General features: G+C 71.2%; 91 protein-coding genes, 1 tRNA gene, 2 rRNA genes and 1 pseudogene. 44 read left to right on the plus strand and 51 right to left on the minus strand.

Annotated elements, in window-relative coordinates; genetic code table 11:
* The 4 genes and pseudogenes from V7Z97_RS07425 to cobA all read left to right on the plus strand — a co-directional run.
* A pseudogene (locus V7Z97_RS07425) lies at window positions 1–923 on the plus strand (nitrite reductase large subunit); the annotation flags it as partial.
* A complete protein-coding gene (gene nirD, locus V7Z97_RS07430) occupies window positions 920–1258 on the plus strand; it encodes a nitrite reductase small subunit NirD (protein ID WP_334162484.1) in 339 nt (112 codons plus the stop codon). The pseudogene V7Z97_RS07425 and the gene nirD, both read left to right, overlap by 4 nt.
* A gap of 5 nt (window positions 1259–1263) precedes the next feature.
* On the plus strand, window positions 1264–3915 hold the full coding sequence (locus V7Z97_RS07435; RefSeq protein ID WP_334162485.1) for a molybdopterin oxidoreductase family protein: 2652 nt from the start codon (window positions 1264–1266) through the stop codon (window positions 3913–3915).
* Window positions 3905–4675 carry a uroporphyrinogen-III C-methyltransferase gene (cobA, locus tag V7Z97_RS07440; protein ID WP_334162486.1) on the plus strand — a complete coding sequence of 257 codons (771 nt, stop codon included), beginning with the start codon at window positions 3905–3907 and terminating at the stop codon, window positions 4673–4675. The genes V7Z97_RS07435 and cobA overlap by 11 nt, the downstream gene beginning before the upstream one ends.
* Here cobA and V7Z97_RS07445 read toward each other — a convergent pair.
* The 16 genes from V7Z97_RS07445 to V7Z97_RS07520 all read right to left on the minus strand — a co-directional run bounded on the left by V7Z97_RS07445 (window position 4653) and on the right by V7Z97_RS07520 (window position 20605).
* Window positions 4653–5273, minus strand: a complete 621-nt coding sequence (locus V7Z97_RS07445; RefSeq protein ID WP_334162487.1) for a chemotaxis protein CheX — start codon at window positions 5271–5273, stop codon at window positions 4653–4655. The genes cobA and V7Z97_RS07445 overlap by 23 nt on opposite strands.
* 82 nt (window positions 5274–5355) lie before the next feature.
* Window positions 5356–7311 (minus strand): hybrid sensor histidine kinase/response regulator, encoded by a 1956-nt coding sequence (locus V7Z97_RS07450; protein ID WP_334162488.1) that lies wholly within the window; start codon window positions 7309–7311, stop codon window positions 5356–5358.
* A complete protein-coding gene (locus V7Z97_RS07455) occupies window positions 7298–7957 on the minus strand; it encodes a chemotaxis protein CheX (RefSeq protein ID WP_334162489.1) in 660 nt (219 codons plus the stop codon). Before V7Z97_RS07455 ends, V7Z97_RS07450 begins: the two co-directional genes overlap by 14 nt.
* Window positions 7954–8337, minus strand: coding sequence for a response regulator transcription factor (locus tag V7Z97_RS07460; protein WP_334162490.1), 384 nt, complete (start codon window positions 8335–8337; stop codon window positions 7954–7956). The genes V7Z97_RS07455 and V7Z97_RS07460 overlap by 4 nt, the downstream gene beginning before the upstream one ends.
* 76 nt (window positions 8338–8413) lie before the next feature.
* Entirely contained in the window at window positions 8414–8656 is a 243-nt protein-coding gene (locus V7Z97_RS07465) for a hypothetical protein (RefSeq protein WP_334162491.1), read from the minus strand.
* Window positions 8653–10830 carry a chemotaxis protein CheA gene (locus tag V7Z97_RS07470; RefSeq protein WP_334162492.1) on the minus strand — a complete coding sequence of 726 codons (2178 nt, stop codon included), beginning with the start codon at window positions 10828–10830 and terminating at the stop codon, window positions 8653–8655. The genes V7Z97_RS07465 and V7Z97_RS07470 overlap by 4 nt, the downstream gene beginning before the upstream one ends.
* The gene (locus V7Z97_RS07475; RefSeq protein ID WP_334162493.1) at window positions 10827–11216 is read right to left on the minus strand and encodes a response regulator; all 390 of its coding nucleotides are present in this window, start codon (window positions 11214–11216) and stop codon (window positions 10827–10829) included. The genes V7Z97_RS07470 and V7Z97_RS07475 overlap by 4 nt, the downstream gene beginning before the upstream one ends.
* A complete protein-coding gene (locus V7Z97_RS07480) occupies window positions 11209–12063 on the minus strand; it encodes a CheR family methyltransferase (protein ID WP_334162494.1) in 855 nt (284 codons plus the stop codon). The genes V7Z97_RS07475 and V7Z97_RS07480 overlap by 8 nt, the downstream gene beginning before the upstream one ends.
* On the minus strand, window positions 12056–12673 hold the full coding sequence (locus V7Z97_RS07485; RefSeq protein WP_334162495.1) for a HEAT repeat domain-containing protein: 618 nt from the start codon (window positions 12671–12673) through the stop codon (window positions 12056–12058). Before V7Z97_RS07485 ends, V7Z97_RS07480 begins: the two co-directional genes overlap by 8 nt.
* Entirely contained in the window at window positions 12664–13758 is a 1095-nt protein-coding gene (gene cheB, locus V7Z97_RS07490; RefSeq protein WP_334162496.1) for a chemotaxis-specific protein-glutamate methyltransferase CheB, read from the minus strand. Before cheB ends, V7Z97_RS07485 begins: the two co-directional genes overlap by 10 nt.
* Window positions 13755–15278, minus strand: coding sequence for a chemotaxis protein CheW (locus tag V7Z97_RS07495; RefSeq protein ID WP_334162497.1), 1524 nt, complete (start codon window positions 15276–15278; stop codon window positions 13755–13757). Before V7Z97_RS07495 ends, cheB begins: the two co-directional genes overlap by 4 nt.
* Window positions 15271–17175 (minus strand): methyl-accepting chemotaxis protein, encoded by a 1905-nt coding sequence (locus tag V7Z97_RS07500; RefSeq protein WP_334162498.1) that lies wholly within the window; start codon window positions 17173–17175, stop codon window positions 15271–15273. Before V7Z97_RS07500 ends, V7Z97_RS07495 begins: the two co-directional genes overlap by 8 nt.
* Before the next feature lie 99 nt (window positions 17176–17274).
* Window positions 17275–17982, minus strand: coding sequence for a glutathione S-transferase family protein (locus V7Z97_RS07505; protein WP_334162499.1), 708 nt, complete (start codon window positions 17980–17982; stop codon window positions 17275–17277).
* Window positions 17982–18443 (minus strand): MarR family winged helix-turn-helix transcriptional regulator, encoded by a 462-nt coding sequence (locus V7Z97_RS07510; RefSeq protein ID WP_334162500.1) that lies wholly within the window; start codon window positions 18441–18443, stop codon window positions 17982–17984. Before V7Z97_RS07510 ends, V7Z97_RS07505 begins: the two co-directional genes overlap by 1 nt.
* 12 nt (window positions 18444–18455) lie before the next feature.
* The gene (locus tag V7Z97_RS07515) at window positions 18456–19448 is read right to left on the minus strand and encodes an ABC transporter substrate-binding protein (RefSeq protein ID WP_334162501.1); all 993 of its coding nucleotides are present in this window, start codon (window positions 19446–19448) and stop codon (window positions 18456–18458) included.
* Window positions 19445–20605 (minus strand): Gfo/Idh/MocA family protein, encoded by a 1161-nt coding sequence (locus V7Z97_RS07520; protein ID WP_334162502.1) that lies wholly within the window; start codon window positions 20603–20605, stop codon window positions 19445–19447. The genes V7Z97_RS07515 and V7Z97_RS07520 overlap by 4 nt, the downstream gene beginning before the upstream one ends.
* A 104-nt stretch (window positions 20606–20709) precedes the next feature.
* On the opposite strand from V7Z97_RS07520, the gene V7Z97_RS07525 reads away from it, so the two are divergent.
* The gene (locus V7Z97_RS07525; protein WP_334162503.1) at window positions 20710–21984 is read left to right on the plus strand and encodes a Rieske 2Fe-2S domain-containing protein; all 1275 of its coding nucleotides are present in this window, start codon (window positions 20710–20712) and stop codon (window positions 21982–21984) included.
* Between the two features lie 10 nt (window positions 21985–21994).
* Here the strand turns inward: V7Z97_RS07525 and V7Z97_RS07530 are convergent, their stop codons facing one another.
* The 3 genes from V7Z97_RS07530 to V7Z97_RS07540 all read right to left on the minus strand — a co-directional run bounded on the left by V7Z97_RS07530 (window position 21995) and on the right by V7Z97_RS07540 (window position 28295).
* Window positions 21995–24172, minus strand: a complete 2178-nt coding sequence (locus V7Z97_RS07530; RefSeq protein WP_334162504.1) for a TonB-dependent receptor — start codon at window positions 24170–24172, stop codon at window positions 21995–21997.
* A gap of 105 nt (window positions 24173–24277) precedes the next feature.
* Window positions 24278–25651, minus strand: a complete 1374-nt coding sequence (locus V7Z97_RS07535) for a spinster family MFS transporter (RefSeq protein WP_334162505.1) — start codon at window positions 25649–25651, stop codon at window positions 24278–24280.
* Between the two features lie 4 nt (window positions 25652–25655).
* Window positions 25656–28295 carry a TonB-dependent receptor gene (locus V7Z97_RS07540; protein ID WP_334162506.1) on the minus strand — a complete coding sequence of 880 codons (2640 nt, stop codon included), beginning with the start codon at window positions 28293–28295 and terminating at the stop codon, window positions 25656–25658.
* Window positions 28296–28562: 267 nt separating this feature from the next.
* On the opposite strand from V7Z97_RS07540, the gene V7Z97_RS07545 reads away from it, so the two are divergent.
* From V7Z97_RS07545 to V7Z97_RS07600, 12 genes are all read left to right on the plus strand, one after another.
* Window positions 28563–29012, plus strand: a complete 450-nt coding sequence (locus V7Z97_RS07545) for a MarR family winged helix-turn-helix transcriptional regulator (RefSeq protein ID WP_334162507.1) — start codon at window positions 28563–28565, stop codon at window positions 29010–29012.
* Window positions 29013–29103: 91 nt separating this feature from the next.
* The gene (locus V7Z97_RS07550; RefSeq protein WP_325461441.1) at window positions 29104–29475 is read left to right on the plus strand and encodes an EthD domain-containing protein; all 372 of its coding nucleotides are present in this window, start codon (window positions 29104–29106) and stop codon (window positions 29473–29475) included.
* A gap of 173 nt (window positions 29476–29648) precedes the next feature.
* Complete coding sequence (locus tag V7Z97_RS07555; protein WP_334162508.1) at window positions 29649–31841, plus strand: TonB-dependent receptor; 2193 nt, start codon at window positions 29649–29651, stop codon at window positions 31839–31841.
* A gap of 60 nt (window positions 31842–31901) precedes the next feature.
* On the plus strand, window positions 31902–32399 hold the full coding sequence (locus tag V7Z97_RS07560; protein ID WP_334162509.1) for a nuclear transport factor 2 family protein: 498 nt from the start codon (window positions 31902–31904) through the stop codon (window positions 32397–32399).
* Window positions 32396–33790: a spinster family MFS transporter gene (locus tag V7Z97_RS07565; protein WP_334162510.1), complete on the plus strand. Its 1395-nt coding sequence runs from the start codon at window positions 32396–32398 to the stop codon at window positions 33788–33790. The genes V7Z97_RS07560 and V7Z97_RS07565 overlap by 4 nt, the downstream gene beginning before the upstream one ends.
* 106 nt (window positions 33791–33896) lie before the next feature.
* Entirely contained in the window at window positions 33897–34505 is a 609-nt protein-coding gene (locus V7Z97_RS07570) for a VOC family protein (protein WP_334162511.1), read from the plus strand.
* Between the two features lie 32 nt (window positions 34506–34537).
* Window positions 34538–34921, plus strand: a complete 384-nt coding sequence (locus tag V7Z97_RS07575; protein ID WP_334162512.1) for a nuclear transport factor 2 family protein — start codon at window positions 34538–34540, stop codon at window positions 34919–34921.
* Between the two features lie 47 nt (window positions 34922–34968).
* Window positions 34969–35982: a phosphotransferase family protein gene (locus tag V7Z97_RS07580; protein WP_334162513.1), complete on the plus strand. Its 1014-nt coding sequence runs from the start codon at window positions 34969–34971 to the stop codon at window positions 35980–35982.
* Window positions 35979–37289: a phosphopyruvate hydratase gene (gene eno, locus V7Z97_RS07585; RefSeq protein WP_334162514.1), complete on the plus strand. Its 1311-nt coding sequence runs from the start codon at window positions 35979–35981 to the stop codon at window positions 37287–37289. Before V7Z97_RS07580 ends, eno begins: the two co-directional genes overlap by 4 nt.
* The gene (locus V7Z97_RS07590) at window positions 37286–38233 is read left to right on the plus strand and encodes a 2-hydroxyacid dehydrogenase (protein WP_334162515.1); all 948 of its coding nucleotides are present in this window, start codon (window positions 37286–37288) and stop codon (window positions 38231–38233) included. Before eno ends, V7Z97_RS07590 begins: the two co-directional genes overlap by 4 nt.
* Window position 38234: 1 nt before the next feature.
* Window positions 38235–38924, plus strand: a complete 690-nt coding sequence (locus V7Z97_RS07595) for an alpha/beta fold hydrolase (RefSeq protein WP_334162516.1) — start codon at window positions 38235–38237, stop codon at window positions 38922–38924.
* A gap of 82 nt (window positions 38925–39006) precedes the next feature.
* Window positions 39007–40296, plus strand: a complete 1290-nt coding sequence (locus V7Z97_RS07600; RefSeq protein ID WP_334162517.1) for a serine hydrolase domain-containing protein — start codon at window positions 39007–39009, stop codon at window positions 40294–40296.
* A 9-nt stretch (window positions 40297–40305) separates the two neighbouring features.
* Here the strand turns inward: V7Z97_RS07600 and V7Z97_RS07605 are convergent, their stop codons facing one another.
* Window positions 40306–41361: a hypothetical protein gene (locus V7Z97_RS07605; protein WP_334162518.1), complete on the minus strand. Its 1056-nt coding sequence runs from the start codon at window positions 41359–41361 to the stop codon at window positions 40306–40308.
* 122 nt (window positions 41362–41483) lie between these two features.
* On the opposite strand from V7Z97_RS07605, the gene V7Z97_RS07610 reads away from it, so the two are divergent.
* Both V7Z97_RS07610 and V7Z97_RS07615 read left to right on the plus strand, forming a co-directional pair.
* Window positions 41484–41969, plus strand: coding sequence for a MarR family winged helix-turn-helix transcriptional regulator (locus V7Z97_RS07610; protein ID WP_334162519.1), 486 nt, complete (start codon window positions 41484–41486; stop codon window positions 41967–41969).
* A gap of 65 nt (window positions 41970–42034) precedes the next feature.
* On the plus strand, window positions 42035–42613 hold the full coding sequence (locus V7Z97_RS07615) for an NADPH-dependent FMN reductase (RefSeq protein ID WP_334162520.1): 579 nt from the start codon (window positions 42035–42037) through the stop codon (window positions 42611–42613).
* Here the strand turns inward: V7Z97_RS07615 and V7Z97_RS07620 are convergent.
* The 4 genes from V7Z97_RS07620 to V7Z97_RS07635 all read right to left on the minus strand — a co-directional run bounded on the left by V7Z97_RS07620 (window position 42610) and on the right by V7Z97_RS07635 (window position 47249).
* The gene (locus tag V7Z97_RS07620; protein ID WP_334162521.1) at window positions 42610–43890 is read right to left on the minus strand and encodes a DUF6880 family protein; all 1281 of its coding nucleotides are present in this window, start codon (window positions 43888–43890) and stop codon (window positions 42610–42612) included. The two genes, V7Z97_RS07615 and V7Z97_RS07620, sit on opposite strands and share 4 nt — an antisense overlap.
* Window positions 43891–43895: 5 nt before the next feature.
* Complete coding sequence (locus V7Z97_RS07625) at window positions 43896–44834, minus strand: DUF808 domain-containing protein (protein WP_334162522.1); 939 nt, start codon at window positions 44832–44834, stop codon at window positions 43896–43898.
* An 82-nt stretch (window positions 44835–44916) separates the two neighbouring features.
* On the minus strand, window positions 44917–45648 hold the full coding sequence (locus tag V7Z97_RS07630; RefSeq protein WP_334162523.1) for an SDR family NAD(P)-dependent oxidoreductase: 732 nt from the start codon (window positions 45646–45648) through the stop codon (window positions 44917–44919).
* Window positions 45645–47249 carry a long-chain-fatty-acid--CoA ligase gene (locus V7Z97_RS07635; protein WP_334162524.1) on the minus strand — a complete coding sequence of 535 codons (1605 nt, stop codon included), beginning with the start codon at window positions 47247–47249 and terminating at the stop codon, window positions 45645–45647. The genes V7Z97_RS07630 and V7Z97_RS07635 overlap by 4 nt, the downstream gene beginning before the upstream one ends.
* A 57-nt stretch (window positions 47250–47306) precedes the next feature.
* Here V7Z97_RS07635 and V7Z97_RS07640 point away from each other — a divergent pair, with 57 nt between their 5' ends.
* Together V7Z97_RS07640 and V7Z97_RS07645 are read left to right on the plus strand one after the other, a co-directional pair.
* Entirely contained in the window at window positions 47307–48437 is a 1131-nt protein-coding gene (locus tag V7Z97_RS07640; RefSeq protein WP_334162525.1) for a hypothetical protein, read from the plus strand.
* Window positions 48438–48450: 13 nt separating this feature from the next.
* The gene (locus tag V7Z97_RS07645) at window positions 48451–49113 is read left to right on the plus strand and encodes a carboxymuconolactone decarboxylase family protein (RefSeq protein WP_334162526.1); all 663 of its coding nucleotides are present in this window, start codon (window positions 48451–48453) and stop codon (window positions 49111–49113) included.
* Here V7Z97_RS07645 and V7Z97_RS07650 read toward each other — a convergent pair.
* Both V7Z97_RS07650 and V7Z97_RS07655 read right to left on the minus strand, forming a co-directional pair.
* Window positions 49101–49568: a MarR family winged helix-turn-helix transcriptional regulator gene (locus V7Z97_RS07650; RefSeq protein WP_334162527.1), complete on the minus strand. Its 468-nt coding sequence runs from the start codon at window positions 49566–49568 to the stop codon at window positions 49101–49103. The genes V7Z97_RS07645 and V7Z97_RS07650 overlap by 13 nt on opposite strands.
* Before the next feature lie 8 nt (window positions 49569–49576).
* Complete coding sequence (locus V7Z97_RS07655) at window positions 49577–50077, minus strand: DUF3237 domain-containing protein (protein WP_334162528.1); 501 nt, start codon at window positions 50075–50077, stop codon at window positions 49577–49579.
* Window positions 50078–50252: 175 nt separating this feature from the next.
* Between V7Z97_RS07655 and V7Z97_RS07660 the strand changes: the two genes are divergently transcribed.
* Entirely contained in the window at window positions 50253–51779 is a 1527-nt protein-coding gene (locus tag V7Z97_RS07660; RefSeq protein WP_334162529.1) for a flavin-containing monooxygenase, read from the plus strand.
* An 18-nt stretch (window positions 51780–51797) separates the two neighbouring features.
* Here the strand turns inward: V7Z97_RS07660 and V7Z97_RS07665 are convergent, their stop codons facing one another.
* Window positions 51798–52550: a sulfite exporter TauE/SafE family protein gene (locus tag V7Z97_RS07665; RefSeq protein WP_334162530.1), complete on the minus strand. Its 753-nt coding sequence runs from the start codon at window positions 52548–52550 to the stop codon at window positions 51798–51800.
* A 157-nt stretch (window positions 52551–52707) separates the two neighbouring features.
* Here V7Z97_RS07665 and V7Z97_RS07670 point away from each other — a divergent pair, with 157 nt between their 5' ends.
* Complete coding sequence (locus V7Z97_RS07670) at window positions 52708–54057, plus strand: dicarboxylate/amino acid:cation symporter (protein ID WP_334162531.1); 1350 nt, start codon at window positions 52708–52710, stop codon at window positions 54055–54057.
* A 91-nt stretch (window positions 54058–54148) separates the two neighbouring features.
* On the opposite strand, the gene V7Z97_RS07675 is transcribed toward V7Z97_RS07670, so the two are convergent.
* The 5 genes from V7Z97_RS07675 to V7Z97_RS07695 are packed head-to-tail and all read right to left on the minus strand — an operon-like array spanning window position 54149 to window position 59309.
* Entirely contained in the window at window positions 54149–54439 is a 291-nt protein-coding gene (locus V7Z97_RS07675; protein ID WP_334162532.1) for a putative quinol monooxygenase, read from the minus strand.
* Between the two features lie 25 nt (window positions 54440–54464).
* A complete protein-coding gene (locus tag V7Z97_RS07680; RefSeq protein ID WP_334162533.1) occupies window positions 54465–55061 on the minus strand; it encodes a carboxymuconolactone decarboxylase family protein in 597 nt (198 codons plus the stop codon).
* Between the two features lie 33 nt (window positions 55062–55094).
* The gene (locus V7Z97_RS07685; protein ID WP_334162535.1) at window positions 55095–56477 is read right to left on the minus strand and encodes a spinster family MFS transporter; all 1383 of its coding nucleotides are present in this window, start codon (window positions 56475–56477) and stop codon (window positions 55095–55097) included.
* 10 nt (window positions 56478–56487) lie between these two features.
* The gene (locus V7Z97_RS07690) at window positions 56488–57057 is read right to left on the minus strand and encodes a VOC family protein (RefSeq protein ID WP_334162537.1); all 570 of its coding nucleotides are present in this window, start codon (window positions 57055–57057) and stop codon (window positions 56488–56490) included.
* A gap of 26 nt (window positions 57058–57083) precedes the next feature.
* Window positions 57084–59309 (minus strand): TonB-dependent receptor, encoded by a 2226-nt coding sequence (locus V7Z97_RS07695; protein ID WP_334162538.1) that lies wholly within the window; start codon window positions 59307–59309, stop codon window positions 57084–57086.
* A 181-nt stretch (window positions 59310–59490) separates the two neighbouring features.
* Here V7Z97_RS07695 and gcvA point away from each other — a divergent pair, with 181 nt between their 5' ends.
* The 3 genes from gcvA (at window position 59491) to V7Z97_RS07710 (ending at window position 61573) form a co-directional block, all read left to right on the plus strand.
* Window positions 59491–60426 (plus strand): transcriptional regulator GcvA, encoded by a 936-nt coding sequence (gene gcvA / locus V7Z97_RS07700; RefSeq protein ID WP_334162539.1) that lies wholly within the window; start codon window positions 59491–59493, stop codon window positions 60424–60426.
* Window positions 60427–60563: 137 nt separating this feature from the next.
* Entirely contained in the window at window positions 60564–60986 is a 423-nt protein-coding gene (locus V7Z97_RS07705; RefSeq protein ID WP_334162542.1) for a GlcG/HbpS family heme-binding protein, read from the plus strand.
* Between the two features lie 32 nt (window positions 60987–61018).
* Complete coding sequence (locus V7Z97_RS07710) at window positions 61019–61573, plus strand: VOC family protein (protein ID WP_334162543.1); 555 nt, start codon at window positions 61019–61021, stop codon at window positions 61571–61573.
* Window positions 61574–61615: 42 nt separating this feature from the next.
* Here V7Z97_RS07710 and V7Z97_RS07715 read toward each other — a convergent pair whose 3' ends face one another.
* The 8 genes from V7Z97_RS07715 to V7Z97_RS07750 form a co-directional block, all read right to left on the minus strand.
* Window positions 61616–62332 (minus strand): DUF4112 domain-containing protein, encoded by a 717-nt coding sequence (locus V7Z97_RS07715; protein WP_334162544.1) that lies wholly within the window; start codon window positions 62330–62332, stop codon window positions 61616–61618.
* A gap of 70 nt (window positions 62333–62402) precedes the next feature.
* On the minus strand, window positions 62403–65447 hold the full coding sequence (locus tag V7Z97_RS07720) for a TonB-dependent receptor plug domain-containing protein (protein ID WP_334162545.1): 3045 nt from the start codon (window positions 65445–65447) through the stop codon (window positions 62403–62405).
* A gap of 94 nt (window positions 65448–65541) precedes the next feature.
* A complete protein-coding gene (locus tag V7Z97_RS07725; RefSeq protein ID WP_334162547.1) occupies window positions 65542–67296 on the minus strand; it encodes a CIA30 family protein in 1755 nt (584 codons plus the stop codon).
* A 222-nt stretch (window positions 67297–67518) separates the two neighbouring features.
* A complete protein-coding gene (gene dgcA, locus V7Z97_RS07730; RefSeq protein WP_334162591.1) occupies window positions 67519–68499 on the minus strand; it encodes an N-acetyl-D-Glu racemase DgcA in 981 nt (326 codons plus the stop codon).
* The gene (locus tag V7Z97_RS07735; protein WP_334162548.1) at window positions 68496–71390 is read right to left on the minus strand and encodes a polar localization protein TipN; all 2895 of its coding nucleotides are present in this window, start codon (window positions 71388–71390) and stop codon (window positions 68496–68498) included. Before V7Z97_RS07735 ends, dgcA begins: the two co-directional genes overlap by 4 nt.
* Window positions 71391–71536: 146 nt before the next feature.
* Entirely contained in the window at window positions 71537–71758 is a 222-nt protein-coding gene (locus V7Z97_RS07740) for a hypothetical protein (protein WP_334162550.1), read from the minus strand.
* 133 nt (window positions 71759–71891) lie between these two features.
* Window positions 71892–72425: a methylated-DNA--[protein]-cysteine S-methyltransferase gene (locus V7Z97_RS07745; RefSeq protein ID WP_334162551.1), complete on the minus strand. Its 534-nt coding sequence runs from the start codon at window positions 72423–72425 to the stop codon at window positions 71892–71894.
* Window positions 72406–73938, minus strand: coding sequence for a DNA-3-methyladenine glycosylase 2 family protein (locus V7Z97_RS07750; RefSeq protein ID WP_334162552.1), 1533 nt, complete (start codon window positions 73936–73938; stop codon window positions 72406–72408). Before V7Z97_RS07750 ends, V7Z97_RS07745 begins: the two co-directional genes overlap by 20 nt.
* A gap of 215 nt (window positions 73939–74153) precedes the next feature.
* Between V7Z97_RS07750 and V7Z97_RS07755 the strand changes: the two genes are divergently transcribed.
* The 12 genes from V7Z97_RS07755 to pobA all read left to right on the plus strand — a co-directional run bounded on the left by V7Z97_RS07755 (window position 74154) and on the right by pobA (window position 85954).
* Entirely contained in the window at window positions 74154–76601 is a 2448-nt protein-coding gene (locus V7Z97_RS07755) for a TonB-dependent receptor (RefSeq protein WP_334162553.1), read from the plus strand.
* 99 nt (window positions 76602–76700) lie between these two features.
* A complete protein-coding gene (locus V7Z97_RS07760; RefSeq protein ID WP_334162555.1) occupies window positions 76701–77168 on the plus strand; it encodes an RcnB family protein in 468 nt (155 codons plus the stop codon).
* A 99-nt stretch (window positions 77169–77267) separates the two neighbouring features.
* Entirely contained in the window at window positions 77268–77963 is a 696-nt protein-coding gene (locus V7Z97_RS07765; RefSeq protein ID WP_334162557.1) for a TetR/AcrR family transcriptional regulator, read from the plus strand.
* 82 nt (window positions 77964–78045) lie between these two features.
* A complete protein-coding gene (locus V7Z97_RS07770) occupies window positions 78046–78987 on the plus strand; it encodes a Gfo/Idh/MocA family oxidoreductase (protein WP_334162559.1) in 942 nt (313 codons plus the stop codon).
* The gene (locus V7Z97_RS07775) at window positions 78987–79676 is read left to right on the plus strand and encodes a 4-carboxy-4-hydroxy-2-oxoadipate aldolase/oxaloacetate decarboxylase (protein ID WP_334162561.1); all 690 of its coding nucleotides are present in this window, start codon (window positions 78987–78989) and stop codon (window positions 79674–79676) included. Before V7Z97_RS07770 ends, V7Z97_RS07775 begins: the two co-directional genes overlap by 1 nt.
* A 4-nt stretch (window positions 79677–79680) precedes the next feature.
* Window positions 79681–80766: a 4-oxalomesaconate tautomerase gene (locus V7Z97_RS07780; protein WP_334162563.1), complete on the plus strand. Its 1086-nt coding sequence runs from the start codon at window positions 79681–79683 to the stop codon at window positions 80764–80766.
* Complete coding sequence (locus tag V7Z97_RS07785) at window positions 80763–81632, plus strand: DUF1932 domain-containing protein (protein WP_334162565.1); 870 nt, start codon at window positions 80763–80765, stop codon at window positions 81630–81632. The genes V7Z97_RS07780 and V7Z97_RS07785 overlap by 4 nt, the downstream gene beginning before the upstream one ends.
* Window positions 81629–82651, plus strand: a complete 1023-nt coding sequence (locus tag V7Z97_RS07790; protein ID WP_334162566.1) for an amidohydrolase family protein — start codon at window positions 81629–81631, stop codon at window positions 82649–82651. The genes V7Z97_RS07785 and V7Z97_RS07790 overlap by 4 nt, the downstream gene beginning before the upstream one ends.
* Entirely contained in the window at window positions 82648–83547 is a 900-nt protein-coding gene (locus V7Z97_RS07795) for an amidohydrolase family protein (protein ID WP_334162567.1), read from the plus strand. Before V7Z97_RS07790 ends, V7Z97_RS07795 begins: the two co-directional genes overlap by 4 nt.
* A gap of 1 nt (window position 83548) precedes the next feature.
* The gene (gene ligA, locus V7Z97_RS07800) at window positions 83549–83935 is read left to right on the plus strand and encodes a protocatechuate 4,5-dioxygenase subunit alpha (RefSeq protein WP_334162568.1); all 387 of its coding nucleotides are present in this window, start codon (window positions 83549–83551) and stop codon (window positions 83933–83935) included.
* Window positions 83935–84774, plus strand: a complete 840-nt coding sequence (locus tag V7Z97_RS07805; protein WP_334162571.1) for a class III extradiol dioxygenase subunit beta — start codon at window positions 83935–83937, stop codon at window positions 84772–84774. The genes ligA and V7Z97_RS07805 overlap by 1 nt, the downstream gene beginning before the upstream one ends.
* Window positions 84775–84778: 4 nt before the next feature.
* Complete coding sequence (gene pobA / locus V7Z97_RS07810) at window positions 84779–85954, plus strand: 4-hydroxybenzoate 3-monooxygenase (RefSeq protein ID WP_334162572.1); 1176 nt, start codon at window positions 84779–84781, stop codon at window positions 85952–85954.
* On the opposite strand, the gene V7Z97_RS07815 is transcribed toward pobA, so the two are convergent.
* Together V7Z97_RS07815 and V7Z97_RS07820 are read right to left on the minus strand one after the other, a co-directional pair.
* Window positions 85951–87234: an MFS transporter gene (locus V7Z97_RS07815; protein ID WP_334162573.1), complete on the minus strand. Its 1284-nt coding sequence runs from the start codon at window positions 87232–87234 to the stop codon at window positions 85951–85953. The two genes, pobA and V7Z97_RS07815, sit on opposite strands and share 4 nt — an antisense overlap.
* 59 nt (window positions 87235–87293) lie before the next feature.
* Window positions 87294–89132 (minus strand): transglycosylase domain-containing protein, encoded by a 1839-nt coding sequence (locus V7Z97_RS07820; protein WP_334162574.1) that lies wholly within the window; start codon window positions 89130–89132, stop codon window positions 87294–87296.
* 401 nt (window positions 89133–89533) lie between these two features.
* Between V7Z97_RS07820 and V7Z97_RS07825 the strand changes: the two genes are divergently transcribed.
* The gene (locus V7Z97_RS07825; protein ID WP_334162575.1) at window positions 89534–89695 is read left to right on the plus strand and encodes a hypothetical protein; all 162 of its coding nucleotides are present in this window, start codon (window positions 89534–89536) and stop codon (window positions 89693–89695) included.
* Between the two features lie 5 nt (window positions 89696–89700).
* On the opposite strand, the gene upp is transcribed toward V7Z97_RS07825, so the two are convergent.
* From upp to V7Z97_RS07840, 3 genes are all read right to left on the minus strand, one after another.
* Window positions 89701–90330 carry a uracil phosphoribosyltransferase gene (gene upp / locus V7Z97_RS07830; RefSeq protein WP_334162592.1) on the minus strand — a complete coding sequence of 210 codons (630 nt, stop codon included), beginning with the start codon at window positions 90328–90330 and terminating at the stop codon, window positions 89701–89703.
* An 11-nt stretch (window positions 90331–90341) separates the two neighbouring features.
* Complete coding sequence (locus tag V7Z97_RS07835) at window positions 90342–91457, minus strand: DUF1688 family protein (RefSeq protein ID WP_334162577.1); 1116 nt, start codon at window positions 91455–91457, stop codon at window positions 90342–90344.
* Window positions 91458–91586: 129 nt separating this feature from the next.
* The gene (locus tag V7Z97_RS07840) at window positions 91587–92843 is read right to left on the minus strand and encodes a GTP cyclohydrolase II (protein WP_334162578.1); all 1257 of its coding nucleotides are present in this window, start codon (window positions 92841–92843) and stop codon (window positions 91587–91589) included.
* A 170-nt stretch (window positions 92844–93013) separates the two neighbouring features.
* On the opposite strand from V7Z97_RS07840, the gene guaD reads away from it, so the two are divergent.
* From guaD to V7Z97_RS07855, 3 genes are read left to right on the plus strand one after another with little or no spacing between them, the layout of a single operon-like run.
* Window positions 93014–94327 (plus strand): guanine deaminase, encoded by a 1314-nt coding sequence (guaD, locus tag V7Z97_RS07845; protein WP_334162580.1) that lies wholly within the window; start codon window positions 93014–93016, stop codon window positions 94325–94327.
* A gap of 3 nt (window positions 94328–94330) precedes the next feature.
* On the plus strand, window positions 94331–95344 hold the full coding sequence (locus V7Z97_RS07850; protein WP_334162581.1) for an adenosine deaminase: 1014 nt from the start codon (window positions 94331–94333) through the stop codon (window positions 95342–95344).
* Between the two features lies 1 nt (window position 95345).
* Complete coding sequence (locus V7Z97_RS07855) at window positions 95346–96665, plus strand: NCS2 family permease (protein WP_334162582.1); 1320 nt, start codon at window positions 95346–95348, stop codon at window positions 96663–96665.
* A gap of 64 nt (window positions 96666–96729) precedes the next feature.
* Here V7Z97_RS07855 and V7Z97_RS07860 read toward each other — a convergent pair whose 3' ends face one another.
* Entirely contained in the window at window positions 96730–97980 is a 1251-nt protein-coding gene (locus tag V7Z97_RS07860) for an acetyl-CoA C-acetyltransferase (protein ID WP_334162583.1), read from the minus strand.
* A 20-nt stretch (window positions 97981–98000) separates the two neighbouring features.
* A complete protein-coding gene (locus V7Z97_RS07865; RefSeq protein ID WP_334162584.1) occupies window positions 98001–99209 on the minus strand; it encodes an acyl-CoA dehydrogenase family protein in 1209 nt (402 codons plus the stop codon).
* A 145-nt stretch (window positions 99210–99354) separates the two neighbouring features.
* On the opposite strand from V7Z97_RS07865, the gene V7Z97_RS07870 reads away from it, so the two are divergent.
* A complete protein-coding gene (locus V7Z97_RS07870) occupies window positions 99355–100146 on the plus strand; it encodes an SDR family NAD(P)-dependent oxidoreductase (RefSeq protein ID WP_334162586.1) in 792 nt (263 codons plus the stop codon).
* A gap of 9 nt (window positions 100147–100155) precedes the next feature.
* Complete coding sequence (locus tag V7Z97_RS07875; RefSeq protein ID WP_334162588.1) at window positions 100156–101010, plus strand: SDR family NAD(P)-dependent oxidoreductase; 855 nt, start codon at window positions 100156–100158, stop codon at window positions 101008–101010.
* Here the strand turns inward: V7Z97_RS07875 and V7Z97_RS07880 are convergent.
* The 4 genes from V7Z97_RS07880 to V7Z97_RS07895 all read right to left on the minus strand — a co-directional run.
* Window positions 101007–101747, minus strand: a complete 741-nt coding sequence (locus tag V7Z97_RS07880; RefSeq protein WP_334162589.1) for an SDR family NAD(P)-dependent oxidoreductase — start codon at window positions 101745–101747, stop codon at window positions 101007–101009. The two genes, V7Z97_RS07875 and V7Z97_RS07880, sit on opposite strands and share 4 nt — an antisense overlap.
* Window positions 101748–101855: 108 nt before the next feature.
* A tRNA-Met gene (locus tag V7Z97_RS07885) sits at window positions 101856–101932 on the minus strand.
* A 60-nt stretch (window positions 101933–101992) separates the two neighbouring features.
* Window positions 101993–102107 (minus strand): 5S ribosomal RNA (gene rrf / locus V7Z97_RS07890).
* 70 nt (window positions 102108–102177) lie between these two features.
* Window positions 102178–103130: ribosomal RNA gene (locus tag V7Z97_RS07895) — 23S ribosomal RNA — on the minus strand; the annotation flags it as partial.

Consider the following 103130-nt stretch of genomic DNA (forward strand, 5'->3'; position numbering starts at 1 on the left):
CGGTCATGCAGGCGCTGGAGTGGTCCACCCCCGACGGCTGCGCGAGCTGCCGCCCCGCCCTCAACTACTATCTGCTCTGCGCCTGGCCCGGCGACTATCGCGACGACAAGCAGTCGCGCTTCATCAACGAGCGGGCCCACGCCAACATCCAGAAGGACGGGACCTATTCGGTCGTGCCGCGGATGTGGGGCGGCATGACCTCGGCGGCCGAGTTGCGCGCCATCGCCGACGTCGTGGACAAGTTCGCCATCCCCTCGGTCAAGGTCACCGGCGGCCAGCGGATCGACCTGCTGGGCGTCCGCAAGGACGACCTGCCCGCCGTCTGGGCCGACCTCAACGCCGCCGGCATGGTCTCGGGCCACGCCTACGCCAAGGGTCTGCGCACGGTGAAGACCTGCGTAGGCTCCGACTGGTGCCGGTTCGGGACCCAGGACTCCACCGGCCTGGGCGTCCGGCTGGAGAAGTTCATGTGGGGCTCCTGGACTCCGGCCAAGGTGAAGCTCGGCGTCTCAGGCTGCCCGCGCAACTGCGCCGAGGCGACCTGCAAGGACATCGGGGTCGTCTGCGTCGACAGCGGCTACGAGATCCACGTGGGCGGAGCGGCCGGGCTGCACATCAGGGGCACGGAGCTGCTGACCAGGGTCGCGAGCGAGGACGAGGCGGTCTGGACGATCTGCGCCGTCGCCCAGCTCTACCGGGAGCAGGCCTGGTACCTGGAGCGGATCTACAAGTGGATGGATCGCGTCGGCCTCGACGCCATCCGCGCCGAGGTCGCCGATCCCGGGCGCCGCCGCGCCCTCTACGACCGCTTCGCCTATTCGCAGCGCTTCTCCCGCATCGACCCCTGGGCCGAGCGCGTCGCAGGCCGCGACACCGAGGAATTCACCCCGCTTTCCCGCCGCATGGAGTTCGCCCCCGCATGAACGCGCTCGTGAAGGACCCGCTGACCTGGACCGACGTCGGCGCGGCCACCGACATCCCCCTGCGCGGCGCCCGCCGGGTCCCCTCCCCCGACGGCGACATCGCCGTCTTCCGGACCGGCGACGGCCGGGTCTTCGCGCTCCGCGACCGCTGTCCGCACAAGGGCGGGCCGCTCAGCCAGGGCATCGTCCACGGCCACGCCGTCACCTGCCCGCTGCACGGCCGGGCCATCGACCTGGCCAGCGGCGAGCTGATGGGGGCCGACCGTGGCCAGGGCTGCGCCCACGTGGTCCCGCTGGAGGTGCGCGACGGCCGCCTGCTCCTGGGGCGCGCCTGACGCCGATGGCCGAGATGGTGCGCACGGCATGTCCCTACTGCGGGGTCGGCTGCGGGATCTCCGCCCGGGCGAGCGGCCGCGACCTCTCCGTCGCGGGCGACCCCGCCCACCCGGCGAACCAGGGCCGGCTCTGCTCCAAGGGTTCGGCGCTCGGCGCGACGGTCGGGCTGGAGGAGCGGCTTCTGCACCCGATGATCGGTGAGCGACGGGCGTCCTGGGCCGAGGCCACCGGCCTTGTCGCCCGCCGCTTCCGCGAGACGATCGCCCGGCACGGGCCGGACTCGGTGGCCTTCTACGTCTCCGGCCAGCTGCTCACCGAGGACTACTATGCGGCCAACAAGCTGATGAAGGGGTTCATCGGCTCAGGGAACATCGACACCAACAGCCGGCTCTGCATGGCCTCGGCGGTGGTCGCTCAGAAGCTCGCCTTCGGCGCCGACCTCGTCCCCGGCTGCTACGAGGACCTGGACCTCGCCGACCTCGTGGTCCTCTCCGGCCACAACGCCGCCTGGACCCACCCGGTGCTGTTCCGCCGCCTGGAGGCCGCCCGCGCGCGAGGGCAGCGGCACGTGGTGATCGATCCCCGCCGCACCGACACGGCCGAGGGCGCCGACCTGCACCTGGCCATCGCGCCGCAGACCGACGTGCGCCTGTGGAACGGCCTGCTCGCCGACCTCGTCCGCCGCGGGGCCGTCGACCGCGCCTACGTCGCCGCTCACGTGGCGGGCTTCGCCGAGGTGGAGGCCGAACTCGCGCTGTCCGACCAGTCGCCCGCCGCCGTGGCTGCCGACTGCGGCGTGCCGCTCGCCGACCTGGAGCGGTTCTTCGCCTGGTTCGCCCGCACGCCGCGCACGGTCAGCCTGTTCTCCATGGGCGCCAACCAGTCGGCCCAGGGCGTCGCCAAGGGTTCGGCCATCCTCAACGCCCACCTCGCCACCGGCCGCATCGGCAAGCCGGGCGCCTGCCCGTTCTCGATCACCGGCCAGCCGAACGCCATGGGCGGGCGCGAGACCGGCGGCATGGCCACCACGCTCGCCGCCCACATGGATTTCGACGACGGGTCCAGGGCCCGCGTCGGCCGCTTCTGGGGCGCGCCGCGCGTCGCCGCCGCGCCGGGCCTGAAGGCCGTCGAGATGTTCGAAGCGGTCGCGGACGGCCGCATCAAGGCCGTCTGGATCATGGCCACCAATCCGGCCGTCAGCCTGCCGCAGGCCTCGCGCGTCCGCGCCGCCCTCGCCGCCTGTCCCTTCGTCGTGGTGTCGGACTGCGTGGCGGAGACCGACACCGCGGCTTTCGCCCACGTGAAGCTGCCGGCGCTGGCCTGGGGCGAGAAGGACGGCACGGTCACCAACTCCGAACGGCGCATCAGCCGCCAGCGGCGCCTCTTCGATCCCCCCGGCGAGGCCCGCGCCGACTGGCGGATTGTCGCCGACGTCGCCGTCGCCATGGGTTTCGCCGACGCCTTCTCATGGCGCTCGCCCGCCCAGGTGTTCCGCGAGTGGGCCCGCCTCTCCGCCTACGAAAACCACGACCGCGTCCTGAACCTCGGCCCGCTCGCGACCCTGACGCCGGAAGCCTATGACGTCCTGGAGCCCGTCCAGTGGCCGGTGACCGCGGCCGGCGGGACCGCCCGGCTGTTCACCGACGGCCGCTTCCAGACGCCGGACGGGCGGGCCCGGATGATCCCGGCCCCGGTGCAGGGTCCGGCCGACGCCGTGGACGGCGCCTTCCCGCTGGCGCTCAACACCGGCCGCGTCCGCGACCACTGGCACACCCTCACCCGCACGGGCCTGGCGCCCGACCTCTGCCGCCACGCGCCCGAGCCCTATGTCGAGATCCACCCCGCCGACGCCGGACCGGTGGGCGTCGTCGATGGGGCGCTGACCCGCGTGCGGACCGCCTATGGTGAGGCCGTGGCGCTCGCCCGCCTCAGTGAGCGGCAGCGACCCGGCTCGATCTTCATGCCGATGCACTGGACCGAGGCGTTCGCGCCGCACGGACGGGCCAACCCCCTCATCGCCGCCGGGCTCGACCCCCGCTCGGGCCAGCCGGAATTCAAGCACACCCCGGCCCTCGTCCGCCCCTATCGGGAAACCTGGCGGGGCTTCTTCCTGGCCCGACGGGCCTGGCGCGCGCCGGCGGGCCTCGACCTGGTCTGGCGCCGCATTCCTCAGGGCGCCTGCCAGCTGCACGAATTCGCAGGCCGCGGCGACGAGGCCGAACGCCAGCGGCTGCGCAAGGCCCTGGCGCGCGGCGCGGGCCTCGACACTCTGTGCTTCGAGGATCCGGCCGCGGGCGGTCTGCGCGAGGCGTGGATCGGCCCCGACGGACGGCTCGACCGCGTCCTGTTCTTCACCACCGCCGGCCGGCTGCCGCCGCGCGACTGGCTGGCGGAGCTGTTCGCCGCCGAGGGCCTCGATGCAGCGGCGCGCTCTGCCCTGCTGATCGGCCGCGCCCCCGGCCGGCCGGTCGAGACCGGCCCGGTGGTCTGCGCCTGCCGGGGCGTGCGCGCGGGCCGGATCGCCGCCGCAATCGCCGCCGGGGCCGTCACCCTGGACGCCGTCGCCGAGGCCACCGCCGCAGGGGCCGCCTGCGGCGCCTGTCGTCCCGAGATCGCCCGGCTGCTGCCCGCCAGGGAGGTCCGCCATGCCGCGTGAGCTTCACCCCGTCCGCCTGGTGGGCGCGGGCCCCGGACCGGCCGACCTGCTGACTGTCCGGGCGCTCCGCGCCATCGAGGGCGCCGAGGCCCTGCTCTACGATGCGCTCGTCTCCGAGGAGGTTCTGGCGCTCGCCCCCGCCGCCTGCCTGAAGATCCAGACCGGCAAGCGCGCCGGGCGCACGAGCCTGAAGCAGGAGACCATCAACCGCCTGATGCTGCGCCTCGCCCGGCGCGGGCTGAAGGTCGTGCGGCTGAAGGGCGGCGACCCGTCGATCTTCGGCCGGGTCGGCGAGGAGACCGCCTTCCTCCACGCCCATGGGCTCTCCACCGAAGTCGTGCCCGGCGTCACCGCCGCCTGCGCAGCCGCCGCCCAGTTCGGCTTCCCCCTCACCCACCGCGGCCAGGCCCGCCGCGTGGTCTTCACCACCGCCCGCCTCGAAGCTGGCGCCGTGCCGGCCGAGTGGGCCGCCGCGGCCGACCCGGAGGCCACGCTGGCCGTCTACATGGGCCGGGACACCGCCCCGGGGGTTGCGTCCGCGCTGATCGCGGCCGGCCGCTCGCCGCGGACGCCGGTCGCCATCCTGGAGAACGTCGGCGCCCCCGCGGCGCGCGCGGTGTTCGAGGGCTCGTTGCTCAGCCTCTCCAGGTCGGCCCCGCCCCTCGGAGACGGGCCCGCCCTGGTGGTCGTGGGCGAGGCGGTGGCGGCCATGACGGCCGCCGGAGCGCACTGTCCGGCTACTCGGTCTCGCGCCGGATGAACTCGTCGATCAGCTCCTTGAGCGTCCTCATCGAGGGCAGGTCCAGCAGCAGGGCGATATAGCCGCGAACCCTGCGGCCACGCAGCGAGAAGTTGATGTAGATGAACAGCACCACGCTCTTCGGCGCGCGCGGGAACAGGTCGGCGGCCCGGCCCCGGACAAGGTGCGGCACCGACACGCCGAGCGTCCGGTGCAGCATGTTGGCCATGGTGCCCAGGCAGGCCTGCAGCAGGATGTTGCCGGTCTCGCAGAGCGCTTCCGGCGCCACGTCGATCAGCTGGTCGGCCGTGGCCTCCGTGCCGGTCACGGCGCGCACCAGTTCCAGGCTGTTGCTCTCCGGGAAGATCAGCAGGGCGCGCCCCGAGACGTCGCCCTCGAACGACTGCTCCACCGCCACCAGCTGCCCGATGCGCGCGCCGCCGATCATCTCGCCGGCCTGCTCCGGGCTGACCGTGGAGATCGCGGGCACGGTAAGGACGACCTCCTCGTCGGCCATCTCGCGCAGCGCCAGCGCAGCCCGGCTAACACCCAGGTTGACCAGTTCGGCCAGGGCGTCTGTCTCGAGTTCGTTCAGTTGGGCGGAGCGGAGGTCGCTCACCGATCGCTTGGCTCCAGATCGTCGGCGGTCCCGCCCCCGACTACCGCGGTTTCCCGGATATGCTGTCGCCCTATGTCAAAAATCAACCTTCCGCTTGGCCGCTGCGCGCCAGAGTCGCGAGCGCCGTCGCGAGTTCGGCCTCGAGGAAGGGTTTGGTGAGCCGCGGCAGGTCCGGCGCGACATCCTCCAGGTCCGCATAGCCTGAGATGATCAGCACCGGCAGGCTCGGCCGCTGGGCCTGCGCCTGGCGCGCCAGCTCGGTGCCGGTCATCCCCGGCATAAGGTGGTCGGTGATGATCAGGTCGATGTGCGCGTCGTCCAGCAGCCGCAGCGCCGCGCGCGCGGAGCTGGCTTCCACCACGGCGTAGCCCAGGTCGGCCAGCATGTGCGCCGTGGAGGTGCGGATCAGGTCCTCGTCGTCGACCAGCAGCACGACGCCGGCTCCGGGCGCGACCTCCTCGGCGGCGGGCGTGGGCGTGTCGGACGCTTCGGTGCGGGCGACCGGGAGCCACATCTCCACCGTCGTGCCCACGCCCGGCGTGCTGGAGAGCTCCAGGGTCCCGCCGAGCTGGGCGGCCAGGCCGTGGATCATCGACAGGCCCAGGCCGGTGCCCTTGCCGACCCCCTTGGTGGAGAAGAACGGCTCCACGGCCCGGCTCAGCGTCTCGGGGCTCATGCCCGAGCCGGTGTCGGAAACCGCCAGGCGAACATAGCGGCCCGGCCGCAGCCGCCCTCTCGGCCCGGCCTCCGCGGCCCGGGCGCTGACCGTGAGCGTGCCGCCGTCTTCCATGGCGTCGCGCGCGTTCACCGCCAGGTTCAGCAGCGCCATCTCCAGCTGGTTGCGGTCGGCAAGCGCCGGCGGCAGGCCGTCGGGGACGTCCACGACCACCCGCACCCGCGGCCCCAGGGTGCTGGCCAGCAGGTCGGTCATGTCCTGCACCAGGCTGGTCACGTCCACCGCGGTGGCCTGCAGCGGCTGGCGCCGCGCGAAGGCCAGCAGCCGCTGCACCAGGATCCGCGCCCGCTCGGCCGACTGCAGCGCGCCCTCGATCAGGCGCAGGGCCCGGGCGTCGGTCATGCCACGCCGCTTCACCACGTCGAGCCCGCCGAGGATCGGCGTCAGCAGGTTGTTGAAGTCGTGCGCGACGCCGCCCGTGAGCTGGCCGATGGCCTCCATCTTCTGGGACTGGCGGAGCTGTTCGTGGGCGCGCTCCAGTTCCGCCGTCCGTTCCCGGACCCGCTCCTCCAGCGTCTCGTTCAGCTGCCGGAGCTGGCTCTCGGCCGCCCGGCGCTGGTTCACGTCGCGGAGGATGGCGGTGACATAGACGCGCGCATCGCTCAGCCAGCGGGACGCCGAGGCGTCCACATAGCTCGCCGAGCCGTCGCGGCGGCGCACCACCAGCTCCAGCGGCCAGGCCACCGGCCGCCCCGCGAGCACGGCGGGCCAGGCGGCCTCCCACGCGTCCGGGTTCTGCAGGAACCCGGCCAGCGGCTGCCCCACCAGCTCGTCGCGGGAATAGCCGAACTCCTGGGCGGCGGCCGGGTTGGCGAGCTGGATGAGGCCTTCGGAATCGAAGGTCAGGATCGGATCTGGCGCGCTCTCGACGACCGCGTCGTAGCGGGCGTTCTGGCGCTGGCGCAGCACGCGCTCGCGCTCGGCGGCGGTCGTGACGTCGGCGATCTGCACGACGCAGCGCTTGAACGGCTTCTCGCCCACCGGGCGCACCGCCACGTCGTGGATCAGGGCGCGTCCCGCCCGCGTCTTCAGCGGCAGGAGGCTCGGGTGCAGGGTATGGGTCAGCAGGCCGGAGGCGCCGACCTCCAGCGCCTCGTCGATCGCCGCCCCTAGCCGCCCCAGGCGTTGGTGCGGGAACAGCTCCTGCAGCGGGCGGTGCCGCGCTTCGTCGGCGCTCAGCCCGCTCGCCCAGGTCATCCAGGCGTTCCAGGCGATCACCCGGCGTTCGGCGTCAAGAACGATCAGACCGCTGTCGAGCGCGTCGAGGACCTCGGCGGTGAGGTCTCGGTCAGCCAGGAGCATGAGGCACTGCCATGTCGCCGGCGGCGCGCTCGATGAACTCAGCGAGGAGCACCTGCAGGGCCGCGAGCGAGGGCATGTCCATCAGCATGGCGATGTAGCCACGGATGTCGCGCTCCCGGACCGCGAAGTTGATGTAGAGGAACATCACCACGTCGCCGGCGGTCGGCGGCGGCTGCAGCTCGAAGAGATCCGCCCCCTCGCCCCGCAGGATTTCCGGCAGGGAGATCTTCAGGCTGCGGCGCAGCATGTTGGCGATGGTCGCCAGGCAGCCGTTGAGGATGATGTTGCCCGTCTCGGCCAGGGCCTCCTGCTCGAGCTCGATGATGTCGTCCAGCGGCAGGTCTCCGCCGGTGACGGCGCGGACCAGCTCCAGGCTGTTCTTCTCGGGGAAGATCAGCAGCGCACGGCCGGTGATGTCGCCCTCGAACACCTGATGAACGGCCACCAGCCGGCTGGCCTCACGCTCGCCCAGGATCGCTACTGCGTCGGCGCGGCTCACCAGGCGCACGTTCGGCACCGACAGCAGGACCTGTTCGCCCACCAGTTCGCGCAGGCTGGTGGCCGCGCGGCTGACGCCGATGTTCACCAGCTCGGTCAGGGCGTCGAGCTCGAGCTCGGAAAGGGTGGTCGTCTCGTCGAGGGTCACTGGCTCGGGCCCGTCATCCGCTGTTCGGCCTCGGAGATAAACGCCCGCATGGCGTCTTCGGTCAGCGGCTTCGGCAGGAAATGTGCGCCGATCTCCCGGGCGCGGGTGACGATCTCGTGCTGCAGGTTGGCCGAGATCACCGCGACCGGCATCCCCGCCTTGATGCCGAGCAGGTCGGCGGCCAGGCTGAGGCCGTCACGGCCGGGCATGTTGAAGTCCAGCAGCGCGATATCGAACGACGACTGCCGGGCCAGCGCCAGGGCCTCCTCCGCGTTGGTGGCCTCTACCCGCTCCCACTCGGGCCGCAGACTGTTGAGCGTCTTGGCGACAGCCATCCGCGCCAGCTTGCTGTCGTCTACGATCAGAACCTTGTAAGCCATTGAAATCCCCGGCTCCGGACCTCAGGGCCGGCGCGAAACCAATCTGCTGCGGACGCCACAGCGGCGCAGCTCCTTCTTAGCGCGCGTTCAGCAGCGGCTCCACCCATTGCCGCAGGAAGGCGCCGGCCGGCGGGCCAAGCACAGGCGCCTGCGCCGCCAGCAGCACCTGGACGACCGCCGCGTGGGCGCCGTCGCATCCCCTCATGTCCACGGTCGCCTCCGGATGCTCCAGCAGCGCCTGCAGCAGGGTTTCGGCGTCCTCGCCCGGGCAGACGCCGACCAGCGCCACCTCGCCGGACCCGGTGACGCGCACCGTCATTGCAGCAGCTCCGCCACGTCGAGCACGAGGAGCACGCGGCCGTCCCCCAGCAGGGTCGCGCCGGCCACGCCCGGCGCGCCGGAGAGCAGCCCGCCGATGGGCTTCAGCATCACGTCCATCCGCTCCCCCAGCCGATCGACACGCAAACCCACGATCTGGCCGGCGGCCGTGGCCACGACCACGTTCGCCTCGTCGCCCGACGCGGCGCCGGGCTGGCCCAGCACCTCGCCGAGGTCGATCAGCGGCGCGGTCCGGTCGCGCAGCACGAACGCCTGGGCCGCGCCCACCGGGACGATGCGGCCGCGCGGCACGCGCACGGTCTCGATCACCGCCTCGAGGGGGATGCCGAACACCTGGCCGCCGGCCTCCACCGTCATCACGCGGCTCATCATCACCGTGAACGGCAGCATGAAGCGCACCGTCGTCCCCTCGCCCGCGCGACTCGCGATCCGCACCCGGCCGCCCAGCCGCTCGACCGCGGTGCGCACGGCGTCCATGCCGACGCCGCGTCCCGACAGGCTGGTGACCTCGGCCGCGGTCGAGAAGCCCGGCGCGAAGACAAGGTTGACCGCCTCCTCGTCGCTCAGCGCGGCCAGGGCCTCGGGATCGGCCACGCCGCGCCGGGCGGCGACCTCGCGCACCCGGCCGACGTCGATCCCGCGCCCGTCGTCCTCCACCTCGACCACCACCTGGTCGCCGTCCCGGTGCGCGCGCAGCACGATGGTGGCGCTGGGCGGCTTGCCGGCCGCGGCGCGCTCCTCGGCCGGCTCGACGCCATGGTCCAGCGCGTTGCGGAGCACGTGGAGCAGGGGTTCGAACAGCGCCTCGACGACCGCCTTGTCGGCCTCTGTGGCGTCGCCCTCGGTGACCAGGCGCGCGGGCTTGCCGAGCCCCACCACCATCTCCCGCACCAGCCGGGGGAACCGCTGGAAGACCTGGCGCAGCGGCAGGACGCGGATGTTCAGCACGGCCCGCTGGAGTTCGCCGACCAGCCGGTCTAGCTGGGCGTGCTGCGCCTTCAGGGTCTCGGCGAGGGCCGCCGCGTCGCCGCCGGCCTGCGCCATGGCGGCGGCGTGCGCCAGCGCATTCTTCGCCACGGTCAGCTCACCGGTGAGATTCACCAGGGCGTCCACCCGCTCCACGTCCACGCGGAGGGCCCGGGCGGCCGCCTCGGGCGCGGTGCGGACCGCCAGCGCCTCGGGCTCCGCTGCCGGAAGCTCGCCCCGGAGCGCGCCGTCCAGCGTCTCGATCAGCGGCCGGGCGTCCATGGTGTCCAGTGCGCGCCCGAACGCCTGCTCGACGGCCTCGGCGTCTTCCGGCCGCCCCTCGCGGCGCAGCACGTTCGCCGCGACGCGGCCGGCCGAGGCGAGCCGCCCCGACAGGCCTTCGCCCGCCGCCTCGCCCAGCATGGCCGCCTGCGCCGCGAGCAGCGCCTCGGCGGTCGGCGAAAGCTCGCCTTGCGGGGTTAAGGCACGGAGCTCGATCTCGCCGGCGACGGACGCAAGCGTCCGGTCCGCAGCCTCCGGCTCGACTTCGAGAAGGACCAGGAACACCAGGCGGCAGGCGAACGGGTCGAGTTGCGCCAGCGGCGGCCAGGGCTCGGCCGGCGCGGCCTCCAGCGCCAGGATTCCGGGCAGGCGCTCAAGGACGGCGAGGGGATCGACCCCGCGGAAGAAGCTCTCCCGGTCCGGCGCGTAGCGCAGCGCCGTGCGCGCCCCCGCCGCGACGTCGCTGTGGCGGTCGAGCAACGGCGCCAGCCAGTCCTCCGCCGGCTCCGGCCTCGACAGGGCCGCAGCGGCCGGCCGCGCGAAGCGGCGGGCCACCGCCTCGGCGGCCGCGTCGGCGTCCGCGGGCAGCTCCCCGCTGGCCTGGATCGCGTCCAGCCACTGCGCCACCTGGTCGAGCGCTGTCAGGCAGTCGCCGATCAGCGCGGGCGTGACGGCCGTCTCGCCGGCCCGCGCCGCCGACAGCACGTCCTCGGCCGCGTGCAGCGCCCGCGCCATGGCGTTGAAATCGACGATGCCGGCCGCGCCCTTCAGGGTGTGGAAGCCGCGGAACGCGCCGTCCAGCCGATCCGCCTCGCGCGGGTTCTCTTCCAGGGCCAGCAGGTCGTCCGTGGCCTGCTCCACGAGTTCGCGGCACTCCACCAGGAACTGCTCGAGGAACTCGTTCATGCCGGCGGGCCGCACATCAGGGCCACGTGCTCGACAAGCGCCTCGGGCGTCAGCGGCTTCACGAGGTAGAAGTTGGCCCCGGCGGCGCGCGCAGCCGCCATGTCCTGCGCCTTCGCCTCGGTGCTCACCACCACCGCCGGAATCCCGGCCGTGGGCAGCGCCTGGCGGCGAAGCACCTTCAGGAAGCTGATGCCGTCCATCTGCGGCATGTTCACGTCGACGATCAGCAGGTCCGCCGGGCTGACCAGCAGCCGCTCCAGCGCCTCGAGGCCATTCAGCGCCTCGTCCACCTCGTAGCCCGCGCGCTCGAGCGCGTCGCGGTAGTACATTCGGACCAGGCTCGCGTCGTCGATCACCAGGATCCGGGTCTTGGCGGCGTCAGCCATGCGCCCCCTCCTCCTTCGGCCGGCGGTAGACGATGGCGTCAGCATAGCGGCTGACCTCGAACAGAGGCGAGATGCGACTCATGGACTCCGTATGGCCGAGACAGATGAAGCCGCCCGGCAGCAGATTCTCGAAGAGGTTCTCCGCCGCGATCCTTCGGGAGGTTTCATCGAAGTAGATCAGCACGTTCCGGCAGAAGATGACATCGAACCGGCCGTGCGGCCGCGTCTCCTCCGGATCGACCAGGTTCGCCGCCGTGAACCTCACCGAGCCCCGCAGGTCTTCGATGATCCGCCACCGGTCCTCCCCCACCGCCTCGAAGTAGCGGGCGACGATCTCTGGCGGCAGCCGCATCAGCGCCCGCTTGCCGAACTCGCCGGCCTCGGCCGCCTGCAACGCGCGCGTGTCGATGTCGGAGCCGACGATCTCGATGTCCCAGGCGTCCACTTCCGGCCAGTTCTCCAGCAGCCAGATGGCGATCGAATAGGGCTCCTCACCGGTGGAGCAGGGCACGGACCAGATCCGCACAGGGTCCCCGCGACGCTTGGACCGCACCCGTTCGGGCAACAGGTCTGAGGTCAGGCAGCGGAGCTGGTGGTCCTCCCGGTAGAAGTAGGTCTCGTTGACCGTGAAGGCGTTGATGAACTGCTCGACCTCGCCGCGCACGTCGCTGCGCAGGCGGGCGAAATAGCTGGCGAAGGTCGTCGCGCCCGTGGCCGCCATGCGCTCGGTCACCCGGCGCTGCACGTAGTAGCGCTTGGCCTCGGTGAAGACCATGCCGGTGCGGCGGTAGAGGAAGTCGCAGAGCCGGCGGAACTCCTCTTCGGTGACGGGGTCCGGCTCAGGCACGCGCCGGGCCGCCGATCCGCTCGGTCGCCACCTGGATCGCGAAGCGCAGGAAGGCCTCGTCGGCGAAGCGCGCGGCGCAGGCCTGCAGCGCCGGCAGCGCCTCGGGCCCGCCGCACTCGGCCAGCACGTCCACCGCCGAGGCGCAGACGTTCACGTCCGGCTCCCGCGACAGGAGATCGCCCAGCAGGCGCGTGGCCTCGCCGGACGGCAGGTGGCGCACGAGTTCGCAGGCCAGCACGCGCACGTCCACGTCGGCGTCGGTCAGCAGCGCCGGCACATGCGCCGCCGCGGACTGCGGCATGGCTCTCAAGGCGTCGAGGGCCCCGGTGCGCAGGTTGGCGTCGTCGGTGCGCAGGTGCGGCAGGACGACAGCCGCCGCCTTCGCGGTCCCGACCCGGGCGAGAGTGGTGAAGATGGCCTCCCGCACGCGCGGATCGGCCTCTGTGGCGAGCGCCGCGCCCAGGACCTCCTCCCCGCCTGGCCGGCCGCCCAGCTCTCGCGCCGCCGCCCAGCGCTCGTCGGCCGTGCCGCCCGCGAGGCGGCCGGCCGCGGCGGCGGGATCGGGCCTGACGTCCGTCTTCGGCGCGGCGTCCTTGCGGATCAGGGGCATGGCGCGAGCCCGTGCAGCCGGCCGGCGATCCTCGGCAGCGGCTCGACGAACTCGGCGCCGCCCGCCTTCACCAGCTCGCCCGGCATGCCCCACACCACCGCGGTCTCCTCCGCCTCGGCGATCGTACGCCCGCCCGCGCTGCGCAGCAGCGCCATGGCTGCGGCTCCGTCGTCGCCCATCCCGGTCATCAGCACCCCCACCAGCCGCTCCGCCGCTACCTGCTCCATGGCCGTCCGCACCAGACGGTCGGCGCTGGGACGCCACGGGTAGCCGGGCAGTCCGGGCGCCGCCATGGCCACCAGTTCGCCGGCGCGCCGGGTGACGATCACGTCGGCGTCGCCCCGGCCGATGTAGGCGGTCCCGGGCCGCAGCACCGTCGGCTCGACGACCTCCTGAACCGACAACGCACAGAGGCTGTCCAGGCGCCGCGCCAGCGGTCCGGTGAAACTGCGCGGCATGTGCTGGGCGATGACGATCGGCCATGGAAACTCGGCCGGAAGCGGCGTCAACAGGGCCTCGAGCGCCGGGGGCCCTCCGGTGGACGTGCCCACCACCACGAGCCCCGGTCCCCCGCCCGACGCCCGCCGCGTCGCCGTCACGGGCTGCGGCGGGGCCGCGCGGACACGGCGTGGCGGCGGCGGCCCGCCGATCCGGTGACGCACGCGGTCGCGCAGGCGCAGGCTGGCGGGCAGCCGGGCGCCGGCCGCGGCCCGCACCTTGGCCACCACCTCCGGTGCGAATTCGTCGAGCCGCAGGGAGACGGCGCCCGCGGGCTTGGCGACGAAGTCCACCGCGCCCAGGCGCAGGGCCTCCAGGGTCGCCTCCGCCCCCTCGGCGGTCAGGGACGAGACCATCACCACGGGACAAGGGCGCTCGATCATGATCCGGTCGAGGCAGGTGAGCCCGTCCATCGTCGGCATGTGCACGTCGAGGGTGACGACGTCGGGCGCGAAGGTCTTGAGCCGCTCCAACGCCTCGAGGCCGTCGCGCGCGACCTCCACCTCGAAGTCGGCCTCGGCTTCGAACACCCGCGCGAGCAGCTTCCGCACCAGGGCGGAGTCGTCCACCACCAGGAGGCGGATCACGGGGCGGCCTGCGCGTCCGCTTGGAAGGCGTCGAGGAGTCCACGCTCGGCGCGGGTGAGCAGCTCGGCGGGATCGAGGAGCAGGATCATCCGCCCTGCCCCCTCCAGGTTGACGACGCCGTGCACGAGCCGGGTGACCTCGCCGGCCAGGTGCGGCGCCGGCTCGATGGCGTCCTCGGCCGTGCGCAGCACCTCGGACACGCTGTCGACGATCAGGCCGGCGCGGTGGCGCTCCGTGCGCACCACCACCAGCCGGCGGCCCTCGGCGGCGTCCAGCGGCGGCATGTCGAACCGGCGGCGCTGGTCGACCACCGGCAGCACCTCGCCTCGCAGGTTGACCACCCCTTCCAGGAACTTCGGGGTCTTCGGCACGCGGGTGATCTTCTCCGGGACCCGCGCCACCTCGTCCACGACCTCGATCGGCAGGCCGAACTCGTCGTCGCCCAGCCTGAAGACCAGGACCTGGAGCTGGCGCCCCGCCGCCGCCTCGTCGGTCGCCGGCGCCTGGACCGTGCGCGCGTCCGTTCCCAGTCGCTGCATGACGTCCTCCCGGAAAAGCTGGTCGGGGCCGAGGATGGAGATGAGCCGCCGTCCGCCCTCGGCGCGGTAGATGGCCCTGATGCGGCTCTCGCCGCCGGTGCGGGCGGCCAGGATCGGCGGCGTCGGCTCCACGCAGGCGGGGTCGACCGGCACGATGGCCCGCATCCGGTCGGCCACCAGGCCCACCATCACGCCGCCCACCGCGGTCACCAGCACCTTCTCGCGCCCGTCCGTACCCGCCGCCGGCGCAAAGCCCAGCAGGCTGCGCAGCGACAGCAGCGGCAGGAGCGTCTCGCGATAGGCGGCGACGCCCAGCACCACCGCCTCCGCTTTCGGCACGGCGGCCACGGTCGTGGGGGCCGTGATCACCTCCTGAACCGTCTCGAGCGGCAGCGCGAACTCCTGGCCGGCGACGTCGAAGGTCACCAGCTTCTCGGCCGCCGCCGCAACCTCCGCGACCTCGGGCGCGAGGCGGGCCGCCGCCGCGGTCCCGGCCCGGCGCTCGGCCCGCCCGGTCTGGGCGAAGGCAGCCTCCAGCAGGCCCGCCAGGTCCAGCACCTTGGCCACGCGCCCTTGGCCTTCGGCCCGGAAGGCCCCGCGCAGCCGTTCGCCGGGCTCGGCAGCGATCTGGGCCGGCGCGGTCTCAACCCGTCCCGGCTCCACACTGACAAGAGCCTCGACGGAATCCACCGCCACGGCGATGGGCGAGGCGCCGTCCAGCACCACCGCCCGGCAGGCCGCGCCGCTCTCCGTCCCCTCGCCCAGCAGCCCGCGCAGGCTGGCCACCGGCAGCACCGCGCCGCGCAGGTTGGCCAGGCCCATCAGGCCCTTCGGCGCCTGCGGCAGGCGCGCCACGGCGGGGATGCGGATCACCTCGGCCACCTCGTCGGCGGGCAGGGCGTAGAGGCGCTCCCCCATCCGGAAGGTCAGGAAACGGAGCGCGCCGGACCCGGCCGCCGCCGCGGCGCCGGGATCAGCCATTCTGCTGCTTCAGTTCGTCCGCGAGGGAAGCGATCTCCTCGATCGCCGCGGCGAGGTCCTCGGCGCTGCGGGCCTGCTGCGTCGCGGCCGTAGCCGCCTGCCGGGCCGCGGCGCTGGCCTCCTCCGCCGCGGCGGCGATCTGGCGCGCGCCCGACGCGGTCTGCACGGCGGCGCCGAGGATGGCGTCGGACCCCGACAGGATGGTCCCGTAGGCGTCGCCCAGGGCCGCCACGTCGCCGCGCAGGGTCTCCAGCGAATCCAGCACGCCGCGGTTGTTCTGCACCTCGACCTCCGCGGCGGCGATCGCCTGCTCCAGGTCGCGCCGCAGGGCCGCGATGTGGTCGAGGACGCCGGTGACGGTCTCCTTGACCCGGCCCACGCTGGCGGCCGCGTCGCGGGCCAGCGTGCGGATGTCGCTCGACACGACCGCGAAGCCGCGGCCGGACTCCCCGGCCCGCGCCGCCTCCACCGAGCCACTCACGGCCAGCATGCTGGTCTGGACGGTAAGCAGGTTGATCTCGTCGACGATCGCGCCGATGCGGCGGCCCACCGTCTCCAGCCGGACGATGGTGTCCAGGCTCCCCCGGGCGCCGGCGAGGTTCGCCTCGACACCGGCCACCAGGCCGCTCACGGCCTCGGCCCCCTGGGCGAGCGCCGCATCGGCCGCCTGCACGCGCTCGGTGGCGACGCGGGCGTTGTCCTGCGCCTTGCGCGCACCGCTCTCGATCTGCGCCAGGGCGGCGGAGGTCTGCTGGGTGGCGGCGGCCTGCTGCTGGGAGCCGCGGCTGATCTGGTCGACCGCGGCCATGATCTGGGTCGCGGCGCTGGAGAGTTCCTGCACGGTCGCGGAGAGCTGCTCGGACGTGGCGGCGATCTGCTCGGCCGCCGCGGCGTCGGTCCGCCCCGCGCGGAGGCCTTCGGCCAGCGCCGCCAGCTGCTGGGCGGCGATCTGGCCCTGCTCCAGGGACTGGGCCTGCTGCTGGATGGCGGTCTGCGCCTCAGCCGCTCCGGCGGACTGCTCCTCGGCGGCGGTGGCCACCTGCTCCGCGCCCCGCTGGGCCTCGGTGGCGGCGCGCTCGGCCTCGAGGGCGGCGGTGAGCGTGTCCTGGCTTCCTTCGGCCATGCGGGCGAGGTCGGCGCGCACCGCGTTGAGGGACTCCACCACCGCGCCGCCCGCCTTCGCCTGCTCGGCCGCGGTGGTCGCGGCGGTCTGGACGGCGGTCACCACGCCCTGCACGTCCGCCTGGATGGCGTCCGCCAGGCCCTGCACGTCCTGGGCGCTCTTCTCCGACGTCTCGGCGAGCGCGCGGACCTCCTCGGCCACCACGGCGAACCCGCGGCCGTGGTCGCCCGCCCGCGCCGCCTCGATCGCGGCGTTCAACGCCAGGAGGTTGGTCTGGTCGGAGATCCGGCTGACGGTCCGGGTGATCTCGGCGATGTCCTGGGCGCGGCGCTCCAGTTCGGCGATGACGGCCAGCGAGGCGCCCTGGCGTTCCGCATTGCGCTCGATCGCCCGAACCGAGCCCGTGATCTGGACCGCGCCCTCGGCGATCAACACCTGCAGCGCCTCGGTGCGCCGCCGCGAGGCGTCAGCCTGGGCGCGAGCGGCGGCGAGATTTTCGACCGCCTCGCCGATGGCGGCGACCTGCTCCTGGGATCCGCCGGCCGCTTCCTCGGCGCCGGCGGCGATCTGCTCCATGGCGCGGCGCAGTTCCTCGGCGGCGGCGGAGGCTTCCGCCAGGCCGGCGGCAAGCTCCTCGGTGGCGGCGGCGACACGCTCCGAGAGCTTGTCCGGGCTCGCGCCCCGGCGCGGCGCGCGCGGCGCCTTCGCAGCCGGCGCCTCAGGCTTGGGTGGCGGCGCGGCCGCGCCGATCTTGGACGTCTTGACTAGGGCCATGGAGAACTCGAACGGACAGCGTGGCGGCCACCCTAGCCGCGCCCCGCGGGACGGTCTTCTCCTTATCGCGGATCGCAGGTCGGCGGAATGTCCCGCGCCCTAGCCGGCTGCGTACTGACGGTCCCCGAACAGGATGGAGCGGTGCTCGTCTGTGAGGCCGGCGAGGCCCCCCTCGATGGTCTCCTTGCGCACGTCCTGCCGGCCGACGTCCATTCCCCGCTGGACCGCCGGCCGCGCGCCCAGCTCGTCGGACCAGCGGGCGAGGTTGGGCAGTTCGGCGCGCCGCGCCTCGGCCTGGCGCAGGGTGTAGGGATAGGTCGCGATGTCGGCCACGCTGTACGCGTCGCCGGCAAGGTAGCGGCTCTCGGCGAGGCGGCCGTCCAGCACGCGCAGCAGGCGCTTCACCTCGTTGCCGTAGCGCTCGATGGAGTAGGGGTGCTTGTCCTTCGCATAGAAGGCGAAGTGGGCGTTCTGGCCGAACATCGGCCCCACGCCGGACATCTGGAACATCAGCCACTGATGGCAGATCGCCCGGCCCCGTGGGTCCTGCGGGATCAGCCGGCCGTGCTTCTCGCCGAGGTACCAGAGGATCGCCCCGGACTCCCACAGCACCAGCTCGCCGTCCGGACCGTCGGGGTCGACGATCACCGGCATCTTGTTGTTCGGGTTCAGGGCCAGGAATTCCGGCTTGAGCTGGTCGCCGGCCATGATGTCCACCCAGCGGTAGTCGAAGGGCAGCCCCAGTTCCTCGAGCATGATGGCGACCTTCCGGCCGTTGGGCGTCGGGCCGCCGTAGAGCGTGATCATCAGCTGGTCTCCTGGGCGGCGACGGCCGCGGCTTCACGGGTCAGGTTCTCGCTCATCCGGCGCAGGACCCGCAGGGTGGTGGCGAGGTCCTCGGGACTGACGCCCGCGCCCGCGATCTCGTTTATGCGGTAGGCCACGGGCATCAGCTCATCGCGGAGCGCCTCCGCCCGGGGGGTCAGGAAGACGTTGAGCTTCCGTCCGTCGGCCGCGTCGCGCTCCCGCCGCACCAGGCCGCTGCGGGCCATGGCGTTCAGCGTCGTGACCGTGGTGGGCTCGGTGACGTTGTTCAGCTGCGACAGTCGCTTCTGGGTCGCGCCGTTCTCCTGCCAGAGCGCGCGCAGGAAGTACCAGAACCCGGAACTCAGCCCCTGCGGCCCGAGGTAGCCGTTCAGCAGCCGGTCGAAGGCCCGGTGGCAGCGCCGCACCTGGAAGCCCAGGCTCTCGTCGGGGGAAAGGTCCACGCGGTTTCCTCCTCAGATCTTGAAGGCTTCGAAGGTCTCGGGGGCGAACAGCTCCTCGGGCTGCAGGCGGCGTTTCGAGAGCCCCTGCTCGTGGTGGTAGCGCAGGAAGGTGTCGAGGACGGCGCGGTTCTTCTGGAAGCCGTAGGGCCACCAGTCGGGCCCCAGCTCGGCCACCGCCTCCTCCACCGCCGCCACCTGCCAGGGCAGCATCGAGATCATTGCCGAGGTGACGCGCAGGTTCTCATAGGCGATGGCCTGGGCCTCGACGAAGGCCTTGAACAGCGACTGGGCGATCCAGCGGTTGGCCTCGTAGACGTCCCGGCGCAGCGCGATGACGTGCATGATCGGGAAGATGCCGGTGCGCCGGAAATAGGCCTTCTCCACCTCCACGAAGTCGGGGAACAGGCGCTTCACCTCCTCGGGGCGCGAGTAGAAGGTCGAGGGCGTGCGCGCCGTGTGCAGGGCGTCGATCTCCCCCTCCGCCAGCATCTGCGACAGCGTCCTGCCGGCCGGGATCGGCGTGACGCTGAACTGCGCCGGCAGGTCGAGCTTCAGCTTCTCGTCACGGCCGGGCTCCTCCTCGCCGCCGGTGAAGTAGCTGACGCCGGCCGGATCGACGCCGTACTCGTCGGACAGGATCCCGCGGATCCAGACCGGCGCCGTCATCTGGTATTCCGGCACTCCGACCCGCTTGCCCACGAGGTCCTTGGGCTCGCGGATCCCGCTCTTCGCCGAGACGAAGACGCAGGAATGACGGAAGAACCGCGACGGGAAGACGGGGATGGCGACGAACGCCGGGTCGTCCCGCATCAGCGACACCGCATAGGACGACAGCGACATCTCGGCGGCGTCGAACTCGCGGCCGCGCAGCATGCGGAAGAAGGTCTCCTCCACGTGCAGCGGGATCAGGTTGAGGTCGAGCCCCTCGGGCCGCACCCGGCCGTCGGCGAGCGCGCGCGTGCGGTCGTAGTCCCAGCAGGCGAGCGTCAGGCTGAGTCGGCTCATCGCGTTTCCTCCGTGACGGGGACTTCGCGTCCCTCTTGGCTGGACCTTAGCAGGGCCAGGCAGACGGCGAGATTGGCCTCGCCCCAGGCGCCGTCGTGGACGGGCGGCCGCCCCTCGACCACCGCACCCCAGACTTCGTCGATGACGCCCTGCCGCGGCACGTCCGGCGGCGGCAGGTCGAGGGTCTCGCGGGTCTCGCCATGCACCTCGACGGCGGTGGGCGTGAGGCGCAGGTCCGCCCGCTCGCAGCTCGCCAGCACGAAGCCGAAATGCTCGTGGCCCGCGGGCGTCGAGGGCTCCGGCAGCGGCCGGCTCCCATAGGCGCGCAGGCGCTTCAGCTCGGCCTCGTCGGCCCCCGCCGGCCGGCTCTGGGCTGCGGCGGCGTCGGCCGGGGCTCTCGCCTGCCCCAGCTCGCCGATCCAGCCCATCAGCGCGTCGGTCTCATAGCGGCCGTAGCCGGAATAGGTGAGGCTGGCCGTGGCCCCGTTCGCGAAGGTCAGGAGGGCCTGGTAGGCGCCCTCCGACGGCCTCTGCGGGTCCCAGACGCCGGCCTGGGCGCGGACGCTGGCCACCGGCGCGCCGGCCAGCCGGCGGACCACGTCCACCTGGTGCGCCGCCTGGCTGAACACCACGCCCCCGCCCTTCGCCGTGTCCAGCTCCTCCGGCCGCCGGGGCCGGTAGAGGAAGTCGGTGTAGGTGATCATGGTGATCATCCGCAGGCGCCCGTAGCGGCCGCCGGCGATCAGGTTCGCGGCGCGCACGACCGGCCCGTCGTACCCGTGGCTCGGGCCCACCAGCAGGGCCACCCCCGCCGCCTCGGCGGCCGCCCGCATGGCGCGGCAGGCCTCCAGGGTCAGCGCCATCGGCTTCTCCACCAGCAGGTGCTTGCCGGCCCGCGCCGCCGCCACCGCCTGGTCCGCGTGCAGCTCGTGCGGCGAGGCGATGTAGACCACCTCGACCTCCGGGTCGGCGCAGAGCTGCGCGGCGTCCGCATAGGCGCGCCCGCCGAACTCCGCCTCGAAGGCGGCGCGCGCCTCGGGGCGCGGATCGGCGGCCGCCACCAGGCGAACGCGGGCGTCCTTCAGGAACATCGGCCGGCTCAGCACGAAGCCGCGCGAGAGCCCGATGACTCCGAAGCGGAGGATGCGGTCAGCCATGCCTCTCCTGTCGCCGCCGCTGGACACCGCGGGCCCTGGGGGGTAAATTACTTCGATATCTAAGTCTTATCAACGGCGCCCTCGCAGGCGCTCCGGACAAAGCCATGAGACCTGCCGATAACGACCTGCTCTGCCGCGTGGAAGGCGAGGCCCCCATGGGCCAGATCATGCGCCAGCACTGGCTGCCCGCCTGCATGAGCGAGGAGGTCGAGGCCGACGGCGCGCCGCTGAAGAGCCGCCTGCTGGGCGTGGACCTGGTGGTGTTCCGCGACAGCCAGGGCCGGGTCGGCGTGCTGGACGAGCGCTGCCCGCACCGCGGCGCCTCGCTGGTCTACGGCCGCAACGAGGAGTGCGGCCTGCGCTGCCTCTACCACGGCTGGAAGTTCGCCGTGGACGGCGAGATCGTCGACATGAGCTCCGAGCCGGCCGATAGCCGGATGCGCAACCTGCGGGCCCGCGCCTATCCCGCCCATGAGGCCGGCGGCTTCGTGTGGTGCTGGATGGGGGATCCCGACGCGGTCCGCCCGTTCGAGACGCCCGCCTGGGCGCCGACCCCGGACACGAAGATCTCGATCGTGAAGATACACGCGGCCTGCAACTGGGCCCAGGTGCTGGAGGGCGCGATCGATTCCGCCCACTCCTCCAGCCTGCATTCGACGAACATGCCGACCGCCGAGGTCACGGGCTCCACGGCCACCGAGACCGCCTGGCTCAGGCCCTCCAACGACAAGGCGCCCCGGCTCGAGGCGGAGGTCACCGACTACGGCTTCCACTACGCGGCGATCCGCCGTCCGATCGTCGATCCGGAGACCCACGTCTACATCCGAACGACGATCTTCATCGCGCCCTTCACCGTGCTGATCCCGCCCAACGACCGCTACAACCTCGCCCAGATGCTGGTGCCGGTCGATGACGTGAACTGCATGTTCTACTGGATCGCCTGGCACCCCACGGGCGGCATCGACCAGGACGCCTGGCGCCGGTTCTGCGCAGCCACGCCCGGCGTCGACCTGAATCCCGACTGGACCAAGCGCCGCAACGCGGCCAACGCCTACGGCCAGGACCGCGCCGCCATGAAGGCCGGCGACTTCACCGGCATCGAGGGCATTCCGTTCCAGGACATGGCCATGTGGGAGAGCATGGGCCCGATCGCCGACCGTTCGGCCGACCACCTGGGCGCGTCCGACGTCGCCATCATCCAGTTCCGCCGCCAGATGGTCGCCGCCGCCAAGGCCGTGCAGAAGGGCGAGCCGGCGATCGGGACCACCTCCAGGACGCGCCAGGTCGACGTCGCTTCCTTCGAAGGCGTGGTGCCCAGGAGCGCCGACTGGCGGACGTTTGCGACCCGCAACGCCCGCCAGGCGGAGCCGGCGGAGTAGCCGCCTCCGGCTACTGCATCTTCCAGGTGAGCGTCACGCCGTAGGTCTTCGGCGGGGTGTAGGGCACGAGCACCTGCCGGTAGGGCGCGAAGGCGGTGACGTAGGTCGCCACCAGCTCGTCGGAGAGGTTCTTGCCCCACACCGCCACCTCCCACCGGTCGTCCGGCGAGGTCAGCGAGGCCCTGGCGTCCCAGTTGATGTAGCCCTGCTGCTTCTGGGTCGGGATGTTCGAGGCCTCGAAGTACATCTTCGACTGGTTGGAGTAGTCCACCCGGGCGAGCGCGGCCCACCCCGACAGGTCCGTCGAGTACTGCACGCCCAGGTTCACCTTGTCCTTCGGCGAGCGCGGCAGGCGGTTGCCGGTGAAGTTGCCGGTGGCGCCGGTGGCGAAGCTCTCGAACTTGGCGTCCAGCCAGGCGTAGCTGCCGTCGATCTGCAGGCCGCGGAACGGCCGGATGTCGAACTCCAGCTCGGCGCCCTCGATCTTGGCCGTGGCGGCGTTGCCGACCACCACGCAGCACAGCGGCACGAGTTGGCTGACCTGCAGGTCCTCGTAGTCGGTGCGGAACACCGACAGGTTCAGCCGCACCCGGTTGTCGAGCCACTGGGTCTTGGCGCCCGCCTCGTAGCTCCAGGCGAACTCGGGGTCGTAGGGCGTGGCCTGGCTCGCGCCGTTGCCGGCGATCCCCTGGAAACCGCCGCTCTTGAAGCCCCGCGCCGCCGAGGCATAGAGGAGCACGTCCTCGGTGGGTTGCCAGTCCAGCGCGAACCTCGGCGTGAACGCGTCCCACTTCTCCTGCGCCGAGACGTCGTAGTCGGCGCTCAGCGGCGGCGGCAGGCCCGGCCCGGAGACCTTGCGGCCGATGAAGTGGCCCTCCTTCTCCTCCCAGGTCATCCGCGCGCCGACCGTGGCCGTCAGCGTCGGAAGGATGTCGAAGCTCGCCTGGCCGAACAGGGCCGTGCTCGTGGCGTCCACCGTCTGCGGATAGACCGCGAGACCGGTCTGGGCCGGGGCCGGGAACTGCTGCAGCAGCCAGTGGGTGCGGCCGTTGTCCTCGTTCAGGTAGTAGAAGCCGACCTGCCCGCGCAGCCGCTCGTCCATGAGGCCGAACGCCAGCCGGACTTCCTGGCTGAACTGCTGATTCTTCTCGTGGCCGGTCTCGGTGGATTCGATCTGGTTCGGCGGATTGACCGGATTGGAGAAGAACGGCGTGACATAGTTCAGCTTCACGTCGCGCAGGCCGGTCAGGGAGGTGACCACGCCCAGGGGCGTCTCCCAGTTCACCTCGCCGCGGTAGGTCTTGACCAGCCGGCGCATTTTCCCGTCGGTCCAGGCGTTCATGACGCGCGGATCGGGATTGACGCCCACGCAGTGGACGCCGCCGCGCAAAGTGGTGTCGCAGATGTTGTCCCGCGGATTGCCCTTCTGGTCCTGGTCGGTGACGTCGAACGAGAGGATGACGTCCAGGGCGTCGGACGGCGTGAGGCGCAGGGCCAGGTGGCCGGTCCTCAGGTCCTCGTCGTTGACGTCGTTGCCGGTGGTCTCGTTGAACTCGTAGCCGTCCCGCGTCTTGATCGAGGCGCCGGCGGCCAGGAAGACGTTGTCGGCCAACGCCACGTTGCCGCGCACGTTCACCGCGCGACGGTCGTAGTTGCCGAGCTGGCCCTGGATCCGGAGCGAGGTGTCGGCCGAGGGCTTGCGGGTGACGAACTGGACGAGGCCGCCCACGGTGTTCTTGCCGAACAGGGTGCCCTGCGGCCCGCGCAGCACCTCCACCCGCTCGAGGTCGAGGGCGTCCAGGTCCGGGGTGCCGCCGCGGCCGGCGTAGACGCCGTCCACGAAGACCACCACCGAGGGGTCGCCGCCCGCGTTCTGGCTGATCCCCTGGGCCGAGCCGATGCCGCGGATGGCGAAGTTCTGCTGGATCGGGTCCACCTGGCCCATGCTGAAGCCGGGAGTCCTGAGGGCGATGTCGCCGAGGGTCTCGATGTTCGAGCGCTCGAGCGCGGCGGCGCTGAAGGCGGTGACCGCGACGGGCACCTCCTGCAGGTTCTCCTCCACCCGCTGGGCGGTGACGATCAGTTCCTCGACTTCGGCCGCCCGCTCCTGGGCGTAGGCGCTCCCCGAAACGAGCAGAGCCGCTGCAAGCGCGCCCGCGGACACGCCCGACGCATAACGCGTGGTCATCACGATAGCCTCCCCATGTCGTCCCCGTCGCCCGGTGAGGCGCGGCGTTCTTATGGTCGAGAGGCTACACCATAATACATAGAATTCTAAGCTTCTTTGCGAGGCCTAGAGCAGTTCCTCGATCTGCCTGTGCGCCGGCTTCAGCGCCAGGGCCAGGAGAAGCACGCCGACGCTGAGCGAGATGACGGTGGTCATCGCCAGCGACTTGCCCACGTCCTGCGGGCCGCCGAACACGTTCTCCGTCATCCAGGCCGTCCAGGTGGGGGCGAGCCCCAGGCCGATCATGTTGGCGATGGTCAGGTAGAGGGCCGCCACCTGCCCGCGCATCCGGTTCGGCGTCAGCGCCTGGATGGCCGCGGCCTGCAGCCCGCCGTACACGCTGCCGAAGAACAGGGCGACGATGAACAGGCCCGCCGCCACCGTGGCGGACGGCGCCAGATAAGCCCCGATGAACAGCGGCGCCTGGACCACCGCCGACCAGATCGACACGCGCAGCGGGGCGTCGTGCTTGCCGCCCTTGGCCACGCGGTCGGACAGCGCGCCGCCTGCCAGCACGCCGAGCGTTCCGAACACGCCGAATCCGACGCCGTAGAGCAGGCCCACCTGGGCCGGCTGGAAGGCGTGCACGCGCATGAAGTAGGCGGGCCCCCAGACGTTGAAGGCGTAGCCGGTGATGACGATGCCGGAGAACCCGGCGAACAGCGGCGCGAAGACGCGCCGATGAGCCCAGAGATAGGCGACCACCTCGGAGACCTTGGGCGCCACGGAGGCCGCCCCGCCCCGCTCCAGGCGCCTCGGCGGCTCCTTCACCGTCAGCAGCACCAGCAGCGCCACGAGCAGTCCCGGAAAGCCCACCACGAGGAACGGCACCTTCCAGGCCGACACTTGGCCCACGAACGGCAGCACCGGCTGGGCCGTCGTCGCCCACTGCACGACCACACCGCCGATCAGCATGGCGACGCCGCCGCCAAGCGTGACGCCGCAGGAGTAGAGGCCCATGGCGAAGCCCAGGCGCTGGGGCGTGAAGTAGTCGGGAATGATGGAATAGGCGGCCGGAGAGAGCGTCGCCTCGCCCACCCCAACGGCCATCCGCGCCGCGAACAGCCGCCAGAAGGAGTTGGCCAGGCCGCAGAAGACCGTGGCCAGGCTCCACAGCGCGATGCCGACGGCGATCAGGTTGCGCCGTCCCCGGGTGTCCACCCACCGCCCGAACGGCAGGCCCAGCAGGGTGTAGAACGCCGCGAAGGCGAAGCCCGCGAGCAGGCTGATCTGGGTCTCGGAAAGCCCCAGGTCCTCGCGGATCGGATCGATGACCAGGCTGAGCAGGGTCCGGTCGATGAACGAGAACATGTAGGCGACCATCAGGACGCCCACGACGTAGTAGCCATACGCCGAGTTGGTGGGGGCGGAGACGGCGGGGCCGTCTCCTTTCGCCCCCGCCGTCGCGCCGGCGGCCTCGCTGAGTTCCGGCGCGCTCATCGCCCTAGAACCGCTTGCTCACCCGCACGTAGCCGAGGCGGCCGCGCGGATCGTAGACGAAGCGGTCGAAGCCCTGCAGGTCGCTCGAGATGACCGAGCTGTGCGGGTACTGGTCGGTGGCGTTGATCACCCCCACCGCGATGTCGGCGTCCCAGGCGTCCAGCGACAACTGGTACTGCAGGTCCAGCGTCGCCAGGGCGTCGTACTCGTAGCCCTCGAAGGCGTTCCCGGCCGCGGTGAAGTTCTCCTCGTAGGCGGAGATGTAGTTGACCGTCGCCGTGAAGGTGTGCGGCCCCGCGGCGAACGAGCCGATCCCGGAGAGCCGGAGCTTCGGCAGGGAACGGGCGAAATTCTCGAAGTTCCGCTTGCCGGAGATGTCCTGCTTCCGCCCCGCGATCGTGGTCTCGTACTTGTTGAGGTAGGTCCCGCGCAGCGTGAGGTCGAGACGGCCGAGCTCGTACTCCTGATTGGCCGTGGCCGAGAAGTCGACGCCGTCGGCGACCACCGAGTTCTGGTTCACGAAGCTGACCCGCACCTGCTGGATCAGGCCGCGCGGGTCGCCGCCCGCCCGGGTGATCCTCGGATCGTTCGGGTTGGCGCTGACGATCGCCTGGAAGCTCTCTTTGACGATCAGGTCCTCGTAGTCGTAGCGCCAGTAGTCGAGGGTGAAGCTCAGCTGCGAGTGCGGGTTCCATATCGCGCCCAGGCCGAAGTTCTTCGCCGTCTCCGGCTCCAGCTCCGAGCCCGGCACGGTGAGGATCTGGGTGAAGAACGGGATCAGGCTCGGGTTGAACGGGTCCACCACCGCATTGTTGATCGTCGAGATCGAGGAGATCTGCGACAGCGACGGCGCCCGGAAGCTGGTCCCGGCCGAGGCGCGGATCACCAGGCTGTCGAGGGGCTCCCAGCGCAGCGCGGCCTGCGGGCTGAAGTTGCCGCCGACCCGCGAGTAGTGGTCGTAGCGGGCCTGCAGCTGCAGATCGAGGGTCTCGGCCAGCGGCACGGCCATCTCCCCGAACACCGCCCACACCTTCTGCGAGATCTCGAAGTCGGGGCCCGAGAACAGGAAGATGAAGTTGCCGGTCTGCTGGTCGCGGTCCGAGGCGAAGTCGAGGCTTTCGTGCCGGAACTGGGCCCCCACCGCGGCGGCCACCTTGCCGGCCGGCAGGTCGAACAGGTCGCCCGTCAGCACGCCCTCCACCGAGTGCATCCGCCCCTTGTACTTGCGCCAGGAGTCGGCGGTGAAATCCTCGATCACCGCCGGATCGTTGGCCAGCGCCGGATTGGTGAGCGACGAGCCGAACGGGTTGAAGAACTGGTTGTTGTTCGGCCCGCCGACCCCGTTCAGGGCGGCGTTGAACCGGTCCTTCAGCGTGTCGCGGATGTTGGTCGGCGAGTAGAGCTGCTGGGCGAAGGTGTAGGACGCGTCGTAGCGCCAGCCGTCGATGAAGCTCTCGCCCCGGGCGCCGGCCACCGCGCGCACCATGTCGGAGCGCCGCCGCTGCTCGTTCTCCGGATAGTTGATGTACATCAGCGGCCGGCCGTAGAAGACCACCGGCACCCCGAAGCCGCCGTTCGCCACCAGGTTGCCCGGGTTGTTGGCCGGAATCACCGGGAAGGTCAGGTTCGAGTACGACGGGGACGAGAACAGCTTCGCCTCGTTATGGGCGACGCCCAGCTCCGCATAGAGGGTGTGGCTGTCGTTGGGCCTGTACTCGGCGGTGGCGTAGCCGAGGATCCGCTGTTCGGGCGAGATCAGCTTGAAGGCTTCCGAGAGGTCCGAACCGCAGAGGCCCAGGTTGGTGCCCGGCACGAACGGGGTCGGGATGCCGCCCAGCCGGGCGCAGTTCGGGTCGATGGTCGGCAGGGCCGCGGTCAGCGGCCGGAAGGCCCCCGGGAAGCCGAGCGCCGAGCGAATCTTGTTGGCCGCGAACGGCCGGTCGTTCTGGGCCAGCGGCGTGCGGTAGAGGCCCTCGATCCCCGCCACGAAGTCCCAGTTGTCGCCGGACATTCCGCCGACCACGCCGAGGTTGATGTCCTCCTGGCTGTCCTTGAACGTCGACTGGTACTGGGCGCGCAGCTCCAGGCCCTCGAAGCGCTTGCGCATGACGAAGTTGGCGACGCCGGCGATGGCGTCCGAGCCGTACAGGCCCGAGCCGCCGTTCTGCAGGATCTCCACCCGGTCGACCATGATCAGCGGGATGGTGTTGATGTCGACGAAGCTCGAGCCGTCGTCGAGCGGCACGGGCGAGACCACCTGCCGGCGGCCGTTCACCAGGGTCAGCGTCGAGGCGACGCCCAGACCCCGCAGGTTGATGTTCGCCATGCCCAGCTGGTAGGGCGCGTTGGTGTTGTCCGGCGTCGAGCGGGCGCCGTTGGCCATCGGCAGGTTCTTGAACAGGTAGTCCGAGGTCAGGACCGACTGCTTCTGCAGCTCGTCGCTGCCCAGCACCGAGACCGGGTTCGGCGTGTCCTTCACGGGGCGCTGGATGTAGCTGCCGGTGACCACCACCTCGTCCACCGTGGACGGGTCCTGGGCCGCGGCCGCGCCCGCCCAGACCATCAGGGCGGCGGCCGAGGCCCCCGCCAGAACCCATTGACGATTGCGGCGGGCATGACCCCGCGAGGCGTCGACGTGCGACATCCCGGTCTCCTTCCCCTTCTGCCGGCGGCGTGGGCCGCCGGTCCTGTCCTTTGCCGGACGTCGCCGGCTGCTCCGGTCCTGGCGCGACCATCAACGACGTTGACGGTTCGGGTCGGCCGGCGGTATTATTGCTTAGATATAGAAGCTTTTTGGCCAGTGCAAAAGACGGCTTTTTTCGGTTCCCGGACGGCAGCCGGCGCGGCCCTGCCGTTTTGACATTCAGGCAGAACCGCCGCACTCAAACCGGACGATTTCCGGACGGACGGCGTGACCCCGAGCGAACAGACCCAGCCCCTCCTGCTCTCCCTGTTGCAGGCGTTCTACTGGTGCGACGAGAGCCTCCAGAACTACCTGCGCTCGCGCGGCTGGCCCGAGGTGACGCGACCCCAGTCGATGGTCATGGCCAACGTCGTGTCGGGCGTCGGGCGCCCGTCCGACATCGCCCGCAGCATGGGCGTCAGCCGCCAGGCCGTGCACACGACGATCAACCAGATGATCGAGCTGGGCATGGTGGCCCTCAAGGACGATCCGGACGACCGGCGCATGAAGCTGGTCACGCCGACGCCGTTTGGCGAAACCATGCGCCTCGACGCTCAGCGCGCGATCCGGATCATGACGGAGGAACTGTCCCAGCGGCTGGGCGCCGAGCGCGTCGCGCAGGCCGCCCAGTTGCTGGCGGAGGACTGGGGCCCGCCACTGAGTTTCGCTCAGGACTGAGCGGGCCGGGGATTTCCCGTCAACGAAATTGACGAAGTGCTGATCCGTGCTCCAACATGCGCGCCCCGCCCGGGGGCCGTGAGGAGCGCGCATGTTCAAGATGTCCTTCGCCGTCTATCGACGCCCCGAGCTGACCCGCGAGGCGTTCCTCGACTACTGGCGCAATGTGCACGCCCCCCTGGCCGTGAAGCATGCGGGCGCCCTGCGCATACGGCGCTATGTCCAGCTGCACGCCGGCGACTACGAGATCGCGCGGATGATCACCCAGTCGCGCGGTTGCCAGCCGCCCCACGACGGCGTGGTGGAGATCTGGTGGGACAGCGAGGAAGACCGCATGGCCGCCGCCGCCTCTCCGGAGGGACAGGCCGCGGCGCGCGAACTGATCGCCGACGAGCTCCGCTTCTGCGACATGAGCCGCGCGACCGTGGCCTTCGGTTATGAACATGTGATCATTGATAACTAAGCTCGGCGACCGTGAGCCCGAGAGAATAAAACGCGCGACGTCCGTAGCTTAAGCCAGGTGACGCTAAGTCATCCCGTCAACTTCATTGACAGTGTCGTCAACCTAACTGACAGTTTCCCTAAGGCGGGCGCAGACCCGCACCGGCTCCAGGCCGAGTTCATCAGGGGAAACACATGTCCAATCTGCTCAGCCGTCACCTATGCCTCACCACCGCCATCGCACTGGCGATGGCGACGCCCGTCCTGGCGCAGGAAACCGCGCTCGACGAGCTCGTGGTCACCGCGCAGAAGCGCGAACAGAACATGCAGGACGTGCCGATCTCGATGTCGGTGGTCACCGGCGAGCAGATCGCGGACTACCACCAGACCGACCTGCACGACTTGATGAACTCCGTGCCGAACGTCTACGTCCAGCGCCTGAACGCGGCCGACGTGGTCTACATCCGCGGGTTCGGCTCCGCGCCGGCCAACTTCGCCTTCGACCAGTCGGTCTCGATGTACAAGGACGGCATCTACGCCGGCCGCGGCAAGCAGTTCGAAGCGCCGTTCTTCGACATCGAGCGCGTGGAGGTCCTCCGCGGGCCGCAAGGCGCGCTGTTCGGCAAGAACACCCCGGCCGGCGCCATCAGCATCGTCACCGCCGGGCCGACCCGCACCTTCCAGGGACGCGTCGCCGGGGCCTACAACTTCGACCTCGACGGGACCGAGATCTCGGGCTTCGTCTCCGGCCCGCTGAGCGAGGCCCTGAGCGCCCGCCTGGCGGTCAAGTTCCTCGACCAGGACGGTTGGATCCACAACGTCAACACTGGCTACAACGACCCGCGCAAGAAGCAGCGCCTGGCCCGCGCCTCGCTGCGCTACGAGCCCAGCGACGCGGTCGACGTCACGGCCAAGCTCGAATATTCCGACTCCCAGGTCCGCGGCGCCAACATCGTCCTTGGCCCGCCCAACGCCGCGGGTCCGGTCACCACCGTCCGCTACTCTGACGGCAATCCCTTCGGCTATCCGGAAGCCAACAAGGTCCGATCGACCAACGGCTCGGTCGTGGCCAACTTCGACTGGCGCGATCACACGGTCACCACGGTGACGGGCTATTCACACTACGACGCCGAACGGACGAACGTCTACAGCACCGATGTCCCGGCGCTCTACTCCAACCGGATGCCCGAGGAGTTCGAGCAGGTCTCGCAGGAGGTTCGCCTGCTCTCGCCGGTCGGCCAGCGCCTGGAGTACGTGGTGGGCGCCTACGTCGACCGCAGCACCTACGACCTGGGCTACTACCTCGCCTACAACATGCTGGGCGGCACGCTCGCCGGGCGCCAGCACTCCGAGTTCGAACAGACGGCGAAGACCTACTCGCTGTTCGGCCAGGGCACCTTCAACGTCACCGAAGACCTGCGCCTGATCGGCAGCCTGCGCTGGACGCAGACCGACAAGAAGGGCGCCTACGACACCTATCTCGACGCTGGACGGCCCCAGCGGGCCATCACCTCGGCGCGCGGCAAGCTCAGCGAGGACTACCTCGATCCCTCGGTGACCGTGCAGTACGACCTCACCGACGCGATCATGTTCTACGCCGTCTACGGTCGCGGCTCGAAGTCCGGGGGCTTCGTCAGCAACTCGTTCGGGACGGTGGACTCCACCTTCATCTTCAAGCCGGAGAAATCCACGAACTACGAGGCCGGCATCAAGTCCACGCTGGACGACGGCCGGATCGTCCTGAACGTCTCCGTCTACGACACCACCTTCAAGGACCTGCAGAGCTCGATCTACGACCCGACGATCAGCGCCTTCGTGACCAAGAACGCCGCCCAGGCGTCCTCCCGCGGCGTCGAGGCGGTGTTCCTCTGGCAGCCGGTGACCAGCCTCAAGGTCACCGCGTCGGGGGCCTACCAGGACGCCAAGTACGACGACTTCCCGGGCTCCACCTGCCTGGCCAGGCAGCCGGTGACGGAATGCAATCCGGCCAACCCCGCCAGCATCGCGGCGAACAACATCGCCGGCGCCCCCCTCACCTATTCGTCCAAGTGGACGGGTAACCTGCAGATCGCCCACAAGGCGGCGCTCACCGAGGATCTCCAGCTCTCGTCTGCGATCGGGCTGGCCTACCGCTCGAAGTACTACAACGCCGACAACCAGAGCACCGTCTACGGCGTCCAGAAGGGCTACACCAAGATCGACGCGCGGCTCGCCCTCGGCCACGTCGACAGCGGCTGGGAGGTGGCCCTGGTCGGCAAGAACCTCACCGACGAGCGGACCTACAACTTCTCGTTCCTGCTGCCCGCGCCGCTTACCGCCGATCCGCGCGTGCACAAGTTCCTGGACGAGCCGCGCACCGTCCTGCTCGAGGCCTCCCTCGAGTTCTAGGCCCTCAAACGGCGTCGGGGCCCGCGCCCCGACGCCCCCCACCAGAACCGGAGACTTCCGATGGCGCTCAGCCCGGAACAGCTGGCCCAGCGCGCCGAGATCGGCGACGTCGTCCTGGGCTACGCCACGGCGATCGACAGCCGCGACTGGAACCTGCTGCGCTCGATCCTCACCGACCCGGTGCACATCGACTACAGCTCGATGGGCTCGCTCAACGACGACATGCCCGCGGAGGCGTGGGTGACGCGGCTGAAGTCGCTCTACGGCTTCGACGCCACCCTGCACATGATTTCCAACCTGACGTTCAGGGTGTCGGGCGAGACGGCGGTCTGCACCTCCTACGTCAACGCCATGCACTTCCTGAACGACGCCGGCCGCGAGTACGGCGCGCACGCCTGCGGCGTCTATGTCCACGAGCTGGTCCGCAAGGACAGCGCCTGGAAGATCCGCAAGTGCACCTTCCGCCTCGCCGGTCGTCAGAGCGGCGACGCAGCTTTCGAGGCGGCCTTCGTCCGGGCGCGCGAACTCGCCCCCGCCCGCACCCCCGAGGGGCAATGACCGTCGCGGCCGTCACGGACCGGGCCGTGGACGCAGACCGCCGGTGGGCGCTCGCGCTGATGCTCGCGATCTCGACGCTGGCCTTCGTCGACCGCACGATCCTCAACACGGTCGGCCAGGCCATCAAGGACGACCTGCGGATCAGCGACCTGCAGCTCGGCCTGCTTGGCGGGGCGGCCTTCGCCCTGCTCTACGGCGTGCTCGCCCTGCCGGTCGCGAGGCTGGCGGAGCGGCACAGCCGGGTCACCATCATCAGCGTCTCGGTCGCCTGCTGGTCGATCATGACCGCGCTGTGCGGGCTGGCGGGCTCGTTCAGCCAGCTGCTCGTGGCGCGGATCGGGGTAGGCGTCGGCGAAGCCGGCGCCACCGCGCCGGTGCACTCCCTGCTCGGCGACTACTACCCACCCCGGAAGCGCGCCTCCGCCATCGGCATCCTCGGCCTGGCCACGCCGCTCGGGCTGGTCGTCGGCGGGATTGGCGGCGCCGTCCTCGCCCAGGCCTACGGCTGGCGCATGGCGCTGCTCATGGTGGGCCTGCCGGGCCTGGTCCTGGCCGTCCTCACCCGTCTCACGGTGAAGGAGCCGGCGCGGGGCCACGCCGAGGGCGCCACCGACACCGAAGTGCCCCCCTTCTCCGCGGTGGTCCGCCGCCTCGCTGCCAGCCGCACCTTCCGCCATGTGCTGGTCGCAGCGATCCTGACAAACTTCATCGGGGCGAGCGTGATCAGCTTCATGCACCCCTATTTCGTGCGCGCCTTCCAGCTCAGCTACACCGACGCCGCCTACCTCTTCGCCCTGATCAACGGCATCTCCGTCACTGGCGGATACCTCTTCAGCGGCCTGCTGACCGACCGCCTGGTGAAGCGCGACCTGCGCTTCTACGGCTGGCTGCCCGCCGCCTGCATGTTCATATCGGCGCCCGGATACCTGATCGGCTTCGCCCAGACGGAAGTCTGGGTGGCGGTCGTGGCGCTGATGCTCCCGGGACTGTTCTGCGCCGCTTGGTACGCGCCGACGTTCGCCATCACCCAGAACCTCGTGACGCCCCGGATGCGGGCCTCGGCGATCGCCCTCCTCGGCCTCTCGACGAGCCTCATCGGCATGATGCTGGGCCCGGTCGCCACCGGCGCCCTGAGCGACGCCTTCGCCGCCCGCAGCTTCGGCCCGGGCTACGCCGGGGCCTGCCGCGGCGGCCCTACGGCCACGGGACCCGCCTGCGAGGCGGCGTCGGTCGACGGGGTGCGCTTCGCCCTCATGGCGGTGGTCCTGCTCTTCTTCTGGGCCGGGACCCATTTCCTGCTGGCGGCGCGCCACGCGAGGCGCGAACTTGCGTCCGGCGTCGCCCCCGCCACCATCAACGAAGTTGACGGTTTGCAGGCTAAGGGCGTATGATTGCTTAAATACCGAAGTATTGGCTAAGCTCCGGCTGCGGGGCTTGGCGGCGCCGCAGAGCCGCTCGGCTGAGCGGCGTCAGACGGCGAAAGACGTGGAGGACGTCATGGCGAACAGGAACACCGAATTCGAGATCCGGGGAGTGAACCACCTGGCTCTGGTCTGCAAGGACATGGCCGAGACGGTGAAGTTCTACCGCGACGTGCTGGGGATGCCGCTGATCAAGACCCTCGACCTGCCGCGGGACCTGGGCCAGCACTTCTTCTTCGACATCGGCAACGGCGACAGCCTGGCCTTCTTCTGGTTCAAGGACGCCCCGCCGGCCGAGCCCGGCCGCTCGTCGCCGGCGAACCTGCCCACCCAGGGGAACATCGCGTCCGCGCACGGCTCGATGAACCACATCGCCTTCGACGTGCCGGCCGAGAAGTTCGACGAGTACGTCCAGCGGCTGAAGGACAAGGGGATCGCGGTCTCGAAGATCCTCAACCACGACAACTCGCCCAGCGCCTCCAGCGAGGAGGTCACCGACGACGTCTTCGTGCGCTCGATCTACTTCTTCGATCCGGACGGCGTCTGCCTGGAGTTCGCCTCCTGGGTCGGCAAGCCGTTCGACGAGGACGACGTGGCGCACGCGCCGATGACCGCCGACGGCGTGCGCGACGAGACCGTCGTCGTGCCGCTCGCCAAGCGGCGGAAGCTGCAACCGGCCGAGTAGGGCCGGACACGACCACCACCGGGAGGACGACCATGGACGAGGCCGCCGTGCGCGCCTTCGCCAAGCGGTTCTTCGACGCCATCGAACAGGGCGACGTGGACACCGTGCGCGACAGCTACACGCCCGACGTGGGCATCTGGCACAACTTCGATGACAAGGTGCAGACCCGCGAGGAGAACGTCGCCACGCTCCAGGGCATGGTCGGGCGCATCAGCGACCGGGTCTACGACGACCGGCGGCTCGAGGTCTTCCCCGGCGGCTTCGTGCAGCAGCACGTGCTGCGCGGGACGCGCAAGGACGGCAGCCGGGTGAGCCTGCCCGCGGCCATCATCTGCCGCATGCGCGAGGGGAAGATCGCCCGGCTCGATGAGTATCTGGACTCCGCCCACGTCGCCCTCTTCCGCCAGACCTTCTGACGCCGGCCGGGTTGAGGCTGGACCGCATTTCGTTAGATATCTAATGGATGGACATGGACCATCCGCGGGAGGAGATCGCAGGCTGGCTGCGCGACGCAGGTCTGGCCGGCCCTGACGAGCGGCCGCCGGTCACGCCGTTGGCGGGCGGCGTCTCCAGCGACGTCTTCCGGGTCGATCTGGGGAGCGGGCCCGTCTGCGTGAAGCGGGCGCTGGCCCGCCTGAAGGTCGCCGCCGACTGGCGCGCGCCGGTGGAGCGCTCCGCCAACGAGGCCGCCTGGCTGCGGGCGGTGGGGCCGCTGGGCGGGCCGATCGTCCCCGAGGTCCTTGCGGAAGACACGGCGCGGCACCTGTTCGCCATGACCTGGTTCGAGCCCGCCACGCACCCGGTCTGGAAGGTCGAACTGGCCGCCGGCCGCGTCGATCCGGGCTTCGCCGCTGCGGTCGGGCGCGCGCTCGCCACAGCCCACGCCCGGACGGCGGACTCCCCGGAGCTGGCGCGGACCTTCGCCACCGACGCCATGTTCGTGAGCCTGCGGATCGAGCCCTACCTGGCCCACACCGCGGCCGCCCACCCCGGGCTCGCCGGCCGTCTCTCGGAAATCGCGGAGACCACGCTCGGCACGCGGCGCGCCCTGGTCCACGGCGACGTCAGCCCCAAGAACATCCTCGCCGGCCCGGACGGCCCGGTGTTCCTCGACGCCGAGTGCGCCTGGTACGGCGACCCGGCCTTCGACATCGCCTTCTGCGCCAATCACCTGCTGCTCAAGGCCGTGTGGAAGCCGCAGCACGCACCGGCCTACGCCGCGGCCTTCGAGGCCCTCGTCCGCGCCTACCTGGACGGCGTCGCCTGGGAGCCGCCTGAGGCGTTGGAGGCCCGCGCCGCCCCGCTGCTGGCCGGACTCCTGCTCGCCCGCGTCGACGGCAAGTCGCCGGTGGAATACCTGACGGCGGAGACCGACAGGGCCCGGGTGCGCGGCGCCGCGACCGCCCTCCTGTCGCTGCCCGCCCCCCGCTTCGCCGACGCGGCCCGCGAGATCCACGACCGACGGGAAGCCCCATGAAGCACGAGATCGCCACCGTCCGCGGCCGCCAGATCTGGGACAGCCGCGGCCGGCCCACCGTGGAGGCCGAAATCACCCTGGCGGGCGGGGCGACCGGCCGCGCCTGCGCGCCGGCCGGCGCCTCGCGCGGCGCCCACGAGGCCATCGACCTGCGCGACGGGGGCGACCGGTTCGGCGGCTTCGGGGTCGACCGCGCCGTGGCCGCGGTGAACGGCGAGGTCGCCCACGCCCTGGCGGGCCGCGACGTCCGGGACCAGGCCGGTCTCGACGCCGTGCTGGCCGGCCTGGATGGGACGCCGAACTTCGCCCGCCTGGGCGCCAACGCCGCCGTCGCCGTCTCCCTGGCCGCCCTGCACGCCGCCGCCGCCGCCAAGGGTCGGCCGCTGTGGCGTCACCTGGCGGAGGGCCGGCCGGTCCGCATCCCCCTTCCCGAGGTGCAGATCTTCGGCGGCGGCGCCCATGCCGGCCGGCGCACCGACGTGCAGGACTTCATGGTCATGTGCCCCCGCGCGCCCACCGTCCGCCGCGCCTTCGAGATCACCGCCGACGTCTACCGCGCCGCCGGCGCGATCATGGAACAGACCGGGAGGCTGGCCGGCGTCGCCGACGAGGGCGGCTGGTGGCCTATGTTCGCCTCCAACGAGGAGGCGCTGGAGACCCTGGCGCAGGCGATCGACCGCAGCGGCCACCGGGCTGGCGAGGACGTCTTCATCTCCCTCGACGTGGCCGCCAACGAGCTCGCCCATGGCGACGGCTACCGCCTGCCGCTGGACGGCGCCGAACTCACCTCCGAGGCCATGGTCGAGAGGGTGGCCGGCTGGGCCGCGCGCTTCCCGATCCTCTCCATCGAGGATCCTGTCGGCCAGGACGACACGGCCGGCATGGCGCTGGCCACGGAGCGTCTGGGCGAGCGCGTGCAGATCATCGGCGACGACTTCCTGGTCACGAACGCGGAGCGGGTCCGCCGCGCCGCCGACGCCGGCGCCTGCAACGCCGTGCTGGTGAAGGTGAACCAGGCCGGCACGGTGACGAAGGCCAAGGCCGCCCTGGACGCCGCCCGCGCGCTGGGCTGGGCGGCCATCGTCTCGGCCCGCTCCGGCGAGACCGAGGACGTGTCCATCACCCACCTCTCGGTCGGCTGGGACGCCGGCCAGCTCAAGGTCGGCTCCTTCACCCGCTCCGAACGGATGGCCAAGTGGAACGAGCTGCTTCGCATCGAGGAGCAGATGGGCGATGACGCGGTCTACGCCGGCGCGGGCGCCCTGCCCGCGTCCGTCGGCCGAGGGATCCCCGAGAGGCAGGAATGAAGGCCGTCCTCCACTACCGCGCCAGCGAGGGGTTCCAGGCCGAGCTCGCCCGCCAGGCGGCCGGCGCGGGCGTCGAGACCGCCATCGTGGACGAGACCGACGACGCGGCCTTCGCCCGGGAGTTCGCCGACGCCGAGGTGATGCTCCACGTGCTCAAGCCCGTCACCGCCCACATGATGGACCAGGCGCCGCGCCTGAAGCTGATCCAGAAGCTTGGCGTCGGCGTGAACACCATCGACCTGGCCTCGGCCCGCGAGCGCGGCATCGCCGTCGCCAACATGCCGGGCGTCAACAGCCAGGCCGTGGCGGAGATGACGCTCGCCCTGATGCTCGCCGTGCTCCGCCGGGTGACCTATTTCGATCCGCTGGTGCGGGCCGGCGACGGCTGGAGGCCGGACCTGGCCGTGCTCGACACCGTGGGCGAGATCGCCGGCCGCACCGTCGGCTTCGTGGGCTACGGCGAGGTCCCGAAGCGGCTGGCCCCGGCGCTGCAGGCGCTCGGGGCGCAGGTGATCTACACCGCCCGGGCGGAGAAGCCCGACGCCGTCGGCCGCTTCTGCGAACTGGGGGAGGTCGTGGAGCGCGCGGACATCCTCTCCCTGCACATCCCCCTCACCGAGGACACCCGCGGCGTGATCGACGGCCTGGCGCTCTGGCGTATGAAGCGGGGCGCCATCCTCATCAACACCGCCCGCGGTGAGTTGGTGGACCAGCAGGCGCTCTGCGAGGCGCTGACCGCCGGCCAGCTCGGCGGCGCGGGCCTCGACGTGTTCAACGGCGAGCCGGTGGACCCGGCCGACCCGCTGCTCGGCCTGCCAAATGTCGTGCTCGCCCCGCACGTGGCCTGGCTTACGCCCGAGACCCTGGCCCGCAGCCTGGTGGTCGCCTTCGACAACTGCCGCCGGCTGCGCGACGGCGTCCCGCTCCTGAACCAGGTGGTGTGAATTGACCGTCGTCCTCGTCACCGGCCAGCTCCTCACCGACGAAGTCTGGGCTCCGCAGGCGCCGGCCCTGCGGGAGCGCCACGAGGTGGTGTTCGCCGACCACACCCGGGACGACACCATAGGCGGGATGGCCGAGCGCCTGCTGGCCGCCGCGCCGGAGCGCTTCGACCTCGTCGCCCAGGCCATGGGCGGCTTCGTCGCCTTCGAGGTGATGCGCCGCCAGCCCGAACGCGTGACGAGCCTCGCCCTCCTGGCCACCCTCGCGCCGAACGATGGGCCCGCCCAGACCGAGCGGCGGCAGGGCTACATCCGCTTGGTGGAGTCCGGCAGGTTCGACGACGTGGTGGAGGAACGCATCCCCATCCTCGTCCATCCCGCCCGCCGCGAGGACGAGCCCCTGCTCTCCGTGGTGCGCAGGATGGCGGCGGAGACCGGCGCGGAGACCTTCCTGCGCCAGCAGCGGGCGATCATGGCTCGCGCCGACAGCCGCCCCACGCTCGCCGGGATCGCCTGTCCCACCCTGGTCCTCTGGGGCCGCCAGGACGGCATCACCACAGAGGGCCACCAGAGCGAGATCGTCTCCGGAATCCCCGGCGCGCGGCTCGAGGTGGTGGAGGACTGCGGCCACCTGGCCACCCTGGAGAAGCCCGTGACGGTCACCCAACTGCTCACGGACTGGCTGGCTGGATAGCGCCAGCGCCGGCCGGCCCGCCGGCGTCTCGACGTCCGCGAACATATCCGCCTAAGCTCCTCGCTCGGGGGGAGCAGAACTGATGGGCCGCATTCTCAGGATCGTCCTCGTCGCCGTCCTGGCGTTGATCGTCTGGACGGCGGGCGTCGTCGCGGCTGCGCTGGAAGGCTGGGGCCGGCGGCCGCTGGCGCCTGCAGGGGACGCGCGAGCCTTCGCGACGGCGGCGATCGCCCAGGCCGACGCGGCCCGCCCCGGCAACCTCGCCCTGGTCCTCCTCGACGACGGGCGGGTCCTCGACACGCACTTCACCTCCACCGGCGAGCCGGTCGATGGCGACACCCTGTTCCAGGTCGCCTCCCTGAGCAAATGGGTGACCGCGTGGGGCGTGATGAGGCTTGTGGAGGCCGGCAAGCTCGACCTCGACGCGCCCGTGTCGACCTACCTGACCCGCTGGTCCCTGCCCGCGAGCGACTTCGACAACGGCAAGGTGACGGTCCGCCGCCTGCTCAGCCACACGGCGGGCCTCACGGACGGCCTGGGCTACGGTGGTTTCCCGCCCGGCCGGCCGGTGCAGACGATCGAGCAGTCCCTCACCCGCGCCGCCGACGCCTCGCCCGGCCATGACGGGATCGTCCGGGTCGGCGCGGAGCCGGGAAGCCGGTTCGAATACTCCGGCGGCGGCTACACCCTGCTCCAGCTCGTCATAGAGGAGGTCTCCGGCCGCCCCTTCGACGCCTACATGAAGCAGGACGTGTTCCGGCCGCTCGGCATGACGAGATCGACCTTCGATATCGATACGGCTCCGCCCGGCAACGTCGCGGCTTCCTATGACGCCCACGGGCGGCCCGCCACGCTCTACCGCTTCACCGGCCTGGCCGCGGCTTCGCTCTACACCTCGGCCGCCGACATGACGCGCTTCCTGCAGGCCCACCTGCCGGGGCCGAACGGCGAGCCCCCCGGTTGGGGCGTCCTCAAGCCCGAGACGCTGGAAGCCATGCGCCGGCCCGAGGCCCGGCAGATGGGCGCCGACATCTGGGGCCTCGGGACGATGCTGTACGCGCCGAACAACGCCGGCGGCTTCATCATCGGCCACGACGGCAACAACGAGCCGGAGATCAACACGGCGGCGCGGATCGACCCGAACACAGGGGACGGGATCGTGGTGCTCGAGACCGGGGCGCCGCTGCTCGCCACGCGGCTGGGCGGCGAGTGGATCTTCTGGCGAACCGGCAATGTGGACTTCACGACCCTGCTCATGGAGGCCGGCGACCTGCTCAAGCGCCTGGCGGCCGGGTGGACCGTCATCGTGCTGGCGGGCGCAGTCGCCGCGTGGCGGTGGCGGCGCCCCAGGGCCAAGGCCGTCGCGCCCTGAGGCGGGCCGCTAGCCGGCGGCCAGTTCGCCGCGCACGATGCGGGCCCCGTCGACCATGGCCTTGAGTTTGCCGAAGGCGACCTCGCGGGGGTGGTACTTCATCCCGCAGTCGGGGGCGATCACCAGCCGCTCGGCGTCCACGTAAGGCAGGGCCTCGCGGATGCGTTCGGCCACCAGCTCGGGCGTCTCGATGGCCGGATCGTTGAGGTCGATGACCCCGTACATGATCCGCTTCGACGGCAGCTCCGCCAGGATCGCCGGGTCGAGCCGCGGCTGCGCCGCCTCGATGGAGATGATGTCCACGCTGGAGCGGTCCAGCTCGGCCAGGAACTCGTAGGCCTTCGGCTTCTCCGCGCCCTGGTGGACGTGGGCGTAGCCGAAGCAGACGTGCAGGGCGGTGATCCCCTTCACGCCGTCGAGCGCCCGCTCGATGGCCTCGATGGCGTAGCCGCGGGCCTGCTCGGGCCGCGCCTGCAGGTAGGGCTCGTCGAGTTGGACCACGTCGACGCCGGCGGCGAACAGGTCGTGGACCTCCTCGTTCACCGCCGCGGCGTAGGCCATCGCCATGGCCGCGTCGTCCGGATAGTGGTCGTTCTGCGCCTGCTGGGTCATGGTGAAGGGGCCCGGCAGGGTGATCTTCACCCAGCCGCCGGCGCGTTCCTTCAGGAACCGGGCGTCCTGCGCCTCGATCGGCCCGCGGCGGCGGATCGGACCCGCGACCCGCGGCACCGGATTGGCTTTGCCGGTACGGTCGATGGCCGTGCCCGGCTGGTCGATGTCGATCCCCTCCAGCGCCGTCGCCAGCCGGTTGGAGTAGCTCTCCCGCCGCATCTCGCCGTCGCCGACGATGTCGATCCCCGCCAGCTTCTGGTCGCTGATGGCCACCAGGGTCGCGGCCTCCTGGGCGTCGGCCAGCATCGGCTCGGGGATGCGCCACAGCTCCCGCGCGCGGACCCTGGGCGGCAGGCGGCTCTTCAGCCCCTCGCGGTCGATCAGCCACTCGGGCTGCGGATAGCTCCCCACGATCGTGGTCGGCAGCAGCGGCAGGCCAGCGAGCTTTTCCAAAGGTCCCCCTCAGGCGATTACTTAGAATTCTACACTTTGCTAGGAGGGGCGCGGAAGAGTGTCAATCGGGCCATTCTCCCGCCCACGTTGATCCTCGACGCTTCAGGTGCGAAGGATGCGGCATGGACAAGGCGACCGCGGCGGACTTCTACGCCGACCCGAACAATTCCATCGGCTACCTCAGCCGCATCGCCTTCCGCAGCTTCTCGCGGGCGCTGGAGAGGCGCACCCTGCCCCACGGCGTGACCGCCGGCCAGTGGCGCTTCCTGCGCGTGCTTTGGCGCGAGGACGGTCTCACCCAGCGCGAACTCTCCCGGCGTGTCGGCATGCGTGAGCCGACCACCGTAACCGCCCTGAAAAGCCTGGAGAAAAGCGGCTTCGTCCGACGTCGGCAGAGCGAGGACGACCGGCGCAAGATCCACGTCTTCCTCACGCCCGCGGCGAAGAAGCTGCAGGCCGTCCTCGCCCCCTGCGTCGCCGAGGTGAACGGGATCGCCCTGCGCGGCCTCAGCCCCGACGAGGTCGCCACCCTGCGCCGCCTGCTGCAGCACGTCGGCCGCAACCTCGCGCCCGAGGTGGACGCGCCGCCCACCGACGCCTCCGCCTGAGCCGTTGGCGGCGGCTTCCCGATCAGATAGATATCTAAGCAATTAGAAGCGACCGGGAGAGGATCATGGCCGGGGTGAAGCTGCTTGCCTTCGCGGGCAGCACGCGGGAGGGCTCGCTGAACCAGCGCCTGCTGGACGTGGCGGCGGAGATGGCCCGCGCCGAGGGCGCCGAGGTGACCTCCATCCGTCTCAGGGACTTCGACCTGCCGTTGTACGATGGCGACCTGGAGGCCAGCGCCTTCCCGCCTGCCGCGGACGAGCTCCGCCGGCTGTTCATCGAGCACGACGGCTTCCTGATCGCCTCGCCGGAGTACAACGGCTCGGTCTCGGGCGCCCTGAAGAACGCCATAGACTGGGTCTCGCGCCCGCGGCCGGGCGAGAGCCTCGTGGCGCTCCCCGCCTTCCGCGGCAAGGTGGCGGGGATCATGTCCGCCTCCATCGGCCCGTTCGGCGGCCTGCGCGGCCTCCTGGCGCTGCGCCAGATCCTCGGCACCATCCAGACGCTCGTGGCGACCGAACAGGTGCTCGTGCCGCTGGCGGAGAAGGCTTTCGACGGCGCCGAGCTCATCGAGCCGCTGCCGAAACAGCTCCTGCCCTTGATGGTGAAGCGAGTGATCTTCCTCGCCGAACGGCTCAGGCCCTAGCCTTCGGGCAGGGCGATCGAGTCCGCCTCCTGAGTGAGCCGGTCGCAGGTGGCGAAATCGCGCCGGCGGAACGCCGCGGCGGCGGCCCTGCGCAGCAGCAGGTGGGCGGCGCCAGGATGTCGCCCTCGCAGCTTCGCCGCCCAGAGCTGAGTCAGATCGTCGTCCACCCGGATCTCGTCGGCGCGATCCTGGATCATCCGGGCCGCCTCGGGCAGCGCTGGCCAGTCCATCAGGAACTGCAGCCCGCGCTGGAAGTCCTCGTGGGCCGCCGCCCGCTCGAAGGCGCGCCCCTCCGCCTCCACGTCGTCGAAGCCGCTGAGCCGGCGGGTGAACGCCTTCGCCCGCTCCGCCGACAGGGTGCGCTCGAATGACTCCCACCGCGCAGCCTGCGCCGCCGCCCCCTGCCCGGACCGGTCGAGGTATTCGATCCAGGCCGTCTCCCAGTCGTAGTCGGGCTCCGCCGGGCGGGCTCTCGCGCCCGTCCAGCCTCGTGCGGGCGGCTTGGCGGCCGCCGCCTCCAGCACCCGCCCCGCCTCCTCGATGCGCTCCGCGCGCAGCAGGCGCTCGGCGACCTCGGCGGCGACCGGCGGCGTCCGCAGCGCCTCGGCGGTGAAGGTGGAGCGATAGGCGTCCGCATCGCCGGCGGCGTCGGCGAGCCCCCGGATGACCGGCAGCCAGGCCGCCGTCGCGCCGGCGCGCGCGCTCAGGCTCCGCAGCGCGGCCTGCGCCAGCCCCGGCGGCGCGCCCTCCAGCGCCAGGGGCAGCCACGCCGTCCAGCCGCCCGGATTGCGCGTCACCGCCGAGGCCAGCGCCTCGGCGGCCGCCGTCCCGTCGGCTTCCCGGAGCAGCGCCCCGATGTCGCCCGCCGCCCGCTCGAACACCGCCGCCATCGAGCCGTCACGGTCCCGGACCCGCAGGTTCACCCGGGACGCCACCTCCATGAACAGCCACAGCCGCTCCAGCGCCGCGGGCCGGTCCAGCGGCGCCAGCCGGCCGGCGATCAGGTCGCGCAGCGCGTCGAGGTCGCGGATGAAGGTCGCGCGCTGACGCCAGGACACCTTCGAGCGGCTGGTCTCCAGCGAGCCCAGCCGCTTGTCGATCTCGAGCGCGAGGTGCTCCGCGCCCTGGGCGGCGGCCAGTTCCATCCGCAGGCGCCGCTTCAGCTCCGGCCGGGTGTTGGCCACACCGACCAGGATCTCGGCCAGCCGCTCGGCGCCGAGCCCGGCCAGGTTCTCGGCGTTGACCCTCTTCAGGCTGGCGACGGTGGGACGTTTCACGCCGCTCAGTGCGCGCCCTTCCGCGCGTGCCACAGGTGGAGGGCGCCGGCGATGACTCCGCCGATCACCAGCCCGACGACGGCCGAGGCCGCCGCGGTGACCAGCCAGCCGGTGATCGCGCCGACACCCGGAACCGCCGATGCGCCGTGGGCAAGCTGGTCCACGATCCCCGGGATCGGGGTCAGATGGAACTCGTGCAGGCCGTGCACGATGATCCCGCCGCCGACCCACAGCATCGCCGCCGTGCCGACGGTGGAGAGGAAGGCGAGCGCCGTCGGCATGCCCCGCACCAGGCCCTCACCCACCCTTTTCGACAGCGTGCCTGGCCGCCGGCACATGTGCAGGCCGATGTCGTCCATCTTCACGATCAGCCCCACGACCCCGTAGACGCCGACGGTGATCAGCAGGCCCACCAGGGCCAGGGACGCGGCCTGGATCGGGAAGGGTCGGTCGGCGACCGTGGCCAGCGAGATGGCCATGATCTCGCCCGAGAGGATCAGGTCGGTGCGGATGGCCCCCTGCACCTTCTCCTTCTCGAGTTCCTCGGAGCTCAGCGCCAGCTCGCCGGGCTCGTCGCCGACCTCCTCGCCCTTCACCGCCTCGACGATCTTCTCCATGGCCTCGAAGCAGAGGTAGGCGCCGCCGGCCATCAGGATCGGCGTCACCGCCCAGGGCGCGAAGGCGGCGAGCAGCAGGGCGCCCGGCAGCAGGAAGAAGAACTTGTTCTTCAGCGAACCCAGCGCGATCTTCCAGACGATCGGCAGCTCGCGCTCGGGGGTGAATCCCATGGCGTAGCCGGGGGTCACGGCGGTGTCGTCCACCACCACCCCGGCGGCCTTGGCCCCCGCCTTGCCGGCGGCGCCGGCCACGTCGTCCAGGGACGCCGCCGCGAGCTTCGCGATGGCGGCGACATCGTCCAGCAGGGCGACTAGGCCGGTGGCCATTCAGAGCTCCTCGTTTGGAAGGGAACCCTGCTCGCTAAGGGCTCCAGGCCCGGCGGTAAAGCCTGCTTCTCGGCTCGGGTTCCTAGCCGCCGCGGACCTCCACCCCCTCGCCGGCCATCGCATCGTCCTCGACGATGCGGATCACGGCCTCGGCGATGGCCTCGGGCGGCAGAGCGACGTTGCTGGCCAGGATCGGAGCCATCCAGTCGGCCAGCTCGCCGTCCCCGGTGGTCTTGAGGATCGGCGTGTCCACCAGCCCCGGCAGCACGGCGTTGACCCGCACGTTGCAGGCGTCCCTCAGCGGCAGGCACGACTTCGAGAAGGCCAGCACGCCGGCCTTGGTCGCCGTGTAGAGCCAGTCGCGGAAGCCGGTGTGCAGCGCGGCCCCCGACGAGGTGTTGATCACCACGCCCCCACCGCGGCCACGCATCTGCCGCACGGCGAACTGCGTCCCGAAGATCACGGCCTTCAGGTTCAGGTCGACGATGGCGTGGATCCGCTCGGCGCTGGTCTCCGGGAACAGCTCCAGCCCCACCACCATGCCCGCGTTGTTGAACACGATGTCCAGGCCGCCACGCGCCTCGGCCTCGGCGAACACTCCCTCCAGCCGCGCGAAATCGGTCACGTCGAAGGCGCGTACGATCCCGTCGCAGCCGAGTTCGGTCAGACGCTGCGCCGTCTGCCCCGCCCCGGCCTCGTCGCGATCCAGCAGCCAGACCCGCGCCGCGCCGCGCTCGGCGAGCATGACGGCGGTCGACCGCCCGATACCCGAGCCCGCGCCGGTGACCAGGGCGGTCCTGCCGCGGATGTTCATCGCACAGGCTCCACCGGGAACGGCAGCGCATAGCCCTGCATCCGCTGGCGGATCAGCTTCTTGTCGATCTTGCCGGTCGCGCCGAGCGGGATGTCGTCCACGAAGAGCACGTCGTCGGGCGTCCACCACCTGGCGATCTTGCCCTCGAGGAACTGGAGGAACTCCTCCTTGGTGGCGGTCCGGCCGGGCTTCAGCTTGACCAGCAGGATCGGCCGTTCGTCCCACTTGGGATGCGCCACGCCGATCACCGCGCACAGCTCGGCGGCCGGATGGCCGACGGCGATGTTCTCCACCTCGATGGAGCTGATCCACTCGCCCCCGGACTTGATCACGTCCTTCGCCCGGTCGGTGATCTGCATGTAGCCTTCGGGATCGATGGTCGAGACGTCGCCGGTGTCGAAGAATCCGTCCTCGTCCAGCACCCGGCCGCCCTCGGCCTTGAAGTAGCCGGCCGCGATGGTCGGCCCCTTGATCATCAGCCGGCCGAAGGTCCGCCCGTCGTGCGGCAGGGTGTTCCCGGCGTCGTCGGCGAGCTTCAGGTCGAGGCCGCAGAGCAGCCGGCCCTGCTTCAGCTTGTAGGGCACCTGCTCCTCGAAGGGGAGCCTCGCCACCTCCGCGTCCGGAACCGAGACGGTGGCCAGCGGCGAGGTCTCGGTCATCCCCCACCCCTGGATCACGTCGATCCCGTAGTCGTCGTGGAAGGTGCGGATCAGGCTCTCCGGCACGGCCGAGCCGCCGATGGTCACCCGCTGCAGCGTGGAGAGCCGGCCCCCGGTCTCCTTCAGATGGGTCAGCAGCATCTGCCAGACGGTGGGCACGGCGGCCGAGTAGGTGACGCCCTCCGTCTCGAGGAGTTCATGGATCGAGGCGCCGTCCATCCGCTGGCCGGGCAGGACCAGCTTCGCCCCCACCGCCGGCGCCGAGTAGACCACGCCCCAGGCGTTGGCGTGGTACATCGGCACCACCAGCAGCACCGTGTCCCGCGCCGAGAGCGCCAGCGCGTCGGCCTGCAGGGTCATCATGCAGTGCAGGTAGTTCGACCGGTGCCCGTAGAGCACGCCCTTCGGATTGCCGGTCGTGCCCGAGGTGTAGCAGAGCCCCGCCGCCGTCCGCTCGTCGAACCCGCCCCAGGCGCAGTCCGGGGAATGCGGCGCGATCCAGGCGTCGAACGCCTCGTCCAGGTAGATCACCTTCTCCACGGTCGGGCACTGCGGCAGGATCTGGTCGATCAGCGGCTTGCAGGCTAGGTCCGCCAGGATCAGCCGGTCCTCGGCATGGTTGACGATGTAGGCGATCTGCTCGGGAAACAGGCGGGGGTTGAGGGTGTGCAGCACCGCCCCGATTCCGATCGTCCCGTACCAGGCCTCGAAGTGGCGGTAGCCGTTCCAGCCCATGGTGGCGACGCGGTCGCCCAGGCCGATCCCCTCGGCCCTCAGCGCGTTGGACACCTGCCGGGCCCGCGCATGCGCCTCGGCGTAGGTCGTGCGAGTGACCCGTCCCTCGGCGTCGCGGCTGACGATCTCGCGCCCGCCGTGCCAGCGTGCGGCGTGGTCGATGATCCGGTCCAGCGTGAGCGGGATGTCCTGCATCAGGTCTTGCATGACGCCACGTCGCCTCTATTGCTTAGATACCGAACTATAAGACCAGGGGGAGAGACGATGGAAGGCTTGAGCGAGCTGCTGACGAAGGTGGACACCCAGTTCCTGGGCTTCCCCTCGCCGACCGCGCCGCGGATCATGGCCGGCGGGCACCCCTGCCAGGGCATCTACTGGACGCCGAAGGGCCAGAAGCCCAAGGCGGCGTTCATCGCCACCCACTACAACGTGGACTTCTCCGAGCACTACATCGCTCCCTACATCGCCGGGCGCGGCTTCGGCTTCCTGGGCTGGAACACCCGCTACCGCGGCTTCGAGGACCAGTTCCTGCTGGAGCACGCCATCCTGGACATCGGGGTCGGCATGCGCTGGCTGCGTGACCAGGGCGTGGAGACGATCATCATCCTGGGCAATTCCGGCGGCGGCTCGCTGATGGGCGCCTACCAGGGCGAGGCGATCAGCCCCACCATGACCGAACTCCTGCCTGAGGCCGCCCGGGAGGCCTACGCCTCCCTGCCCAAGGCCGACCTCTACGTCTCCCTGAACGCCCACCAGGGTCGTCCCGAGGTGCTGACCGACTGGATGGACGCCTCGGTGGTGGACGAATTCGACCCCGTGCCCACCGACCCGGAGCTCGACCCGTTCAGCGAGGCGAACAAGCCGCCCTATTCCCCTGAGTTCATTGCGAAATACCGGGCCGCCCAGAAGGCGCGAAATCAGCGCATCACCGACTGGGCCAAGGCCGAGCTGAAGCGGCTGAACGAGGCCGGCACCCCCGACCGCCTGTTCCCGATGTTCCGCTGCTGGGGCGACCTCCGCATGATGGACGGGACCATCGACCCGTCCGACCGGCCGACGCCCATGTGCTACCGTGGCCATCCGGCGGTGGCCAACCGCACGCCCTCCATCGGCCGGGCCAACAATCTGAAGACCTGGCTCTCCATGTGGAGCCTCGAGACCTCCAAGTGCCAGGGTAAGCCGCACCTGCAGAAGTTCGAGTTGCCGTCGCTGGTGGTCCAGGGCATGGCCGACACCGGCGTCTTCCCGCAGGACGCCCGCGACATCCACGCCTTCATCGGCTCGAAGGACAAGACCCTCGAGCTGATCCCCGGCGCCCACTACTTCGAGGACAGCCCCGAGGTCCGCAACACCGCCGCATCGCTGGTCTGCGACTGGGCCCGTGCAAGATTCTGAGGAGGACGAACCCATGCCCCGCCTGAGACAGGTCCCGCGCGCCGAGGCGTCGCCGAACGTTCTGAAGTACTACGACCGCCTGTTCGGCGAGCGCGACCCGGTGGCCGAGCCCGGCACCGCCACCGGCACGCCGGGCGACTGGTGGACGGTGTTCGCGCTCTCCCCGCCGGTGTTCGACCACGCCACCTCCCATTTCGGGATGTTCGGCATGTTCACCGACAGGAGCGTCTCCAAGCTCGACCCCAAGATCCGCGAGCTGGGCATCCTGCGGGCCGGCTACGTGGCCGGCAGCCAGTTCGTCTTCTCCCAGCACTGCAAGGCCGCGCGCCGCAACGGGCTGGACGAGGCGAAGATCGCCGCCATCCCCGACTGGCAGGTCTCGGACGTCTACAGCAAGGACGAGCGCGCCCTGCTGGCCTACGCGGACTGCCTCGTGCTGGAGCGCGGCCGGACGCCCGACGGGGTGTTCGCGGCGGTGAAGCAGGTCCTATCGGACGAGGACATCCTGGAGTTCACCTACCACGTGTGCGGCTACGTCACCCACGCGATCATGTGCAAGGCGCTGAAGCTCGAATACGACAACGTCGAGGAGCGCATCCGCGAGGTGCCGGTCCCCGGCGAGGGCGAGCTGGTCTCCGACTGGGCCGGCCAGGCCTGGAGCCGTCAGGAGAGCTGACGCCCCTCCGCGTCGAACCGCAGCGGCTCGCCCCAGTCCGCCAGCAGGCCGGGGCGCAGCTGCGCGACCTTGCGCGCGCCGATCCGGCGCTCCAGCTCCTCGACCATGGTCCGCATGGCCGCCTGGGCGTCGCGGCGCATGCCCTCGCCCACCGGCGTCAGCTCGACCAGCTTGTTGCGGCGGTTGTCGGGGTCGTCGACCAGCTCGAGCACCCCCTTCTCCACCATCTGGCCCACGGTGACGTGGATCGCTTGGCGGCTCACGCCGAGCCGCCGGGCGATGTCGGAGGGCCGGTGCAGGCCCAGCGCCAGGTTGGCCATCAGCATCGACTGCGGCCGGGTGATCTCCGGCCAGCCGCGGGCCCGCAGGTAGTTCTGCAACCCCTCGTCGAACCAGTAGAAGGCGCTGATCAGCTCCAGGATCAGGTGCGGCGGACCGCTGACGTCGTCGCTCAAGCTCTGCCTCAGTCGAGCGCGAAGACGCGGTAGCGCACGCCCTTCGCCGTCCGGTGGCCATAGCCCACAGCCACCGTGGCGTTCAGCCAGCCGTACGGGCCGTCGGCCACCTCGAACACCGGCTGGATGCGGAAGTAGTAGCGTGCGGGATCCATCGCCTCGACCTTGGCCGGATCGCGGAAGTCCGGCAACGCCTCGGCCGGAATGACCAGCCGCCCGGAGTAGGTGACGTAGATCAGCGTCCCGTCGTCTGCGCGCCACGCCGAACGCACGTCGATCAGGGTGACGGCGTTCCCCGCCCCGTCCTGGCCCAGTTCGGACCAGTCGCCGCCGCCCGGCAGCACCTCGCCGCTCACCCGCGGGCCCCGGAAGGTCCCGCCGGCGATGTAGCTGACCCGCCGGTTGCGCCACGGCGAGCGGCCGAGCGGCACGGGCGCGTCGTCCACGAGGCTGATGTCCACGTCGCAGAGCAGCCGCGCCGCGAGGGCCTCCGGTCCCGGATTCGCCATGCTTTCCCCTCCAGTTGCTTAGGAGTCTACACATTGGCTTGAAGCTGGAAACCCGTCAGGGCCGCAAGAAGCAGCTTGATTCCTTATCAACGTTCAGTTTGGCTTGACGTCGATCAAGGAGGCCGTGCGCGCTTCGCCGAAAGTGGCGGGAACGACAGGGCCCAGGGAGGCAGGAATGAACGCGAGTCCACTCGCCACCACCGCTGCGGCGGCCGAGCATTTCGACGTGCTGATCGTGGGCGCCGGCATCTCCGGCGTCGGCGCGGCCTATCACATGACGCAGCAGTGCCCGGCCAAGAGCTTCGTGGTGCTGGAGGCGCTGGAGAGCTTCGGCGGCACCTGGCTCACCCACAAGTACCCGGGCATCCGCTCCGACAGCGACCTCTACACCTTCGGCTACCGCTTCAAGCCCTGGGTCGGCCCGCCCATCGCCACGGCCGAGGAGATCCTCAGCTACATGGGCGAGGTGATCGAGGACAACGACCTCGCCCCGCACATCCGCTACCGCCACAAGATCCTCGACGCGAGCTGGTCCAGCGAGACCAACCTCTGGACGGTCGACGCCGTGCGCGAGGACACCGGCGAGCGCGTGGCCTTCACCACCAACTTCCTGTGGATGTGCCAGGGCTACTACCGCCAGTCGGCCGGCTACACGCCGGAGTGGCCGGGCATGGCCGACTTCAAGGGCCGGATCATCCACCCACAGACCTGGCCGGACGACCCGCAGCTCGACGGCAAGAAGGTGGTGGTGATCGGCTCGGGCGCCACGGCCGCGACCCTGATCCCCAACATCGCCGACGCCTGCGCCCACGTGACCATGCTGCAGCGCTCGCCGACCTATTTCGTGCCGGGCCGCAACGCCATCGAACTCGCCGACCAGCTCCGCGAGCTGGACGTCGAGGAGGCGTGGATCCACGAGATCGTGCGCCGCAAGATCCTGCACGACCAGGCCGCCTTCACCCAGCGCAGCTTCCACGAGCCCGAGGTGGTCAAGCAGGAGCTGCTGGCCGGCGTCAGCGCCTTCGTGGGCCCTGAGGTCACCGCCGAGCACTTCACGCCGCGCTACCGGCCCTGGCGCCAGCGCATCGCCTTCGTCCCCGACGGCGACATCTTCCGCGCCGTGGGCGCGGGCAAGGCCTCGGTGGTCACCGACGAGATCGACCGCTTCGTCGAGAACGGCATCCTGCTGAAGTCCGGCAAGGTGCTGGAGGCCGACGTGGTGATCACCGCCACCGGCTTCGACCTCAACGTCCTGGGCGACATCGCCTTCACCGTGGACGGCAGGCCGCTCGATTTCTCCCAGAGCGTCACCTACCGCGGGATGATGTTCACCGGCGTGCCGAACCTCGTCTGGGTGTTCGGCTATTTCCGGGCCAGCTGGACGCTCCGCGCCGACCTGATCGCCGACTTCGTCTGCCGCCTGCTCGGCCACATGGACCGGAAGGGGGCGAAGAAGGTCATGGTGGCCCTGCGGCCCGAGGACAGGGACATGCCGCTCCTGCCCTGGATCGACCCGGAGAACTTCAACCCGGGCTACCTGATGCGCGGCCTGCACCTCCTGCCCAGGCGCGGCGACAAGCCTGAATGGCAGCACACCCAGGACTACTGGGCGGAGAAGGACGAGCTGCCGGCCATCGACCTGGACGAGGCCTGCTTCGTCTACGAGGGCGCGCCGGCCCGCACGCCTGTCGCCGCGGAATAGGCCCCAGGCGAACGCGCCCTAGCCGCGCCAGGCCTCCCAGAGGAGTTGGCCGCCGACGAGGATCATGAGCACGTAGATCAGGGTGTAGAACCGCTCGGCCTCCACCCGCCGCACCAGCCAGACGCCGGCGAAGGTGGTGGCGATGGCCAGCGGCGTGAGCGCCGCGGCGGTGAGCAGGTTCTCGCGCGTGAACTGGCCGAGCGCGGCGTAGGCCGGGACCTTCAGCCAGTTGATGGTCGCGAAGAAGATCGCCGTGGTGCCGATCAGCGCCGGCGGCGGCAGGTTCTTCGGCAGGACGTACATCTGGAACGGCGGCCCGCCGGCGTGGGCGATCTGGCTGGTGAACCCGGCCGCCACCCCGAACAGCGAGCCGACCCAGGCCGGCGAGTTGGCGGGCGCGGCGATCCGCCCGCCGCGCGACGCCCACAGCCGCTGCACGGCGAACAGGATCGAGATCGCCCCCAGCACCGCCAGGATCGCCTCCGCCGACACCTTCGCCGCCAGCAGGTACCCCGCGACGATCCCGACCAGCGCGCCCGGGATCATCGCCAGGAGGATCTTCGGGTCCCAGTCGCGCCGGAAGGCCCAGACGCTGACGGCGTCCTGGACGATCAGGATCGGCAGCAGGATGGCGGCGGCCTGCACCGGCGAGATCGCCAGCGCCAGCAACGGCATGGACATGGCGCCCACGCCCGAAAACCCGCCCTTGGCGAGCCCCATCAGCGCCACGGCCGGGATCGCCAGCAGGTAGAAGACCGGATCGGTGAGCATCGCCCCCGGCCTAGCGGGCGCCGCGCCATGCGGCAACGCCGGCGCCGTTTCCGGGCGCCCAGGCGTTCTGGGGACGGCCGCAGAATTTCGGCGGCGCGGTTTGTCCTACCCCGGCGGTAGAGATGCGGCTGCGCCCCAGCGGCAGGAAGGATCGCCCATGGCTTCGGCCCGCTCGTCCCGGTTCATCGGCGGCTTCGGCTGGCAGGTGCTCGCCGGCATGGCCGTGGGCCTCGCGCTCGGACTCCTGGCCCGCAGCCTGGGGGCGGAAGAGGGCGAGCCCGGCTTCGCGCTCGCCGAGACGCTGCGCATCGTGGGCTCCAGCTTCATCCAGCTGCTGCGCGCCCTGGTGCCGCCCCTGGTGTTCACCGCCATCGTCGCCAGCATCGCCAACCTGCGCGAGCTGCAGAATGCCGCCGGCCTCGTCTGGCGCACCCTCCTGTGGTTCGCGATCACCGCCCTGATCGCGGTGGCCATCGGCATCGCCCTCGGCCTCGTGCTGCAGCCCGGCCTGCACGCGGGCGTCTCCGCCGCCGACGCCGAGGCCCCCTCCGCCACCGGCGGCTGGCTGGACTTCCTGACCGGCCTGGTGCCGGCGAACTTTCTGGGCCTGACGGCCTCCACCAAGCTCGCCGACGGCTCGGCCACCACCAGCGTCTCGTTCAACGTCCTGCAGATCCTGGTCATCTCGCTGGTGATCGGCGCCGCCGCCCTCAAGGCCGGCCAGGCCGGCCGCGCGTTCCTGGCGTTCAACGCCTCGGCCCTCGCCGTGGTGCGCAAGGTGCTCTGGTGGGTGATCCGCCTGACCCCCATCGGCACGGTGGGCCTCCTGGGCACGGCGGTCGCGAAGTACGGCTGGGATGCGCTGGGCCAGCTCGGCCAGTTCGCCCTGGCCGTCTACCTCGGTCTCGCGCTGGTGCTGCTGGTGGTCTACCCGGCCCTGCTGGCGGTCCACGGGCTGAACCCCATCCGCTTCTTCCGCGCCGCCTGGCCGGCCATCCAGCTGGGCTTCGTCTCGCGCTCGTCCATCGGCACCCTGCCGGTCACCGAGACTGTCACGGAGTCCGGCCTCGGCGTGCCCCGCGCCTACGCCGCCTTCGCCGTGCCGCTCGGCGCCACCACCAAGATGGACGGCTGCGCGGCCATCTACCCGGCCATCTCGGCGATCTTCGTGGCCCAGTTCTTCGGCCTGCCGCTGGGCCTCACCGACTACCTGCTGATCGTCTTCGTCTCGGTGATCGGATCGGCGGCCACCGCCGGCCTGACCGGGGCCACGGTCATGCTGACCCTCACGCTCTCGACGCTCGGCCTGCCGCTGGAGGGCGCCGGCCTGCTGCTCGCCATCGACCCGATCCTCGACATGGGCCGCACGGCGGTGAACGTCGCCGGCCAGGCGCTCGTCCCCACCATCGTCGCCCGACGGCAGGGCCTGCTCGACCAGGCCGTCTACGAAGGCCGCCGCGAGCCCGACGACGCCGTCGCCGGGGCGGAGCCGGTGCTGCAGGCCTAGAAGAAGGGCCCAGGGAGCCTGACGCGCCCTGGGCCCTGCGGCGGCCAGAAGAGGAAGGAAGGGCCGCCAGGTTCGTCAGCCGTCGGTGCTGTCAGGCGGCGTCGTAGATCTCCACCACCGTCTTGCCGCCGAGCAGCGGCGCCATGCGCGGCCGGTTGGCCAGCATGTGCGGCGCGGCGCGGTGGGCCTCCAGCGCCGCCTCGTCGTCGTAGATCTCCATGACGATGTAGCCGCCGGGCTCGGCGCGGTCGCGGAACAGCCGGTAGAGCCGGTTGGCCGGCTCGTTCGCCCTGACCTGCTCCGCCTGCTCGGCGAACAGAGCTTCGAAGGCCTGCTCCTGCCCCGGCGCGATCTTCACGCGCGCGATCACTCCGATGGTCATCGAACTCTCCGTCTCTGGAAGGGGGTCAGCGCGTCGGCCCGGCCGGTTCGGGGATCTCCACCACCCGCTCGGGCACGTCGTCGTACTCGAGGCGCAGCGCCTTCGTCGCCGTGGCGTGGAGCTGGTACATGTTGATCACATAGGTGAGCATCAGGATCTGGTCGTCCGGCAGCCCCGCGCGCAGCCGCCCGAACACCTCGTCGTGCACCCGCCCGCCCTCGAGGATCGTCCCGTCCACATAGGCGAGCACGGCCCGCTCCAGCGGTGTGAAGACCTCGGCGACGGTCCAGTAGGGGACGGCCTCGATCTTGGCCTCCGGGACGCCCGCCCGCCTGGCCGCCTTGCAGTGCTGCGAGAAGACGAACTGGCTGCCCCGGGCGTAGCCGGTGCGCACGATGGCGAGCTCGCGCAGCTGGGCGTCCAGGGCCGCGTCGCGCATCGGATAGGCGCTGAACGCCTTCAGGATGCCCGGCACATTGGCCCAGACCGTCCACCAGTCGCCCGGCGTGCCGGTGGCGGTGCCGGGCTCGGCCACCGGGTCGCGGCCGCCGAACATCTGCTCGTAGAACGGCAGGACCTCGGGCGAGGCTTCCGCACGGGAGACTTGCTTCAGTCGCGGCATCGTCGAGCTCCGGGAAGGGTCACGGCCGCCGCCTCACGCAGCCGCCGGGGCGGCGTAGAGCTGGGCGGCCCGCGCCAGGCTGTCGCGGAAGCCCGCGCGGCCGAGCGCCAGGATGGTCACCACGATCGGCGTGATCACCGCGCTGGCGGTTGCGAGCGACAGGCCCACCGCCATCTCGTCGCGGTAGACGTAGTCGGTGAGCAGGGCGACCACCGTCGGCCCCGACGCCACGCCCAGGATGTTGGCGATGAAGTAGTAGAGAGCCACCAGCTGGCCCCGGAGCTGGTTCGGCGCCACCGCCTGCAGGGCGGTGATGATCAGCGACACCGGGAAGCTGGACAGGAAGGTCGAGCAGAAGATCAGCGCCAGCGACAGCTCCGCGGTGGGCGCGAACATGGCCGAGATGAAGAACACCGCCGTGGCCGAGAGCGAGATCATCGGCAGGACGAAGTAGGCGTCGGCCACGCCCTTCGATTCCATCCATTCCGCGATCCGGCCGCCCGCCAGCACGCCCGCGCAGCCCATCACCGCCAGGATGGCGCCATAGACGTAGCCGATGTCCTGCGGCGCCCAGCCGTGCACGCGGATGAAGAAGGTGGGCGCCCAGGCGACCGTGCCAAACCCGAGCATCGAGCTGATCGAGAAGGCCGTGAAGTGGGCCAGGAACATCCGCCGGTTCGCGCCAAGGAAGCCGAGGAGCTGGGACCGGTCGGCCTTGCCGCCGGCGGCCGGCGCCTTCGCCACGCCGCGGCGGGCCGGCTCGCGGACGAAGGACATCGGGATCAGCACCAGGAGCCCGCCCAGCCCGACGATCAGGAAGGTCATCTGCCAGGGTCGCAGCGGGCCGACGAAGGGAATGTCCAGCGGCGGCAGGCCGGAGACGATCTGGATCGCGAAGCCGCCGACCACCAGCGCCAGGCCCGCGCCCACGTACTGGGAGCCGGTGTAGAAGCTGATCGCCCGCGCCAGCCGCTCGCGCGGGAAGTAGTCGCTGATCGTCGACAGCGCCGAGGGCCCGAGCGAGGCCTCCCCCACCCCCACCGAGATCCGCGCCAGGAACAGCTGGGTGAAGTTCTGCGCCAGGCCGCAGGCTGTGGTCGCCAGGCCCCAGAACACCGCCCCGGCCATGATGATCCGCTTGCGGTTCGAGCGGTCCGCCAGCCGGCCGAACAGCAGGCCGAAGATCACGTAGAAAATGACGAAGGCGGCGCCCGCCAGCAGGCTCACCTGGGTGTCCGTGAGCTGGAAGTCGCGCTTGATGGGCGTGAACAGCAGGGTGAGGATCTGCCGCTCCACGTAGGAGACCATGTTGACCAGGGAGAGCGCCCCCACCACGAACCAGGCGTAGGCCCGGTTCGGGAAGGGCGCAGGCGCCGTCAGGCCCGCTGCAGGGGCCGCCGCGTCGGACATGCTCATCGGGATTCCGTCAGGCGGGCGCGCGGGTCTTGCGCGGCACGCGCTCGCCCTGGGCGTTGAGGGGATCGTGGCGGATGTCCTGCGGCCCGTAGGCGCGCGTCAGGGCCGCCAGCTCCATGTGGATGCCGTTCGGGTCCCGGAAGTACATGGAGCGGATCCAGGTCTTGTCAGACACCGTCTCGGACGAGTGGTTCTCCCCGTCGTCGTGGTTGAGCACGCGCAGCGCCACGCCCCTCTTCCGCAGCCGGTCGGCGTATTCGTCGAACTTCTCCAGCGGGATCGACACCGCCAGGTGGTTCATCGACGCGTGCGCCGTCTGCGAGCCGACCTTCTGGTAGTCGGGGTGCATGGAGGCGATCCCCGGCGCATAGGCCGGCGCGTTGGGGAACCAGAAGAAGGCGATGGTGTCGCCGCCTCCGCAGTCGAAGAAGAAGTGCTGCCCCCGCCCGTTCGGCAGGTCGATCGTCTTCACGAGCGGCATCTCCAGCACGTTCTCGTAGAAGTCCACCGTCTCGGCCATGTCCCGGCAGACCAGGGCCACGTGGTTCACGCCGCAGTAGCGCATCGGTTCTTCGGCCATGTCGTCCTCCTTCGCGCCGCGGCGCGCTACTCGCCCAGGACCATCCGCAACTCGACGCCATAGGTCCGGGGCTCGGCGAAATAGAGCTGGGTGAGCACGCCGGCGGTCGGCACCACCGACAGCCGGTGGGCCACGTCGCCCAGGTTCTTGCCCCACAGGGTCGCCTGCCAACGGCCCGAGGGGGCCTCGTAGGTCAGGCTGGCGTCCCAGATGTGGTAGGCCTTCTGGAAGCCCTGGGGCGCGTTCAGCGTGTCGGTGAAGTGGGCGTCTTCGTAGGACCAGGCGACGAAGGGCGAGACGCGTCCGCCGCCCGCCAGATCGATGTCGTAGGTGGCGTCGATGCGGCTGGTCCAGTCCGGCACCCGCGTCGGCTCCAGGTAGCAGGCGCCCTTCTGCGAGCGGTCGATGGTCCCGCCGCAGGGGTTGGTGGCGCTGGCCGGACGGCCCGTCAGGTTGGCGACGAAGCTGGTGTACTCCGCGTCGAGGTAGCCCACCGAGGCCGTGAGGGTGAGGTTCGGGACCGGCAGCACCGTCAGCTCGACCTCGACGCCCCGGGCGCGCTCGTCGGCGTTGTTGGCCACCACCTGCTCCTCGCCCGTGCCGCTGGCGGCGGGGCGGAAGATCGACACCTGCAGGTCCTCGTACTTGTTCCAGAAGGCGGCGAGGTTCAGCCGCAGCCGGCGGTCCCACCAGTCGGACTTCAGCCCGACCTCCCAGGCCTTGGCCTTCTCCGGATCGAACGGGCCGATGGCCGAGGCCGTGGCCGCGCGAGAGTTGAAGCCGCCGCTCTTGAAGCCCGTGGAATAGCTTCCGTAGAGCATGGCGTCGTCGCTGATCTGGTAGTTGGCGCCGAGGTGGTAGGTGAAGTCGGACCACTCCTCCGCCGCGCGGAGCGGCGGCCGCGGGAACTGGGCGACGGGCACCTGCAGGAAGCGGGTGAAGTCCTTCTCCTGCCAGGTGTAGCGGCCGCCGGCGGTCAGGGTGAGCTGCTCGGTGAGGCTGAAGTCGAACTGGGCGAAGCCCGCCGCCGTCTTGTCCTTCTGCTCGGCCCCCTCCTGGGTGACCGCGGCCAGGAAGAAGATTTGGGTCGTGTCCCAGTCGGTCTGGCCGGCGTAGCCCCCGGCGACCCACTGCAGCGGCCCGTCCGTGGCCGACTCGATCCGCACCTCCTGCGAGAGCTGCTTGTGACGCTTGGTGGCCAGGGTCTCGAAGAACGCCAGGTCGGTGACGTCGAAGTCGCTGTAGGAGAGGTTGGAGCTGCGCACGATCCCGCTGATCGAGACGATACGGTAGCCCTGCCCCTCATAGGTGGCGTTGAGGGTCCCGGCCCAGGTGTCCTGGTAGTCGCCGCTCGGGAAGTTGCGCATGGCCACGAACGGATCGGTCGGCCCGCCCGGGAAGCCGAAGCCGGGCCGGCCGGCGCGCGACAGGGCGTCGGTCGGGAACGAGGCGTTCACCCCGCCCACGGAGTCGCTGCGGTCCTTCACATAGGCCGCGCTCAGGTTGAGGGTCAGCTCGTCGGTCGGCCGCCACTTCACCGCCCCGCGAAGCGCCTTCACATTGTCCCCCGCCAGCCATTCCTCCGAAGGGTTCAGCCCGTTCGGCGCCCGGTAGAGGTTGTGCATGTAGCCGTCGGAATACTGGCTGGTGGCCGAGATCCTGAACGACAGCTGGTCGTTCACCGGCAGGTCGGCGGCCATGGAGACGTCCGCACGCCCGAAGTTGCCGACGCGGCCGAGCGCGCTGAAGGTGTGGTGGTCGGCCGGCTGCTTGGTGGTGATGTTGACCACGCCGCCGGTGGTGTTCTTGCCGAACAGGGTGCCCTGCGGCCCGCGCAGCAGCTCCACCTGCTGGATGTCGAAGGTGCTCTGCAGCGCGCCGATGTTGCGGGTGAAGAACACCCCGTCCACGGCGATGCCGACGCTGGGGTCGATGGCCTGGTCGACGCCCTGGTAGCCGATGCCCCGGGAGTAGGCGACCGAGGCGTTGCGGTGGATCGCCCCGACGCCCTCGATGGTGAAGTTCGGCGCGGCCCGGGTGAAGTCCGAGAGGTCCTGGACGACCATCTTCTCGATCTGGCCCTCGGTGATGGCCGTCACCGCGACGGGGGTCTCCTGCAGCGACTCCGCCCGCATCCGGGCGGTCACCACCACCTCCTCCAGCTCCCCGCCGGCGGCGGTCGTCTGCGCCTGGGCCAGGCCCGGGATCGCGGCCCCGCCGACCAGCGCGGCCAGGGAAGCAGTGCTCAGCAAAGCCCTGATGTTCATCGTTCCATTCCCCCCTGCGGACCGGGTGTCCCGGCCCTTATCTCGTTGGGGAGAATGCTAGGCGGGGGCCATGGCGGGGGCCAAACCAGAAAAATTTGGATTCTAAGCAAATTGGATTTGTCGTAGCTCTTTGGGCCATGAGCCACGTCGAGCTTCGGGTCCGCTCATGAGGCGTCTGCCGCCCCTGACCGCGCTGCGCGCCTTCGAGGCCGTGGGCCGGCTGGGCAACGCCCGGGAGGCGGCCGAGGAGCTCAACGTCACCCCCGCCGCCGTCAGCCACCAGATCCGGGCGCTGGAGGACCACCTGGGCGTGGAGCTCTTCGCCCGCACGGCGCGCGTCCTGCAGCTCACCCGCCAGGGCGCGGAGTTCCTGAGTTCCGTGACCGCCGCCTTCGACCTGCTGCACGCCGGCGCCGACCGGCTGAGCCACGAATGCGGGCGCGAGCGGCTGGTGGTGAACAGCCTGCCCTCCTTCGCGTCCAACTTCCTGGTGCCCCGGCTGTCCCAGTTCCACGCCGACCATCCGCAGATCGAGATCGAGGTGAACACCGCCGGGAAGTTCGGCGAGCCCTTGGACCTGCGCCACATCGGCGCCGACGTGGCGATCCGCGGCGGCCTGCACGAGGGCGCCTGGCCCGGCCTGTCGGCCGAGCGGCTGGTGCCGGAAGTGATGTTCCCGGTCTGCGCCCCGTCGCTGATGCGGGGCCCCAACGCCATCCGTACGCCCGAGGACCTGGCCCGCCAGACCCTGATCACCGTCTCGCGCACGCCGGAGGGCTGGCCGGAGTGGCTGCAGGCGGCGTCGGACGCCGGCTGGAGCCTGCAGGAGGTGGACGCTCGCCACGGCCCCCGCTTCGACACCGTCCAGCTCGCGCTGACCGCCGCCGTCGAGGGGATGGGCGTGGCGATCGGCCGTCGGCCGCTGGTCGACGACTACCTGGAGTCCGGCCTGCTCGTGGCCCCCTTCTCCATCGAGGTGACCAGCCGCATCGCCTACTGGCTGGTCTATCCGCCGGCCGCGGCCCGCATGGACCGTCTGCAGGCGTTCCGCGCCTGGCTGCGGGCCGAGCTCAGGCTGCCGGCGGCGCCGCTCCCCGCCTGAGCCCCGCCAATTATTTTGAGCCGCCCGGCAAATCTTTTTGGCTGGAGCTTCCGCCGCGTCGTCCGCTACCGATCCGGGGACGGCAGGCGAAGCCCCCTGAAGGGCTCAAGAGACCGCCGCGGGACAGGGAGACGGGCGTGGGCGCCAAGACGCTGACCAAGGCATCCATCACGGCCGAAGCGGCCGAGCAACTGCTGCGCGCCGCGGAGGCCAAGGCGCGCGAGATCGGCGTCCCCATGGTGATCGCCGTGGTCGACGAGTCCGGTATCCTGAAGGCCTTCTCCCGCATGGACGGGGCCGCCCTGCTCAGCGTGCAGATCGCCCAGGACAAGGCCTACACCGCCGTCTCGTTCGGGATCCCGACCCACGGCTGGTTCGACTTCATCAAGGACGACCCGCCGCTGCTGCACGGCATCGTCAACACGCCGCGCCTGGTGGTGTTCGGCGGCGGCTATCCGGTGCAGGTGGACGGCGCCGTGGTGGGCGGCCTCGGCGTCAGCGGCGGCCACTATCACCAGGACATGCAGGTGGCCGAGGCGGCCCTCGCCGCGTTCGGCTGATCCGACCTCAGGTTGCTTGCGCCGGACGCCGGATGCCGCAGACTGCGCAGGCGCGGGCGGAGGTGAGCATGCGGCCGGCCAATCCGAAGTTTGACCTGAGGGGCGTCAACCACGTGGCTCTGGTGGCCCGGGACATGGCCGCCACGGTGCGCTTCTACCGCGACCTCCTGGGCATGCCGCTGGTCAAGACGCTGGAGCTGCCGGGGGGCAAGGGTCAGCACTTCTTCTTCGACGTCGGCGGCGGCGCGACCATCGCCTTCTTCTGGTTTCCGGACGCCCCGGCGGCGCAGCCGGGCGTCGTCCAGGCGCCTCGCGGCGGCGGCGTCTCGGCGCACGGCTCCATGAATCACCTGGCGATCAGCGTGGCGCCGGAGGACCTCGACCTCTACCGCGAGCGCCTGCGCGAGGCCGGCGTCGAGGTGAGCGACGTCGTCGAGCACCGGGACGCCGAGCCCCCGCCCGGCCAGGATCCCGTCTTCATCCGCTCGATCTACTTCCACGACCCCGACGGCGTCCGTCTCGAGTTCGCCGCCTGGGCTCGCGCCCTAACCCCCGCCGACGCCCGCCTCAGCCCGGCGGGCGCCTGAGAGGTGAACCGGCGGTCGGGACGGACCCGACCGCCCTGCGGATCACTCGCCGCCGGCGGCGAGGCGGTCCATCTGGATGGCCTGGGCGTCGGAGATCCGGCCGGAGGTGGTCGTGCCGCCGACCGTGGCGGCGACCGGGGTGGCGAAGGCGGTGGCGGCCAGCGCGCCGTCGCCGGTCGGCGCCGGGAACAGCAGCGGGTTCTCGACCATGATCCGGGCCAGGCGCCGCGCCGATTCCTCGGACACATTGTACCGGCGCACGGGGATGTCCGGATTTGCCATCGGCCGGCCGGACTTCATGGTCACGTACTGCCCGTCGTCGACCAGCGTGCGATAGATGGCTACCGCCTCCGGCAGGCGGCCGGTCGCCTCATAGCCCGCCGCGAGGTTGAACCGCTTGCCGACGCTCGGACGGGAGTCGGCCGCGCGCTCGAACAGGCGGGCCGCGAACGCATGGCCGGTGAAGAAGGTGTCGATGAGGGAGCCGATGCCCCAGACGCCGGAGCTGGCGCTGTCCAGGGCGAGGTAGGCGGCCATCCGGGCGATAGTGGCCTTCGAGGCGCCCGCCTGCACGGCCTCGTAGAGCAGGAGCCCGCCGGCCCCCACGGAATAGATCGTCCCCGCCCCCGGGACCCAGGACAGGACCCCGTCGAGACCGAGGCCGAACGGTCCCACTCCGACCACGCGGTCGGACAGCTTGCGGATGCGTTCGGCGGAACGCCAGGCGCGGTGCGCGCGGTCGCGGGCGGGGTCGTCCATGGCCTTGGAACGCGCCGCCCCGCGCCCGGGCTCCCTTCGGAGGTCCGGGCGCGGAACGGACGCCGCTTCCCTAGAACGTCTTGCGGACGCTCACGTACCAGTAGCGGCTGTAGGGCTGGTAGAGCTCGCCCAGGTAGCCGTCCACCGCCAGCGGCGGCTTCTCGTCGGTGATGTTGCGCACGCCCACCCGGAGGCGGGTGTCGCTCGCCCAGCCGTCCAGGAACTCGTACTGGGCGAACAGGTTGGCGGTGATCTGGCTGTCCACCACCCAGGGCACGCCGCCCGCGTCGCGGATGTCGGTGTCGTCCACGTCGTCGATGAACTGGGTGAAGGCCCCCAGCGTCACCTGCTCGTAGCGCCAGGTCGCCGAGGCCGACCACTTCCACTCCGGCCGGCCGTTCTGCCGGATCAGGTCGCCGCCGCCGGTGATCGTGGTCCCCGCGTTGATCGTGCCCTCGTCACGCGCCGCCAGCAGGGCGGCGATGTCGGGGGACGGCTGGCGGTAGAACTTCATCAGGTAGGCGGCGTTGAAGTTGACGTCGAAGCTGCCGTAGCGGTCGGTGTCCAGGCCCCAGATCACGCCGATGTCGAGCCCGCGGGCCTCCTGCGGCAGCAGGTTCTGGTACTGGTCGTTGACGTAGAGCACCGACCCCACGGGATCGAGCCCCGTGCCCTGGAAGTTGGCGATGTCGTCGGCGGTCGGCGTGGCCCGGATCACGTTCGGGTTCGACCGGCCCTGCGTCCGCTCCAGGTAGTCCAGGATGAGCGCATTGCCCTCGCCGAACAGGCCGACGATGCCCTCCTGCTTCACCCGCCAGTAGTCGAGGGTGAAGGTGAAGCGGCCGAGCTCCGGCGGCACGAAGTGCGGCTGGAACACGATGCCGGCCGTCCAGGTCTCGCTCTCCTCCGGCTTCAGGTCCTGGTTGCCGGCCCGGCGCGCCGTCGTGGACTGCGAGCGCGAGCAGTCGGAGAAGCTGGCGATCCGGCCCGCGCGCAGGTCCGCCTCGCAGCGGATCCAGTCGGTCCGGGTGTTGGAGCGGGTGACCAGCGTGGCGTTGATCTGCTCGAGGTTCGGGGCCTTGAAGCCCTGGGCCCAGGAGCCGCGCAGGCGGAAGCCGTCGAAGATGTCCCACGCGCCGGCGACCTTCGGCTTGGCCACGTCGCCCACGTCGGAGAAGTCCTCGTAGCGTCCGGCGAGCTGGAACTCGAGGTTGTGCACGAACGGCACGTCCATCTCCGGCGAGACGACCGGGATCGCCAGCTCCGCATAGGCCGACAGCACCTTGCGCTTGCCTTTGGTGTCAGGCGACGGCGAGGAGCCGATCAGGTCGTTGCCGTAGACGATGCCCGTCACCGAGTCGGTGAAGGTGATCGTCCCGTCCAGCCGCGCGTCGCGGTCGTCCTGCTGGGTCTCACGGCGCCACTCGAGGCCCGCGGCGAAGCCCAGGTCCCCGCCCGGCAGGGCGAAGAGGTCGGCCTTGGAGACCTTCAGGTCGGCCAGGGTCAGCGAGCTCGTCGAGATCCGCTCGGTCTTGATCCGGATCGCGTCGATCGCCGCCTGGCTGGAGGGCGAGGCGTCGCCGACGCTCGGGTTGGCCGGGTCGCCGCCGCTGAACGGGTTGTAGGCGTCGGGCGTGGAGAGCGCGAGCTGCCGCTGGAGCAGGGTGGCGCTGATCCCGTCCGAGATGTCCTCCGCCTTGGCGTGGCTGTAGAGCAGGCCGCTCTCCCACTTGAAGCCGGCCACGTCGCCGCGCAGGCCGCCGAGGAAGCGGGTCTGCGTCAGGTTCACGTCGACGATGTTCGGGCCCGCGTCGACGAAGCTGTAGCCGCGCAGCGTCACCGCCAGCCCGCCGGCCGGAGCGTTGATGCCCGCGAGACGGTTCGGGTTCGCCTGGCCGTTCGCGAACACGGTCGGGCCGAACGGATTCCAGTAGTTGGAGGCCGGGATGACCAGCGGCAGCGAGCTGAGCGTCGCCGTCGGCCCCTGCACGCTGGTGGTGCTGGCGTTGTAGTAGCCCACCTCACCGAACGCGGTCACCGCGTCGGTCAGCTCCCAGTTGCCGGTCAGGAAGCCGTTGAAGCGCTCCGTCTCGGGCATGACCGAGGTGTTGAAGGTCGCCGCGTCGTAGCGCAGGTCACGGTCCGCGCCGCTGGTCGCGGGCGCGGCGTCGTCCAGGCACACCCCGGCGCCGATCGTCGCCGTGCAGCCGGCGCTGGTCGTGGGCTGGGTGTGGAAGGCGCCGGCCGTGGAGGTGATCAGCCGCGTGCCGATGCGCACGGGGACGTTGCCCACCGTCTGCAGCGAGGCCCAGGGCATGGTGGTCGCGCGGCTGTCGAGGCCCGCCGCGCCGTCGAAGCGGGTGCCCGCGAACAGCGGCCGCTTGTCGGACGACGAGGTGTAGTCCTGGTCCCAGGCGTTCAGGCTGTTCCGCTTGGTGTAGTTCAGGAACAGGCTGACGTTGCCGCGGTCGTAGTTCTTGCCCGCCAGGACGTTGAACTCGGTCTCGGTCAGGTGCGTGCCCTCGGCGGAGCCGTACTTCGCCTCGACCTGCAGGCCGTCGTAGTTGTCCAGCAGCACGGTGTTGACGACGCCGGCCACGGCGTCGGAGCCGTAGAGGGCGGCCGCGCCGTCGCGCAGCACTTCCAGGCGCTTCAGGCCCGACACCGGGATGGCGTTGGTGTTGTAGGTCAGCACCGGCACCAGGTTCTCGTCGGCCCGGCTGGTCGGGTGGGCCACCACGCGGCGGCCGTTCAGCAGGACGAGCGTGTTGCCGACGCCCAGGTTGCGCAGGTTCACCGAGCCCACGTCGCCGCGCGCCGAGTTCGACGAGTTCGGCAGGTAGGCGGAGTTGAAGCTCACGTCGCCCATCTGCGGGATCGAGCGGAACAGGTCGTCGCCGGACGTGGCGGCGATGTTCTCGATCTGCTCCTGGCCCACCACCGTCACCGGCAGGGCCGCCGTGACCTTGGAGCCTTCGATCTGGCTGCCGACGACGACGATCTCGTCGACCGCGGTCTCCTCGGCCGTCTGGGCCGCGGCCTGTCCGGCCATGGCGACGCCGCAGAGCACGGTGGTGCCCAGCATCAGGCTGCGCAGCGAAATTCCGATATTCATTCAGGTACCCCCTCGTTTTTTCAGTCCGGTCGCCGCGGGACGGTCTGCGCCGTCTCCCCCGCGGGAGTCTTCAGATGTGCGGCTCCCTGACCGCTTAGTAGAAACTCACGTTGTCGAGTTCGAGCCAGAGCTTGCGGCCGCCCTCGCGGGTCCCGCCCACCTCGACCTCGACGACATCGGTCCCCGTCCACGGCCCCTTGCCTGCGCCACGCCCGGGCGCGCGGGCCAGGCTGCTGAACGGAACCTCGACGGTGGTCCAGGCGGGACCGGCCTTCACCTCGGCGGCCCAGCGGCCGTTCAGGGTGTTGAGCATGACCTTGTAGGGCCCGCCGTCGCCGCGCAGCTCCAGCCGCACGCCCTTGAAGGCGGAGACGTTCGCCGGCTGCACCGAGCCGCGGGTCAGCGGCAGGATCACCGCGGCCTGGGGCTCGGACTCCACGGCCATCCGGGCGGCGAGCGCCAGCGCCTTGCCGCCGCCGGCGCGGTCGATCACCTGGCTCACCTGCACGGTGCGGTCGATGCCGCCGTCCATGTCGTCGGTGCGCAGGGTGTCGAGGCTGGTGCGGCCGTCGCCCCGCTCGAAGTCGTCGACCAGCGCCTTCACCGGAACCGCCGGCATGGCGGTCTCGGAATTGGCCTTCGGCAGCGTCACGCCCGGGCCGTGCACCGGCCGCCCGTTGATGAACACGCGCACCGTCTTGCGCACGTCGGAGATCTCCGCCCAGGGGCGGCCCGCCACCAGCACCAGGTCGGCGCGCTTGCCCGCCTCGATCGTGCCGCGGTCGTCGATCAGACCCAGCACCCGGGCGCTGTTCGCCGTGCCGGCCATCAGCGCCTGGGTCGGCGTCAGGCCCGCCTGCACCAGCAGCTCCATCTCCCGCAGGGTGGAGACGCCGTGCGGCGTGTTGGGCATGCCGGCGTCGGTGCCCAGCGCGATCGGCACGCCGCCGTCGGAGAGCGCCTTCACGTTCTTCAGCGCATAGCCGAACTTGCGCACCGACTGCTGGAAGCGCGGATCCTGCGGGTTCTCCGGCGGCTTCTGGCCGGGCTTCACCGGCTCGTAGACGGCGAGCGTCGGGGCGTAGACCGTGCCGGCCTCCCGCAGCGCCGCCACGGTCTCGCCGTCGATCTCGCGGTCCTGCAGGCTGTGGGCGATGAAATCCACCTTGGCGCGCGCCGCCACCGCCCCGCGGTCGACGGTCACCGTGTGGGTGCCGACCTTCAGGCCGTTCTTGTGCGCCTCGTCCACCAGGGCGGCGAGCGTGCCGACGTCCATGCTGGTGTTGTCCGGCGCCGTGCCGTAGCGCCAGCCGTCGGCGAAGGCCTTGATGACGTCGGGCTTGTAGGGGACCAGCTCGCGGATCGCCTGGCGGGCGGCCTCCGGCGTGTTCACCCACTTGGTCGTGTTCTGGTCGGCCCAGTCGGCCCCGTGGCCGCCGGGCGTCGAGGTCCGCGCCGTCATGTTCACGTGCGGCGCATAGAGGGTCGACAGCCACTGCCGGCGCGGCGCCCAGCTCTCCGGGGACTGGTGGAAGTCGTTCACAGTGGTGACGCCGGCGGCGACGTAGGCGCTGGCGATCTGCGGGGTCGTCGCCGGCGCGCCGTTGGGCGTCCAGTGGGTGTGCACGTCGAAGAAGCCGGGCAGCAGCGCCAGCCCCTTGGCGTCGACCACCCTGGCGCCGCGCGGCGCGCGGACCTTGGGCCCGACGGCGGCGATGCGTCCGTCGCGGATCACGACGTTGGCGATCCTCGGCGCGGTGCCGGTGGCGTCGAACACCGTCGCGCCGATGATCGCGGTGACCTCGCCGGGAGCCTGCGCCTGGGCCGCCGAACCCAGGACGACACCCATGGCTATCACGCCTGCGGCCTGCGCAACTTTCGTCCAACGCGACATCGAAAATCCCCCGACTCCCCGGCCCTCGCGGTCCGGACGGGGTTCATTCACTCCAGCGGAGCGGCCTTCGCAAGCCGCGGAGGGATAAATCCTGCCCTGGTGCGACAATTCCGCCCCACACGGTCCCGCGCCGGCAGCGGCGCCTCCAGGCGGGCGACCCGGGTTCGCGGACCGGCGTCAGCCCCAGAGCGCCGCCGGCGGCGACTCGATGAGCGAGCCGGTGATGGCGAGGCCGGGCTCCCGGTCCCGGGCCAGCAGCAGCGGCCCGTCCAGGTCCACGAAGCGCGCGCCCTGGGCGACGACCATGGCCGGCGCCATGGCGAGCGAGGTGGCGACCATGCAGCCGACCATCACCTCCAGCCCGAGGGCGCGGGCCTCCGCGGCGGTGGCCAGGGCCTCGGTGAGGCCGCCGGCCTTGTCCAGCTTGATGTTCACGCAGGCATAGCGGCGGACGCAGTCGGCGAGCTCGGCGCGGGTGTGCAGGCTCTCGTCGGCGCACAGCGGCACAGGACTCCCCCAGCCTTCCAGCGCGGCGTCCTCGCCGGCCGGGAGGGGCTGTTCGAGGAGTTGCACGTCCAGGCGCGCAAGCTCGGGCGCCAGCCGCTTCAGGTCCTCGAAGGTGAGAGCCTCGTTGGCGTCGACGATCAGGCGGGTGCGCGGGGCCGCCCCGCGCACGGCTTCCACCCGGTCGAGGTCGTCCGCGCCGCCGATCTTCAGCTTCAGCATGGGCCGTCGGGTCTCCCGGCGCGCCGCCTCGGCCATGGCCTCCGGCGTGTCCAGGCTGAGCGTGTAGCAGGTCTTCACCGGATCCAGCCGCGACCGGCCGGCGAGCTCCCAGGCTCGCACGCCCGCCTGCTTGGCGGCGAGGTCCCAGAGCGCGCAGTCCAGCGCGTTGCGGGCTGCGCCGGGCGGCAGCAGCTCCTGCAGCGCCGCACGGTCGGCGCCCGCCTCGATCGCGGCGCGGGCGCTTTCGATCTCCGTCAGCACGCCCGCCATCTCCTCGCCGTAGCGGGCGTAGGGCACGGCCTCGCCGCGGCCCAGGTGCAGGCCCTCGGCGACCTCGGCGACCACCACATGCGCCTCGGTCTTGGCCCCGCGGGCGATGACGAAGGCCTCGCGGAGCGGCCAGCGCTCCTCGCGGACGGCGAGACGCCTCAGGCCATGTCCCCCACGGCCGCGTCGAGCAGGAGGTAGAGCCGGCCCGCCTCGCTGCCGAGCAGTTCGGCCATCAGGAAGCCCTCCGGATCGCGCACCACCGCGTCGTCCACCAGACCCTGGTAGCGGCGGATATAGGCCGTCACCTGGCCGCGCAGCGCCTCGTCGGTGAACAGGCGCCGCACGATCCGGCGCGTGGCGGCCGGCGCCAGGCGCTTCACGACCTGGCGCGCACCGTCGAGGTCGCCGACCTGCACCGCGGCCGAGATCTCGTCGATGCGCGGCCTGGGCAGCAGCTTCTCGGGATCGACGCCCATCTTGGCCAGCTCGGTGCCGAGCGTCTGCTCCAGCGCCTCGCCCTCGGCGGCTCCGCCGTCGATGGAGGACAGCAGGTCCTTCCAGGTCCAGCCCTCGCCGTCCCCCTCGGCCTTGGGCTCCGGCGCCGGGCGGCCGGCGGCGGCCTCGAACACCTGGCTGAATTCCTCGTCCGTCGCCGTCGGCGTGAGCTTCAGGCGGGGCCGCAGGCCCAGCCGGGCGGCGAGCGGCGTTCCGGGAGCCTTCTCGGCCTCCGGCTCGGCCTTCGCCCGGCCCTTCGCCGGCTTCGGCGCCGGCTCGGCGATCTCGTCGAGCACCAGGTCCTCCGGCGGAGCGGCCTCGGCGACGGGCTCGGGCTCCGCGGCGGGGGGCTCGGGCTCAGGCGCGGGAGCCGGCTCGGGCGTCCGGGTGCGGACGGGCCGCGGCGTCGGCGTGAAGGCCGCCGAGGCGGAGAAGGTCGGCGGCGGGGCCGCGGGCCGCGACGGCGGCGCGGGCGCGAGCGGCGCGGGCGGGGTCGCCGCCACCGAGCCCATCAGGCGCACGGCTTCGCTCAGCATCTCGAAGTTGCGGCGGACGCGCTCCTGGAAGGCGGCGTCGATCGCCTGCGCCTCCTCGGCGGTGCGGCGCGCGGCCTCCATCAGCTCGTCCATGCCCTGGACCACGGTCTCGCGGACCTGGTCGGCCTGGCCGCGGGCGGCGGCGGGCAGGCGCTTGGCCCGGTCCTCCACCTCGCCCAGCATGGCGCCCAGTTCGGCCAGGGTCGCCCGCGCGGCGGCGGCGCCCTCGTCCAGCTTCCGGGCAGTCGCGACACCGGCCTGCTCGACCATCTGCGACGACTGCTCGACGAGCGCGCGCGCCTCGGCGAGGCGGGCCTCGAACACCTGGTTGGCCTTCTGGCCGGCGGTGAAGGCGGCCTCGGAGAGTTGGTCCACCTGCTCCCGGGCGGTGGCGGCGTGGCTGGCGGCGGCCTCGCGGGTCTCCTCGGCGGCCTTGGCGAGGGCGTCGATGGCGGCGCGGGTCTGCGCCTCGAGCTGGGCGCGCTGCTCGGCGGCGGCCTGGGAGACGGCGTCCAGCGACTGCAGCGTTGACTGGCCGAACTCCTCGCGCTCGGCGCGGGCGGTCTCGGCGAGGTCGCGGAACTGCTCGGCCGCGTCGGCCATCAGCGCCTTCAGGGTCTCGCTGCCGCGGGTCGCCCGCTCGCTCATCTCGGCGGCCGAAAGGCGGGCCTGGCTGATGAACTCCGACAGGGTGTCTGCGTGGGTCTGCGCCTCGGCGGCGAAGCCCTCATGGTCGGCGCGCAGGGCCTGGGACAGGGTGATCAGCGCGGCGCGATGGTCGGAGAGCCCGCCCTCCACGGCCTTGATCTGATCGGCGACGCCGGCGCCGGCGGTCTCCAGCCGGGCGATGTGGCGGGTCAGGTCCTCGCCGGCGGTGCGCGCCGCGTCGCCCACCTCCCCGGCCGCGGCGGCCAGGTCCGCGGCGCGGGCGGCGAGCACGGCCTCGGCCTCGCGCAGCTGGGTCTCGGCGACGTCGGCCGCCTCGGCGACCATGCGGGCCTGGTTGCCGATCGCCTCGGTGACCTTGGCGGCGCGGGCGTCCAGGGTCTCGGCGAGCTCGGCCTCCGACGCCTTCAGCCGGTTTCCGGCGTCGTCGGCGGCCTCGACGACCCGGCGCGCCTGGCTGCCGATCGTCTCGCTCATCTGGGCGGTGCGGCCGTCCAGGGCCTCGGCGAGTTCGGCCTCGGCGGCCTTCAGCCGCGCGCCGGCGGCGTCCGTCGCCTCCACCACGCGGCGGGCCTGCGCGCCGATCACGTCGGCCACCTGGGCGGCGCGGGCGTCGAGGCTCTCGGCGAGCGCGCCGATCTCCGTGCGCTCCTTGCCGAGCGTCCCGGCGAGGTCCTGGGCTGTCCGCACCGAAGTCCGGGTGGCGTCGGTGAGCTTCAGCGTCTCCTCGGCCATGGCCTGCCGCAGCGCCAGCAGGGTCTCGCGGGCCTGGTCGGCGGCCAGCCCTGCGGCGGCGATCTCGTCGCGGACGCCCTGCACCACGTGGCCGGCGCGGGCCGCAGCGCTCAGCGCCGGCGCCAGCATGTCCTCGGCCATGGCCTTGGCGCGCTTCGCCTCGGCCGCCAGCTTCTGCCCCTGGCGGATCATGTAGGCGGCGCCCCAGACGAAGGCGGCCGGGCCGATCGCCAGAAGGGCGAAGACGGCGAGCCCGAAGACGTCCTCGGTCAGCGGCGCGACATTGTTGCGGTAGCCCACCGCGAACGCGATCGGGGCGAGCGCCCAGAGCACGGAGACGGCGAGCGCGGTCAGGTAGATCGGCCAGGCCGGCGGGGCGCGGACCTCGGCCGGCGCGGGGCCGTCGCCGAGCGGCTGCGGCCGGCGGGCCGGCGTCCGGGCCGGGCTGGCCGCCACCTCGGCGCGCGCCGGCGGCGGCTCCAGCGGCGGGACGGGGTCGGTGACCGGCGCGGCGAGCGGCTCGGCCACGGCCTCGCGCGCAGGCTCGGCGTTCGCCGCCAGCCTGGCCTCGTCGCCGGAAGCTCCGAAATCCGTCGGCGCCCGCCGTCCCCGGATCCTCATGCGCGGCCGTCCCCTTCCGTTCGAGCCCCGCGGGACCCGTCGCGAAGGATTACCCGCCGGCCGCGCGGACGCAAACAGCGGCCTGTGGAAAACCTCGGGTCAGCTATGGATTGTCGCGGCCGCGCAAGGGCTTGCGCGGGACGTCTTCAGGCCCGGATGACAGTCGCGGACTGCTGCTGGCGGCGGGTCTCGGGGCAGTCGGAGAGCTTCTCGGCGCGCGCCTTGCGCGGGGTGCGGGCGATCACCCGCTCCACCGGGGCCTGCGGCTTCTCCACCTGCAACGGCTCCACCGAGACGCCGAAATGCGAGAACGCGACAGCGGAGGAGTGCATCACCACGGCGGCGACCATGTCCGTCAATGTCGACATCGGTACCTCCCCGCCACGATGCGATTCCGTCGACCCTGGTTATACGGGAAGCGTTACCGGAGTGCGACCACCGGACGCATGAAATTTTGGAAAGGTTGCCGCCGTTCAGGTACGCCTTTGCCGCGTCTTGACTTCAGGCGGCAAGCTGTTCCCGGAAGCTGGCGCCCTCGTGGGACAGGAGCCACTTCTTGCGCGGCAGGCCGCCGCCGTAGCCGGTCAGCGAGCCGTTGGTCCCGATCACCCGGTGGCAGGGCACGACGACGGCGACCGGATTGGCGCCGTTCGCCAGGCCGACCGCGCGCACGGCGCTCGGCCGGCCGATCCGTTCAGCGAGGCCGCGGTAGCTGAGGGTCTCGCCGGCCGGGATGGTGCACAGCGCCTCCCAGACCTTCAGCTGGAACGCCGTCCCGGACGCTTTCCACGGCGCCCGGTCGAGCGCGCGGGCGTCGCCGGCGAAATAGGCCTCGAAGGCCGGCCGCAGCGGCGAGCGGCCCTCCGCGAGCCGCGCCTTCGGATAGTGGCGGCCGATCCAGGCCAGCATCCTCGGCTCGTAGTCGGTCCAGTTGAAGGCGCGGAGCACGCCGTCCTCGTCCGTGACCACGAGCGCGGTCCCGACCGGCGTCGGCAAGCGGTCCAGGGTGAGCGTTTCAGGCTGCGCGTTTCGCATCGGTCTTGGTCCTCTTGATCTGTTGCGGCTGGACCGCGTCGGCGGCCCAGAGGTGTTGGGCGGCGTAGGCCCGCCAGGGCCGCCACGCCTGGGATCGGGCGAGCAGCTCCTGGGCGGTCGGTCGCCGCCCCTCGTCGTCGGTGAGCGCCCGCATCAGGGCGATGTCGGCGTGCGGGAAGGCGTCGGGCTCCCGGAGCTCCCGCAGCGCGATGTACTGCGCCGTCCACTCGCCCACCCCCGGCAGGGCGGAGAGGGCGGCGATTGCGCTCTCCAGGTCCGCCCGCGGCGTGAAGATCGTCGGGTCCTCCGCGACAGTCCGGGCGAGCGCCTCGAGCGCCGCGCCGCGCGCCCGGGGCATGCCGAGCGCGGCGATGTCCCGACCCGCCAGCCGGTCCGGCGTCGGGAACACGCGGGAGAGGCCGAGGGCTGCGGCGGCCGGGTCGTCGATCCGCTCTCCGTAAGCCTCCACCAGCTTCGCCGCGAGGCTGCGGGCGGCGGTGACCGTGATCTGCTGCCCGAGGATCGCCCGGACGGCGAGCTCGAAGCCGTCCCAGGCGCCGGGGGCGCGCAGGCCCGGCCGCGCCGCGACGAGCGGCGCCAGCGCCGGATCCTGGCTGAGGTGCGCCCCGATCAGCGCCGGGTCGGCGGTCAGGTCGAACACCCGGCGGACCCGGGCGATCACCGCCGGCAGGGCCTGGACCTTCGGGAAGCGGATTTCCGCCACCAGGAAGTCGCCGGACCCCGGGGTCACGACGACCACGCCACGGACGCGGTCCACCGCGAGCGTGCGGGCGTAGCGGCGCGGCTGCACGACCTCCACGCCGGGGATGGCCCGGGCGCTCAGGAAGCCGATGACGCCGTCCCAGTCGTAGGGGGCGCGGTAGGGCAGCCGCACGGTGATGCCGCCCGCCGCGGCGCTCGCCTCCGGCGCCTGGCTGCGGCGCAGCACGCCCGGCGGCCGGCCGAACAGCTGCTGGAACGTCTCGTTGAACCGCCGCACGCTGCCGAAGCCGGACGCCAGCGCGACCTCGCCCATCGGCAGTTGGGTCTCGTGGATCAGCTGCTTGGCGAGCAGCACGCGGCGGGTCTGGGCGACCGCCACCGGGGATGCGCCGAGGTGCTGCCTGAACAGCCGCCGGAGCTGCCGGTCGCCGACGCCGAGCCGGTCGGCGAGCGCCTCCACGTCGCCGGCGTCCATCGCCCCGGCCTCGATCAGGGCGAGCGCCCGGCTGACGGTGTTGGACGTGCCGCGCCAGGCGCCGAGGTCCGGCGAGGATTCCGGCCGGCAGCGCAGGCAGGGGCGGAAGCCCGCCTCCTGGGCCGCCGCGGCGGTCGGGAAGAAGGTCATGTTCTCCGCCTTCGGCGTCCTGGCCGGACAGATCGGGCGGCAGTAGATGCCGGTCGTCTTCACGCCCGCGAAGATCCGGCCGTCGAACCGGGGGTCCCGGGTCAGGAAGGCGCGGCGGCAGGCTTCGAAATCCATGTCCATGTCGGGCAGGATGCGCGTCGCCACGCCGCAAGTCTCGCGGTTTTCGGACATTTATGGGCAGGTATTGGCGGTTTTCGGACGGCGAAGCGCCATGCCTCCGGCGCATTTCTGCAACGCGCGGATACGCAGGCGACACACCGGGGCCAAGCTTGTGTGATCCCTTCCGCCGCTCGCGAGTTTCTGCGCCCGAGGGCATGCCCGCGGCGCCGGCGCCCAAGTCACCGAGGAGAGTAGAGAGAGTGATCGAGCTGAAGACGCCCGGCGCGGGCGCGCGCCTGCGCCTGTCCCTCCTGACCTGCGCCGCCGCCGCTGCCTTGGCCGGCCCCGCGTTCGCCCAGGCCACGGCTCCCGCCGAGTCCTACGCCGACGAGGACGTGGACGCCGTCGTCGAGGAGCTCGTCGTCGTCGCCGAGACCCGCGAGCAGCGCGGCGCCGTCGTCGGCGACATCCCGCCGGAGATCCAGCTCGGGCCCCGCGAGATCCGCGCGCTCGGCGTCAGCTCCGTCGCCGAGCTGCTCGACGCGCTCGCCCCTCAGACCGGCAGCGGACGCGGCCGCGGCGGCGGCCGGCCGATCACCCTCGTCAACGGCCAGCGCATCTCCTCCTTCTCCGAGATCCGCGACCTGCCGCCGGAAGCGATCCTGCGCGTCGACATCCTGCCCGAAGAGGTCGCGCTGAAGTACGGCTACCGGGCCGACCAGCGGGTCGTGAACTTCGTCCTGCGCCCCCGCTTCCGGGCGCTGACGACCGAGGCCGGCGCGCGCGTCGCCACGGCGGGCGGCCGCGAAACCTTCGACGCCAACGTCAACGCGCTCCGCATCCAGCGCGACACCCGCCTGCAGGTCGACCTGAAGGCCGCCCGCTCGACGCCGCTGTTCGAGAGCGAGCGCGACATCCGCCCGGCCGACGACCTCGTCGCCGGCGCGCCGGACGAGGCGCCCTACCGGACGCTGCTCGGCGAATCCAGCCAGGCCTCGCTGAACGCCGTGCTGACCCGCCCGCTCGCCGAGGGCGTCTCCGGAACCCTGAACGGCCGCCTGGAGATGACCGAGAGCGAAGGCCGGCTGGGTCTCGCCGCCGGCGGCCTCGTCCTGCCGCCCGCCAATCCGTTCGGGCTCGACGTGCTGACCCGCCAGGGCGACACCTGGAGCGCGCACCTCGGCGCCGCCGCCAACGGGGCGGTGTCCGGCTGGCGCTGGTCTGTCACCGCCAACGCCGACCGCAGCGAGACCCGCACGGTCACCGAGCGGGCGATCGACGCGGACACCCTCGCCTACCGAGCGCCCGACCGGGCCCGCTCCGTCGTCACCTCCGCCGACGCCGAGGGCCTCGTGAACGGCTCCCTGTTCGAGCTGCCGGCCGGCCAGGTGACGACCGCCTTCACGCTCGGCCTGGAGACGCGCCAGTTCGAGAGCGAGTCCATCCGCCGGGGCGTCCGGCGCGACGCCGACCTCTCCCGCGACATCGCCCGCGCCCAGGCCAACCTCGACATCCCCCTCACCCGCCGGGACGTGTTCCTCGGCGCCGTCGGCAACCTGTCGGCGAACCTCAACGCCGCGGTGGAGGAGCTGTCGGACTTCGGCACGCTGACGACCGTCGGCGCCGGGATCAACTGGTCGCCGCTCGAGGACCTGCGGATCATCGCCTCGGTCACCGAGGAGGACGGCGCGCCGACGATCCAGCAGCTCGGCGATCCCGAGATCGAGACCGAGAACGTCCGGGTCTTCGACTACCTCACCGGCACGACGGTGGAGGTCACCCGCGCCGAGGGCGGCAATCCGTTCCTGCTGGCTGACAACCGGCGCGTCATGAAGCTCGGCGTCAACTGGAAGCCGCTGGATGACCACGACCTGACCCTCCGGGCGGACTACGTCCGCACCCGGATCCGGGACGTGATCGCGTCCTTCCCGACGGCGACCGCGGAGATCGAGCGGGCCTTTCCCGACCGGTTCACCCGCGAGGCCGGGGAGCTCGTCCGTATCGACAGCCGGCCGGTGAACTTCGAGCGGCAGGACCGCGAGGAGGTGCGCTGGGGCTTCCACTACTCCAAGCCGCTCGGCCCGACCCGGCCGCCCGGCGGCGTCCCCCGCCAGCGCGCCGCCCAGGGCGAGGGCAGCCAGGCTCCGGCCGGTCCCCGGGCCGGGGGCGACGGCCCGCGGCGCGGCCCCGGCGGCGGTGGCGGGTTCCGGGGCGGCGGGCGTGGCGCCGGCGCCCTGCAACTCGCCGTCTTCCACACCGTGCGCCTGCAGGAGGAGATCTTCATCCGGCCCGGCGTGCCCGTCCTCGACCTGCTCGACGGCTCGGCGGTCGGCGCCGGTGGCGGCCAGCCCCGTCACGAGGTGGAAGCCCAGGCCGGCGTGTCCAGGAACGGCCTCGGCGCGCGGGTGACCGCCCGCTGGCAGAGCGGCACCGAGGTGGACGGCGCCCGGTTCGGCGGCCAGGACCTGGAGTTCTCCGACCTCGCCACCGTCAACGTCCGGCTGTTCGCCGACCTCGGCCAGCAGCCCTGGGCGCGCGGCCGGCCGTGGCTGCGCGGCGCGCGGGCGACCCTGTCCGTGGACAACCTGTTCGACGCGCGGCTCGACGTCCGCGACGCCGACGGGGTGACGCCGGTCAGCTACCAGCCGGACCTCGTCGACCCGCTGGGCCGGACGGTCCGGATCAGCTTCCGCAAGCTGTTCTTCTGAGGGCTGCGCCGTTCAGGGACCTGAAGCCCAGGTGAACGACCGGGGCGCAGCTCCGTTCAGCGAGGCTGTGCGAGGGTGGCTGCAACTGAGGAGATCGCCATGAAGAAAGCCCTTCTGATCGCCGCCGCCGCCGCGATGACCTTTGCTGGCGCCGCGGCGTCCGCCCAGCCCTACGGCTACGGCGGCTATGGCCGCTACGAGCGCGATTCCGATCGCGACGGGCGTCCGGACCGTCGGGAATGGAACCGCGACCGCGACCGCGACGGCCGCCCCGACCAGTATGACCGCTATGACAACCGTCGCGGCAACGCCTACGGCCACCGCTCGAGCCGCTGGCGCACGGGCCAGCGGTACCCGTACTACAACAACCGCGGCTACTACATCAGCGACTACCACCGCTACCGCCTGCCGCCGCCGCGCCCGGGCTACCGCTACTACCGCTCGGACAACGGCGACATCGTCATGGCGGCCATCGCCACGGGCATCATCGGCCTGATCATCGCCGACGCCCTGAACGACAACAACCATCGCGACTACCGCTACGACGGCTACGGCCGCCGCTGGTAGGCGCGCCCGGACCGCGGCGGCCTCCCCCGCCGCGGTCCGTTCGCTTTCCCGCGCCGCCTCGGCGTACTATGCCGCCTCGGGGCTGACCTTGGAGGCGACGTGGCGCGGCAGGGGGTGAAGCGGAAGGCCGGGACCGAGGCGCCGCCGCGCGGCATGCCCGCACAGCCGAAGGCGCGCACCCGCACCAACGACCCGGACCGGACCCGCGCCGACATCCTGGAGGTCGCCACCCACGAGTTCTCCGAGAAGGGCCTCTCCGGCGCCCGGATCGACGAGATCGCCGAGCGCACCCGCACCTCGAAACGGATGATCTACTACTATTTCGAGAGCAAGGAGGGCCTGTACCGGGCCGTCCTCGAGGACTGCTACCGCCGCATCCGCGACATCGAGGCCGCCCAGGACCTGGCGGGCCGCCCGCCGCTGGAGGCGCTGGCCCGGCACGTGCGGTTCACCTTCGACCACCAGCTCACCAACACCGACTTCGTCCGCCTCGTCATGGTGGAGAACATCCACAAGGGCGAGCACATCGCCCGGCTCTCCCGGACGCAGCAGGAGGGCATGGCCGCCATCGACACCCTGCGCTCCATCGTGGAGCGTGGGATCCGCGAAGGGGTCATGCGCCGCGACCTCGATCCGGTCGACCTGCACATGTCGATCAGCGCCCTGTGCTTCTTCAACGTCGCCAACCGGCATACCTTCTCCACCATCTTCAAGGTCGACATGGCCTCGCCCGGCGCCACGGCCGCGCGCCGGGAATCGGTGACGGAGATGATCCTGCGGTACGTGGCGCCGTAACGGCGGCGCTTGCCGAACTATCCAGTTTGTACATTCTTGCGTCAGCGGCCGGCGGAGATCGGCGAACCAGGGAGAACGCCCCGTGAAAGTGGTCATGGCCGGGCAAGGCGCCTTCGGGATCAAGCACCTGGAGGCGATGCAGAAGATCGACGGCGTGGAGGTCGTGAGCCTCGCCGGCGGCAGCCCGGACTCCACCCGAGAGGTCGCCGAGCGGTTCGCCATCCCCCACTGGACCACCGACCTCGCCGAGGCCCTGGCCCAGCCCGGGGTCGAGGCCGCGATCCTCGCCACGCCCACCCAGATGCACGCCGCCCAGGCCATCCAGTGCCTGGAGGCCGGCAAGCATGTGCAGGTCGAGATCCCGATGGCCGACAACCTGGCGGACGCCGAGCGCCTGGCCGAGGTGGCGAAGCGCTCCGGCCTGGTCGCCATGGCCGGCCACACCCGGCGGTTCAACCCGTCCCACCAGTGGATCCACCGGCGCATCCGGGCCGGCGAGCTGAAGGTCCAGCAGATGGACGTGCAGACCTACTTCTTCCGCCGGAAGAACCTGAACGCGCTCGGCCAGCCGCGCTCCTGGACCGACCACCTCCTCTGGCACCACGCGGCCCACACCGTCGACCTGTTCAGCTACCAGACCGGCGAGCCGATCTCCGTCGCCCGCGGCGTCCAGGGGCCGATGCATCCCGAGCTCGGCATCGCCATGGACATGTCGATCCAGATGAAGGTCGCCTCCGGCGCCATCTGCACGCTCAGCCTATCGTTCAACAACGACGGGCCGCTCGGCACCTTCTTCCGCTACATCTGCGACAACGGCACCTACATCGCCCGATACGACGACCTGGTGGACGGCAAGGAACAGCCGATCGACGTCTCGCAGGTGGACGTGTCCATGAACGGCATCGAACTGCAGGACCGGGAGTTCTTCGCCGCCATCCGCGAGGGCCGCGAGCCCAACGCCTCCGTCGCCCAGGTGCTGCCCGCCTACCGCACCCTCGACGTCATCGAGAAGAGCCTCCTCTGATGGCCCTCGTCGTCCGCAACATCCCCCGAGCCGACCCATCGGTCATCGACGCCCTCGCCGGCCAGGGCGTGGCTACCGTCCACGAGGCCCAGGGCCGCAAGGGACTGCTCGCCAGCTACATGCGCCCGATCTACCGGCCGGCCGCCATCGCCGGCTCGGCGGTCACCTGCTCGGTCGCGCCGGGCGACAACTGGATGATTCACGTGGCCGTGGAGCAGTGCCAGGCCGGCGACGTGCTGGTGGTCGCCCCCACCTCCCCCTGCGAGGACGGCTATTTCGGCGACCTCCTGGCCACCTCCCTGAAGGCCCGCGGCGTGCGCGGCCTGGTCATCGACGCCGGCGTGCGCGACGTGGCGGTGCTGACCGAGATGGGCTTCCCGGTCTGGTCGAAGGCGATCTTCGCCCAGGGCACGGTCAAGGAGACGCTCGGCGACGTGAACCTGCCGCTGGTCTGCGCCGGCGCCCTGATCAACCCCGGCGACGTGATCGTGGCGGACGACGACGGGGTCTGCGTGGTCCGCCGCGCGGAGGCCGGAGCCGTCGCCGAGGCCGCCCGCAAGCGCGAGGCCAACGAGGGCGACAAGCGCGCCCGCTTCGAGGCCGGCGAACTCGGCCTCGACATCTACGGCATGCGCGAGCGGCTCGCCGAAAAGGGCCTGCGCTACGTGGACGAGGCGCCGGAAGGCTGAGCCCATGACCCAGACGGCGATCCCCTGCACGGTCATGCGCGGCGGCACCTCCAAGGGCCTCTACTTCCGCAGCCAGGACCTGCCGGCGGATGTCGCGACCCGCGACGCCGTCCTGCTGGCCGCCATGGGCTCCCCCGACCCGCGCCAGATCGACGGTCTGGGCGGGGCCCACCCGCTGACCAGCAAGATCGCCGTGGTCGGCCGGTCCACCCATCCGGACGCCGACGTGGATTACCTGTTCCTGCAGGCGGTGGTGGACGAGCCGCGCATCGACGCGGGCCAGAACTGCGGCAACCTGCTGGCCGGGGTCGGCCCCTTCGCCATCGAGGAGGGACTGGTGGCGGCGCAGGACGGCGTCACCACCGTCCGCATCAATATGCTCAACACCAAGAGCCTCGCCGCCGCCGCCATCCAGACCCCTGGAGGCCGGGTGCGCTACGACGGCGAGGCCCGCATCGACGGCGTGCCGGGGACCGCCGCGCCCATCCCCATCGACTTCCTCGACGTGGCGGGCTCGTCCTGCGGCGCGCTGCTGCCGACCGGCAACGCCCGCGACGTGGTCGACGGCATCGCGCTCACCGCCATCGACAACGGCATGCCCGTGGTCGTCATGCGAGCCGCAGACTTCGGCAAGACCGGCTACGAGACGCCGGAAGAGCTGGAGGCCGACGCCGAGCTGAAGGCCCGGGTCGAGGCGATCCGGCTGCAGATCGGCCCGCGCATGAACCTCGGCGACGTGGCGAAGAAGACCGTGCCGAAGATGTGCCTGATCGCCCCGGCCCAGCACGGCGGCGCGGTCTGCACCCGCAACTTCATCCCGCACCGGGTCCACGAGGCGATCGGCGTCTTCGGCGCCGTCAGCGTCGCCACCGCCTGCGTCCTGCCGGGCTCGGTCGCCGACGGCGTGGCCCAGGTTGCCGACCCCGGCTCCATTGATGTGGAGCACCCCACCGGCTTCTTCACCGTCGCCATGGAGACGGCGATGGAGGAGGGCGGGCTGAAGGTCCGCCGCGCCGCCCTGCTGCGCACCGCGCGGCGCCTGATGCGCGGCGAGGTCTATGTGCCGAAAGCCGTCTGGGGCGGCCGATGACCAACCTGACCCGCATCGCCCTGATCGGCTTCGGCGAAGTGGGCCAGACGCTCGCCGAGGATCTGGCCGGCAAGGCTGATCTCGCCGCCTGGGATATCGGCTTTCCCGATCCGGACTCGATCCCCTCCCGCGCCCTGCCCCGCTTCCAGGTTCGGGCGGCCGAAAGCGCCGCCGGCGCGGTCCGCGGCGCCCAGCTGGTCGTCAGCGCGGTGACCGCCGCCCGGGACCTCGAAGCTGCGCGGTCCGTCGGCGAAGGCCTGGAGCCGGGCGCCTTCTTCCTCGATCTCAATTCCTGCTCGCCGGGCCAGAAGACCGCCTCGGCCGAGGCGATCCACGCGGCCGGCGGCCGTTATGTCGAGGCCGCGGTGATGAGCCCGATCGGGCCGAAGCGCATCGCCTCGCCCATGCTGCTGGGCGGTCCGCACGCCCGCGCCTTCCTCCAGGCCGCCGACGGCCTCGGCTTCGCCGGCGCGCAGGCCTATTCCGAGGTGATCGGCCAGGCCGCGGCGACCAAGCTCTGCCGCTCGGTGATGATCAAGGGCGTCGAGGCCCTGCTCACCGAGTCCCTGCTCGCCGCGCGCCACTACGGCGTCGAGCAGGTGGTGCTGGACAGCCTGTCCGATCTCCTGCCCCTGCCGGACTGGAACCGCACCGCCCAGTACATGATCTCCCGCTCGCTGGAGCACGGGACCCGTCGCGCCGAGGAGATGCGCGAGGCGGCGCGCACGGTCGCCGAGGCGCAGGTCCCGCCGCTGATGAGCCGGGCCATCGCCGAGCGCCAGGACTGGGCGGCCGGTCACCGCAGCGCCCTGTCCGACGACCTCGCCGCCATGCTCGACGCCATCAACAGGGACCTCGGCCGATGATCATCGACTGCCACGGCCACTACACCACCGCGCCCGCGCCGCACGACGCCTGGCGCGACGCCCAGAAGGCCGCCTTCAAGGCCGGCGGCGACATCGATCCCGCCTATCCCGAAATCTCCGACGACGAGATCCGCGAGACCATCGAGAAGAACCAGCTGCGCCTGATCCGCGAACGCGGCGCGGACATGACCATCTTCTCGCCGCGCGCCTCGACCATGGCCCACCACATCGGCGACGAGGCGGTCAGCCAGGCCTGGACCCGGCGCTGCAACGATCTGATCAAGCGGGTGGTCGACCTGTTCCCCGAGACCTTCGTCGGCGTCTGCCAGCTGCCGCAGTCGCCGGGCGCCCCGATCGCCAACTCCATCGCCGAGCTGGAGCGCTGCGTCACCGAACTGGGCTTCGTCGGCTGCAACCTGAACCCCGACCCGTCCGGCGGCCACTGGACGAGCGACCCGCTGACCGCGCGCTCCTGGTATCCGTTCTTCGAGAAGATGGTCGAGCTGGACGTGCCGGCCATGGTCCACGTCTCGGGGTCCTGCAACCACAACTTCCACGCCACCGGCGCCCACTACATCAATGCCGACACCACCGCCTTCATGCAGTTCCTCGAGGGCGACCTCTTCCGGGACTTCCCGACCCTGCGGTTCATCATCCCGCACGGCGGCGGCGCCGTGCCCTACCACTGGGGCCGCTACCGGGGCCTGGCCGACATGCTGAAGCGGCCGCCGCTGCGGGAGCACGTGATGAGGAACGTGTTCTTCGACACCTGCGTCTACCACCAGCCGGGCATCGACCTGCTGTTCCGGGTGATCGACGTCGACAACATCCTGTTCGGGTCGGAGATGGTCGGCGCGGTACGCGGGATCGATCCGGAGACCGGCCACTTCTTCGACGACACCAAGCGCTACATCGACGCCCTGCCGATCTCCGACGCCGACAAGCGCAAGGTGTTCGAGGGCAATGCGCGGCGGGTCTATCCGCGGCTCGACGCCATCCTGAAGGCCCAAGGCCGATGAGCGTCGCCGACAGGCCCCAGGTCATGGATCCGGACTGGCTGGTCTGGCATCGGAGCCCAAGGAAGCCGGCCTATGTCCCGCCGCCGGGCGCGGTGGACGCCCACTGCCACGTGTTCGGGCCGGCCGCCGAGTTCCCTTTCGCACCGGAGCGGAAGTACACGCCCTGCGACGCCTCCAAGGCCCAGCTCTTTGCGCTGCGCGACCACCTGGGCTTCAGCCGAAACGTGATCGTCCAGGCCACCTGCCATGGGAAGGACAACCGGGCGACGGTCGACGCGGTGCGCGCATCCAACGGCATGGCGCGCGGCGTCGCCACGGTCGGCGAGGAGATCACCGAGGCGGAGCTCGCCGAGCTCCACGAGGCCGGCGTCCGCGGCGTGCGGTTCAACTTCCTGCGCCGGCTGGCCGACTTCACCCCGCACGAGGTGCTGCGCCGCATCGCCGGCAAGGTGGCGCCCTTCGGCTGGCACGTGGTGGTCTATTTCGAGGCCCCGGACCTGGCCGAGCTGAAGCCGCTGTTCTCGTCGCTGCCGACCAGGGTCGTCGTCGACCACATGGGCCGCCCGGACGTGAAGCTCGGGACGGACCACCCGCAGTGGCGCGCCTTCGTCGACTGGATGGGCGAGGACGAGGACGTCTGGTCCAAGGTCTCCTGCCCCGAGCGGCTCAGCCTCGCGGGACCGCCCTACGACGACGTGGTCCCGTTCCAGCGCGAGATCGTCGAGACCTTCCCCGACCGCGTGCTCTGGGGCACCGACTGGCCGCACCCGAACCTCAAGGGCCACATGGTCGACGACGGCGTGCTGGTGGACCAGATCCCCAAGTTCGCGGTGACCGAGGACCTGCGGCGCCGGCTCCTCGTGGACAACCCCATGCGCCTCTACTGGGCCGACTGAGATGACCGAGAAGCCCTATCACGACATCCCCGGCACCACCGTCTTCGACGCCGAGCAGTCCCGGCGCGGCTTCCACCTCAACCAGTTCTGCATGTCGCTGATGAAGGCGGAGAACCGGGCGGCCTTCAAGGCCGACGAGCGCGGCTATCTCGACCGCTGGCCGATGACGGAAGAGCAGAAGGACGCCGTCCTCCGGCGCGACTGGAACGGCATGATCGCGCTCGGCGGCAACATCTACTTCACCTCCAAGATCGCCGCGGCCGACGGCCTCTCCTTCCAGCAGATCGCCGCGATCATGAGCGGGGTCACCCAGCCGGAATACGCCGAGATGATGCTGAAGGGCGGCCGCTCCATCGAAGGCAACCGCTCGAAGAAGGAGCCGCGCTAGTGGCCAGGATCACCGCCGGCGTCGCCACCAGCCACGTGCCCGCCATCGGCGCCGCCCTCGACAACGGCAAGGCCGGCGAGCCCTACTGGCAGCCGGTGTTCGCCGGCTACGAAGCCTCCAAGGCCTGGATCGCCCGGGAGAAGCCGGACGTCGTCATCCTGGTCTACAACGACCACGCCTCGGCCTTCTCGCTGGAGCTGATCCCCACCTTCGCCATCGGCTGCGCGGACGAGTTCCAGCCGGCCGACGAGGGCTGGGGCCCCAGGCCCGTGCCCGTGGTGAAGGGCCATCCGGAGCTCGCCTGGCACCTGGCCGAGAGCCTGATCCTCGACGAGTTCGACATGACCATCGTCAACCGGATGGACGTCGACCACGGCCTCACCGTGCCGCTGTCGCTGATGTTCGGCCAGCCCGAAGCCTGGCCCTGCAAGGTCATCCCGCTGGCGGTGAACGTGGTCCAGTACCCGCCGCCCACCGGCAACCGCTGCTTCAACCTGGGCAGGGCGATCCGGAAGGCCGTCGAGAGCTTCCCCGAGGATCTCAAGGTGGTGGTCTTCGGCACCGGCGGGATGAGCCACCAGCTTCAGGGCCCCCGCGCCGGCCTGATCAACCGCGAGTTCGACAACGCCTTCCTCGATCGGCTGATTGATGATCCAGTGGGCCAGTCGAAGGTCCCGCACATCGACTATGTGCGCGAGGCCGGCTCCGAGGGGATCGAACTGGTCATGTGGCTGATCATGCGGGGCGCCCTGCACGAGCAGGTGCGGGTGGCCCACCGCTTCTACCATGTGCCCGCCTCCAATACGGCGGTGGGACACCTGATCCTCGAGAACGCCTAGGCCCGTGCACAGCGACCGCACCCAGGTCGCCATCATCGGCGCGGGGCCCGCGGGGCTCCTGCTGCAGCAGTTGCTGCGCCTGGGCGGCGTGGAGAGCATCGTCCTCGAACGCCAGACCCGCGCCCACGTCGAGGCCCGCGTCCGCGCAGGCGTCCTCGAGCCCGGTACGGTCGCCCTGCTGGAGAAGGCCGGCGTCGCCGACCGCCTCCACAGGGAAGGCCTCACCCACGACGGCGTTGAACTGGCGGTGGACGGCCGCCGCTTCCGCATCGACCTGCGCGACCTCACCGGGGCCGGCGTCACCGTCTACGGCCAGACCGAGATCACCCACGACCTGTTCGCCGCCGCCGACGCCCACCTCTCCCCGGTCGTCTACGAGGCCGAGCACGTGCTGCTGCACGACCTCGACGGCGAGCGGCCCTACGTCACCTGGCAGAAGCACGGCGTCGACCACCGCATCGACTGCGACCACGTCGCCGGCTGCGACGGCCAGCACGGCGCGGCCCGCGCCGCCCTGCCGACCGGCGTCACCCGCCTCTACGAGCGTCACGGCAGCGCCGCCTGGCTGGGCGTCCTCGCGGACGTGCCGCCCTGCGCCGCCGAGCTGATCTATGCGGAGAGCGCCCGCGGCTTCGCGCTCGCCTCCATGCGCTCGCCGACCCGCAGCCGCTACTACCTGCAGGTCGACGCTCACGAAACTCTGGAGGACTGGCCCGAGGCGCGGTTCTGGGAGGAGCTGGCCCGCCGGCTGGGTCCCGACGCGGCCGCCCACCTGACGCCGGACTACGCGCTCGAGCGCTCGATCGTGCCCCTGCGCAGCCATGTCATCGAGCCGATGCAGTGGGGCCGGCTGTTCCTGGCCGGCGACGCCGCCCACGTCGTCCCGCCCACTGGCGCGAAGGGCCTTAACCTCGCCGCCGCCGACGTGGGCCTGCTGGCCGAGGCGCTGATCGCCCAGCACAAGCACGGCGACGGGGCCCTGCTCGCCGCCTATTCCGGCCAGGCGCTGGCGCGGGCCTGGAAGGCGGTGCGCTTTTCCTGGTGGTTCACGGACCTGACCCACCGGACGGCCGGCGCCGATCCCTTCGACGGGCGTCTGCAGCGCGCGGAACTCGACCAGCTCCGGACGTCGCGCGCCGCCCAGACCTTGTTCGCCGAGAACTACGTGGGCCGCTTCTAATCCAAAGCGTCAGCCTTCGGCTTGAGGGCCATGAGGGCCAGGAAGCTGATCAGGGCCGCGGCGCTGAGGTAGAAGCCGACGAAGGTCAGTCCGCCGCGGTCGGCCAGCGCCTGGGCCGCCATCGGGGTCAGCCCGCCGCCCAGGATGCCCCCGACGTTGAACGCCACCGACACGCCCGTGTAGCGCACCCGCGCCGGGAACAGGCTGGGCAGGAAGGCGCCAAGCGGTCCGTAGACCAGCCCCATCATGACGAGGCCGAGCGACAGGAAGGCCCAGATCAGGAACAGGGAGCCCGAGCCCAGCATCGGCCCGAGCAGCAGGCCGGTCCCCACCGTCAGGATGCAGCCGGCCATCAGCACGCGGCGCGGCGTGGTGGCGTCGGCCCAGTAGCCCGCGAACACGATCCCGGCCGCCATGAAGCCGATGGCCCCGAGCTGCACGCCCAGGAAGGTCTCGCGGCCATAGCCCAGCCGGGTCGTGCCATAGCCGAGGGCGAACGCCGTGGTCAGGTAGAAGATCGCGAAACAGGCCACCACCGCGAAGGTCCCGCCCAGGGTCGCGAGCGCGTGGCGGCGGAACAGCTCGGCGAAGGGGACCTGCGGCGGCGGGGCCGCCTTCAGCGCCGCCGCGAACGCCGGCGTCTCGGTGAGCTTCAGCCGCACCCACAGGCCCACGCCGACCAGCACGACGCTCAGCAGGAACGGAATCCGCCAGCCCCAGGCCATGAACTGGGCGGGGCTCAGCAGGGCCCCGAGGATCAGGAACAGGCCGTTGGCGGCGATGAACCCCACCGGCGCGCCGAGCTGCGGGAACATGCCGAACCGCGCCCGCCAGCCCGGCGGGGCGTTCTCCACCGCCAGCAGGGCCGCCCCGCCCCACTCGCCGCCCAGGCCGAAGCCCTGGCCGAAGCGCAGCACGCATAGGAGGAACGGCGCGAGCCAGCCCGCCATCTCGTAGGTCGGGAGGAAGGCGATGGCGACCGTCGAGCCGCCCATCAGCAGCAGGGAGGCCACCAGGGTCGACTTGCGCCCGATGCGGTCGCCGAAGTGGCCGAAGAAGGCCGCGCCCATCGGCCGGGCGAAGAAGGCGAGCGCGAAGGTGGCGTAGGCGCTCATCAGCTGGGCCGAGGCCGAGGCCTGCGGGAAGAACAGATGGCCGAACACCAGCGAGGCCGCGGTGGCGTAGATGTAGAAGTCGTAGAACTCGACCGCCGTCCCGACCAGGCTCGCCGTCAGGATCCGCCGGTGAGACGCGCCGCCAGGCGCCGCCGCTATCGCCATCTGCCCCTCCCCCAAGGTCCTCCCCGCTTGGCGGCAGGAAGGCCGCGGGTCAAGGCGCGTCAGCGGATGGGCGGCGTCTCGGCATCCGCCTCCGGCTCCTCCAGCGTCTCGGAAGGCTCCGGCCCGGAGGCCTGCAAAACCTGCGGCTCGGGCGGCGGCGGGGCGCGCCCGGCCGGGATCGGCTGCATCGGCAGGCGCTTGACCGCCGTCGTCATGACGCCCTTCCACAGCTCCGCCGGCGCGCCGCCGCCGGTGATCCGGCCCATGGGCGCGTTGTCGTCCCGGCCGATCCAGGCGCAGGTGGCGAAACCCCCGGTGTAGCCGCAGAACCAGGCGTCCTTGTAGTCGGAGGTGGTGCCGGTCTTGCCGGCGAGATCATAGCCGGGGATGGCCGCCCGCTGGCCGGTGCCGGTGGCGATCACCGCCCGCAGCATGCGGTTCAGGTTGCTCAGCGCCGGATTGGCCGTGACCGGCGTCCAGGTCGGCGGGCTGCGCTGGTAGAGCAGCTTGCCGGCCGGCGTGCGGATGCGCTCGATGCCATAGGCCTGCACCCGATGGCCGCCGTTGGCGAACACCGCATAGGCCTGGGTCATCTCCAGGGGCGTCACCAGGCTAGTGCCGAGCGCCATGGCCGGATCGGTGTTGACGGTGGAGGCGACGCCCAGCCGGCGGGCGGTCTGCGCGATCGCCGGCCGCCCCACCAGGTCGGCGGTGCGCGCGGCCACGGTGTTCACCGAGGAGGCCACGGCGCGCTCCAGGGTGATCGGCCCCAGGAAGCCCTCGTCGTAGTTCTGCGGGCTCCAGGCGCCGATCGTCACCGGCTCGTCCACCACCGGCATCTCCGGCGTCCAGCCGGCCTCCAGCGCGGTCAGGTAGACGAACGGCTTCCAGGCCGAGCCCGCCTGGCGCTTGGCGACCGCTGCGCGGTTGTAGGGCGCCTTGGCGTAGTCGAGGCCGCCGACCATGGCCCGCACCCGGCCCGCGCCGTCCACCGACACCACCGCCGCCTGGGCGGACGGCGCGCTGGCGCCCACCACCCGGCGCGCGGCGCTGGCCGCGGCGCGCTCGAGCTGGGCGTCGAGCGTGGTCTCGATCACCAGGTCCTGCTTGGGATTGCCGACCAGCCGGCGGGTCTCGCCGTCCAGCCAGTCGATGAAGTACTGGGCGGGCGCGTTCGGCGCGGTCTGCCAGACCGTCGGCTTCTTCGCCGCCGCCTGGGACCGCTGCGCCGGTGTGATCGCGCCGGTCTCGACCATGATGTCCATGACCAGCTTCGCCCGGCTCCAGCTCGCCTCGGCCTGCTCCACGGGGTGGTAGTTGACCGGCGACTTCAGGACCCCGGCCAGCATGGCGGACTCGGCGATGGTCAGCTTCGCCGCCGGCTTGTTGAAGTAGCGCTGGGCCGCGGCCTCCAGGCCGTAGGCGCCGGAGCCGAAGTAGACCCGGCTCAGGTACATGCCGAGGATCTGGCGCTTGCTGTAGGTCCGCTCCAGCTGCACGGCGTAGAGCACCTCGGTCGCCTTGCGCTCGAGCGTACGGTCCTGGTTGAGGTAGAGGTGGCGCGCCAGCTGCTGGGTGATGGTCGAGGCGCCCTGCGTCGCCCGCCCCTCGCCCGCCGCCACCACGATGGCCCGGGCGATGCCGCGGGGGTCGAAGCCGGTATGCTCCCAGAACCTGCGGTCCTCGATGGCCACGAAGGCCGCGGGCACGTGGGTCGGCAGCTTCGCCAGGTCCACGGGCGGCGCGAAACGGCCGCCGCGCACCCCAATCACCGCGCCGGTGCGGTCCACATAGGTGATCTGGGCCTCGCGCCGGATCGGCGGCAGGACGGGCAGCTCGGGCGCGGCGAGCGACGGTCCGGCGGCCAGGACCGAGGCGGAGGCAAGCAGGCTAAGCACGCGGACAGGCTCTCCAGAGCGGCGCTCCCTCAAGCGCCGGTCGACACGCGCCCCCTTCTCGCCGGGGACGCGACGCCGGCCAACATAATTCGCGGTAATGCAGCCCTCGGCCACGCGGTGTGCAGTCGCGGTGGAGACGCCGCGGGCAAAAAGAAAGGCCGCGCGGTCCCGCGCGGCCGAAGTCTAGGGAGGAAACGCCCCTAACGGGACGCCCAAGGAGTGGCCCGGACCGGGGGCGCGCCGCAAGCGCGTCGCGCCGATCCGGGGAGAGGATTCTGCAGGCGCCCAGAAAAGCGGCGCCGGCGCCCGCCGCCCCTGTGCTCCAGGTCACAGCGGCCTCTGCGAAAAACGCATACCGGCTCTGCATGGCCGCTCATTGAAGCTCGGCCATGAAGGCTCATATGAGCCCTGTCGCCAGCCCCAAGACCCCGATCGCCGCCATGCCGAACCCCGCCCCCCACAGGAGACATTCGCCGAACCGCCAGAGGCTGATCGGCCGCACCGTGATGTGGTCGCTCGCAGCCTGCGTCGTCGTGCTGAAGCTGACCCTGCCGGTGTTCTGACGCGGCTACCTGGTCCCGTACATCCGGTCGCCCGCGTCGCCGAGCCCGGGCAGGATGTAGCCGTGGTCGTTGAGCCGCTCGTCCACCGCGGCCGTCCAGACCTTCACCTCCGGATGGTGGCCGTGGAAGTTCGAGATCCCCTCGGGCGAGGCCAGCAGGCAGGCCATGCGGATGTCCCGGGCGCCCGCCTCCTTCAGCCGGTCCATGGCCGCGATGGCGGTGTTGCCGGTGGCCAGCATCGGGTCGACCACGATCACCAGCCGGTCGGCGAGGTCGGCCGGGGCCTTGAAGTAGTACTCCACGCAGCCGAGGGTGACGGGATCGCGGTAGAGGCCCACGTGCGCCACGCGCGCGGCGGGAACCAGCTCCAGCATCCCCTCCAGCATGCCCATGCCCGAGCGGAGGATGGCGGCGAACACCAGCTTCTTGCCGGCCAGGGTCGGCGCGCTCATCGGCATGAGCGGCGTCTCGATCTGCACCGTCTCCAGCGGCAGGTCGCGGGTGACCTCGTAGCAGACCAGGCTGCCGATCTCCTTCAGGAGCTGGCGGAAGCTCTTGGTCGAGGTGTCCTTCTTCCGCATCAGGGTGAGCTTGTGCCTGACCAGCGGATGGTCGACGACCGTGACGCCCTTCATCTTCGCCCCCATCAGAATACCGTCCCGTCGCTGAGGATCTTCAGCGGCGGCCCGCCGTCGGCGCGCAGCTCGCGCGCGATCCGTCGCCCCGCGGCCCACGATCCGCCCTCCAGCACCCGCGCCAGCGGGAAGGCCTCGGCGCTCACGCCCAGGCGCTCCCGCACCAGGGGCGCCAGCCGGTCCAGCAGGGCGACGGTGAGCGCGCGCCAGCCGACGACCAGCGGGCCATCGACAGGGTGCTCGCGGGCGAGATCGGCGGGATCCTTCAGCACCAGGACGCCCAAGTCCACGAACAGGCCGCCGTTGCGGTATTCGGCGAGCCCCGTGAGGCCGTCGATGTCCGTCACCTCGATGCCGGCCCACTGCAGCGGCTCGATCAGCGAATAGCTCATCCACTGGCTGAGCTTGTGGATGGGCACGAAGCCCTCCACCGCCGGGTGGCGCCAGCAGTCGCCGAGCGGAATGCCGCCCAGCGCGAGGCGGCCGGGCCAGATCGGGCCCAGCTCGGCCAGCAGCACCTCCAGGATCACCGGCGCGGGCAGCTTCCCGGCCTCCGCCCGGCCGGCCATCAGGTCGAACAGGCGCGCCGGCCTGCCGACCGTCTCGCCCAGCCGGCGCAACAGTGCCGCGCGGCCTTCGACGCCCACCAGCGGATTGTCGTCCGAGACCTGGAAGGCCTCGGCCACCGCCGCCGCGTCGACCGCCGAAAGGTCGTCGAGCGCGCCGGACTCCCACATCCGCAGCGAGGCGACGCCCAGCCCTTCCGACCGCGCCAGCTCGGCGCCGGTCGCGTCGCGGTAGCGCCAGGCCGGACCCGCGCCGGCGTCCAGCAGCACCGACGGGATCACCAGGTCGAACGCCGCCCGCCCGAGGTCGGTCGGGTCGGACGGTTTCTTCGCCTCCGCCCACAGGTCGCGGCCGTTCGCCGTGAAATGCCGCCACCGCGCATGGAACGGCACGCGCAGGTCCGGATAGTTCGCCCGCACAGTCTCGGCCGTCAGGTCGGCGGCGGCGTCCAGGCGCGCCAGCTCCACCCGCCACTCGGCGAGCCCGTCGGTCAGCGCGAGGTCCAGCAGCTCACGGGCGCGCGCGCGGACGGCGGCGGCGGAGAGGAGGTGTTTCGCCACTTCGCGCTCATCCCCGCGAAAGCGGGGACCCAGGCTTGTTGTGTTCATTCCGGACACGCCGGCGCTCCTTGAAGAAAGACACCTGGGTCCCCGCCTTCGCGGGGATGAGCGGTGTTGGGGGGCGTCGCCTCAGAACTTGTCCAGGTCGCGCCCGACCACCTTCGTCAGGTCGTCCTGCGACGGCGGGCCTTCGGGGGTGAAGTAGCCGGCGGCCTTCTTGGCCTCCATCTCGACGCTGGCGTCCGGCGGGACCAGCCAGTCGGGAATGGGCACCCGCTCGCCGATCTCGATGCCGCCGTGCACGAGGGCGTCGTACTTCATGTTGGACATCGAGACGAACCGGTCGATCCGCCGGATCCCCAGCCAGTGGATGATGTCGGGCATCATCTGCTGGAAGCGGGCGTCCTGGACCCCGGCCACGCACTCCGTCCGCTCGAAATAGGTCGCCGCCTGGTCGCCGCCCGGCTGGCGCTTGCGCGCGTTGTAGACCAGGAACTTGGTCACCTCGCCGAGCGCCCGGCCCTCCTTGCGGTTGTAGACGATCAGGCCCGTGCCGCCGGTCTGGGCGCTCTGCACGCACTCCTCGATCCCGTGCGTCAGATACGGCCGGCAGGTGCAGATGTCGGAGCCGAAGACGTCGGAGCCGTTGCACTCGTCATGCACCCGGCAGGTGAGGCTCACCCGCCTGTCGCCGAGCTTCGCCGGGTCGCCGAAGATGTAGAGGGTGATGCCGCCGATCGGCGGCAGGAAGACCTGGATGTCCGGCCGGGTCACCAACTCCGGATACATGCCGCCGGTCTGCTCGAAGAGGGTGCGCCGCAGGGTCTGCTCGTCCACCTCGAACCGCTCGGCGATGCCGGGCAGCCACCAGACCGGATCGATCGCCGCCTTGGTCACCGAGACGTCGCCGCCCTCGTGCACCACCTCGCCGTCGACCTTCAGCCGGCCCTTGGCGATGGCCTCGTGGATCTCCGGCAGGTCGATGCGCGCCTTGGTGATGGCGATCGTCGGGCGGATGTCGACGCCCTCGGCCAGCTCCGGCGCGAAGTCCTCGGCGACCCGGTGGCCCCAGGGATCGAGGCTGACGATCCTGCCGGCCTCGCTCCACTGCGGATGCGGCCCGATCTCCACCACCGGATGGGTGTTGGTGAGCTCCGGCCGGGCCAGCGGGTTCATCGCCCCGGCCGAGATGGCCAGCGCCCGGTAGACCGAATAGGCGCCGCCGTGGGCGCCGACGGCGTTGCGGTCGGAGCCGGCGTTGGCGGTGGCCACCACCGGGCCGCGCGCGCGGGCGGTGGCGGCGTCCCAGTGGATCGGGAAGCGGCTCGGCGCGCCCGCGCCGGGGTGCGAGGTGAGCCGGATGTGGGATGTCCTGTTGCCGGACATGTGTCTGAAGAACCTCCAGAATCGGGAAGGCCCCGCGCCGGTTCGCCGGCGCGGGGCCTTTGAGAGCGAACTGTGATCCTACGCTCCCGAGTTGGCAAGAAATCCTGAACGCCGGTCGGCGGACCGGCCCGGCCGTTGCCTTTCGCCGCGCGCATGCGCATCACGCTCGGGTGAGCAATCTCCAGGCCTTCCGCGCGAGCCTCCTGCACATGCTGGACGACCCGTCCGTCGCCGGCGAGGCGGTGGTCGCCTGGCACGAGGACGGCCTGCTGCTCGTCGAAGACGGCCACGTCGCCGCCTCCGGGGCGTGGGACGACCTCGCCGACGGCCTGCCCGAGGGCACGCCGGTCGAGGCCCTGCCCGGCCGGATCATCGCCCCCGGCTTCATCGACGCCCACATCCACTACCCGCAGACCGACGTGGTCGCCGCCTGGGGCGCGCGCCTGCTGGACTGGCTGGCCTCCCACACCTTCCCGGTGGAGCAGGCCTTCGAGGACCGGGCCCACGCCGACGCCGCCGCGGCCTTCTTCCTGGACGAGCTGCTGCGCAACGGCACCACCAGCGCCCTGGTGTTCGGCACGGTCCACCGTACCTCCGTGGACGCCCTCTTCGAGGCGGCGCTGGCCCGCAACATGCGGCTGATCGGCGGCAAGGTGCTGATGGACCGCCACGCCCCGCCGGCGCTCTGCGACACGGTGGAGACCGGCCGGGCGGACTCCGAGGCCCTGATCCGCGCCTGGCGCGGCCGCGGCCGGCTGGGCTATGCGGTGACGCCCCGGTTCGCGGTCACCTCGTCCGACGCCCAGCTCGCCATGGCCGGCGAACTCGCCGCCGCCCACCCGGACATCCTCGTCCACACCCACATGAGCGAGAACCTCGAGGAGATCGCCACCGTCCAGGGCCTGTTCCCGGAGCACGGCAGCTATCTCGGCGTCTACGACCGCTTCGGCCTCGTCACCCCGCGCTCGGTCTTCGCCCACTGCGTCCACACCGAGGCCGCCGACCTCCGCCGCCTCGCCGCGGCCGGCGCCTCGGCGGCCTTCTGCCCGTCCTCGAACCTGATGCTGGGCTCCGGCCTCTTCTCCCTGAACCAGGCCTGCGCCTGCGGCGCCCGCGTGGCGCTCGGGACCGACATCGGCGCCGGCGCCAGCTTCTCCCTGCTCCACGTCATGGGCGAGGCCTACAAGGTCGGCCAGTTGCAGCACGAGGCCCTGGACCCGCTGCACGCCTTCTATCTCGCCACCCTGGCCGGCGCCCGGGCGCTGCGGATCGACCACCGCGTCGGCAATCTGACGCCTGGCAAGGAGGCCGACTTCGTGGTCCTCGACCCTTCGGCCACGCCCCTGCTCGCCCGGCGGGCCGGCGCGGCGCGGTCGCTGCGCGACAAGCTCTTCGCCCTGTCCATCCTCGGCGACGACCGGGTGATCGAGCGCACCTACCTCATGGGCCGGCTGGCGCACGCCCGCGATGGCGGTAAGGATTAGGCCATGAGCGATCTTTCCGCCTTCATCCGCGGCCTGCCGAAGGCCGAGCTCCACCTGCACATCGAGGGCAGCCTCGAACCCGAGCTGATGTTCGAACTGGCCCGGCGCAACCGGATCGCCCTGCCCTTCGGGTCGGTGGAGGAGGTGCGCGCGGCCTACGCCTTCTCCAACCTCCAGGACTTCCTCGACATCTACTACCAGGGCGCCCGGGTCCTGCTGACGGAAGAGGACTTCAGGGACCTGGCGCTCGCCTACTTCCGCCGCGTCGCCGCCGACGGTTGCCGCCACGTCGAACTGTTCTTCGATCCCCAGACCCACACCGACCGGGGCGTCCCCTTCGCCGTCGTCGCCGACGGCCTGCTGGCCGGCATGGCGCAGGCGGAACGCGACCTCGGGATCACCTCGAAGCTGATCCTCTGCTACCTGCGCCACCTGCCCGAGGAGGCCGCCTTCGAGACCCTGAGGCAGGCCGAGCCCTACCTCGACCGGATCGCCGGGGTCGGCCTGGATTCCTCCGAGGTCGGCCACCCGCCGTCGAAGTTCGCCCGCGTGTTCCAGGCCTCCCGCGAGCGCGGGCTGAAGCTCGTCGCCCACGCCGGCGAGGAAGGCCCGCCCCAGTACGTGTGGGAGGCGCTCGACCTCCTGCACGTGGACCGCATCGACCACGGCAACCGCAGCCTGGAGGATCCCAGGCTCGTCGAGCGCCTGGTCCGCGAGGGCATGACGCTCACCGTCTGCCCGCTGTCCAACCTCAAGCTCTGCGTCGTGGACGACCTGGCCGCCCATCCGCTGAAGCGGATGCTGGCGCTGGGCCTCCACGCCACGATCAACTCCGACGACCCGGCCTATTTCGGCGGCTATCTCGGCGAGAACTGGCTGCAGGCCGCCGGCGCGGTGGGCCTGACCCGCGACGAACTCGTCACCCTGGCGAGGAACAGCTTCACCGGCGCCTTCCTGGAGCCCGACGAGAAGCAGCGCCACCTCGCCGCGCTCGACGCCTACGTGGCGCAGGCCTGAGGTGCTGGAGCGCCTCTTCCAGCTCTCCGAGCGCGGCACGACCGTCCGCACCGAGGTGCTCGCCGGCCTCACCACCTTCCTGACCATGGCCTACATCGTGCTGGTCAACCCGGCGATCCTGGGCCAGGCCGACATGCCGGTGGCGGGCGTCGCGGCGGCGACCTGCCTGGCCGCCGCCGTCGGCTGCTTCCTCATGGGGCTGCTGGCCAACTACCCCATCGCGCTGGCGCCCGGCATGGGGCTCAACGCCTACTTCGCCTTCACCGTCGTCGGCGCCATGGGCGTGCCCTGGCAGACGGCGCTCGGACTGGTGTTCATCTCCGGCGTCGCCTTCCTGGTGCTTACCTTCGCGGGCGTGCGCCAGCTCATCGTCAACGCCATCCCGCGCAGCCTGTTCGCCGCCATCGCCGCCGGCATCGGCCTGTTCATCGCCTTCATCGGCCTGCGCAGCGCCGGCATCGTCACCGCCAATCCGGGCACCCTCGTGGGCCTGGGCGACATCAGGAGCCCGACCGCCCTGCTCGCCATCCTGGGCCTCGTCATCGTCGCCGCCCTGCAGGTGCTGAAGGTGCGCGGCGGCATACTGATCGGCATCGTCGTGACCGCCCTGCTCGGCTGGGCGCTCGGCCTCGCCCAGTGGAACCCGCAGCCCTACAGCGTCGAGGCCATGACCTCGACGGCCTTCCAGCTCGACATCCCCGCGGCCCTCGGGATCGGCGGCCACGGCTTCGGCCTCGCCCTGCTGGAGATCCTGTTCGTCTTCCTGTTCGTCGACCTGTTCGACAACGTCGGCACCCTGGTCGCCGTCTCCAAGCGCGCCGGCCTGATGGCGCCCGACGGCTCGATTCCGCGCCTGAACCGCATCCTCGTGGCCGACGCCAGCGCCACCGTCGTGGGCTCGCTCGCCGGCACCAGCACCGTGGTCAGCTACATCGAGAGCGCCTCCGGCGTCTCGGTCGGCGGCCGCACAGGCCTGACCGCCGTCGTGGTCGGCCTCCTGTTCCTCGCCACCCTGTTCGTGGCGCCGTGGGCCCAGCTCGTGCCCGCCGCCGCCACCGCCCCGGCCCTGATCCTGGTCGGCGCGATGATGATGGCCCCGCTCGCGGAGATCGACTGGGAGGACCCCGTCGTCGGCGTCCCCGCCTTCCTGACCCTCGTCACCATCCCGCTGACCTTCTCCATCGCCAATGGCCTGGCCTTCGGCGTGCTGGCCTACGCGGCGCTCAAGCTGGTCGCCCGCCGCACGACGCCGGGCGACTGGCTGCTCTATGCGCTGGCCGCCCTGTTCCTCGCCCGCTTCGCCTACATGTCGGCCGGCTAGGCCCATACGAAAACGGCCCCCGCTTGCGCGAGGGCCGCTTCGTTTCAGATGCCTGTCTCTCGGGTCAGACGCGCTCGATGATGATCGCAGGCGCCATGCCGCCGGCGGCGCACATGGTGACCAGTCCGCGCTTCAGGTCGCGGCGCTCGAGCTCGTCGAGGATCGTGCCGATCAGGATCGAGCCGGTGGCGCCGATCGGGTGGCCGAGCGCCATGGCCCCGCCGTTGACGTTGACCTTCTCCCGGTCGAGTTCGAGGTCGCGGATGAACTTCTCGGCCACCACGGCGAAGGCCTCGTTGATCTCCCACAGGTCGATGTCGTCGGGGGTCAGGCCGGCCTTCTTCAGCACCTTCTTCGCCGCCGGCACCGGTGCGTTCAGCATCAGGGTCGGGCTGTCGCCGACGTTGGCGGTGGCGACGATGCGGGCCCGGGCCTTCAGGCCGTGCGTCTTCGCGTACTCCGGCGAGGCCAGCAGCACGGCCGCCGCGCCGTCGACGACGCCGGACGAATTGCCCGCGTGGTGGAAGTGCCGGATCTCCAGGTCCGGATAGACCTGGTTGATGAGCCCGGCGAGCGTCATCCCCTGTTCGTTCAGCGGCGCACGGGCCATGGCCTCGAACGAGGGCTTCAGCGCCGCCAGCCCTTCCAGCGTCGTCTGCGGCCGCGGGAACTCCTCGCGGTCCAGCGCCACCGAGCCGTCCTCGCGGTAGACGGCGACCAGCGAGCGGTCGAAGCGGCCCTCCCGGATCGCCTTGTCGGCGCGCTGCTGGCTCACATAGGCGAGCTCGTCCAGCGCCTCGCGGGAGATGCCCTCCATGGTCGCGATGGCGTCGGCGCAGACGCCCTGGTGCGACTGCGGATGCTTGGCGCGCAGCCGGGTGTTGCCGCTGTCGATCAGCGCCGGGCCGCCGTCGGGGCCCTGCATGCTGGCGGTGGCCGCGGTGTAGCTCATCATCTCGGTGCCGCCGGCGATCACCAGGTCTTCCATGCCCGACATGATCTGCGCCGCGGCGAGGTTCACCGCCGTGATGCCCGAGCCGCAGAACCGGTCCAGCGTCACGCCCGAGGCGCGGGTGTCGTAGCCGGCGTCCAGGGCCGCCATCCGGCCCAGGTCGCCGCCCTGCTTGCCGCGCTGGGACGAGGTGCCCCAGATGATGTCGTCCACCTCTGCGGTGTTGAGGTTGTTTCGCTGGGCGAGCGCCGCCAGGACGGTGGCCCCCAGGTGCTGCGGGTGGTGCTCGGCGAGCGCCCCCTTGCCGACCTTGCCGATGCCGCGGGGCGTGCGGCAGGCGTCGATGATCAGGGCTTCGGACATGATGCTTCCTTCGATGACGCTCAGGCGGACTGGGTGCTGTCGGGCAGCCCCAGGATCCGCTTGGAGATGATGTTGTTCTGGATCTCGGACGAGCCGCCGTAGATCGACATGGCCTTGCCCCACAGCCAGCTGCGGACGGCCTCGACCTCCTCGGCGGAGAAGGCGTCGCCCTCCCAGCCCAGGCCCTGGTGGCCCATGATCTCGAGCAGCAGTTCGGCGCGGGTCTGGGCGACGCTGGTGGCGGAGTTCTTCAGCACCGAGGCGGCGTTGGTCGCCCCGTTGCCCTTCGATTCCGCCATCGCCCGGGCCAGCGTCAGGTTGTGCGCGCGGGCGTCCATCAGATGCCGGTTGATGCGGACCCGCAGTTCGCCGTCGGCGATGCGGCCCCGCTCGTCCACGCCCACATAGCGCTTGGCGATGTCCTCAATCGCCGCGGCCCGGCCGCCGCCGGAGGCCTGGGTCTGGCTCGCGCGCTCATGTTGCAGCAGGCGCTTGCCGACCGTCCAGCCCTCGTTGAGCTTGCCCAGCACCGCGTCCTTCGGGGCCACGGCGTCGGTGAAGAAGGTCTCGCAGAACGGCGAGGCCCCGCTGATCAGCGAGATCGGCCGCGGCTCGATTCCGGGCTGGTGCATGTCGATCAGCATGAAGGTGATGCCCTCGTGCTTCTTCGCCGAAGGATCGGTCCGCACGAGCGCGCCGCACCAGTCGGACCACTGGGCCCCGCTGGTCCAGGTCTTCTGGCCGTTGATCTTCCAGTGGTCGCCGGCGTCCTCGCAGCGCATCTGCAGGCTGGCGAGGTCGGAGCCGGCGTTGGGCTCCGAGTACCCGACGCACCAGCGCACGTCGCCGCGCACGATCGGCGGGATGTGCTTCTTCTTCTGCTCCTCGGTGCCGTAGTCGAGGATGGTGGGGCCGATCATCGTCACGCCCATGCCGAAGGTCAGCGGGTTGAACGCCCCGGCCCGGCCCATCTCCTGCTGCAGCACGCGCGCCTGGGCGGTGGACAGGCCGCCGCCGCCGTACTCGGTCGGCCAGGTGGGCGTGCCCCAGCCCTTGGCCCCGATCCGCTCCTTCCAGAGCGCCAGGTCGCCGGTGGGCTTCAGCCCTTCCATCATCGCCATGGCGAGGCCCGCCTGGCCCTTCAGGCTCTTGGGGAAGTTCTCGTCGAGCCAGGCGCGGGCCTCCGCCCGGAACCCCTCCAGCTCCACGTCGCCGCCGAAATCCGCCATTCGGTCTCTCCGTCCGGTCTCTCAAATCAGAACTGGGGCCACCATAACCCGATGTCGGGGCGCCGTTAGGGCGCCCTCCCGCCCTAGGGGAAGGCCGCGCGGATGCTATGCCGCAGGCCAAGGTCTTAGGAGGAGGAACCGCCAGATGAAACTCGACAGCTCCGTCGCCGCCGTGGTCACCGGCGGCGCGTCCGGTCTGGGCCGAGCCACCGCCGCCGCCCTGCGCGACCTCGGCGTGAAGGTGGCGATCTTCGACCTCAACCGCGAGAACGGCGCGAAGACCGCCGAGGCGATCGGCGCCCTCTTCTGCGAGGTCAACGTCATGGACGAGGCCTCCGTCGACGCGGGCTTCGCCAAGGCCCGCGCGGCCCACGGCCAGGAGCGCGTCCTGGTGAACTGCGCCGGCGGCGGCCGCGGCGGCAAGACCATCGCCCGCGACAGGCAGACCGGCGAGATAAAGCCGTTCAACGTCGCCGACTTCGAGTGGGTGCTCGGCCTGAACACCGTCGGCACCTTCCGCTGCATCGTGAAGAGCGCGGCGGGCATGGCGACCCTGGAGCCCAACGTCGACGGGGAGCGCGGGGCCATCGTCAACACCGGCTCGGTGGCCGCCGAGGAGGGCCAGGTGGGCCAGGTCGCCTATTCCGCGGCCAAGGCGGCGATCAAGGGCATGACCCTGACCATCGCGCGCGACCTCTCCAGCGAAGGCATCCGGATCAACACCATCCTGCCGGGCATCATGGCGACGCCGCCGATGCTGGGCGTGAAGGACCGCGCCCCGCAGATCTTCGAGGGCCTGACCCGCTCCGTGCCCTTCCCCCGGCGCCTCGGCCATCCGGAGGAATACGCCGACCTGGCGCTCACCATGCTGCGCAACGGCTATTTCAACGGCGAGACCGTGCGATTGGACGGCGCGATCCGCATGCCGCCGCGCTAGTCTGCGGCCATGAGCACGCCTCTCCTTCCTCCCTTCGCCGACGGCGGCGCCGCCGTCGTCACCGGCGCGGCCAGCGGCATCGGCCTGGCCGCCGCCCGCCGGTTCGCCGCCATGGGCATGCCCGTCGTGCTCGCCGACCTCTCCGGCGAGAAGCTGCGCGCCGCCGAGACCTCGATCCGCGAGGCGGGCGGCCGCGTCGCCGCCGTGCCCACCGACGTGGCCAAGGCCTCCGACCTGCAGCGGCTGCGGGACCTCACCCTCCAGCACTTCGGTCACGTGGGCGTGCTGATGAACAACGCCGGCGTGGGCCTGAACCCCGGCGGGACCTGGCAGAACCTCGACGCCTGGCGCAGCCTCATGGAGGTGAACCTGTGGGGCGTCATCAACGGGGTGCAGGCCTTCCTGCCGGCCATGGTGGACGCCCGCCGCCCGGCCTTCGTGATCAACACCGGCTCCAAGCAGGGCGTCACCACCCCGCCCGGCAACGCCGCCTACAACGTCTCCAAGGCCGCCCTGAAGGCCTACACCGAGGCCCTGCAGCACGAGCTGCGCAACACCGCGGAGTGCCCGATCAGCGCCCACCTGCTGATCCCCGGCTTCACCTTCACCGGCATCACCGGGGCGAAGCAGAAGCCGCCGGCCGCCTGGACCGCCGACCAGGTGGTCGACTTCATGCTGGAGAGCCTGGGGCGCGGCGACTTCTACATCCTGTGCCCCGACAACGACGTCGACCGGGCGACGGACGAGAAACGGATGGCCTGGTCCATGGGCGACCTGATCGAGAACCGCCCGGCCCTGTCGCGCTGGCACCCGGACTGGAAGGCCCGCTTCGAGGCCTTCATGGCCGGCCGGCCCTCCGGCTAGGCGCCGCCGTCCACCCGCACGATCGCGCCCGTGGTGAAGGACGACATGGGACTGGCCAGGTAGAGGGCGGTGGTCACCACCTCCTCCGGCCGGCCGGGACGGCCCAGCGCATTGTCCGCCCGCTCCCGCGCCTGCGGGCTCCAGGCCTTGGAGATGTCGGTGAGGAACGGCCCGGCCGAGATGGTGTTGACCCGGACCTCCGGCCCGTACTCGCGCGCCATGGAGACGGTCATGGCGTTCAGCGCCGCCTTGGCGCCGGAATAGGGCACCACGCCCGGCAGCGGCATCAGCGCGCCTGACGACGAGACGTTGATGATCACCCCGCCGCCGGCCTGCTTCATCCGGTGCGCCACCTGGCTCGCGAGCCGGAACGGCCCCTTGAAGTTCAGGCCCACGACGCTGTCGAACAGCTGCTCGGTGACTTCGTGGCTCGGCACGGCGGGGGACATTCCGGCATTGTTCACCAGGATGTCGATGCGGCCGAACCCGGCGTAGGCGGCCTCGATCAGCGCGTCGATCTGGTCCCATTTGGCCGCGTGGACGGAGACCGCCAGCGCCCGGCGGCCCAGGCCACGGATCTCCTCGGCGACCGCTTCGCAGGCCTCCAGCTTACGGCTCGCCACCACCACATCCGCGCCGGCCCGCGCGAAGGCGCGGACCATCTCGAGCCCCAGCCCCCGGCTGCCGCCGGTGACCAGAGCCACCTTCCCGCTGAGATCGAAGAGCCCGGCGTCCATGCGCCCATCATGGCCGCAACGCCCGCGTTGGAAAGCCTGACGCCGCGGCGCCCGCCGCCGCGCACATACGAAAACGGCCCCCGCAAGCGCGAGGGCCGTGTTCGATCTTGGGTGCGGGGACAGGATTTGAACCTGTGACCTTCAGGTTATGAGCCTGACGAGCTACCGGGCTGCTCCACCCCGCGGCAAAGCCGGTACTTGGATGATCGTGATTGAAGGGTTTGGACCACACATCCGTTTGGTAGACCTGGCGGCGACCTACTCTCCCGCGCCTTAAGACGAAGTACCATCGGCCCAGAGGGGCTTAACGACCGAGTTCGGAATGGGATCGGGTGGGGACCCCCCGGCATAGCCACCAGGTCAACGAAACGGATGTGGTGAAGACATCGTCTGGAAAGCTCAAATCAGAGCTTCATGAGTTTTGATAAGAACGATCAAGCCGATCGAGCGATTAGTACCAGTAAGCTCCATGCCTCGCGGCACTTCCACACCTGGCCTATCAACGTGGTGGTCTACCACGGCTCTCAGCGAAGCCTTGTTTTGAGGTTAGTTTCCCGCTTAGATGCTTTCAGCGGTTATCTATTCCACACTTAGCTACCCTGCTGCGCGGCTGGCGCCACGACAGGTCCACCAGAGGTGTGTCCATCCCGGTCCTCTCGTACTAGGGACAGATCCTCTCAAGCTTCGTACACCCACGGCAGATAGGGACCAAACTGTCTCACGACGTTCTGAACCCAGCTCACGTACCACTTTAATCGGCGAACAGCCGAACCCTTGGGACCTGCTCCAGCCCCAGGATGTGATGAGCCGACATCGAGGTGCCAAACTTTGCCGTCGCTGTGGACGCTTGGGCAAAATCAGCCTGTTATCCCTAGAGTACCTTTTATCCGTTGAGCGATGGCCCTTCCACGCAGAACCACCGGATCACTATGGCCGACTTTCGTCTCTGATCGACTTGTCAGTCTCTCAGTCAGGCGGGCTTATGCCATTGCACTCGACGAGCGATTTCCGACCGCTCTGAGCCCACCATCGCGCGCCTCCGTTACACTTTGGGAGGCGACCGCCCCAGTCAAACTGCCCGCCACGCCATGTCCCGGACCCGGATAACGGGCCGCGGTTAGACGTCAGCAACAACAAGGGTGGTATTTCAAGGATGGCTCCACCGAAGCTGGCGCCCCGGTTTCATAGCCTCCCACCTATCCTACACATGTTGCTGCTAACGCCAAGGCGAAGCTGCAGTAAAGGTTCATAGGGTCTTTCCGTCTGACCGCGGGAACCCCGCATCTTCACGGGGAATTCAATTTCGCTGAGCCTATGCTGGAGACAGTGGGGAAGTCGTTACGCCATTCGTGCAGGTCGGAACTTACCCGACAAGGAATTTCG

Origin of the sequence: Phenylobacterium sp., from assembly GCF_036821595.1 — a bacterium.
Taxonomy (GTDB): Bacteria; Pseudomonadota; Alphaproteobacteria; order Caulobacterales; family Caulobacteraceae; genus Phenylobacterium.

Bases quoted from the DNA above. Each gene is read 5' to 3' on its own strand.
- nirD (WP_334162484.1), top strand. From the start codon at position 920: ATGAACGCGCTCGTGAAGGACCCGCTGACCTGGACCGACGTCGGCGCG.
- V7Z97_RS07435 (WP_334162485.1), top strand. From the start codon at position 1,264: ATGGCCGAGATGGTGCGCACGGCATGTCCCTACTGCGGGGTCGGCTGC.
- cobA (WP_334162486.1), top strand. From the start codon at position 3,905: ATGCCGCGTGAGCTTCACCCCGTCCGCCTGGTGGGCGCGGGCCCCGGA.
- V7Z97_RS07450 (WP_334162488.1), bottom strand. From the start codon at position 7,311: ATGCTCCTGGCTGACCGAGACCTCACCGCCGAGGTCCTCGACGCGCTC.
- V7Z97_RS07460 (WP_334162490.1), bottom strand. From the start codon at position 8,337: ATGGCTTACAAGGTTCTGATCGTAGACGACAGCAAGCTGGCGCGGATG.
- V7Z97_RS07465 (WP_334162491.1), bottom strand. From the start codon at position 8,656: ATGACGGTGCGCGTCACCGGGTCCGGCGAGGTGGCGCTGGTCGGCGTC.
- V7Z97_RS07470 (WP_334162492.1), bottom strand. From the start codon at position 10,830: ATGAACGAGTTCCTCGAGCAGTTCCTGGTGGAGTGCCGCGAACTCGTG.
- V7Z97_RS07475 (WP_334162493.1), bottom strand. From the start codon at position 11,216: ATGGCTGACGCCGCCAAGACCCGGATCCTGGTGATCGACGACGCGAGC.
- V7Z97_RS07485 (WP_334162495.1), bottom strand. From the start codon at position 12,673: ATGCCCCTGATCCGCAAGGACGCCGCGCCGAAGACGGACGTCAGGCCC.
- V7Z97_RS07495 (WP_334162497.1), bottom strand. From the start codon at position 15,278: ATGGCTGATCCCGGCGCCGCGGCGGCGGCCGGGTCCGGCGCGCTCCGT.
- V7Z97_RS07500 (WP_334162498.1), bottom strand. From the start codon at position 17,175: ATGGCCCTAGTCAAGACGTCCAAGATCGGCGCGGCCGCGCCGCCACCC.
- V7Z97_RS07505 (WP_334162499.1), bottom strand. From the start codon at position 17,982: ATGATCACGCTCTACGGCGGCCCGACGCCCAACGGCCGGAAGGTCGCC.
- V7Z97_RS07515 (WP_334162501.1), bottom strand. From the start codon at position 19,448: ATGAGCCGACTCAGCCTGACGCTCGCCTGCTGGGACTACGACCGCACG.
- V7Z97_RS07520 (WP_334162502.1), bottom strand. From the start codon at position 20,605: ATGGCTGACCGCATCCTCCGCTTCGGAGTCATCGGGCTCTCGCGCGGC.
- V7Z97_RS07525 (WP_334162503.1), top strand. From the start codon at position 20,710: ATGAGACCTGCCGATAACGACCTGCTCTGCCGCGTGGAAGGCGAGGCC.
- V7Z97_RS07530 (WP_334162504.1), bottom strand. From the start codon at position 24,172: ATGACCACGCGTTATGCGTCGGGCGTGTCCGCGGGCGCGCTTGCAGCG.
- V7Z97_RS07535 (WP_334162505.1), bottom strand. From the start codon at position 25,651: ATGAGCGCGCCGGAACTCAGCGAGGCCGCCGGCGCGACGGCGGGGGCG.
- V7Z97_RS07540 (WP_334162506.1), bottom strand. From the start codon at position 28,295: ATGTCGCACGTCGACGCCTCGCGGGGTCATGCCCGCCGCAATCGTCAA.
- V7Z97_RS07550 (WP_325461441.1), top strand. From the start codon at position 29,104: ATGTTCAAGATGTCCTTCGCCGTCTATCGACGCCCCGAGCTGACCCGC.
- V7Z97_RS07555 (WP_334162508.1), top strand. From the start codon at position 29,649: ATGTCCAATCTGCTCAGCCGTCACCTATGCCTCACCACCGCCATCGCA.
- V7Z97_RS07560 (WP_334162509.1), top strand. From the start codon at position 31,902: ATGGCGCTCAGCCCGGAACAGCTGGCCCAGCGCGCCGAGATCGGCGAC.
- V7Z97_RS07565 (WP_334162510.1), top strand. From the start codon at position 32,396: ATGACCGTCGCGGCCGTCACGGACCGGGCCGTGGACGCAGACCGCCGG.
- V7Z97_RS07570 (WP_334162511.1), top strand. From the start codon at position 33,897: ATGGCGAACAGGAACACCGAATTCGAGATCCGGGGAGTGAACCACCTG.
- V7Z97_RS07575 (WP_334162512.1), top strand. From the start codon at position 34,538: ATGGACGAGGCCGCCGTGCGCGCCTTCGCCAAGCGGTTCTTCGACGCC.
- V7Z97_RS07580 (WP_334162513.1), top strand. From the start codon at position 34,969: ATGGACATGGACCATCCGCGGGAGGAGATCGCAGGCTGGCTGCGCGAC.
- eno (WP_334162514.1), top strand. From the start codon at position 35,979: ATGAAGCACGAGATCGCCACCGTCCGCGGCCGCCAGATCTGGGACAGC.
- V7Z97_RS07590 (WP_334162515.1), top strand. From the start codon at position 37,286: ATGAAGGCCGTCCTCCACTACCGCGCCAGCGAGGGGTTCCAGGCCGAG.
- V7Z97_RS07600 (WP_334162517.1), top strand. From the start codon at position 39,007: ATGGGCCGCATTCTCAGGATCGTCCTCGTCGCCGTCCTGGCGTTGATC.
- V7Z97_RS07610 (WP_334162519.1), top strand. From the start codon at position 41,484: ATGGACAAGGCGACCGCGGCGGACTTCTACGCCGACCCGAACAATTCC.
- V7Z97_RS07615 (WP_334162520.1), top strand. From the start codon at position 42,035: ATGGCCGGGGTGAAGCTGCTTGCCTTCGCGGGCAGCACGCGGGAGGGC.
- V7Z97_RS07625 (WP_334162522.1), bottom strand. From the start codon at position 44,834: ATGGCCACCGGCCTAGTCGCCCTGCTGGACGATGTCGCCGCCATCGCG.
- V7Z97_RS07630 (WP_334162523.1), bottom strand. From the start codon at position 45,648: ATGAACATCCGCGGCAGGACCGCCCTGGTCACCGGCGCGGGCTCGGGT.
- V7Z97_RS07635 (WP_334162524.1), bottom strand. From the start codon at position 47,249: ATGCAAGACCTGATGCAGGACATCCCGCTCACGCTGGACCGGATCATC.
- V7Z97_RS07640 (WP_334162525.1), top strand. From the start codon at position 47,307: ATGGAAGGCTTGAGCGAGCTGCTGACGAAGGTGGACACCCAGTTCCTG.
- V7Z97_RS07645 (WP_334162526.1), top strand. From the start codon at position 48,451: ATGCCCCGCCTGAGACAGGTCCCGCGCGCCGAGGCGTCGCCGAACGTT.
- V7Z97_RS07655 (WP_334162528.1), bottom strand. From the start codon at position 50,077: ATGGCGAATCCGGGACCGGAGGCCCTCGCGGCGCGGCTGCTCTGCGAC.
- V7Z97_RS07660 (WP_334162529.1), top strand. From the start codon at position 50,253: ATGAACGCGAGTCCACTCGCCACCACCGCTGCGGCGGCCGAGCATTTC.
- V7Z97_RS07665 (WP_334162530.1), bottom strand. From the start codon at position 52,550: ATGCTCACCGATCCGGTCTTCTACCTGCTGGCGATCCCGGCCGTGGCG.
- V7Z97_RS07670 (WP_334162531.1), top strand. From the start codon at position 52,708: ATGGCTTCGGCCCGCTCGTCCCGGTTCATCGGCGGCTTCGGCTGGCAG.
- V7Z97_RS07675 (WP_334162532.1), bottom strand. From the start codon at position 54,439: ATGACCATCGGAGTGATCGCGCGCGTGAAGATCGCGCCGGGGCAGGAG.
- V7Z97_RS07680 (WP_334162533.1), bottom strand. From the start codon at position 55,061: ATGCCGCGACTGAAGCAAGTCTCCCGTGCGGAAGCCTCGCCCGAGGTC.
- V7Z97_RS07685 (WP_334162535.1), bottom strand. From the start codon at position 56,477: ATGAGCATGTCCGACGCGGCGGCCCCTGCAGCGGGCCTGACGGCGCCT.
- V7Z97_RS07690 (WP_334162537.1), bottom strand. From the start codon at position 57,057: ATGGCCGAAGAACCGATGCGCTACTGCGGCGTGAACCACGTGGCCCTG.
- gcvA (WP_334162539.1), top strand. From the start codon at position 59,491: ATGAGGCGTCTGCCGCCCCTGACCGCGCTGCGCGCCTTCGAGGCCGTG.
- V7Z97_RS07710 (WP_334162543.1), top strand. From the start codon at position 61,019: ATGCCGCAGACTGCGCAGGCGCGGGCGGAGGTGAGCATGCGGCCGGCC.
- V7Z97_RS07715 (WP_334162544.1), bottom strand. From the start codon at position 62,332: ATGGACGACCCCGCCCGCGACCGCGCGCACCGCGCCTGGCGTTCCGCC.
- V7Z97_RS07720 (WP_334162545.1), bottom strand. From the start codon at position 65,447: ATGAATATCGGAATTTCGCTGCGCAGCCTGATGCTGGGCACCACCGTG.
- V7Z97_RS07725 (WP_334162547.1), bottom strand. From the start codon at position 67,296: ATGGGTGTCGTCCTGGGTTCGGCGGCCCAGGCGCAGGCTCCCGGCGAG.
- V7Z97_RS07735 (WP_334162548.1), bottom strand. From the start codon at position 71,390: ATGAGGATCCGGGGACGGCGGGCGCCGACGGATTTCGGAGCTTCCGGC.
- V7Z97_RS07740 (WP_334162550.1), bottom strand. From the start codon at position 71,758: ATGTCGACATTGACGGACATGGTCGCCGCCGTGGTGATGCACTCCTCC.
- V7Z97_RS07745 (WP_334162551.1), bottom strand. From the start codon at position 72,425: ATGCGAAACGCGCAGCCTGAAACGCTCACCCTGGACCGCTTGCCGACG.
- V7Z97_RS07760 (WP_334162555.1), top strand. From the start codon at position 76,701: ATGAAGAAAGCCCTTCTGATCGCCGCCGCCGCCGCGATGACCTTTGCT.
- V7Z97_RS07775 (WP_334162561.1), top strand. From the start codon at position 78,987: ATGGCCCTCGTCGTCCGCAACATCCCCCGAGCCGACCCATCGGTCATC.
- V7Z97_RS07780 (WP_334162563.1), top strand. From the start codon at position 79,681: ATGACCCAGACGGCGATCCCCTGCACGGTCATGCGCGGCGGCACCTCC.
- V7Z97_RS07785 (WP_334162565.1), top strand. From the start codon at position 80,763: ATGACCAACCTGACCCGCATCGCCCTGATCGGCTTCGGCGAAGTGGGC.
- V7Z97_RS07790 (WP_334162566.1), top strand. From the start codon at position 81,629: ATGATCATCGACTGCCACGGCCACTACACCACCGCGCCCGCGCCGCAC.
- V7Z97_RS07795 (WP_334162567.1), top strand. From the start codon at position 82,648: ATGAGCGTCGCCGACAGGCCCCAGGTCATGGATCCGGACTGGCTGGTC.
- ligA (WP_334162568.1), top strand. From the start codon at position 83,549: ATGACCGAGAAGCCCTATCACGACATCCCCGGCACCACCGTCTTCGAC.
- V7Z97_RS07815 (WP_334162573.1), bottom strand. From the start codon at position 87,234: ATGGCGATAGCGGCGGCGCCTGGCGGCGCGTCTCACCGGCGGATCCTG.
- V7Z97_RS07825 (WP_334162575.1), top strand. From the start codon at position 89,534: ATGAGCCCTGTCGCCAGCCCCAAGACCCCGATCGCCGCCATGCCGAAC.
- upp (WP_334162592.1), bottom strand. From the start codon at position 90,330: ATGAAGGGCGTCACGGTCGTCGACCATCCGCTGGTCAGGCACAAGCTC.
- V7Z97_RS07840 (WP_334162578.1), bottom strand. From the start codon at position 92,843: ATGTCCGGCAACAGGACATCCCACATCCGGCTCACCTCGCACCCCGGC.
- V7Z97_RS07850 (WP_334162581.1), top strand. From the start codon at position 94,331: ATGAGCGATCTTTCCGCCTTCATCCGCGGCCTGCCGAAGGCCGAGCTC.
- V7Z97_RS07860 (WP_334162583.1), bottom strand. From the start codon at position 97,980: ATGTCCGAAGCCCTGATCATCGACGCCTGCCGCACGCCCCGCGGCATC.
- V7Z97_RS07865 (WP_334162584.1), bottom strand. From the start codon at position 99,209: ATGGCGGATTTCGGCGGCGACGTGGAGCTGGAGGGGTTCCGGGCGGAG.
- V7Z97_RS07870 (WP_334162586.1), top strand. From the start codon at position 99,355: ATGAAACTCGACAGCTCCGTCGCCGCCGTGGTCACCGGCGGCGCGTCC.
- V7Z97_RS07875 (WP_334162588.1), top strand. From the start codon at position 100,156: ATGAGCACGCCTCTCCTTCCTCCCTTCGCCGACGGCGGCGCCGCCGTC.
- V7Z97_RS07880 (WP_334162589.1), bottom strand. From the start codon at position 101,747: ATGGACGCCGGGCTCTTCGATCTCAGCGGGAAGGTGGCTCTGGTCACC.